Origin of the sequence: Massilia scottii (genome assembly GCF_030846495.1) — a bacterium.
Classification (GTDB): Bacteria; Pseudomonadota; Gammaproteobacteria; order Burkholderiales; family Burkholderiaceae_D; genus Telluria_A; species Telluria_A violaceinigra.
In genome coordinates this window covers 57,672-171,438 of record NZ_JAVCWM010000002.1, presented here as the reverse complement: position 1 = coordinate 171,438, position 113,767 = coordinate 57,672, and the positions used below count along the sequence as shown (strand labels likewise).

Here is a 113,767-nt window from a genome sequence, read left to right as displayed (position 1 = left end):
CACGCGCGCACCGTGGATCCTGGCCGACAAGCGCCGCAGCTTCTTCGTCGAACCGGTGTCGGCGCCGCCGGACGGGCGCCTGCTCACCGGCTCCGCCCTGCTCGACTGGAGCACGACCGTGGTGCGCAGCGTCGGCAGCGCACTGCAGCCGCTGGTGCAGCTGATCATCGACTTCATTCTCTTGCTCGATCCGAACCGGCGCCTGCGCATGTCGCCCTTCTACCATCCGATGGTGTGCGCCTTGCGCGAAAGGCTGCTCGAAGGCGGCGTGGCGCGGCTGATGGCGCGCCCGACCCAGTTTTTGCGCGGCGACCTCGATTTCGCGGCCAGCTACAACCCGAACGACGCCGTCGTGCTGCGCGACGACCAGCACGGCAACGCGGTCTACCACCCGCGCGAAGAGGTCGACTTCAGCGCGCGCGGCGCCTATTCGCTGTACAACTGGGAACTGTTTTATCACGCGCCCTTCATGGTCGGCACGGAACTGATGCGGGCCGGCCGGCACGAAGACGCGATGCGCTGGCTGCGCCATATCTTCGATCCGGCCGGCGCCGACGGCAAGGACCCGGTCAGCGGGGTGCCGCTGGCGGCCGGCGACAAGCGGCGCTTCTGGATCACCAAGCCCTTTTTCGAGCGTGAAGCGCCCGGCTACGCGGCCGGCCGCATCGACAGCATCCTGCGCCTGCTGGCGGCGCAGCCGGGCGACCCGGGCGTGGACATGGCCGCGCGCGACGAACTGATACGCCAGGTCGCCACCTGGCGCGACCATCCCTTCGACCCGCACCTCATCGCATCGAGCCGCAACATCGCCTACCAGAAGGCCGCCTTCCTGCGCTTCGTCGAAAACCTGGTGGCCTGGGGCGACAAGCTGTTTGCCGCCTCCGACGTCGAAAGCGTGATGGCCGGCGGCGCCCTGTACCTGTATGCCAAGTCCTTCATCGGCGAGCTGCCCGAGGAAGTGGCGCCGCGCGTGAAACCCGTGGCGCGCACCTATGCCGAGATCGAGCTCGATATCGATGCCTTCGGCAATGCCATGGTGGCGGTGGAAGACCTGCTGCCGGCCCTGCCGCCGATGGGGCCGCCCGAAAGCGGGGCCGCGCCGCCATCCGTGCTGCACTTCTGCATTCCGCGCAACGACAAGCTGCTCTCGATGTGGCGCCTGGTCGACGACCGCGTGCACAAGTACCAGGCTTGCCTCGACCTGCTCGGCCAGCCACGCAAGACCTCGCTGTTCGCGCCGCCGATCGATCCGGCCGCCGCGATCGCGGCGATGATGGCGGGCGTGTCCGCCGGGGACCTGCTGGCCGACAGCGCCGCGCCGCTGCCGCCCTACCGCTTCGCCACCTATCTGCAAAAAGCCAACGAACTGGCCGCCGACCTCAAGGCGGCCGCCGGCTCGCTGCTGTCGGCGCTGGAAAAAAAGGATGGCGAAGCGCTGGCCCTGCTGCGCCAGAGCCATGAACTCAAGCTGCTCGACGCCACCCGCGCCATCAAGCTGGCCGCCATTGCGGAAGCCGAAAGCGCGGTCGCCAACCTGGAAGTGGCGCTGGCCATGGCGCGCCTGCGCAACCAGTTCTACGTCACCCGCACCTTCATGAACGCCGGCGAATCGACCGCGCAGACGATGAGCGCGGCGTCGCTGGTGATCTCGGTCGGTGCCGTGGTGGCCGACACCCTGGGCGGCGTGATGGCGGCGATTCCGAATTTTTCGGCCGGCGCGTCCGGGTTCGGCGGCTCGCCCCACGTGGCGGTGCAGACCGGCGGCATGGCCTTTTCGCGCGCGCTGGAGATGGCGGCCAAGGCGCTCACCCAGACCGCCGGCATCATCGACAAGGGCGCCGGCATGGTGTCCACCGTGGCTGGCTACCAGCGCCGCTTCGAGGACTGGCAGATGCAGGCCAGCGTGACGGCGCGCGAAATCGAACAGGTCGGCATCCAGATCGCCGGCGCCGGCATCCGCGTGGCCAACGCCAGGCGCGAGCTGGCCAACCATGAGCAGCAGGTGGACAACGCAAAAGCGGTCGACCAGTTCATGCGCAGCAAATACACCGGCCAGGAACTGTACAGCTGGCAGGCGGCGGAAATCGGCAAGACCTTCTTCGAGACTTACAAGCTGGCCTACGCCCACGCCAAGCTGGCCGAACGCTGCTACCGTTTCGACCACGGCCTGGCCACCTCGTCGATCATCGGCTTCGGCGCCTGGGACAGCGCGCGCAAGGGCTTGCAATCGGGCGAGCGCCTGCAGCTCGACCTGCGCCGCCTCGATAGCGCCTACCTGGCGGCCAACCGGCGTTCCTTCGAGCTGACCAAGAACGTGTCGGTGGCGCTGGCGGCGCCGCTGGAACTGATCGGCCTGCGGCGCAACGGCCGCTGCGAGATCGAGCTGCCCGAAGAACTGTTCGACCTCGATTACCCGGGCCACTATTTCCGGCGCATCAAATCGGTCGCCATCTCGATTCCCTGCGTCACGGGGGCCAACACGACCCTGGCCTGCACCCTGCGCCTGCTGCGCAACAGCGTGCGCACCAGCGTGGAATTGCCGGGAGGGGCCGCAGGGTATGCGCGCCGCATGCAGGACGGCATGGCGCTCGACGACGGGCGCTTTCGCGACGAGCAGGTACCGGTCAGCGCGATTGCGACCAGCACCGGCCAGAACGACGCGGGCCTGTTCGAGCCGGCTTTGCGCGACGAACGTATCCTGCCGTTCGAGGGCGCAGGCGCGGTCAGCCGCTGGTCGATCGAACTGATGGACGATGAAACCCTGCGCGGCTTCGACTACGACAGCATCGCCGATGTCATTTTGCACATCCGCTATACGGCGCGCGAGGAAGCGGGCGCGTTCAGGGCGGCTGCGATGGCCAATCTGCGCGCCCAGCTGGTGGCGGCGCAAAGCCGGCTCGAACTGCGGCGCGTCTTCCGTGTGTCGGCCGATTTCGCCTCCGCGTGGACTGCGCTGCGCAATCCGGCGCCGGGTTCCGCGCCGGAACTGCGCGTGGAGCTGCGGCGCGAGCGCATCATCGGCGGCGACGAGCGGCTGATACGCCTGCGCAATGTGCAGCTGCTGGCGGAGTACCCGCGCCGGCCTGCCGGCAGCGAACCGGATGTGGAATGGGAAGTGGGCGCGCCACCGCTGGCCGCGGCGGCAATCAGTGCGCTGGCGGTGGACCCGGACGACACCCGCTATGCCACCAGCACGGTCAGCGCGTTCGCGCCGGCGGTCCTGGGCGCGGGCGGGGTCCAGTGGCGCTTCCGTTTCCGCGACAATGGCGCCGATTTCGAGACGTTCGACCCGGCCACGTTCACAGAGCTGTATCTGGTGGTGGGATACACTGTGCAGGCACAGCCCTGAGGCGGCACACGGACCGCCGCCCCGGATTACTTGTCGTCGCTGGCGATGAAACGGTAAACCAGCGCACCGAGCAAGGCACCAACGATCGGCGCCACCCAGAACAGCCACAGCTGGCCGACTGCCCAATCGCCCACATACAGGGCCACGCCGGTGCTGCGCGCCGGGTTGACCGAGGTGTTGGTGACCGGGATGCTGATCAGGTGGATCAGGGTCAGCGCCAGCCCGATCGGCAGCGGCGCGAAACCGGCCGGCACGCGCTTGTCGGTCGCGCCCAGGATCACGATCAGGAAGAACATCGTCATGACCACTTCCGTCACCAGCGCCGCCAGCAGCGAATAGCCGCCCGGCGAATGCGCGCCGTAGCCGTTGGAGGCAAAACCCTTGCTCACATCAAAGCCGGCGGCGCCGCTGGCGATGACATACAGCACGCCGCCGGCGGCAATCGCCCCGACAACCTGGGCGCCGATATAGGGCAGCAGTTTCGACGCCGGAAAGCGCCCGCCGGCCCACAAGCCGATCGACACCGCCGGGTTCAGGTGGCATCCCGAGATGTGGCCGATGGCGTACGCCATGGTGAGCACGGTCAGGCCGAAGGCCAGCGAGACGCCGTGCAAGCCGATGCCGACGCCCGGAAACGCCGCCGCCAGCACTGCACTGCCGCAACCGCCGAGCACGAGCCAAAATGTTCCGAGAAACTCGGCGCTGTACTGTTTCATGAAATTATCCTTATGGGTGAGGTGGTAGGGACGAACGGGTTCGCCGCGCGACAGAGGGATCTGTAGCCGTTGAGCAAGCATATTGCCATTGATAAACAACTATCGCAACAATAAAATTGCGGATTTGATCATGTTGCAGTGACAGACGTGCGCGCCCGCGCCGCTGCCTCAGGCTGGGCTCAAGCGTGGATAGGTGAATGCGATGAAGTGGATGCCATTGAGCGCCAGGTGCGCCAGGATGGCCGTTTCGATGCGCTTCGAGCGCAGGTAGGCATAACCGTAGCCCAGGCCGGCCAGGCTTGCCAGTCCGGCGAACGGCCACCCTCCACCCGCGTGCGCCAGGCCGAACAGGAGCGCCGCGACGCACATCGCAATGCCTGGCCCCGCCTTCCAGCGCTGCATGGCGCGCGCCAGTTGCTCCTGGATGAAGCCGCGAAAAAACGCCTCCTCGGTCACGCAGGTAAACAGGAGGTTCAGCGCGATAAACACCGGCGTGTACGCGAACAGCTTGAGATCGACATCGACATCTCCCACCAGCACCCCGAGCGGCAGCACGAGCAGCGGCGTGCCGAGAATGATCCAGTAATGGCGCCCGACCTCGCGCCACTGCTCGCGCGTGCGTGCCGGCACGCAAAACAGAGCGAACAGGATCAGTCCGGCGGCGGCCTTATCGAAATTGAGGCGGTGCGTGACCGGCTCTGCCGCCGCGCTGATCACCATGTCGGTCACCAGCGGCGGATTGACGAAACCCGGAAAGCGATGCAGCGACATCGCCAGCATCATGCATCCCATCGCCACCATCAAGAACACGTGCAGCGGTCCGCTCTGGCTGCGCTTGGCCGCGTATGCCAGCGCGCCGAGCACGGCGATGGCCGCAAGGGCTTGCAGCGACAGCAGCCCGGTCGCCACGCCGCTGGCGCAAGCCAGCACCAGCAAGCACAGCCACGGCGGAACGTCCACACCGGAACGCAGCTTCAGCGGCGCAAGCCATAATGCGCAGACGGCAAGCGCCAGCAAACCGTAGGTCGTCACGAGCGCGACTGAAAGATGAAGCATGGCGAATTCCCGATCAGGCCGGCTGCGGCAAGGATTTAAAAGTTGCAAAATTGTAATTGATAAACACCCTGGAATCAAGCTGCCCAGGACCGCCTGCGGCGAACCCGCGTTGCACGACTGCGCCATTCATGGCACGATGCTCCCCCTCGTACATTTTCAATGGAGCATCAATGCGCCGCGTTTCCGCACTTGCCATCGGCCTCGTCCTCGCCAGCCAGCCGGCCCTCGCCCAGAAACACGGCGCAACGAGTACGCCGACGGTGGCCGAAGCGCCGCTGCGCGCCCACCTGTCCTTCCTCGCCGATGACATGCTCGAAGGCCGCGGCACCGGCCAGCGCGGCGGCGAACTGGCCGTGCGCTATCTCGAAACCCAGGCTGCCGCCATCGGCCTCTTGCCCGGCGTCGGGAAAGTGTACCGCCAGTCCGTGAACATGGTCGGCACCAAGACCCTGTCCACCAGCGCGGTGAGCTTTGATGTCGGCGGCAAGACGATGTCGCCGCAGCTCGGCAAGGAGATCGTCTTCAACAACGCCAGCGGCAAGTCCAGGGTGCGCTTCGACGCGCCGGTGCTGTTCGTCGGCTACGGCATCAGCGCCGACGATGAAAACTGGGACGACTACAAGGGCGTCGACGTCAAGGGCAAGCTCTTGATCATGATGGTCAACGACCCCAAGCCCACGGCGGCGGAACCGGACCGCTTCGGCGGCAAGTCGCTCACCTACCCCGGGCGCTGGATGTACAAATACGAAGAAGCGCTGCGCCGCGGCGCGGCTGGCGTACTGCTGATTCACACGACCGAGTCGGCCTCCTACCCGTGGAGCGTGCCGGCCAATGGCATGAGCAAGGAGCAGTTCCACCTGGCCGGCGAAGGCAACGCGCTGCAAGGCTGGCTGCAGGAAGAGACGGCGCGCGCCCTGTTCGCCGCCGCCGGCCAGGACCTCGACGCCTTGCGCGCCAAGGCGGAAGTGCGCGGCTTCAAGGCGGTCGATCTGAAAGCGCATGCCAGGGTCGCCGTCGACAGCGCCATCCGCCCGGTCGAACAGTTCAACGTGGTCGGCATCGTGCCGGGCACCGACGCCAGGCTCAAGGAACAGGCCGTGATCTATTCGGCCCACTGGGACCACCTCGGCATCGACAGCGCCGAGGGCAAGCCGGATCACATCTGGAATGGCGCGGTCGACAACGCCTCCGGCTCGGCCGCACTGCTGGCGATGGCGCAGGTGGCGGTACGCCAGCCAGCCCGCCGCACCCAGATTTTCCTGTGGCCATGCGCCGAGGAACAGGGCCTGATCGGCAGCCTTGGCTACGTGCGCGACCCGGTCTGGCCGCTGGCAAAAACGGCGGCGGACCTGAACCTGGACAGCATGAACTTCGTCGGCCTCACGCGCGACATCGGCGTGGCCGGTGCGGAGCGCAGCAGCCTGCACGCCAGCGCCGCCAAGGTGGCCAAGGCCATGGGCCTGCGCCTGGCGCCGCCGATTCCCGACCTGGGAGGAGCCTACTTCCGCGCCGACCATTTCAATTTTGCCAAAGCGGGCGTGCCGGCGTTTAATGTGGGGTCGGCGGTGTTCTCGGGCGACGGCAGCTTTGAGTTCGACCACGAACACGGCGCCTCAAACGCGAAGATGGTCGGTTTCAAGGATCACTACCATCAGGTCAGCGACGAGTACAACCCGGCCTGGGATTTGCGCGGCATGGTGCAGCAGGCGCAGTTCACGCTCAATCTCGGGTATGAGGTAGCCAATGCGGCCACCATGCCGACCTGGAACAAGGGTGACCCGCTGGGGAAGGTCAAGCGCTGAGCAGGACGCCCGTGCTACGCGGGCGTTCCGGTTTCCCTGTTTGTGCCACAATCGCCTCCTCACCAGCGCAAGGAGGCAGCACATGAACGAACGCATCACCATCGACACGCCCGACGGCACCTTCGGTGCCTATGTCGCCCGTCCGGCCGCCACGCCCGCCCCGTCCATCGTGGTCCTGCAAGAGATCTTCGGCATCAACGCCGACCTGCGCGAGACGTGCGACCGCTTAGCCGCGCAAGGCTACATCGCGGTCTGCCCCGACCTGTTCTGGCGCCTCGAACCGAATGTGGAGCTGACCGACAAGACCGACGCCGAATGGAAAAAGGCCATGGGGCTGTATAAGGCGTTCAACGTGGACAAGGGCGTGGACGATATCGCCGCCACCCTGGCAGCGGCGCGCGCCCTGCCCGGCGCGACCGGCAAGGCGGGCGTGATGGGCTTTTGCATGGGCGGCCTGCTGACCTTCCTGACCGCCACCCGCGCCAAACCCGACGCCGCGGTCGCCTACTACGGCGGCGGCACCGAGAAGCACGCCGACGCCTTCAACAATCTCGCCTGCCCGCTGATGATGCACCTGGGCGAAGCCGACGAATACATTTCAGCAAGCGCCCGCGCCACCATCGCCAGAGCGGCCGAGGGCAACCCGCTGGTGCAGATCTTTACCTATCCCGGCCAGAACCACGCCTTCGCGCGCTGGAACGGCGTGCACTTCGACGCGCAGGCGGCCACGCAGGCCAACGACAGGACGCGGGCCTTTTTCGCGCAGCACCTCAAGTAGGATTACTCGAACAGCTTGAGTTTGAGCTGCACCGAAATCCCGCCATGCAGCCGGTCTTTATAGGTCGGCACCACCGCCACGTTCACGCCCACGCGCTTGTACTCGAACGTGGCGGTCGGAATCGCAGCCAGGAACCAGCCGCCGTCGCGCATCTTGGGGTAGCCATCGAAGCCGCCCAGCACCGCCCCAAGGCGCACGCCCGCGTACGACAGGGGCTGGTAATACATGCCCACATACTTCGAGTGCTGGCGGTCGCTGTTGAAGAAACGTCCCGCCGTCAGCGCCGAATGCTCCGACAGGCGGTACTCGACGCCGACCCCGGGATTGCGCCCGTTGAGATCCTTGTCGCTCTGGAAGTGGTAGGTCGCAAAGCCGCTGGTGAGCCATACCTGGCTGCGCTTCTCGCTGCCGTCGAAGGCGGTGGCGGTGGCGTCAGGGGTGGCCGCATTCTGGGCCAGCGCCGGAGCGCACACGAACAGCGCCAGGCACAGGGCCGGCAAAGTCTTCAATATCATGGTGGTCAATCGTCTTCGTCAGGGTCCAGGTCGGGGAACATGACCTGCGTGTAGCCAAATTTGGTGAAGTCCTCGATCCGCATCGGATACAGGATGCCGAGCAGGTGGTCGACTTCGTGCTGCACCACGCGCGCATGAAAGCCGTCTACCTCGCGCTCGATGCGCTTGCCATGCTGGTCCACGCCTTCGTAGCGCAGCTGCGTGAAGCGCGGCACGCTGCCGCGCAGTCCCGGTACCGACAGGCAGCCTTCGAACGCTTCTTCCTTCTCGTTCGACAGCGGCGTGAGCACGGGATTGATCAGCACCGTCTGCGGCACCGCCGGCGCGTCCGGATAGCGCTGGTTGTCCTTGAAGCCGAAAATCACCAGCTGCAAATTGACGCCGATCTGCGGCGCGGCCAGCCCGGCACCATTCGCATGGTGCATGGTGTCGAACATGTCGGCGATCAGCGCCTCCATGGCCGGCGTGCCGAACTCGCGTACCGGCTCGGCCACCCGCAGCAGGCGCGCATCGCCCATCTTGAGGATCTCGCGGACGGTCATGAGAAATTCTGCTCGCGGTGCAGCTGTTCGAGGAAGGTGCGGAAGCCTTCGCCGGTTTCAGGGTGCTTCAGGCCCATCGCCGTCATCGCCGTCAGGTAGCCTAGCTTGGAGCCGCAATCGTAGCGCTGGCCCGTATAGCGGTAGGCCAGCACGCGTTCGGCCGCCATCAGCGCGGCAATGCCGTCGGTGAGCTGGATTTCGCCGCCGGCGCCGGTGCCGATGTGCTCCAGGTAGCGGAAAATCTTGGGCGACAAAATATAGCGCCCCACCACCGCCAGGGTCGACGGCGCCACCTCGGGCATCGGCTTTTCGACGATTTCGGACACCAGTTCCAGGTTTTCGCGGTACGAGGTCGCTTTCACGATGCCGTACTGGCGCGTGTTCGCGCGCGGTACCTCTTGCACCGCCAGCACGCTGCATTGCTCGTAGGCGTAGACGTCGGTCATCTGCGCCAGCACCGGACGCTCGCCCGGATCGGTGTCCATGAAGTCGTCGGCCAGCAGCACCGCGAACGGCTCGTCGCCCACCACCGGACGCGCGCACAGCACCGCGTGCCCGAGTCCCAGCGGCGCCGACTGGCGGATGTAGATGCAGTTGATGTTCTTCGGGATGACGTTGCGCACCAGTTCGAGCAGCGCCTCCTTGCCGGCCGCTTCGAGTTCCGATTCGAGTTCGTAGGCCTTGTCGAAATGGTCTTCGATGGCGCGCTTGTTGCGGCCCGTGATGAAGATCATTTCGGTGATGCCGGCGGCGACCGCCTCTTCGACCGCATACTGGATCAGCGGCTTGTCGACGATCGGCAGCATTTCCTTCGGCTGTGCCTTGGTGGCCGGCAGAAAACGGCTACCGAGACCGGCTACGGGAAAGACTGCTTTTCTAACTGGATTCATCTTGATTCGGTTCCGTGGAAGATGCTGTCGCCAGCAGTGAAAGAAGGGCCGCTTCGTCGAGGAGCGTGATGCCGAGCTCCTGCGCCTTGGCCAGTTTGCTGCCGGCATCCGCACCGGCAACGACATAGGAGGTCTTTTTCGATACCGATCCGGAGACTTTGCCGCCGGCCGCTTCGACCAGCGCGCCGGCTTCGTCGCGCGACAGGGTCGGCAGGGTGCCGGTGATGACGAAGGTCTTGCCGGCCATGGCGCCCGTGTTTTTCATCACGTGCTCGCCTTCCTTCCAGCGCAGCACGCCGGAGAGAAGGCGCACCAGCGCCAGGTTGTCGGCATCGGTCAAGAATTCGCTGATCGAGCGCGCCACGATCGGGCCGATGTCGGGCACTTCCAGCAGTTGCAGCCCGCCTTCGAAGCTGGCCGCGTGCAGCAGCGCTTCGAGGTTGCCGAAGTGCTGGGCCAGCGCCTTGGCGGTCGACTCGCCCACGTTGCGGATGCCGAGCCCGTAAATGAAGCGCGCCATGGTCGTGTCGCGCGATTTTTCGAGCGCGTCGACCACGTTCTGGGCCGACTTGGCGGCCATGCGGTCCAGGCCCGCCAGCTTGTCCTTGTCGAGCGTGTACAGGTCGGCCGCGTTGTGGATCAGGCCCTTGTCGACCAGCTGTTCGATCAGCTGGTCGCCCAGGCCTTCGACGTCGAGCGCGCGGCGCGATACGAAGTGCATCAGGCCACCCTTCTTCTGGGCGCTGCAATGCGTCCAGCCGCCGGAGCAGCGCGCCACGGCTTCGTCATCCATGCGCACGATCGGCGAGCCGCACACCGGGCAGTTGGCCGGCATGACGAATTCGCGCACATCAAGCGGACGCCGGTCGGCCACGAACGACACCACTTCGGGAATCACGTCGCCGGCGCGGCGCACGATGACCGTGTCGCCGATGCGGATATCCTTGCGCCGCACTTCGCCTTCGTTGTGCAAGGTGGCGTTGGTGACGTTCACGCCGCCCACGTTGACCTGCGCCAGGCGCGCCACCGGGGTGATCGCGCCGGTGCGGCCGACCTGCACTTCGATGTCGAGCACTTGCGTGAGCGCTTCTTCGGCCGGAAATTTGTGGGCGATGGCAAAGCGCGGCGCGCGCGACACAAAACCAAGCTTTTGCTGTTGTTCGAGGCGGTTGACTTTATACACCACGCCGTCGATCTCGTAGGCCAGGCTTGGGCGGCGCTTGCCGATGTCGCGGTAGTAGTCGATCAGGCCTTGCGCGCCGGTGACGACGGCGCGCTCGCTCGACACCGGCAGGCCGAGCGTCTGGTACCAGTCCAGCAGGGCCGAATGCGATGGCGGCATGTCGGCCCCTTCCAGCGCACCGACTCCGTAGGAAAAGAAGCGCAGGCTGCGCTGGGCCGTGACGCGCGAGTCGAGCTGGCGCAGGCTGCCGGCGGCGGCGTTGCGCGGGTTGGCGAATTCCTTCTGGCCGGCGTCGCGCTGGCGCGCATTGAGCTTGGCGAAGTCGGCCTTGTACATCAGCACTTCGCCGCGCACTTCGAGCACCGCCGGCACCGTGTCGCCATGCAGGCGCAGCGGAATGGCGCGCACCGTGCGGATGTTCGCCGTGACGTCTTCGCCGGTGGCGCCGTCGCCGCGCGTGGCGGCCTGCACGAATACGCCGTTTTCGTAGCGCAGGCTGATCGCCAGGCCGTCGAATTTGAGTTCGGCCGCATACTCGACCTGCTCCGCGTCGAGGCCTTCGCGCGCGCGGCGGTCGAAATTCTCGATATCCTCGTCCTCGAAGCCGTTGTTCAGCGAGAGCATGGGAATGCTGTGGGTGACCTGCTTGAATTCGGGCAGGGGCGTCGCGCCCACGCGGTAGGTGGGCGAGTCGACCGATACCGCTTCCGGGTGCGCCGCTTCGAGCGCCTGCAGTTCGCGGAACAGGCGGTCGTACTCGGCGTCCGGAATGGTCGGCGCATCCTGCACGTGGTACGAAAAAATGTGGCGATTCAGTTCGGCCGTGAGCTGCGTCATGCGGTCGAGGTAATCGCTGTCCTGCGTTGCTGTTGTTGTTGTCGTCACGATGATCTTTGTTATTAGCTGAACAAGCGCATGGCGCGCGTCGAACCGGCCGGAATGTCGGCCGCTTCCATCTCCTGGTAGAAATCGAGCACCTGGCTGTTGATTTCGGCAAGCGCCTGGTCGGTCAGCGGCTGGTCGCTGTCGTCGACGATGACGGCGTCCAGGCGCCCCACCAGCGCCTTGGCGCAACCCAGCATGGCGCCGAAGCCGTTGCGCGCCGGCGCCACGCATGGCACGTCCAGCAGCAAGGTCAGGCGCGAGGTGGTGTCGGCGCCGAGGGTGACGTTGGTGGTCAGCGTGAACAGCTGGCCGCCGTCGCCGTCCGGCATGATGTAGCGCCCGTCGGGACGCACATCGAAGCCCTGCTTCTCCAGCGCGCCGATCAGGGTCGCGATCGACCACGGGGCGCCGTACGACATCAGGTTCACGCCCAGCTGGGCGTCGTGCCCGGCCACGAAGCGGTGCAAGGTGCGCGACTCGCCCATGACTTCGATCATGTCCGGAATTTCCGGCTCGGCGCCGATGTCGTCGGCCACCGCGCGCAGGCGCGTGACCAGTTCGGAGTATTCGAGTTCGTTCAGGGCCGTGGTACGGCTGGCCATCTGCACGCCGGCCTGCAGCTTGGTGTAGACGCCGCCGTGGACGATCGGTTCCCAGTCGCCGTTCACGTGCAGGCCGATGAAGTGCACCGGCTTGTTGCCGACGTGGCGCAGGGTGTGCAGGATCGGCAGGATTTTGTCGCCCCGCACCGGCGCTTCGAGCGCCAGCGGAATCAGGACATCGATCAGCGGGTCGACCAGGCTGGTGGCCAGCTCGGTGGCCGGGCTCAGTGCTTCCACCGGCGCCGCCACGGGCGCCACTGGCGCCACCGGCGCGACTGGCTGCGCCGCTTCGTCGTCGAAACGCGCAGCCGGTGCTGCTGCGACCGGTGCTGCGACCGGCGCGGGGGCCGCCGCAGGCGTGTCGTCGGCCACCGGGGCCGGCTTGACGTCGAACGTCGGTTCGCTGCGCACGATGTCGCCGGGACGCAGCAGCACGTCGTCATGCTCGGACGAGAAGGCGCGTTCGACACTCTTCTTGGCCTTGTGCTCCTGCCATTTGTTGTACGCGAAGACGCCGGCGACGAATACGCCGCTGGCACCGATCAGGCTCATTTGTAAATCTGTCATGCTGCTTGTGCCTCGGTAGCAAAATTTGCGGCGGACTCCATGTCCACCGCCACAATGCGCGATACGCCCTGCTCCTGCATCGTCACACCGATCAGTTGATTGGCCATTTCCATCGCAATTTTATTGTGCGAGATGAAAAGGAATTGAGTATGGTCGGACATCCGTTTTACCATGCGGCAGAATCGCTCGGTGTTCGCGTCGTCCAGCGGCGCGTCGACCTCGTCGAGCAGGCAGAATGGGGCCGGATTGAGGCGGAACATCGAAAACACCAGCGCGGTCGCGGTCAGCGCTTTTTCGCCGCCCGACAGCAAGTGAATGGTGGCGTTCTTTTTGCCCGGCGGCTGCGCCATGACCTGCACGCCGGAGTCGAGAATTTCGTCGCCCGTCATCACCAGCTTGGCGTTGCCGCCGCCGAAGAGGATCGGGAACAGTTCCGAAAAATGGTGATTGACCTTGTCGAAGGTATCCTGCAGCAGCTCGCGCGTTTCCTTGTCGATGCGGGCGATCGCGTCTTCCAGGGTCATGATCGCCTCGTTCAGGTCATTGTTCTGCGCGTCGAGGAAGTTCTTGCGCTCGGACGCCTGCGCCAGCTCGTCGAGCGCGGCCAGGTTGACCGCGCCCAGCAGCGCGATGGCATTCGTCAAACGCGTCACCTCGCCCTGCAGGTAGGACGGCTTCATGTCGGGATGGAGCTTTTCGGAGAGCGCCGCTTCGTCGGCATCGACCGTCTTTAACGCTTCGGCGAACTGCTCCTGGTTCAGGCGCGCGGCCTGCTCCTTGAGCTGCATTTCCATGATCTTGTCGCGCTGCGGCTGCAGGCTGCGTTCGGACTGGGTGCGCGTGTCTTCGGCGGCGCGCAGCTGCTGCGTGATCTGGTCGAGCTCATGGCGCGCATCGGACAGCGCGCGCTCCTGGCTGGTGCGCCGGTCCAGCAAGTCTTGCAGGCCGTCGCTGGCGGCGCCGCTTTCCAGCGCTTCGAGTTCCATCTGGCCGACCGCGATGCTCTCGCTTACCTGGGCCGCCTGCTGCGTGGCGGTGGCGATATTGCGGCGCAGTTCCTCGATCTTGCTGCGCTGGGTTTTTTCGGCGAACTGCGCTTCCTGGGCCGCGCGCTCCAACTCGCGCAGCTTTTCGCGCGCGTCCGTCAGCGCCTGTTCGCGGCTCAGGAAATCGGTCTGGCCATCTTCGTGCGCGCCCTGCAGCTCGGCCAGTTCCATGTCGAGCTGCTCGAATTTTTCCTCGGACTCCATGCGGACCTGCTGCTGCTCGGCTTCCTGCGCCGCGATCTCGGCCAGGTCGGCCTGGATCTGGGTGCTGCGCTGATTGAAGCGCGCCTCGACCTCGGACTGCTTGACGACTTCGATCTGCAGCGCGTGCACGCCTTGCGTGAGCGTGGCCACGCGCTGGCGCGCATCCTGCAGGCGCCGCGTGAGGTCCGACATGGCGGCGTCGGCGCGCACCGCGCGGGCGCGTGCTTCGTCGGCCAGCATGGTTTGCGCGCGCAGCTGCTTGCCGATGTTGTCGATCTCCTGCTGGCGCCCCAGCATGCCATCCTGCTCGCTATCGGCCGCGTAGAAACGCACGCTGGACTGGGTCACCACGTGGCCCTGGCGCGTGATGAAGGAGCCGCCCTGCGGCAGGCGCGCGCGCTCGGCAAAGGCGCTGGCCGTGTCGTCGGCGGCGAAGACATTGTGCAGCCAGTCGCCCAACAAGCCGCGCAGGCCCGGTTCATTGAGCTTGAGCAGGCTGGCGAACGTTGTGAGGCCCGGCGTTTCGCTTGGGGCCGCGGCGCCGGCGAGCGATGGCGCGTACAGGGCCAGCCTGGCGGGCGGCGCATCGCTGAAAAAGGCCTTGGCCCATTCGATGTTCGACATTTCAAGCGCGCCGGTGCGCTCGCGCAGCACCGATTCGAGCGCCGTTTCCCAGCCCTGTTCGATGCCCAGCTTTTGCCACAGGCGCGGCAGCGCATCGAGTTCGTGCTTTTGCAGCCAGGGCTGGACCTTGCCCTGCGTTTGCACGCGTTCCTGCAACTGCTTCAGGGCCGACAGGCGCGCTTCCAGCTGCGCGTTGGCCGCGGCCTCAAGATTGACCTGGGCCTGCGCGGCGGTGCGTTCATCCTCGGTGCGCTGCTGCTGTTCGGTCGCTTCTTCGAGCAGCATGGTCTGCTCTTCCAGCGCCTGCTGCTTTTCTTCGAGCTGCATGCGCAGGTTGGCCAGATGGCTGCTGTCGGGCAGATTGAGGCCGTTCTTTTCCTGCTGCAGGCGCTCGCGCCGCGTTTGCAGGCCGTTGAGGATGTTCGAGGCGTTGCGCTGGTGCGCCGATTCGAGTTCGATCTGCTGCTGCGCCTGCATGATGCGGGCGCGCGATTCGGTGGTCTTGTGCTGGGCCGCGCGCCAGGCGGCATCGAGGTCCGGCAGGCGCTCGCCCTGGGCTTCGGCGTTCATCTGCGACTGTTCGACCCTCCCGCCCAGTTCTTCGAGCAGGTACTCGGCTTCCTCGATCTGCTGCTGGTAATCCTGGCCCTGCGTCTGCCACTGGTTGCGCTGGGCGTTCAGCGCCAGCAGCTGGTTCTGCAGGCGGCTGCGCGATTCGATGACGAACTTGATCTGCGCTTCCAGGCTGCCGATTTCCGAGTTGGTCTGGTACAGGTGGCCCTGCGCCGTGTGCAGGCGGTCGCCCACCGAAAAATGCGCCTGGCGCATGTGTTCGAGATCGAGTTCGACGTGGCGCAGCTTGGCCGTCTGCTCCTCCAGATCGGTCTGGGCCTGCTCCATCTCGCGGAAGTAGCGATTCTGCTCGGTCTGCGCTTCGTTCTTGCGCAGCAGCCAGAGGAGCTTTTGTTTTTCTTCCTGGTCCGCCTGCAGCGAATGGAATTTGTTGGCGACGACCGCCTGCGCTTCGAGCTTTTCGAGGTTGGCGTTCAGTTCGCGCAGGATGTCTTCCACCCGCAGCAGGTTTTCGCGCGTGTCGTTGAGGCGGTTTTCGGTTTCGCGCCGGCGTTCCTTGTACTTGGACACGCCGGCCGCTTCTTCGAGGAACACGCGCAGTTCTTCCGGGCGCGACTCGATGATGCGCGAGATCATGCCCTGGCCGATGATGGCGTAGGCGCGCGGACCGAGGCCCGTGCCGAGGAAAATATCCTGGATGTCGCGCCGGCGCACCGGCTGGCTGTTGATGTAGTAGGTCGAGGTGCCGTCGCGCGTGAGGGTGCGCTTGACGGCGATTTCGGCGTACTGGCCCCACTGGCCGGAAGCCTTGCCGTCGTTATTGTCGAACACCAGTTCGACCGAGGCGCGCCCGGCCGGCTTGCGGTGGGTCGAGCCGTTGAAAATGACGTCCTGCATGGACTCGCCGCGCAGCTCGGACGCCTTCGATTCGCCCAGCACCCAGCGCACCGCGTCGATGATGTTCGACTTGCCGCAACCATTGGGACCGACCACGCCAACCAGCTGCCCCGGCACCTGGAAATTGGTGGGATCGACGAATGACTTAAATCCCGACAATTTAATGGAAGACAGGCGCACGTTGTATAGCTAGCTCGGGAATCCTAAAGGTGTCCATCATACCATTTGTTGTCATGTTTTCGGCGAAGTGGCGTCGCCCCGTCCGCGAAGCGGCCCCAGATGGCCGGGCGACGATTTTCAGGCCGGCGACGGCGCTAAAAACAGACGTAGTTGAAGTAGCGCTCGGCCTTGGGGCACGGCGGGGAGTAAGGATTGCGCGTCGGGCCCCAGGTGGCCGTCGTGTAGACCCGGTCGGCCCCGGACAGGCCGAGCGCCAGGCCGGTCATCCACTGCTGGGAATTGTGCGGTTCGCCCTTGTACGGAATGCACAGCACAGCCAGGGTCAGCGCGATCAGGGTCAGGCTGGGCTGGAACTGGCGGTTCGAGCGCACCAGCGAGATGAATGCGGCCGCGCAGGCCAGTCCGAGCAGGCAGCCCAGGATCGCCTCCGAACTGCTGTGGGTTTCGACCATCACGCGCGAAAGCGCGACACCGACCGCCAGCGCCACGCCCAGGCTGACCGCGACATAACGCCACATCTTGGTGCGTCCGCACAGCGCCAGGTAGGCCGCCACCGGAAACACGGCCGCGGCGCGCGCGGCGTGACCGCTGAAGCCCGCGAAATGCAGCGCTTCGATGCCGACGCCCCAGCCGAGGAAGGCGATCTTGCTGGCGATGACGATGAACAGGGTGGCGCCGAACAGCAGGCACCAGTACAGGGCGCGCAGGCGGCAGTGGGCGGCGGCGAGCCAGACGGCAATGGCGATACCCAGGGGGGCGGTGACGGCGATGCCGCCAAGCGCGGTGAGGTGATACCAATTCATAGACAAAAGCCGGAAGTGAAAAAAGCCGGGCATGGGCGGCAATGCAGAACTGTCCAATGCCGCTCAGGCCCGGCCCGAATGATACGCGAATGTTAACAATGCGCGAATACTAACGGAACACGCCCTCCTCAGGCAGCGACCGACTGCGCCGATTTTTCCGCGTCGCCGAGCGCTTCGTCCATTGCCTGCGACAGCGCGCGGCCGACCACGCCCTCGACCTTCATGACGCGCACGCGCTGGGCGCGGTAGGCGTCGATGAGCTTGTCGGACGAGAGGGAAAACGCTTCCTGGCGCGCCCCGGTCGAGAAAATGTACAGGGTACGCAGCGGGCTGATCCAGGCCAGCTTGACCTTGCGGATGCTGCCGTCAGGATCGGTGAATTCGATCCACATATTGCGTTCGAGGGCGTCGACGCCCAGTTCGGCGTCGTCCAGTTCGGCGTGGGCCGCTTCTTCGGCCGCGGCCAGGGCTTCGTTTTCCTTTTCCAGCCGGCGCATGGCGTCTTGCTGGGCAACTTCGACGGCGATTTCTAGCTGGCGTTCCGGCGTGATGTCGAGCGGAGCGCGCACGATTGAAGCGTGGCACTCCGCCAGGTCGGCGAAGAACTGGATGCGGTCGGCATCTTGCCACTTGATGACGTCGAGCCATTTGTTCAGGGTGGCCAGCAGGCTCGGCAGCTTGCCGATCAGGTCGCGCCGCTGTTCGTGCGTGATCTTCGGCTTGACGCTCCAGATCAGCTCATCCATCGTCTTGGTGGCATTGCCGACCGCGCCGGGCTTGTCGTCCTCGACGCTGTAGGCGACCGTCATGACGGAGGTCCACTTGTTTTCGAGGAAGGTCTCCAGCATGGCCACGACCTGCCCGCTGCCGACCCGCGCGGCGACCGCGCTCCTGGCCGAACGGGTGGCGGCGGTGACTTTTTCCTGGCGCAAGGCCGCGGCGATCGGCGCCGCGATGGCGGTCGCGGCCGCCGTTTCCTCGGCCTTGATGGTTTCTTCGAGCTCGGCCACCACTTCCGAGAACACGTCGGCCGGCGCGCCGCCGTCGTCCTGGTCGCGCCCGACCCGCTCCACGCCGCGCTGCATGACCTGGAACAGCGGATCGTCCGGGCCGGAGCGCTGCTCCAGGCCCATGGTCGACATCAGGTCGATCATGCGGCGCGCCGGGTGCGTTTCCTCAAAGAAGAAATTCTTGTCGGCCAGCGCCGCCTTGAGCACCGGAATTTGCAGCGACTGGATCAGGTCGCGCGAATCTTTCGGAATGTTCGGATCGAGGAAGACCGTCTCGAAAATCTTCGACAGCAGGTCGATGGTGCTTTCATCGCCGCGCGACAGTGATCCTTTTGGAATGCTTTCCTTCAAGCGCGGCAAATAAAACACATTGCCCGCCTGCGCCTCGGCCGGGGTCGGCGCCACGTTGCTGAATTGTTCCGGCATGCGGCCCTGCAAGCCCTTGAGCACTTCGAGCAGGGAAGCGGGAACCATCACCTGGCCGCCATCCATGGCCTGGCCGAAGCCGCCCGCGGCAATGCCGCCGCCGCCCGCAAACTGGGCCGGCGCGAAGCCGCCCGCGGCGTGGCTGCCCTGCCCCGGCCCGCCGCCCTGGTGCGCCGGGCCGCCATGCCACGGCGCGGCCGGCACGCTGGCCTCGCCCGCGTCGCCGCCTGGCGCGCCCTGGAAGGCGGCGGCGCCGCTCGGACGCCAGCCGCCGGCCGATGGCGCCATGGCCGGCAGGTCGGGAATCATCGGGATGTCGAAGGCGGACGCGGCCGCCGGCGCATCATCGTCGTCGCGCAGGAACTGGCGCAACTGCTTGGCCAGTTCGGCCTGGCCGCTGGCGCGCGCTTTCTTGGCCGCGGCCGCGCTTTCGGTTTTCTTGATCTTGAAGGCGTCCACCGAGCCGGGCTGGATACCCTTGTTCATCAACAGGTCGCACAGCGCGTCGTACATCGGCGCAAAGTCGAACAGCAGCGACGGGCGCAGCATCGGCAGGATCAGCCCGTGGGCTTCCTCGTCCGGCTCGAACTCGCGCCAGGCTTGCTGCAGGGCCGACAGGAACATTTCGGGACGGAAGGGATTCTGGCTGATGCGCAGCACGTCGCGTTCGAGCAGGAAGCCGAGGCGCACATTGAGGGTGGCGATCTGGGTCGCGTACTGCATTTCGAAGGGACGGCTGATGGCGTCGAAAGCGACGCGGCTGTCCATTTCCTCGTAGGGAACCAGTTCCAGCGTGGCGGGCAAGGCCATCGCGGATTTTTTAAGCGGCGGCAACAGTACGTCGACCTCGGCACGCATGGCGCGCCCGATGCCGGCGGCAGCGACATGAAAGAAGGCGTAGGTGTTGTTTTTTAGCAGATTCCCCGACTTGACCCGCTGAAACACGGCGCGTGCATCGAGCGCCGGGTCGGTCACATCAAGCAACGCCGCAACGAGACGCGTCGCCACGGCCATCAAGTGGTCGTTGGCATGCTTGGTCACGGTCACGACCAGCGCCTCCAACAGCTCGTGGCGCGACGGACCAGTCTTCCTTGCTGCGGCGGATGGTGAAGGTGGAGCCATTGTCTGCTCGTTGGGGGGTTAGAGATCTTTTGCCATAACAAACATTCTCTCACATTATTGCCGACTGGCAACGGGAAAATTTGAAACAAAGCGTTATTTTTTGTTCAAGCGCCTTATTTTCATGACCATTCTTGCTTTTCCCTAAAGCAAAAGCCAATTTTCGTCATTTGGACTGTTGATGAAAAACAAACCCTAAATAAAAAGTTTCTCTAACATAATTACAATTCCACACGGCAATTTATTTCTTGAGGACTAGCCATGATAACGATCCGCCGCCGCGATCTCAAGCTCACCCTGTCCCTGGGCTTTGCCGTCCTGGTCGGGCTGGGCGTCTGGCTGTCCATTGTACTGCTGAGTCAGCTTGAACAGATGAAAGCGGTAACGGCACCTGCGGTCCAAAGTTTAGGCGATCGTTGGGGCCCCTTGACCGGCATCATGCTCGACGACGCCGCGGCGCGCGCCGAGGCCGATTACGCCGCGGCCCGCCTGTGGGTCTGGTTTTGCATAAGCGCCAACGCGGCCGGGGCCGTGCTGCTGGGGCTGTGGATCAAGGCAGCGATGGTTGCGCCTCCCGCACAGGTGCGGCGCAAGGCTGGCGCGGCGACGTTGACGGTGGCGGGCAACGGGCTGATCGTGCGCGCCATCGAGCGCAGCGCGCAGTCCGGCGCCGGGCTCGCCATGCGCGGCGAGCCCGACGCGGCGCGCGCCTTGCCGGCGCCACGGACCGCAGGTGCTGGCGATGCGGCGGCACGGCTGGCCCGGCTGAGCCGAATTATCGACGCCGTCGCCTTCCAGACCACCATCCTCGCCGTCAACGCCGCGGTCGAGGCGGCCCGCGCGGGACAGGCGCCGCCACGCCGCTGAGCGTGCGTCACCAAGCGTATGCCAGCAAGTGATTTCTTCGCTGCATTAATTGCAATCCTATAGGAACTACTCCTACACGAGTGCAAGGTGAATTCCGATACCTCTTCAACGGTGCGGCTCGCATGATGATGTCACCGGAAACGCTGAAGAGAGCGCCTCTTCAGCATCACCGGAGAGCACGACATTTTCAAACTTTCAAAAGGAATGAACATGAACTCGAATCAGAAAAGCGGTCAGGGCAACAAGCAAAGCGATAGTTCCAGCTCGAACAAGCAATCGGGCTCGCAAGGTTCCGGCAGCGGTTCGCGCTCCGGCGGCGGCACCCAGGGCGGCACCCATGAGCAGCACGTGGAAGCCGGCCGTCAAAGCCATAAGAATGACGACAAGGACAGTGGCTCGAAACAGTCCGGTTCGGGTTCGGGCAACAAGCAGTCGGGATCGAATTCCGGCAGCAGCAGCGGCAGCGGCAACAAAAGCGGCGGCGACAAACGCTGATCGCTAGCATGACGCGGGCGTCGCCGGGTTTCCGGGCGGCGCCATGCACTATTTAAACAGGAAGCAATAGAAAGAGTCTGCACCGGCCCGGCCGTTGACAGGCTCTTTTTTTGACCGCGCGCCGTTACCCGCCGTCGCTGCCGGCACGGCCGGTCAGGACGCCAGGTTCGCTGGTTCAGATATTGCGAATGCGAACGCCCTTCGGCGGCGCAAAGTCGGCCACGTCATTGATCACGCGGGCGATCTTGGCATCGCGCGCGGTCAGGTGCAGGTCGGAATACTGGTGAATCGCCCACTGCTCCGGCAGCAGCTCGATGTGCTTGCGCAAAATCGATTCAGTGCGCGCATCGTCGGCGCGCAAGCCTTCGACGATGATATTGAGCGCATCCGGACGCGCGCCGGGCGATGCCGTCGCATGCGATTTGTGCACCATGAAGCGCGCCGTCTCGCTGGCGTAGCGCCGCGTGCCGGACAGAAACAGGATGACGGCGATCGACGCCACCGCCCCCGCGTTGTACATGACGAACTTGACCGGCGAATTCGACAGGAAGTTGTACAGGCACAGCCCGTCGCTGACGTAGCCGCCGTTCGACTGGATCAGCACGTGCGCCGTTTCGACGCCGTTCTCGCTCATGCCGGACACCGCCTCGAACACGCGGTGCACCATATCGCTGTTCACATCGCCCGACAAGGTGAACCAGGCATCGGTCTGTTGGATCGTTTTTTCTTCGCTCATGGCTGTGTGCTCGCAAAGTAGATGAATTATTTTAACAAATCGGGACAAGCATGGTTTTCAATGGGGAGCTCATTCGTGCGCGCCCCTACCGGACGTCCCCCGCAAGGTTGACAGTTACGCCCTGCTGGCATATCCTCCACAGTCTTGATCGGGAGAGGGCAGCGCACGCTGCCGCCGAAGGGGCATCACCCAAAAACTCTCAGGCAAAAGGACCGGTCAGGGGTCGGCGGCGCACAGCGCCCCCGGCTGAACTCTGGAGAGCGGCCGCGGCACCATGCCGGCGGCCCACCGAAGGGGCAGGCGGACTTCAATCCGCTATCTCTCAGGTACCAAGGACAGAGGGGCGCGAAGCATTCAGGGACGGCAAGAGCCGCTCCACGTCTGCTCGTCGTACCCCCATTCACTCTGCCTTGAGGATTCCATGACGCTTAAAGCGACCCCGCTCAATTCCGCACACCGCGCCGCCGGCGCCAAGATGGTCGATTTCGGCGGCTGGGACATGCCCGTCAACTACGGCTCGCAAATCGAAGAACACCAGGCCGTGCGCGGCGACGTCGGCATGTTCGATGTGTCGCACATGTGCGTGGTCGATATCGAAGGCGACAACGCCCGCCCTTTCCTGCGCTCCCTGCTGGCCAATAACGTCGACAAGCTGCAGGTGGCCGGCAAGGCCCTGTATTCGTGCATGCTCAATCCGCAGGGCTTCGTCATCGACGACCTGATCGTCTACTTCTTCAGCGAGACCTGGTTCCGCCTGGTCGTCAACGCCGGCACCGCCGAAAAAGACGTGGCCTGGATCGGCGCCCAGAACGAGGCCACCAAAAGCGGCGTGACCATCACCCAGCGCCGCGACGGCAACGCGCCGATGGCGCTGATCGCCGTCCAGGGCCCGAACGCGCGCGCCAGGGTGTGGCAGGTGCTGCCGACCACCCAGGCGGTTTCCGAGCCACTCAAGCCGTTCAACGCCGTCATCGTCAAGGACACCGCGTTTGGCGAAGTGATGGTGGCGCGCACCGGCTACACCGGCGAAGACGGGTTTGAACTGGCCTTCCCTGCTTCCCAGGCCGATGCGCTGTGGAATGCGCTGGTGGCCGCCGGCGTCAAGCCGGCCGGCCTGGGCGCGCGCGACACGCTGCGCCTGGAAGCGGGCATGAACCTGTACGGCCAGGACATGGACGACACGGTCAACCCGCTCGACGCCGGCCTGGCCTGGACCATCGACCTGGTCTCCGAGCGCGACTTCATCGGCAAGACCGCGCTCAAGGCGATGGGTCAGAACTTCCAATTCGTGGGCCTGATCCTGCGCGAAAAAGGCGGCATCCTGCGCGCCCACCAGAAAGTGGTGGCCGCTGACGGCACCACCGGCGAAATCACCAGCGGCACCTTCAGCCCGACCATGCAGGAAGCGATTGCACTCGCGCGCGTGCCGATGGGCGTGGCCGTGGGCGACACCGTGCACGTCGAAATCCGCGACAAAAAGCTCGCCGCCAGCGTCGTCAAGCTGCCGTTCGTGCGAAACGGTAAAATCCTCGCTGCCTGATCGGGGCAACACACTTATTAGCAGTATTTACATTAACATCGACCGCGACCTCTTGGAGCAAACATTATGAACATCCCAGCCGACCTGAAATACACCGAGTCCCACGAATGGGTGCGCGCCGAAGCTGACGGCACCCTCACCGTCGGCATCACCGAATATGCGCAGGACGCGCTGGGCGACATCGTCTTCGTCGAACTGCCGAAAGTGGGCAAGGTCTTCACCGCCGGCGACGACGCCGCCGTGGTCGAATCGGTGAAAGCCGCCAGCGACATCTACGCACCGGTGTCGGGCGAGTGCATCGCCGTCAACGACGCCGTCGCCGATGCGCCGGACTCGATCAATACCGACGCCTTCGCGGCCTGGCTGTTCAAGCTCAAACCAAGCGACGCCGGCGCCATCGACGGCCTGCTCGACGCCGCCGCCTACGGCAAAGCCACCGCGGAATAAAAACTCCTGGCCGCCGCCCGCCGGCGGCCTTTTCCTTTCAGTTCGCCGCCGCGCTGTGTATCCGACAGCGCCGGCGGCAGTCTCTTTTCGGCCCCGACTACCATGACCCGCACCAGCCTGACCCAACTCGAAGCACGCGATTCGTTCATTCCGCGCCATATCGGCCCGTCCACCGCCGAACAGGCAGCCATGCTGGCCACGCTCGGCTATCCATCGCGCGCGGCGCTGATCGACGCCATCGTGCCCGCCAACATCCGCAAGAAGAGCAAGCTGGAACTGGGCCAGTTCTTCGACCCGATGCCGGAACAGGCTGCGCTGGGCAAACTCAAGGCGCTGGCCGCCAAGAACAAGGTCATGAAGTCGATGATCGGCCAGGGCTACTTCAACAGCCATACGCCGGGCGTCATCCTGCGCAATATCTTTGAAAACCCGGCCTGGTACACCGCCTACACCCCTTACCAGCCCGAGATTTCGCAAGGCCGCCTGGAAGCGATCCTGAACTTCCAGCAAATGATCACCGACCTGACCGGCATGGGCATCGCCAACTCGTCGATGCTCGACGAAGGCACCGCCGCCGCCGAAGCCATGACGCTGATCCAGCGCGTCGGCAAGTCGGCCTCGAACGTGTTCTACGTGGCCGACGACGTGCTGCCGCAAACGCTGGAAGTGGTGCAAACGCGCGCCCAGCCGATCGGCGTGGAAGTGCGCACCATCGCGGCGGCCGACATCGGCGGCCTGTCCGAGCCATGCTTCGGTGTGCTGATCCAGTACCCGGGCGTGAACGGCGACGTGCGCGACTACCGCGCCGCCGTCGAAAAACTGCACGCGGCCGGCGCCATGGTGATCGCCGCGGCCGACCTGCTGGCATTGACCCTGCTGGCGCCGCCGGGCGACTGGGGCTGCGACGTCGTCGTCGGCAACAGCCAGCGCTTCGGCGTGCCGCTCGGTTTCGGCGGCCCGCACGCCGGCTACCTGGCCACGCGCGACGAATTCAAGCGCAGCATGGCCGGCCGCCTGGTGGGCGTGACCATCGACGCCCAGGGCAACAAGGCGTACCGCCTGGCGCTGCAAACGCGCGAGCAGCACATCCGCCGCGAAAAAGCCACGTCCAACATCTGCACCGCGCAGGTGCTGCTGGCGGTGATGGCGTCGATGTACGCGGTCTACCACGGCCCTGAAGGCTTGCAGCGCATCGCCCGCCGCGTGCACCGCTTCACCGCCATCGTGGCCGCCAAGCTCGGCCAGCTCGGCTACGAGGTCGTCAACAAGACCTACTTCGACACGCTTACCATCAAGAGCGCGCGCGCGGCCGAACTGCACGCGATCGCCACCGAACATGGCGTGAACCTGCGCAAGGTCGACGCCAGCCACGTCGGCATCTCGCTCGACGAAACCACCACCCGCGAAGACGTCGCGCTGCTGTGGACGATTTTCGCCCAGGGCGTCTCAAGCTCCCCTGCTTCACCGGACTTCGACGCCATCGAAGCGAGCGCGCAGGACGCCTATCCGGAAGCGCTGGCCCGTACCAGCACCTACCTGACCCACCCGACCTTCAACCGCTATCACGCGGAACACGAAATGCTGCGCTACCTGCGCGGCCTGGCCGACAAGGACCTGGCGCTGGACCGCACCATGATCCCGCTTGGCTCCTGCACCATGAAGCTCAACGCGACCAGCGAAATGATCCCGGTCACCTGGCCCGAATTCTCCAGCATCCACCCGTTCGCGCCGGACGCGCAAACGGTCGGCTACCGCGAAATGATCGGCCAGCTGGAAGAGATGCTGTGCGCGCTGACCGGCTACGCCGCCGTGTCGCTGCAGCCGAACGCCGGCTCGCAGGGCGAATACGCGGGCCTGCTGGTGATCAAGGCTTACCATGAATCGCGCGGCGAAGGCCACCGCAACATTTGCCTGATTCCGTCGTCGGCGCACGGCACCAACCCGGCATCGGCCAACATGGTCGGCATGAAGGTGGTCGTCACCGCCTGCGACGACAGCGGCAACGTCGACCTGGCGGACCTGCGCGCCAAGGCCGAACAGCACAGCGCCAACCTGGCCTGCGTGATGGTCACCTACCCGTCGACCCACGGCGTGTTCGAGGAAGGCATTCAGGAGCTGTGCGAGATCATCCACTCGCACGGCGGCCAGGTCTATATCGACGGCGCCAACATGAACGCGCTGGTCGGCGTGGCCGCGCCGGGCAGCTTCGGCGGCGATGTGAGCCACCTGAACCTGCACAAGACCTTCTGCATCCCGCACGGCGGCGGCGGCCCTGGCGTCGGTCCCATCGGCGTGGGCGCGCACCTGGCCAAGTTCCTGCCGAACCAGCGTTCGAGCGGCTACACGCGCGACGAAGCCGGCATCGGCGCGGTCAGCGCGGCGCCGTACGGCTCGGCCAGCATCTTGCCGATTTCGTGGATGTACATCGCGATGATGGGCGGCGAAGGCCTGACCGCCGCCACCGAAACGGCGATCCTGGCGGCCAACTACATCGCACGCCGCCTGGCGCCGCACTATCCGGTGCTGTACACGGGCCACGACGGCCTGGTGGCGCACGAGTGCATCCTGGACCTGCGTCCGATCACCGACGCCACCGGCATCAGCAACGAAGACGTGGCCAAGCGCCTGATGGACTTCGGTTTCCATGCGCCGACGATGAGCTTCCCGGTGCCGGGCACGCTGATGATCGAGCCGACCGAAAGCGAATCGAAGGCCGAGATGGACCGCTTCATCGACGCCATGATTGCGATCCACGCCGAAATCGTCAAGGTCGAGCGCGGCGAGTACGACCGCATGGACAACCCGCTCAAGGGTGCGCCGCACACGGCCGAAGTGGTGACCGCCGACGTCTGGGAGCACAAGTACAGCCGCGAGGCAGCCGCCTTCCCGGTGGCATCGCTGCGCAAGCAGAAGTACTGGCCGCCGGTCGGCCGCGCCGACAATGTGTACGGCGACCGCAACCTGTTCTGCGGCTGCGCGCCGATCAGCGACTACGAGTAAGCAGGTAGCTTAGTCAGGGCCGCCCGGGTCAGGGCCGCCCGGGTCAGGGCCGCCGCGAGGCCAGCCGCAGATGCGGTATGGTTTTCTTCGGCGGCCCTGCCGGGTCAAGCACGCTGTCGTCGATGCGAAATCCGCTGACCGCTTTCGACAGGCTCGAAGCCTGGCACTGCAGCCTTTGCGCCGCCGATGCCGCTTCTTCCACCAGCACGGAATTCTGCCGTGTCATCTGGTCCATCTGCACGATCGCGTCGCTCACCGCGCCGATGCCGCCGGCCTGCCCTGCGCTGGCTTGCCCGATCTGGCCGACCATGTCCCCCACCTGCTGCACCGATTGCGCGATGCCGGCCATGCGCAGGCCCGCTTCCGACGCGCCCGCGCTGCCGCCGTCGATGTCGGCAAGCGACTGCGCAATGAGCTCCTTGATCTCGCGCGCGGCGCTGGCCGAGCGCTGCGCCAGCATGCGCACTTCGCCCGCCACCGCGGCAAAGCCGTGGCCCTGCTCCCCGACCCGCGCCGCTTCGACCGCCGCGTTGAGCGCCAGCGCATTGGTCTGGCACGCCAGGTTGTCGATCACGCCGATAATTTGCGCAACGCGCTGCGAACTGCCGCGCACCGCGGCCATGGTCAGTACCAGCCGGTCGAGCACACCGCCGCCGCACATGGCTTGCGCCGAGGCTTGGTCGGCCAGCAGGTTGGCGCTGCGCGCGCTGTGGGCCGCACCGCCCGCCGTGGCGCCGAGTCCCTCGACCGTGCTGGCGGCCTGTTTCAGGACGCTGGCCTGGGCCGCATTGCGGCTGGCCAGGCCGGCGCTGCCGAGGGCGATGTCGCGCGACGCGCTGTCGATCGAGCGCGCCGATGCCAGGATGTTTTTCAGGGTCGCGTTCAGGGTGCCGATGCTGGCGTCTAGCGTGCGCGCGGTGTCGGCGATTTCGTCGCGCCCGTAACTGCGCTTTCTCACCGTCAGGTTGCCGCTGGCCAGTTCGCCGGCGGTCTCGCTCAGACCGCGCACTTCGCGCAGCAGCGCGCGCCGCACCAGCATGGTGATGCCGAGCGTGCCGGCGACCGACAGGGCCACCAGCAGCGGCATCAGCACCGACAGGGCGGCAAAGTCGGCGGCGGCGCGGGTCGAGGCGCGTTCGCTCAGATCCTGCTCGAAGCGCGCCAGTTCCGACAGGCGCATGGCCACCACGCCGAAGGCCAGTTCGGCCTTGGACATGGCGTTCGCGCTCATCGAATGGTCGACCTGGGACAGCTCGATCACGTCAAGAATGGCGCGCATGTAGACGGCATGCGCGGCCCCGGCCTGGGTAATGAAGCGCTGTTCGGGACTGGCGCTGCCGGTGCGCCCGGCCAGGGCCGCGAACTTGCGCTCGATGGCTGCGTGGCGCTGATAGATGTCCTGGCCCAGGTGCTCGATGCGCGGCGCCGAGAAGCTGGCGCTGATCCAGGTCAGCAACTGGTACATGCGCGCATGCGCGTGCTGCGCATCGGCCACCAGTTCGTTGGCGTCGCGGATGCGGGCGGCACGCTCGTTGACGATGGTGTCGACCGCCTGGTTCTGGCGCACCATCGCATACCATGCGCTGCTTGACGAAAGTATCAGCAGCAGCAGCACCAGCCCGGGTGCGAGCAGCAGCTTGGGACCGATGCGGAGGCGCTCCAGCATGTCAGTGCTTGTAGACGCCGGCTTCCAGGGCCACGTCGCCAATACGCAACACATACGTGGTTTTGGCCTCGACCTTGCCGTTGACCGGGTTCTTGAACTTGTAGTCGACCCAGCCGCGGCCAGGTCCGTTGGCGATGGCGATCATTTCGTGACGGAACAGCTTGCCGTCGGCATCGGGCACGTCGCGCAAATCCTTGCCGATCAGCGCCGTGGTCGGGTGCGCGACCGTGATGCCGGTCAGGTCGCGCATGGCCACGTACAGGGTGCCACGGTTGTACTCCGGGTCGCGGGTATTGATCAAACGGATCATTTCCTCCTTGCCGCGCAGCTTCATGAAGCGCGCGCCCTTCTCCACCAGCGCCACCGCGTCTTTTTCGTCCGGCTCGGCAACGGCCGGGGCGCTCCAGCCGGCGCCGCTCCACAAACAGGCCAGCAGCATGCCAGCCTTGATGAGTATCTTCACAATGATGTCCTTCAACGTCGGTGAACGCGCATTCAGGCGCCGGGACAGGTATGATTTGCTGCCAGCCGGCCTGCGCAAGATGAGTTGGCGCAATGTTTCCTGAGCGCATAGGTTAATTTACGCGTTCGCGCGGGGCGCCGGTTTGCGCGGGATCAATCGTGCGGATCGCGCCTATCAGTCAAGGAAGAGAGATGAATCGTTCAGTGGTCGCCCTGCTATTGTCGGGCCTGGTGTTTCCCGGCGCCGGGCAGTATTACCTGGGCCGGCGCGCGCGCGCCTGCCTGTTCATCGTGCCCACGCTCGTCGCGGCCATCTATTTTTTCAAGCAGGTCGTCGACACCGCCTCGCGCATGGTCGATGACGTGCTGAGCGGCGCCCTGCCGGCCGACCCGGTGCTGATCGCCGAGCGCCTGCACCAGCAGGGCGATACGGCCACGCCGCTGATGAATATCGCCGCCGCGGTGATGCTGGCGTGCTGGGTGGCCAGCCTGGTCGACGCCTGGCTGCTGGCGCGCGCGCTGGAACGGGGCGCACTGCCACGCAAAGCGGAAGGCGCGCCATGAGCCGGCCCGGCTCGATTGGCGCCGGCTTGCTTGCGCTGGCGCTGGCCGGCTGCGCCGCGCCCCAGGCCAGCGGTATCGTGCGCACGCCGGTGCTCAGGGCCGCGGCCTCGTTTCCCAACACCGAGGCGGTGGTGATGCGGGTCGAACTGGCCGCCGGCGCGCGCGCCGGGCGCCACAGCCACCCGGGCGACGAAATCGGCTACGTGCTCGAAGGCGAGGGCCAGCTGCTCATCGATGGCGCCGCGCCACGCACCGTGCGCGCCGGCGACGCCTTCGTGATCCCGGCCGGCATCGTGCATGATGCGCATAACCCGGGCGCCGCCACCATGCGCCTGGTCGGCGTGTACATGGTCGAACAGGGCAAACCGCTGGCCACCCCGGCCAAATAAGGAGCGCCGCGGCCGGATTTGTGGCGCTGGGCCGACAGGCGCAGGGTCATTTCTGTACAAGCTGGCCACAAGCTGCCAAAATGTTGTTGTGCGTCAATTTTCGAGACGTACCCACTATGATGCCAGCGCCCACCCGCCCGACCCTGTTCCGCCTGCGGCGCCATGCCCCGGCATTGGCACGGGCACTGGCGCTGTCCATGCTCGCTTGCGCCGGCGCGCGCGCCGGCGCCCCCCCCGACCTGACCACCCTGCCCCTCGAACAGCTGATGTCGATGGAGGTCTACAGCGCCTCCAAGTTCATGCAGAAGTCGAGCCGCGCGCCCTCGTCGGTGACGGTCATCACAAAGGCCGACATCCGCCATTTCGGCTGGCGCACCCTGGCCGACGTGACGCGCAGCGTGCGCGGGATGGTGGTCAGCTATGACCGCAACTACAGCTACCTCGGGCAGCGCGGCATCCTGCGCCCGGGCGACTTCAATACCCGCTTCCTGCTGCAGGTCGACGGCAACCGCATGAACGACGCGGTGTACGACCAGGCCCCGGTGGGCGCGGAATTCCCGCTCGACCTGGACCTGATCGAGCGCATCGAGTTCGTGCCCGGCCCCGGTTCGTCGATCTACGGCTCGAACGCCTTCATCGGCGTGATCAATGTGATCACCAAAAACCCGGGCGCGGTGGCGGGCGCGCGCGGCTCGCTCGAAATTGGCCAGGACGGCGCGCGCCAGGCCGCGGCCAGCGTCGGCTGGCGCTCGCCCCAGGGCAGCGAGTATCTGATCGCCGCCAGCGGCCGGCGCAGCGATGGCCGCGACCTGTACTTCCCCGAATTCGACACGCCTGCCCAGAACCACGGCGTGGCGAGCGGCCTCGATGACGAACGCGGGCAACGCTTTTTCGCGCGCGCCACGCACGGCGCGGCCACCTTGAGCCTGATCCACGCAAACCGGATCAAGGGCATCCCGACCGCGTCCTACAGCCAGAGCTTCAACGACCCGCGCACCGCCACCACCGACCGCCAGACCTATGTCAATGCGGCCTGGCGCAGCGAGGCGGGCGCCGTCGAACAGCTCAAGGCGCGCCTGTTCTGGGGCCAGTACGATTCGTTCGGCGATTACGTGGCCGCCGACGAAGCGCGCACGCTCAGCCACGACGGCAGCAGCGCGCGCTGGTGGGGTATCGACGCGAGCGTGGTAAGCACGCGCCTGGCGCGGCACACCGTGCTGGCCGGGATCGACCTGCAGCGCGACTACCGCCTGCACCAGTACAGTTTCGACATCGCCCCGTTCCACAGCTACCTGGACGATCGGCGCAGCGCCCGGCGCGCCGGCCTGTATCTGCAGGACCAGGTGGCGCTGGGCGAGACCGTGCTCCTGAACCTGGGCCTGCGCTACGACCGCAACAGCGGCAGCGACGGGGTCTGGAGTCCGCGCGCCGCGCTGATCTGGAATCCGCTCGCGGCCACCACGGTCAAGGCGATCTACGGCAGCGCCTTCCGCTCGCCCAACAGCTTCGAAAAATTCTATGCCTTCCCCGGCGAAGGCGGCCAGACCGGCAATCCGGGCCTGCGCGAGGAACGGGTGCGCTCGGCCGAACTGGCGCTGGTGCAGGAGTTCGGCGAAAACGCGCGCGTGAGCGTGTCGGCATTTCGCACCGCGCTGTCGAACCTGATCGCGCCGGTCGAACTCCAGGAGCTGGCCAGCGTGCGTTTCGACAATATCGGCCGCCTGGGCGCGCGCGGCGTGGAAATCGAATACGAACGCGGCACCCTGGGCGGCCTGTCGCTGCGCACCAGCTACAGCGCGATCCGGGTCAGCGACGCGCTCGGGCAGCCGGTCAACGCGCCGGCCAGCCTGGCCAAGCTCAATCTGTCCGCGCCGCTCGGCGCCGGCGGCTGGCGCGGCGCGCTCGAAGGCCAGTATGTGGGCGCGCGCCACGGCGTCTCGGGCACGGCCAGGCGCTATGTCGTGGTCAACGCCAACCTGGTGCGCGCGCGCCTGCTGCCCAATCTCGAACTCTCGCTCGGCGTGACCAATCTGTTCGACCGCGCCTATGCCGATCCCGCCTCCATCGAACACCGCCAGCGCGTGATCGCGCAAGACGGGCGGCGCCTGCGCGCAAGGCTGGCGTATGTATTCTGAACGCCGTCCCCCACGCGCGCGGCGCCTGTGCTGGCTGCTGCTGGCCGGCCTGGCCGCTGCGGCGGCGGCGCGCGCCGATCCGGTGCCGGAAGCGGCGATGAAGGCCGCCTTCATCTTCAATTTCACCGTGTTCGCCGAGTGGCCGCCGGAAGCGCTGGCGGGCGGCGCTCCGATCAGCGTGTGCGCCAACGCCGGCGGCGCGCTGTTCGCGTCGCTGAGCAAGCTGCACGACAAGGTCGTCAACGGCCACCGCATCGCGGTGCGCCATGCCGGCGCGCCGCTGCGCAGCTGCCATGTGCTGGTGCTCGAACGGATCGACCGCGAACACTGGCGCGAGCTGCGGCGCGAGCTGGCCGGCGCGCCGGTGCTGACGGTGTCGGACGACCGCGTGGTCGGCCCGGACGGCGTGGTCATCGCCATGGCGGTGATCGATGAACGCCTTGTGTTCGATGTCGACATGGCGCTGGCGCGCGCGGCCCGGCTGAACCTGAGCTCCAAGCTGCTGCGCCTGGCCAGGAGCGTGCAATGAGCGCGCGCCCGGTTTTCATCGGCGCTCCGCGCCTGCTTGGCAGGAAGCTGGCACTGACCACCATCCTGACGGCCGCCGCGGCGCTGTTCGTGGCCAGCCTGGCGCTGATCGTGTTCCAGTTCCTGTCGATGCGCGGCGTGCTGGCCGACGACCTGCGGGTGCAGGCCCAGATCGTCGGCAACAACAGCAGCGCGGCGCTGCTGTTCAACGATGCCAAGGCCGGCGAGGAAACGCTGGCGGGCCTTGCGGTCTCGCCCAGCGTGGGCAGCGCCAGCATTTTCGACGCGCGCGGCGTGCTGCTGGCGCACTACCAGCGCGGTACCGGCGCCCAGCCGGGCGCGCCCGATGCCGCCCTGCTCTCCGCCGGCTACCGCTACGGCATCGACGTGGTGGAAGTGGCGCACGTGGTACGCGTGAACCAGCAGCGGGTCGGCGTGGTGCTGATCCGCGCCACCCTCGACCAGCTGTTCGCGCGCCTGCTCACGTACGCCGGCCTGACCCTGGCGGTGGCCCTGGGCTCGCTCGCGCTGGCCTATGCGATGGTGTCGTCGATGCGGCGCGCGGTGCGCCGCGCCGAGGAACACCTGCACCGCCTGGCGCATGTCGATTCGGTCACCAACCTGCCCAACCGCCACGAGTACAACGAGCGCCTGGCGTTCGCGCTCGAGCGCGCCGACCGGACCGAAGGCGCGGGCGACGGGGTCGGCCTGCTCCTGCTCGACCTGGATAACTTCAAGGTGGTCAACGACACGCTCGGCCACGACAGCGGCGACCATCTGCTCAAGCTGGTGGCCGCGCGCCTGGTGCAGACCTTGCGCGAGAACGACATCATCTGCCGCATCGGCGGTGACGAATTCGTGATCATCGTCGAGCCGCGCGAGCGCGACCCCGGCCAGCCCGACGAAGTCGACGAAGTGGCGCGCAAGATCCTCGCCGCCCTGGCCGCGCCGTTCGAGGTGGAAGGACACCAGCTGTACGTGAGCGCCAGTATCGGCGTGAGCATGTATCCGCGCGACGCCGGCGACGCGCGCACGCTGATGCGCAGCGCCGACACGGCCATGTACCACGCCAAGGCCAGGGGCAAGAACGGCTTCGAAGCGTTCCAGCCGGCCATGGAGCAGCGCGCCCAGAAGCGCCTCAAGCTCGAAGCGAACCTGCGCCGCGCGCTCGACAAGGGCGAACTGGAACTGCACTACCAGCCGCAGATCGACGTGCGCAGCGGGCGCGTGGTGGGCGTGGAGGCGCTGGCGCGCTGGCATTGCCGCGAACTGGGGCACGTCAGCCCGGCCGAATTCATTCCGGTGGCCGAGGAGACCGGGATTATCGTGGCGCTCGGCGGCTGGGTGCTGCGAACGGCGTGCCGCCAGGCGGCGGCGTGGCGCGACCAGGGGCTGCTCGACACGCTGGTGCACGTGGCGGTGAACCTGTCGGCGCGCCAGACCCGCGACGGCGCCCTGATGAATGAAATCCGCGCCATCCTCGACGAAACCGGCCTGCCGGCCAGCCTGCTGGAACTGGAAATCACCGAGGGGGTCCTGATGGAGAACGTGAACGCCAACCTGGACCTGCTGCATGGCTTGCAGGCGGCCGGCATCCATCTGTCGATCGACGATTTCGGCACCGGTTATTCGTCGATGTCGTACCTGAAGCGCTTCCCGATCGACCAATTGAAAATCGACCGCAGCTTTGTGCACGACGTGCCGGGCGACGGCGAGGCGATCGCCACGGCCATCATCGCGATGGCGCACAGCCTGCAGCTAAGCGTGGTGGCCGAAGGCGTGGAAACGCTGGCGCAGCTCGACTTCCTGCGCCAGGCGGGCTGCGACATCATGCAGGGATATTATTTTGCGAGACCCATGCCGGCCGCGCAGGTCACCGCGCTGCTGCGCGAGAAGCGCAGCAGCTGGGGCGAGCGGGCGTAGATGCGGCCTACGCCAGCTTGACGGCGTGCTCGCGGGTGGCGTGGAAGGTCAGCTTGGGCCAGCGCTCTTCGGTCAGGCGCAGGTTGACGTTCGAGGTAGCCAGGTAAGCCATGTTGCCGGCCGCATCGTAGGCCACGTTGTGGCCCAGCGCCGACTCGAAGTCGGCCAGGATGCGCTTGTCTTCGCCGCTGACCCAGCGCGCGCTGCTGATGCTGGTGCCCTCGAACACGGCATCGACCCCATACTCGTTGAGCAGGCGGCTGGCCACGACCTCGAACTGCAGCACCCCGACCGCGCCCAGTACCAGCTCGCCGCCCTGGACCGGCTTGAAGACCTGTACCGCGCCCTCTTCGCCCAGCTGCTGCAAGCCCTTGTGGAGCTGCTTGATCTTGAGCGGATTGCGGATGCGCACCGAGCGGAAGAAGTCCGGCGCGAAGTACGGGATGCCGGTAAATTGCAGCATCTCGCCTTCCGAGAAGCTGTCGCCGATCTGCATGTTGCCGTGATTGGGCAAGCCGATGATGTCGCCGGCGTAGGCTTCCTCGACCTGTTCGCGCGAGGACGCCATGAAGGTGACCACCGACGAGACCTTGATCTCGCGTCCCAGGCGCAGGTGCTTGACCTTCATGCCGCGCTCGAAGCGCCCCGAACACACGCGCAAGAACGCGATGCGGTCGCGGTGGGCCGGGTCCATATTGGCCTGGATCTTGAAGACGAAACCGGAGAATGGCTGCTCGGCGGGTGCAACCACGCGCACCGTGGCGTCGCGCTCGCGCGGGGCCGGCGCCCAGTCGACCAGCGCCGAGAGGATTTCGCGCACGCCGAAGTTGTTGATCGCCGAACCGAAGAACACGGGGGTCTGCACGCCGGCCAGGAACTGCGCCAGGTCGAACGGATGCGAGGCGCCGTGCACCAGTTCCACTTCCATCTTGAGCTGCTCGATTTCGAGCGGGAACATGGCGGCCAGCTTGGGATTGTCGATGCCCTTGACGATCTCGAAGGCGCCGTCGGCCTTTTCCTCGCCGGCCTTGAACAGCATGATTTCGTCGCGCAGCAGGTGGTACACGCCGCGGAAGTTCTTGCCCATGCCGATCGGCCAGGTCACCGGGGCGCACTGGATCTTCAGGACCGATTCGAGTTCGTCGAGCAGGTCGAGCGGATCGCGCGTTTCGCGGTCCATCTTGTTCATGAAGGTGACGATCGGCGTATTGCGCATGCGGCACACGGCCAGCAGCTTGATGGTCTGCGTTTCCACGCCCTTGGCCGCGTCGATCACCATCAGGGCCGAGTCGACGGCGGTGAGCACGCGGTAGGTGTCTTCGGAAAAGTCCTGGTGGCCGGGGGTGTCGAGCAGGTTGATGACGTGGTCGCGGTGCTCGAACTGCATCACCGAGCTGGCCACGGAAATGCCGCGCTGCTTTTCGATTTCCATCCAGTCGGAAGTGGCATGGCGGCCGCTCTTGCGGGCCTTGACCGTGCCGGCCATCTGGATCGCGCCCGAAAACAGCAACAGCTTTTCGGTCAGCGTGGTCTTGCCTGCGTCGGGGTGGGAAATGATGCCGAAGGTACGGCGGCGTGCAACTTCGCGGGCAATCGCCGCGGGGGCGACCGTCGCGCTGGACGCGGGAAGGTCTGAATCGGGAAGGGAAGTATCGGTATCGTTGGCCATATTCTCAGCCATAACATGGCCTCGCACAAAACCGTCGATTTTACCGATACTTGCCCTGCTCGTGTGAACTGATTCGGGCGCGGCGGGGAGCCGCGCCCGGGTAATGCTACCTGCTTACCAGCAGTCGGTCGGCTTGGCCGCGGTCTGCACCCCGGTGTTACTCAGGGACAACACGCCGCATTCATCGTCGGCCTGGGCCGCGACCGGCGTCGCCTTCAGCAGAAAGGTCGATCCATCGCTGGAGATGGTCCTGGTAATGTTATACCGGACCGCTCCCGTGCCCACATGCTTGGGCGAAGTCTCCGAAGAAAGCGAACCGCCCGTGTAGGAGAACTTGTCGGTGGCGTATTTCTCGAGAAACTGCGCATTCTCCAGCAACACGCCCTTCGCGACCGAACGCTGGCCCTTCTGGACGCTCTTCTTGTACATCGGAAGAGCGACCGCGGACAGAACCCCGATAATGGCAACGGTAACCAGCAATTCCACCAGGGTGAAGCCGCTGGCTGGCCGATTCAAATTAACACGATTCATCGCAGCTCCCGCCAGTTAATACGACCGAGGATTGCCGACTCTTTACACGTGCCGTCGGTGAAGGTTCCCTTGCAATCTTTCTCGCACTCAGGCCCGGTACAAACCGGAGGGCAAGTAGGCCCGATGCAAGGAGGCGTAGGAGGAGGCACGCTCGAACCAGGGCCATTGACGGCGCCACCGGTAACGATACCAGTCGTCGTGCTGCCCGACGAGGCCGGCCAGCTGATCTTGACCGTGGTCTCGATCACATACCCGCCACTTGCCAGGTCGGTGTATTTGATGGTCGTCGTGGTCGTGCTGCCATCCGGATTGGTGACCGTCACTGGCGGCGGATTGGTCGCCGGTTTGGTCGGCAGCGCCGGGTCGCCAGCACCAGGGATGAATTTACCCTGCGGATCGAGCGCACCGACTGCAGGCGTACCTTGCTTGGCAGTCGAGGCCTTGTTATCCGGCGCAGCGGCCATCGTCCAGCCAGCGTCGCCCATGCACAAGTTGGTCGGATGGTGCCAGTAAATCAGATACTCGGCAATCAGCTTGTCCTTCAGTTTCGACGTCACCAGGCGGTAGCCCAGGTCCGGCCGGTTCGCCACATTGAGCTGGATGTCGCCCTGGACGATATCGTCGCGGACCACCTGAATCGTCAGCGAGCCGTTGCGCCACTCGCCTTTTGGTCCGAGTTCGGAATAGCCATCGACAACGCCAGCGCACTGCGGTTTGATCGGATGCACACCGTTACGCACCTGACCATTGTTAGCCCAGTCGCGGGCAACGAATGCATCAAGCGGCATGTACACCTTCAAGTCCTTGATGTTATTCATTTTATACGCAGGCAAAGTGGAAACCTGCAAGCCGCTCTGTGTCTGGTAACCCACGACACTGCCGTCGAACGTGCCACCCGTGCCGGTACCGTCCGAGCCGTCGATCGCCAGCTTGATGGCGGGCGAATACGCCTGGTTGGCCACCAGTACCTTGAAGCGCGTGTTCGGAATGATGTCCGTGGTGGTCTGGGTCGTGGTCCAGTTACTGACAACGTTGCGCTCGTAATATTCCCACGTGTTCTTGCTGCTGTTAATCAGTTTCACGCCACTGAGCTCGTACGAGGAACGCGTCGTCTTGTAGGTCACCTGGGCTTGATAGGTGACACTACCGTCGGGTGCAACCGTCGTCTTCGGATAACCGGCAACCGGCATGCGCGGCCCCTCGCTAAAATTACTATACGGGGATGGCTGTCCCTTGGAGTTCTTGTAGACCCAGGCACTGGTCGAGGTCACCACGGCGCTGGCCGGACCGGTGTTGGTGCTGATGAACGTCGGCAGGTTGGGAACGTAGGCTTCCGAGGTGGTCGATACGGTCGGCGCAAGGCGCTGCTCATCCTGGCTCGGATGGAGCATGTTCAAGCCCAGCACGTCATAAATATCGTCATATTCGTGGACGTGAATATAATTTTGGTTAGCAACATCACCTGTAGAAGCTTCGCGTCCGAACGCATACGTACCGCTGTTAGATGCCGGGCCGCCGAAATAGCCCATCTGCGTTGCGCCACCGCACTTGTTGTAGCAGAAGATATCGGTGTCGAAGTGACCGCCGGCAACGCCGCGCTCACCGCCGACCGTGGCCGTGCTCACGGTCGTGACATCCGGTTTCACCGCATCGTTCTGGTCGAAATTGGACTGGAACACATCCACGCCGCCGGCCGACAAGCCAACGAGCTGGGAACGCACGCCGCCACCCATATTGCGGCCTACCGGTACGTACGTTTTTCCGGCGGTATCCTTGACCATGTCGTCGGTGTTGAATTTCGCATCCATGTTCAGATCGAAAATGACTTCGCCCGTGCTGGCGCCATTGAGCCAGTTCAATTGCATCCACCAGTTTTCGCCAGGCGGCTTGGCGGTCGTGTTGACCGTCGGATTGGTGGTGAAGAACTGGAACACCTCACCGGTGATGAAAATACCATCGCCGACCACACGTTCACCCTCTGCCAGAGCGACCTTCCAGCCGCGATGTGTCACCCAGTTCATTGGTTCGTTGCTCGCACTGCGAACCTTGATCAAACCGGCTGGCGAGGTGAAGTCATGCGGGGTGAGCGTTTGCGTGACCAGGCCCTGGGTGCTGGGAGAGATATCGCGGATGCCGTACGCATAGTGCGTAGTTTTGTCCTTCATGTCGTCCGGAACGAGCAAACGACCGGTTACGAAAGCAACCAGCACGCCGCCGTTCGGGTGGCTCGCCAGACCAGGGGCCGAGGTAATGGCGCGCTGCTCGTTGGTGTCTTCACGCTTGAACACCTGGACTGGCGAAGAGCCCAGATCGTTCAGATTGAATTTCCACATATTGCCGTCGATGTCGCCGGCGTAAGCGGTATCTTTCACGCCATCTTCATCCGCATCCCACAGCGAGGGCGAGGACAGGCCGTTCGGCGTGGCTGCGGAGCCGCCCGGGGTGGCGAATTCCTTGATCAGCGCCCCGGTCTGTGCGTTGATGACATACAGGGAGGCGCCGCCGCTACCACTATTTTTGTAGCCATTACCCATCACCAGGACATCGTAAAACGAGTCCGCCTCCGTCGGCACTGCCTTCTTCTTCAACAGCTTGGTCAATACCGGGGCGCCGTAGGTATAGCCCAGATTGGCATAACCGGTCGAGTTTTCGGTGATTTCCCACAGGACTTTGGCAGCGGCCGTGGCCTCGGTGCCGGTGGCGCCGTTGCTCACGTCCAGGCCGAATACGGCTTTGCCGCCGCCGCCCAGGGTGCCGACGAGAATGGTCTTGGTGCCGAACTTGCGGATATCCAGCCGTCCGTCCACCGTGTATTTCGGCACGCCGCCAGTCTCTTTGACCGCAGTCCCGAGCTTCGGTAGCACGGCCCGGGGAACGTAGGCAAACCGTTCGTTGCCGGTGACGGCATCGATGGCATGCATCATGCCGTCGTTGGCGCCGACATACACGGTTTCATTGCCGCTCGCGTCTTTCGAGTAGACCGGCGTCGAGTGAATGATGGTGCCGAGCGAACTGACACGCTTGCGGTAGGTGGTGCCCTCGCCGGCTTTCACGCCACGCAGATAGTCCACGATCGGCGAGGCGACACTGCTCGCGTTGGCCGCGGTCGTCGAATCGATCAGCAGGCGCTGGGCGGGCGACAATTTGGCCCAGGTAAATGGAATACCTGCGGGAATGGCTGCGTCGCTCAAGGTGACGATGTTGCGCGTCCCGGCTGTTACCTGGGCGGCGATCTTGGCGTCGGCACCGCCGACCCAGTTATCCACGGTACCGATCGCGCCGTTGCGGCTGATCGGAAACGAATGCAAATCGCCGCCCAAGGTGGCCGCGTTGTAATCGATGGCGAACATGCGTGCCGTGCCGTCGGCGACATTGGTACTGGATGCGACAGGTTGCCCGATGTAGCCGACAGGCTGCTGATCCGGGTCGAACGATGCCGCGGTCATGGCGGTGACCAGGGCTGCCGTGGCGAGGCCGATCAGGCCCGCCCCGGCAGCAATTTTTGTTTTCAGTTGCATGAGTCTTCTCCCGCAGGGTGATGGTTGCAGTACTAGTCGCAAATTTCGGTGAACGCCCGGAAGCGCACGGTGCTCTGTACAAAGGCAGTAGCGCCGGCGTTACCGACGCCGCGCGCGGTGATTCGGGCAACGCCCGGCTCGCATGGCGCGGAACTTCCTGGCTTGTACGGTGCTTTGATAATTTCGATAACGTAACGAGGCTGGGTGGCGGCGCTGGCAATTTCGAGCGCGGACGCGGAAAACTGGCGCGTCAGCGCGGCGTTGGCCCAGTCCAGGGTTTGCCAGGTCGCCGAGGCAACCGGCTTGTAGCACAAGCCGTTGGTGCACTGGGGCGAAAACGCCGAACTCTCGTAAGGATCGAACGGAGCCTTGTTGAATGAAGAGGCCTCGGCATCACGCAGGATCGCTTCGGCCGCTTCACGCGCCGTTTGCTGATCGCGCGCATTGCGGGCCATGCGTTCTTCGAGCGTGCCGCTACGCACCAGGGCCAGGACGAACATCGTCAGCACCAGCAAGAAGACCAGGCCGGTTACCAGCACGGCGCCCGATTGCGTGGCCCGTGGACGGAAAAAAGTAGAGTGAGCCATCATGGATTGAACCTCGCCCGGTTGCGTATGTTGAAAGTGGAAGTGACGACCCGGCGCAGGTGGGTATCGCTGGTGCTGACCTCCGCATCGTTGAACAAGACTTTTTGGGTACCGACGGCCACGCCTTTGGACGGTCCGCGCAGCAACAGGCTGACGCGGACAGCAGTCACGTTGGGCAACTCCGTCGCACTCGGATTGGCAACATAGTCGGTGACCGTTTCGTTGCCGGTGCCAATGCCGTAGCTGACCTTCATCCGTTCGACATTGTCGGCAACGACCACGCCGGCGCCGGGGGAGGCCAGATTATCGTTGGCGTAACACATCAGCTTGCCGTTGACGACCTTGAACTGATACACGATCAGGTTGGTGTTGGCCGTCTTCGCGCCGGTCGTCACATTCGGGGCATTGTTCGCGACCACCAGATTCCCTTCGCAGTTGCGCTCGCTACCGGCCAATTTATTCGGCAATGCCGGCGGCACGACGACATCGACGATCCAGTTCGGATCGTGGCGCACGATCAGGGTATCGGAGTCGGTACCGACTTGCGCCGTGATCGGATCGCCGTCCATCGCCAGCGCATCCATGTTGAGGCGGTAGCCAGCCTGGCGCACCGCCATGCCGACCACGTCAAGCGCATTGCGGGTGCTTTCCTGAAGGCGGACAATGTCGGTCTGGGCGGTGTTCATCTGCTTCGAGCCAATGAACATATAACCCACCCCGCCCAGCAAGACCAAGCCGACGGTCATGGCCACCAGCACCTCGATCAGGCTCAGGCCCTGTTGTTTGCGCGCGCCGGGATAGCGCGATGCTGTCGGACGAACTGTCATAACCGGGTCTCCAGAACAAAGCGTTGCTTGGCCAGGCCGAAGGTCGAGTTGTCGCCCGTGGAGCGGGAATCGTCCCACTGGATGGTGACGACGACGTTGCCGGACGGGAGGAAGGCGATACCGCCGGTGCCTTTCTTGACCGCACTGGCAAGGGCCAGACGCCATTGCCTGATGTCACGGTCGCCCACGGTCGCTACCGCCGCCGGCGTCGCTGCCTCAACGTCGATGACGTAGGGCGCGCCCGCCTGGGCGACGGTGCGGTTGGCGCGCATGCGGTCGATGATGTCATTGGCGAAAATGGTCGCCTGACCGCGCGAGTAAGCGCTGTGGCTGTTTTTAAAATTCGTGATGATGAGCCCGGCAATGCCGAGCAAGCCGAAACTGATCACGAGCATGGTGATCAGTACTTCGAGCATCGAAAATCCTTGTTGACGTCGCATTGTTTCCTCTCCTCTTTTAGCTTGGATCTACGCAATTTGATGAAGGGGCGACAATGGTCGCCCCGACATAGCCGGTGCCCGCGGTCAGTGCGATTTTCCTGCGCTTGGTCGTTGCCGTCTTTCCGCAAAGGTAGAATTCACCGACATGCGACACCGCTTCCTGGAACCTGGGCTGGCCGGTGCTGGTATATGACACGTAATGGATGACGTTGCCGGTCGCCTTGGCCTGGCCACGCCCAGAAAATACGGACTGCGCCACGAGCACGGTTTCGCCGGTATCGACCGTGCCGATGGCACCGCCGATATTGTCATCGACAAACACGATCCAGCCGATGCGCCAGTCGCCCGGTGACGCGGTTTGACAGGTGGTGCCATTGTCGCTGCGGCACATGGTCACACGCTTGCCGCGCTTGGTCGCTTCGGAGCGGGTGAAATTGAGGGCGTTGAGCACCAGGTCGGATTGGGTCGACACTGCCCCATCCTCGGCGAACTGGGTCAGCATCGGAAAGCCGATCGCGCTGGCCACGCCCACGATGGATAGCGTGATCAAGAGCTCGGTCAGCGAAAATCCGCGCTTCCTGGTTGGTTTAGCAGATAACATCATCCTGCGCCTTTGAAATAAATAGCCGGGACGGAGTGTCCCTGTTGTTGCTAATTATAAAGAACGAAGCTTGCATTACACTGAGGAAAGGCTGACAAAATGCTGACAAGGCGAAGTAAACCGCCTTTTGGCGAGGTAAATACGACAATAGTGCTCAGCAGGCGGGGAACCTGACTGAAAATTGCACGCCGGCGCCGCCGGGGCCGCTGCCGATCTCGACCGTGGCGCCGTGCGCCTGGGCGATATCGCGCACGATCGCCAGGCCCAGGCCGCTGCCGGGAATCTTGTCGTCCAGCCGCACGAAGCGCTGGAACACCATGGACCGCTGATGGGGCGGGATGCCGGGGCCGGAGTCTTCCACGATCAAGACCCCGCACTTGCCTTCCCGATAACAGCGCACCGTCACCGTCCCCGCATCCGGGGTGTAGCGCACGGCATTGTCGATCAGGTTATCGATCAGGTCGCGCAGCAGGAAGCTGTCGCCGCTGACCCGGGTCGGCTGCAGCTCGAAGCCGATATCGATGCGCTTCTTGCCCGCTTCATCGACGAAATACTGGATCACCTGCTCGATCAGGACCGCCAGGTCGAGCCGTTCGAGGCGGGTCTTTTCGAAGCGGGCCGGCTCGGCGCGCGCCAGGGCCAGCAACTGGTTGGTCTGGCGGATCATGCGCTCGTTCGAGAGCAGCATCAGGCGCACCGACTGCGCGGTGTCGGGGTCGGACCGGTGGCGCGCGCCCAGCCATTCGAGCTGCAGCTTGAGCCCGGCCAGCGGGGTGCGCAGCTGGTGCGCGACGTCGGCCAGGAAATCGTGCTGGGCGCGCGCCCCGGTTTGCACCTTGTCGAGCAGCTCGTTGAAGGCATTGACGACCGGACTGAGTTCGTCGGGAATGGCGGCGCCGTCGATGGGCGCGAGCTCGTTGCCCTCGCGCGCCAGCAGATTGGCGCGCATGCGCGCCAGCGGTTGCAGGCCGTTGGTGACCGAAAACCAGATCAGCCCCACCAGCGCCACGGTAAACAGCGACTCGACCAGCATCAGCGCGCGCACCGTGGCCGAACGGATCTGCTTGCGCTTGCGCAAGGTCTTGGCCACGCCGATGCGGATTTGCTCGCCGCCGGCCAGCACCATGCGGCTGGCCACCCGCACCGGCTCGCCGCGGATGGTGTCGTCGTAAGCCTGGCTGCTGGGCGCGGCCAGCGCCGGAAAGTCGCTGTCGCCGGCCAATGCATTGCCGTCGGCGCCGCGCACGATGAAGTACAGGACATCGGCATCGTCGGCCCGCAGCACCTGCTCGGCCTGGCGCGGCAGGTCGATCTCGGCGCGGCCATTGCCGGGACGCAGGCGCGCCGCCAGCGCACCGGCCGCGTCGGCCAGGCTCTGGTCGAACGCCAGCTGGGCCGGAATCCAGGCCAGCATGTAGGTCAGCGCCGCGCCCGCCAGGTTGATCAGCAAAATCGGCACGATCAGCCATTTGAGCAGGCGCAGCCGGATACTGATCATGGATGCTGTTCGAGCATGTAGCCGAAGCCGCGGATGGTGCGGATGCTGATGCCGGCGTCGGCGATCTTCAGGCGCAGGCGCGAAATGTAGACTTCGACCGCGTTCAGGGTCAGGTCCTCGCCCCACGGCAGGATGGCGTCGATGATCTGCTGTTTGGACACCACGCGCGCGCCGTGCTGCAGCAGGTATTCGAGCACGGCCCATTCGCGCACCGACAGGTCGATCACGCGCTCGTCGATGCGGGCGCGCTTGGTGTAGGTGTCGAGCGTCAGGCGCCCCAGGGACAGGCTGACCGGCTTGGGCGTATTGCGCCGCGCCAGGGCCTTGATGCGCGCCACCAGTTCCGGCGTGGCGAAGGGCTTGACCAGGTAATCGTCGGCGCCCAGTTCCAGTCCGCGCACCCGGTCCTCGATGGCGTCGCGCGCGGTCAGCAGCAGGACCGGCACGTTGCTGCCGCGCGCGCGCAGGCGCCGCACCACCTCGAAGCCATCGATGCCGGGCAGGCCGATATCGAGCACCACCACCGCCACCTCGGCGCGCTGCAGCACCTGGTCGGCCTGGGTGCCGCTGCCGACCACGTCGACCACCATCCCGTGGCCCTGCAGCAGGCGGGTCAGGCCATCGGCCAGCACGGCATCGTCTTCGACCAGTAATACGTGCATGCGCGCGGCTCTCATTAAGTTGCGATATTCACATTATGAGGCATGGCAGGGGCAAATCCCAAGCCTTGCCGCAGGCCAAAATCGTGGTTTTGTGCAGGTTCTGTGCGTTCACCCACCTTAAAGTGTGAGTAAAAAAACAATTTAATGCGATTTCCCCCAGTAGGACTGGGCCCACAAGGATTTATGCATTGAACCTACATGGGGGCGACTGCCAGTCTTATGTTCGCCAACAGACGGAAGCTTTACTGTTCGTACATCGCGATTCGCTGCAAGTCCAGGTGAAGCGCCCTTGAAGATCGTCTCAGATAGTGAGGAATAAAATGAACAACACTCAACTTCGTGGTACCGCCCAGAACACATCGCCGGTCGCCCAGATTCCTGCCAACGCGCAAGAGTTAAAAGTTGCCTCCCGCCCTGTTGTCAGCTTTAGTGGTACCCAGCAGAACGAATTGCTGGCCGCCCTTCCCCGTCACGATCTCGAGACCCTGTTCGAACACCTGGAACTCGTGGCCCTGCCTTTTGGCAAAGAACTGTTTGAATACGGCAGCAAGCTCGAAAACGTCTACTTCCCCACCACGGCCATCGTGTCGCTGCTGTACGTGATGGAAGACGGCGCCACCACCGAGATCGCCGTGGTCGGGCATGAGGGCGTGGTCGGCATGTCGCTGTTCATGGGCGAACGCGCCATGTGCAGCGCCGTGGTCCAGAGCGCCGGCTACGGCTACCGCCTCAAGACCCAGTACCTGCGCGACGCCTTCAACCAGGGCGGCGCCCTGCCCCAGCTCCTGATGCGCTACACCAATGCGCTGTTCGCCCAGATGGCCCAGAACGCTGTCGGCGGGCGTCACAGCTCGATCGAACAGAAGCTGTGCCGCTGGCTGCTCGACCGCCTCGACCGCTCGGCATCGAACGAATTGAAAGTGACCCAGGAACTCATTTCCATCATGCTGGGCGTGCGCCGCGAAAGCATTACGGCCGCTGCCGGCAAGCTGCAGGATGATGGCCTGATTCAATACCGCCGCGGCAATATCACGGTGATCGACCGCCAGGGCCTGGAGGAGTACGCCGGCGAATGCTATAAGGTCGCGAAGACGGAATACGATCGCCTTCTGATGGATGTAGCCCGCTAAAGGGCAGTGGCGCCGGTTGTTCCGGCGCCGCGTCGCCGCTGTCCCCGCTGTCGGCGGCGCGCGACAAGGGAATGAACGCTTCGACGCAGGTTCCCACCTCATTGACTCCCCGCTTCACCCGCAAACTCCCCCCCAGCAGCAAGGCGCGTTCGCGCATCCCCAGCAAGCCGTGCGACTTGGGCTTGGCCACGGCGTCGCTGTCGATGCCGACGCCATCGTCGCTCACTTCCAGCGACAAGCCCCCCGCTTCACGGCCCAGGTGCACGATCACGTGGCGCGCGCGGGCATACTTGGCGATGTTGTTGAGCGACTCCTGCACGATGCGGAACACGGCAATCGCATGCATCGGGCCGGCAACGTCGACGTCGCCATCGATCAGGGCTTCGCAATCGAGTCCGGCGACCCGGCCGAATTCCTCGCAATAGCTTTGCACGGCGGCGGACAAGCCCAGGTGGTCGAGCAGGCTGGGGCGCAGGTCTTCGACGATGCGGCGCTTCAGTTCCACCGTATCGACCAGGGTCGCGCGCGCGCGGTCGAGCATCATGGCCAGTTCGGGCCGCTCGGCGCGCAGGGCGTCGGCCACCGCGTTCATGCCGATATTGATGGACGTGAGGTTGGCGCCGAGTTCATCGTGCAGTTCGCGCGCCAGGCGCGCCTTTTCCTCTTCGCTCACGCTGATCAGGTGGCGCGAGAGCACCGACAGCTGCTCGGTGCGCAGCGCCACCATCGATTCGAGGTTATCGTTGGCGTTCTCAAGTGCGCGCTGGGTCATGTCGCGGGCGAAATAGCTGCGCCGGATCAGGCGGTAGAACAAGGCCAGCACCAGGATCGCCATGGCGTTGATGGTGATGCCCAAAAACACGGCGTGCCGGTACTCGCGGTAAAAGGTGGCGCTGCGCGCGGACAGCAATTCGTTCTGTTCCTGCACCAGGATCACCACCTGCAGACGGATTTCATCCATCTCGGCCTTGCTGTCGGACGAACCGGCAATCTTGAGGATGTCGTCCAGCCCGCCCTGGCGGTAGACGTCGAGCACCTGGTTCATGGTGTCGAGCCTGCGGTAGACCAGGGTATGCAACTGGGCCAGGTTGCGGCGCTGGGACGGACTGTCGGCCAGCAAGCGTTCCAGTTCGGCGAACTGGGCATCGATCTCGGACGAGGCCGTGCGCAGCGGCCCCAGGTAGACTTCGGAACCGGACAGGAAATAGCCGCGCAGGCTGCTTTCGGCATCCATGATCAGCACGTTCACATACTGGACCTTGTCGATCACCTTGGCGGTCTGGCCCTGGATCTCGTTGGCGCCCTTGAGCGAACCGAGATTGTGGAACAGGCTGACGCCGTTGATGATCAGGATCAGCACGCACGTCAGGCACACCACCGTCTTATAGAAGGGCAACCCGGTTGTGACGGGTGGTTCGGTGGAAAAATACATCCTGGAAATCCTTTTGCGCACTGCAGAGCCGGCTTGGGGCAATTATAGTCCGGGAATTGCCGGGGCGCAGCCGAGCTGGACCGTAGGAGGGGGTGACGGACAGGTACGCGCGCACTGCGCGGCGGAGATGGCGGCGCCCCGCCGGGTGGCAGGGCAGCATGGCGGGACTCAAAGCCGCGGCCGGACGGCGGGGCCGAACGGCGGGGCCGAACGGCGCCGCGGCAAGCCCGCCGGAGGATCAGTCGAGCAGGTTGTTTTTCATGGCGTAATAGGTCAGGTCGCTATTCGACTGCAAGCCCATTTTTTCCATGATCCGCGTGCGGTAGGTCGACACGGTCTTGATGCTGAGCGAGAGGGCAACACCGATGTCGGATACGGTCGCGCCCTTGGCCAGGCGCAGGAATACCTGGAACTCGCGGTCCGACAGCTCGGTGTGCAGCGCCGTGTTGGGATCGCGGTCGAAGCTCTGGGCCAGCAATTCGCCGACGGTCGAGCTGACGTAGCGGCGGCCCTGGAATACGGTACGCACCGCCGTCTTGAGCTCGTCGGCCTCGCATTCCTTGTTCAGGTAGCCATTGGCGCCCATCTTGAACAGGTTCAGCGCATATTGCTGGGCCGGATAGCCGGACAGAATCAGCACCGGCAGGTTCGGCTGCCCCTGGCGGATGGTGCGCAGGATGTCGATGCCGCTCTGGTCGGGCATGGCGATATCGAGCAGCAGCACGTCGCAAATTTCGCGGCGCGCAATGTCCAGCGCTTCGCGCCCGGTGGCCCCTTCGGCCACGACATCGAAGTCGGGCGACGAAGAAAAAATCTGTTTAAAACCCGCACGTACTATCTGGTGATCGTCACATATGGCAACGCGTATCATTGTCTTCCCTTAAATTATCCTTGCATAGGAAAGAGCCGAGGCAAACCACGCGCCCGGCACTGCGCATGCGTTAGTATTCTAGCACTCTGGCTGTTCAGTACAAACACGTATGACAGCGCACTGGCGCTGCATGCTCACACCGGCCTTCAAAAACAGCAAAGGGGCACAAGGCCCCCGCGATTGGCGACGGGACACGGCCGCCGTTCTAGCCCGGGCCTTTGAGCAGGGCAAGAATGGCGACCAGTTCGCTGCGGATCACGGCCCGGTCGAGCTCGGGCGGCGCCGCCACGGCGTCAAGCGCCGCCGCGTCGGCGTCGTCATCACACGGTGGCGCAAGCAGTCCGCCAATGCGGCTATCGAGTTTATTGCGCGCACCACTGATCGTAAAGCCTTGTTCGTACAACAGTTCACGGATACGACGGATCAACAACACCTCGTGGTGCTGGTAATAACGGCGGTTTCCACGTCGTTTGACCGGTTTAAGCTGGGTAAATTCCTGCTCCCAGTAACGAAGTACGTGCGGTTTGACCCCGCACAACTCGCTCACTTCCCCGATCGTGAAATAGCGCTTGGCCGGGATGGCCGGCAGCACGATCAGATCAGCCTTGCTCGCACGATCGTTCATCGGTTCACTTTAGGCGGCGCGCGCCATCGGGCTGGTTTCTTCGACCATGCCCTTGAGCTTCTGGCTGGCGTGGAAGGTCACGACGCGGCGCGCCGTGATCGGGATTTCTTCACCGGTCTTGGGATTGCGGCCGGGCCGCTGCGGCTTGTCGCGCAGCTGGAAGTTGCCGAAGCCCGACAACTTCACCGCTTCGCCGCGCTCGAGGGCATTCCTGATCTCGTCGAAGAAGGTCTCGACCATGTCCTTGGCTTCGCGCTTGTTCAGGCCGACCTGCTCGAACAGCAGTTCGGCCAGCTCGGCCTTGGTCAGGGTCGGGAGATTCTTCTCCGCGTCCTGGCGAACCCTGGCGACCTGCATCGCACGGTGCAGGTCGGCTGCCAGCGCCGACTGGAGTACGGCGGAATCAACGTCGTTGTTATTAATTTTACAGCCCTGCCTCGTATCGTTACTGCTCGTGGGATCGGTTATGAACGCAGTTTCGCGTCATGTTTCTGCTGGGCCGACGCGGCCAGCGCCTTCATGACGCCTTCGACCACATCGTCCTGCAGGGTGGTTTGAGTATCTTGCAAGCCAAAGCGGAAAGCAAGGCTTTTTTCGTCGGCCTCGATCCCTTTTCCGCGATATTCATCAAACAAAACAATGGCTTGCACAATCTTTCCTGCTGGATTTACCTGCAGTTCAGCGGCAAAGGCATCGAGCAGGTCCTGCGCCGCAACCGTGTTTTTGACCACGAAAGCCAGGTCGCGCGTGGCGCCCGGGAATTTCGAGATCTCTTCATATTTTGGCACGGATCGTTGCTGCAGCGCAATGGCATCCACCTCGAACAAGACTGGCGCCTGCGGCAAATCGTACTTTTGCAGCCAGCGCGGGTGCAGTTCGCCGATAAAGCCGATGTCCTTGCCGTCGAGCTCGATGACAGCCGAACGTCCCGGATGCAGGGCCGGATGGGCCGTCTTCACGAACCGCAGGGTGCGCGGTGCGAACAGGGCTTCCACATCGGCTTTGACATCGAAATAATCGACTGGTGCCGACTTGAGCGACCATTGTTCGTCCAGCGCCGGACCGTAGGCGATGCCGGCCACGCGCTTGGGCTGGTCGAAACCGGCCACCGACAGCGCACCGTCGGCCGCCTGCGCGTTGCGGCGGAAGATCGCGCCCACTTCGAACACGCGCACCCTGCCCGCCTTGCGGTTCAGGTTGTAGCGCACGTTGGCCACCAGCGAGCCGATCAGCGAGGAACGCATCACGTTCATCTGGCTGGCGATCGGATTGACCAGCTTGATCTGGTCGGCATTGTCGGAGAAGTCGGTTTCCCATGCGGAATCGACGAAACTCATGTTCACCACTTCCTGGTAACCGAGGTCGGCCAGCTGGTGGCGCACGGCGAACAGGGACCGGGTGTTTTCCGGCGCGATGATCATCTGGCTGGCGGCCACCGGCGGCAGCGCCGGGATATTCTCGAAGCCGTACACGCGCGCCACTTCCTCGATCAGGTCTTCCTCGATCTCGATGTCGAAACGGTAGGTCGGCGCGGTGACGGAGAACAGGCCGGGCTCCTGCGTGAACGGCAGGCCCAGGCGCGTGAAAATGTCGGCCACCATGGCGTCGGTGATCGGCACGCCGATGACCTTTTGCGCGCGCGCGGTGCGCAGGGTGACCGCTTTCGGCAGCGGCACGTTGACGATCTGGTCGTCGATCGGGCTGACGACGGTTTCCGGGGTGCCGCAGATTTCGACGATCAGCGCGGTGATGCGCTCGATGTGCTCGACGGTCGTGGCGAAATCGACACCGCGCTCGAAGCGGTGCGCCGCATCGGTCGAAAAATTGAACCGGCGCGCGCGGCCCTGGATGGCGTTCGGCCACCAGAACGCCGCTTCCAGGTAGATATTGGCGGTCTCTAACGTGACCGAGGTGGCGTCGCCGCCCATGATGCCGGCCAGCGATTCGAGTTCCTTGTCGTCGGCGATCACGCCGACCCAGTCGTCCACGTCCACGGTGGTGCCGTTGAGGAGCTTGAGGGACTCGCCCTTCTTACCCCAGCGCACATCCAGCGCACCATGGATCTTGTCCATGTCGAACACGTGCGAGGGACGGCCCAGTTCCAGCATGACGTAGTTGGAAATATCGATCAGGGCCGACAGCGGACGCTGGCCGCTGCGCTCGAGGCGCTGGCGGATCCAGTCCGGGGTCGCCGCCCTGGCGTTCAGGCCGCGGATGACGCGTCCCGAAAAGCGGCCGCACAGGTCCGGCGCGCTGATTTTCACCGGCAGGATTTCGCTGCCGTTGACCGGCACCGAGCGGGTTTGCGGCATGGTCAGCGGGGTGCCGGTCAGGGCCGACACTTCGCGCGCCACGCCCAGCACCGACAGGCAGTCCGCCTTGTTCGGGGTGAGCTTGATGGTGAACTTGAGGTCGTTCAGGGCGAGGTAGTCGCGGATGTTCTGGCCGACCGGCGCATCTTCCGGCAGCTCCATCAGGCCGCTGCTTTCCTCGGACAGTTTCAATTCCTTGGCCGAGCACATCATGCCCTGCGATTCCACGCCGCGCAGCTCGCCGACCTTGATCGCGAACGGCTTGCCGTCCGCGCCCGGCGGCAGGATCGCGCCGGCCATGGCGCAGATGGCCTTCATGCCGGCGCGCACGTTGGGCGCGCCGCACACGATGTTGAGCAAGGTGCCGGTACCGACGTTGACCTTGCACACGTTCAGGCGGTCCGCGTTCGGGTGCTTGGCCACTTCCAGCACTTCGGCCACGACCACGTTCGAGAATGGCGGCGCGACCGCTTCGACTTCTTCCACTTCCAGGCCGGACATGGTCAGCAGGTGAGCCAGTTCATCCGAAGTCATCTTCGGATCGACCATGGTACGGAGCCAATTTTCGGAAAATTGCATAATCAGTGAACCTTGAATTAGTTAAATTGCTTCAGGAAGCGCAGGTCGCCTTCGTAGAACAGGCGCAGGTCGTTGATCCCGTAACGCAGCATCGTGAGGCGCTCGAGGCCGGAGCCGAACGCGAAGCCGATGAATTTTTCAGGGTCGAGGCCGAAGTTGCGCACCACGGTCGGGTGCACCTGGCCGGCGCCCGATACTTCCAGCCAGCGGCCCTTGAGCGGACCGCTGCCGAACGCAATGTCGATCTCGGCCGACGGTTCGGTAAACGGGAAGTACGAGGGACGGAAGCGCACCTGCAGGTCGTCGGTCTCGAAGAAAGCCTTGACGAAGTTCAGGTATACGCCCTTCAGGTCGGCGAAGGAAATGTCTTCGGCGATCCACAGGCCTTCGACCTGGTGGAACATCGGCGAGTGGGTCGCATCGCTGTCGACGCGGTAGGTGCGGCCGGGCGCGATCACCTTGATCGGCGGCGTATGGGTGCGCGCGTAACGCACCTGCATCGGGCTGGTGTGGGTGCGCAGCAGCAAGGGTTTACCGGTGCTGTCGTTGCCTTCGATGTAGAAGGTGTCCTGCATCGAACGGGCCGGGTGGTTTTCCGGGCTGTTGAGCGCCGTGAAGTTGGTCCAGTCGGTCTCGATTTCGGGGCCGTCGGCCACATCGAAACCGATCGAGCGGAAGATTTCCTCGACCCGTTCCCAGGTGCGCATCACCGGGTGGATGCCGCCGCCCGAGCGCCCGCGCCCCGGCAGGGTGATGTCGATCGCTTCGGCGTTCAGGCGCTCTTCGAGCTGGGCATTGGCCAGCGCATCGCGGCGCGCGGTCAGGGCCGCTTCGATCTGGACCTTGGCGGCGTTGATCAGCGCGCCCTGGGCCTTTTTCTGTTCCGGGTCGAGCTTGCCCAGGCCCTTCATTTGCTCGGTAATCTGGCCAGTCTTGCCAAGGTACTTGGCTTTGGCGTTTTCCAGTGCGGCAGCATCTTCGGCGGCGATAAAGTCAGCCTGTGCCGAGACGACGAGTTCTTCCAGGGAGTTCATGCGATGTTTTTTTCCTGTTGAGCGGGACTGGCGCACGCGCCACAATCAAAAACGGGGCACAGGTTTGAACCTCTGCCCCGCTCTTTTCGCGCCGCCCGGAGGCGACGCTTGCATCGATCATTGCTTACGCAGCGATCTTGGCTTTCACTGCTGCGACAATCGCGGCGAACGCCGGCTTGTCCATCACAGCCATATCGGCCAGGACTTTACGGTCCAGTTCGATAGATGCTTTTTTCAGGCCGTTCATGAATACGCTGTACGTCACGCCATGCTCACGGGAAGCGGCGTTGATACGGGCGATCCACAGGCGGCGGAATACGCGTTTCTTGTTGCGGCGATCGCGGTAAGCGTATTGGCCAGCGCGCATGACTGCTTGCTTGGCAACACGGTATACACGGCTGCGGCGACCACGGTAGCCTTTAGCTTGTACAAGAATTTTCTTATGACGGGCACGAGCTGTAACCCCACGTTTTACTCTAGGCATAGTAACTCCTTAAATTGAGTGGTGAGATTAAGCCGACGGCATCATACGCATGACGGACTTGACATCCGCTGCATCGACGTTCGTGATTCCGCGCAGTTGGCGCTTGCTCTTGGTGGTTTTCTTGGTCAGGATGTGACGTTTGAAAGCGTGACCCGATTTAACGGTTCCACCTGGACGCACGCGAAAACGCTTCTTCGCGGAGCTTTTGGTCTTCATTTTAGGCATAGCAGTTCTGTCCTTCCGGACAGCTCCATTATAGGATTGCAGGTGGCAACGCTGTGCTGCACTTAGATGCCTGCTTTCACATTGTCTTCCGCCAGTGAAGGAGGAAGCCGGAGATCATAACACAGAAGTTGCATTACAATGCAACTCGCCCGCACAGAAAGTTGCATTGCAATGCAACTCGCACACACTCAAAGCCCCCCCCTGTTGCGAGCTACGCAAGAAAAAACAAAGCGCCCCTGGCACTTGCGTGGCGGGGCGCTTCTTTGCACAAGCTGCCTGGGCAGCCCGTTCTTTGCTTATTTCTTCTTCTTCGGCGAGAGGATCATGATCATCTGACGACCTTCCATCTTCGGGAACTGCTCGACCTGGCCATACGGCTCAAGATCGGCCTTCAAACGTTCCAGCATGCGGAAGCCGATGTCCTGGTGCGCCATCTCACGGCCGCGGAAACGCAGCGTGATCTTGGTTTTGTCACCCTCATCGAGGAACTTCATCAGGTTTTTCAGCTTGATATTGTAATCGCCATCATCAGTACCCGGACGGAATTTGACTTCCTTCACGAGAATGATCTTTTGCTTCAATTTGGCTTCGTGCGCCTTCTTCTGCTCCGAATATTTGAACTTGCCGTAGTCCATCAGACGGCATACCGGTGGTTGCGCGGTCGGCGCAATTTCCACCAGATCTACGTTCGCTTCTTCGGCCAGACGAAAAGCCTCAGCCAGGCTCACAATGCCAAGCGGCTCGTTTTCCACCCCGGATAAACGCATTTCGGGGGCGGTGATTTCGCCATTGATGCGATGCGACTTGTCAGTAGCTATGTTGTTTCCTTTTAAAATCTGATGAATTAGCCGCGTCGAGAATGAACTCTCAAGCTTTGGAATCGACCTCGTGTTTGAGGCGTTCCACCAGGGCATCGATGGACATTACGCCCAAATCGACATTGCCACGAGCTCGCACGGCCACAGTGTTGGCATCCCGCTCCTTGTCGCCAATCACGAGGATGTACGGCAGTTTTTGGACGGAATGTTCACGTATTTTAAACGTAATTTTCTCGTTGCGCAAATCAGCGTGAACGCGGTACCCCAGTTTGCGCAACTTCGTGGCGATTTCCTGGGTGTAGTCGGCCTGCGCGTCCGAAATATTGAGCACCGCCACCTGCACCGGCGCCAGCCACAGCGGCATCGCGCCGGCGTAGTTTTCGATCAGGATGCCGATGAAACGCTCCAGCGAACCGACGATCGCGCGGTGCAGCATGACCGGCACCTTCTTGGTGTTGTCGGCAGCCGTGTACTCGGCTCCCAGGCGGCCAGGCATCGACGGATCGATCTGCACCGTGCCGACCTGCCATGCGCGGCCCAGGCTGTCTTTCAGGTGGTATTCGATCTTCGGACCGTAGAACGCGCCCTCGCCCGGCAGTTCGGTCCAGGCCACGCCACAGGCACGCAGCGCGCTGCGCAGCGCTTCTTCGGCGATGTCCCAGCTTTCCTCGCTGCCGATGCGACTGTCCGGACGCAGGGCCAGCTTGACGTCGATATTTTCAAAGCCGAACGCGGTGTAGACTTCCATCGCCTGCGCGTGGAAGGCCGCCACCTCACCCGGAATCTGCTCATCGGTACAGAAAATATGGCCGTCATCCTGGGTAAAGCCGCGCACGCGCATCATGCCGTGCAGCGCGCCGGACGGCTCGTTGCGGTGGCACTGGCCGAACTCGCCGTAGCGCAGCGGCAGGTCGCGGTAGCTCTTCATGCCGGAATTGAAAATCTGGATGTGGCCAGGGCAATTCATCGGTTTCAGCGCGTACGAGCGGTTTTCCGACTCGGTGACGAACATATTGTCGCGATAGTTATCCCAGTGACCGGTCTTTTCCCACAGGCCGCGGTCCAGGATTTGCGGCGCTTTCACTTCCTGGTAGCCATTGACCTGGTACACATTGCGCATGTATTGCTCAACCTGTTGCCAGATCGACCAACCCTTCGGATGCCAGAAGATCAAGCCCGGCGCCTCATCCTGGAAGTGGAAGAAGTCGAGCGCCTTGCCCAGCTTGCGGTGGTCGCGCTTTTCCGCCTCTTCCAGATTGTGCAGGTAGAGTTCCTGGTCTTCCTTCTTGAGCCAGGCGGTGCCGTAGATACGCTGCAGCATCTCGTTCTTGGAGTCGCCGCGCCAGTAGGCCCCGGCCACCTTCATCAGCTTGAATACTTTCAGCTTGCCGGTGTTCGGCACGTGCGGGCCGCGGCACAGGTCGGTAAAACCGCCCTCGGCGTACAGCGACACGTCTTCACCGGCCGGAATCGAGGAAATGATTTCCGCCTTGTAGTCTTCGCCGATGGACTTGAAGTACGCCACCGCCTCGTCGCGCGGCAGCACGGTGCGCGTGACTTTCTCGTCTTTTTTGACCAGTTCGGTCATTTTCTTTTCGATCGCCGCCAGATCTTCCGGCGTGAACGGGCGCTTGTACGCGAAATCGTAGAAGAAGCCATTCTCGATCACCGGACCGATGGTGACCTGCGCTTCCGGATACAGTTCCTTGACAGCGTAGGCCAGCAAGTGGGCGGTGGAGTGACGGATCACGTCCAGGCCTTCCGGATCTTTATCGGTGATGATGGCCAGATCGGCATGTTGCTCGATCAGGAAGGAGGTATCGACGACTTTGCCGTCGACTTTGCCGGCCAGCGCCGCTTTGGCCAGGCCTGTACCGATGCTGGCTGCGACCTGGGCTACGGTGACTGGGCCATCAAACTGGCGCTCGGAACCATCGGGAAGGCGGACTGAAACCATGCTGTTCTCCTGAACAAAACTGATATTTAAGTACAAACAAAAGTGCAAACAAAAATGCGGACGAAAAAAAACGCGGACTAGCCGCGTTTTTCATTTTGAGCAAGCAAAAGGAAGCACCTCGACTAGCGTCGCTGGAACAACTCCGTCGTAGTTCGCGGTGTCATAACCATGGTGCCTTTCTCTCTCTTACTCAGTACTGCATGTTCTGGTGGGCGGTGAGGAATTCGAATCCCCGACCCCTTGGATGTCGACCAAGTATTCTAACCAGCTGAACTAACCGCCCTGATATAGCATGAGCGTTGCTGGAACAACTCTGCCTTGCTGCATTTACTACTTTTTACTGCAAAAACTGGTGGGCGGTGAGGAATTCGAATCCCCGACCCCTTGGATGTCGACCAAGTATTCTAACCAGCTGAACTAACCGCCCGAAGACCAGCATTATAGAGAGGCATCCCCGGGATGACAAGCGCTTTTTAAACACCATGTCGAGGCGCCAGGAAGTACCCCGGCTGGCGGCAGGGAAATCGGACGCCTTTTTCCATTACACTCCTGCCCATGCACGCCAAACCGACACCCTCCTCCGCCCACCTGCACGCCCACCACAAGGGCGACGCCAAACATACCCACGTCGCCGTCGGCCGCAGCCAGGGCGCGCTGGCCTTCGCCCTGAGCCTGACCCTGGTATTTGCCGTGGTCGAAGTGCTGACCGGCTTCATCTCCAATTCGCTGGCCCTCATTTCGGACGCCGGCCACATGGTCACCGACGCCGCCGCGCTGGGCCTGGCGCTGCTGGCGCAACTGATCGCCAAGCGCCCGCCCTCGGCGCGCCACTCGTTCGGCTTCGGCCGCGCCGAGGCGCTGGCCGCCTTTGTCAACGCACTGGCCATGCTGGCCGTGGTCGGCTGGATCGTCTTTGAAGCGGTGCACCGCTTCAGCGCGCCGCCGCAGGTCCAGGGCGGCACCGTGTTCGTGGTTGCCGCAATCGGCCTGGCGATCAATCTGCTGGTGGCCTGGCTGCTCTCGCGCGACCAGGAAAGCATCAACACCCGCGCCGCGCTGGTGCACGTGATGGGCGACATCCTCGGCTCGATCGCGGCGATCGCCGCCGGCGCCGTGATCTACTTCACCGGCTGGATGCCGATCGACCCGCTGCTGTCGCTCTTCGTCTCCGTGCTGATCCTGCGCTCGACCGTCGCCATCCTGCGCGACTCCTACCACGCGCTGATGGAAGGCGTGCCGCACCAGATCGATTACCTGCAGGTCGGCGCCGACCTGGCCGCCATACCAGGCGTGCTGTCGGTGCACGATCTGCATGTGTGGGATATGTCGCCGGGACAACCGGCCCTGATCGGCCATCTGCGCATCGGCAACCTGCGCGACTGGCCGCAGGTGCTGGCGACGGTCAAGGACATGCTCCTGACAAAGCACGGCATCGACCATGTGACCCTGCAGCCCGAGTCGCACGACTAGCGCGGCGCCAAGCGATGCTGTAAGCCCTGTCTTACCCGGCAGCGGCGGGCGCACCGATGCCCCGCCCAACGCGCATTACCGATAATGCGGCATGATTCCGTACACCCCCTCCCCCACCATCCACGACACCCTGATCATCGGCGGCGGCCCCGGCGGCCTGACGGCGGCGATCTACCTGCGCCGCTTCCGGCGCAATATCATCCTGGTCGACAAAGGTAACAGCCGGCTCGGCTGGATTCCGGTCACGCATAACTATCCGGGCTTCCCGGACGGCATCCACGGCCAGGAATTGCTCGACAAATTGCGCCATCAGCTGCGACGCTACGACGGCGAGGTGATCCAGGGCGAAGTGACCCGGCTGGTGCGCGAAGACGGCTGCTTCGTGGCCGCGCACGAGGGCGGCGAAATTCGCGCCCGCACCGTGCTGCTGGCTACCGGCATCGCCGACACCGGCATGCCCATCGAAAATCTTCTTGAGGCCGTGGCGTGCGGCGCGGTCCGGCTGTGCCCGGTATGCGATGGCTACGACGTCCTCGACCAGAAAATTGCCGTCGTCACCTCCGCCACCAACCCGGTCGGCCACGCACTGTTCATGCGCACCTTTTCCACCGACGTGACGCTGTTCGAGCGCACCAGGGAGGCCCTGGTCGACCCGGCCGAGCGCCGGCGCCTGCTCGATGCCGGCATCCGCTACATTACCTCGCCACTGCTGGGCGTGACCATGAGCGAGCGCATGACACCGGTCATGCACACGGAAGATGGCGAGTCCTACGAGAGCGACGTGCTCTACCCCATGCTGGGGGAAACGGCGCGCTCCGACCTGGCGGTATCGCTCGGCGCGCAAACCTCGGCCTGCATGGAACTGAAGGTCGACGAGCACCAGTCGACGAGCGTGGAAGGCCTGTACGCCATCGGCGACGTGGCCCAGGGATTGAACCAGATTAGTGTAGCCGCAGGGCAAGCTGCGGTGGCGGCAACCCGCATCCACAACGCCTTGCCTTATCACTTTCGCAACCGGTCCGCATAGGGGAAGCGCTGCACAGCAGTAAAAACAAATTGCGCTAACGGCAAGGTAGTGACAATATAGGCCACGCCACTGGCCGAGCAGGACAAAATAAAGCCGCCAGTCAACTTGCGAAAGCTTACGATCATGGCAACAATCGCCCACGGCAGCAAACACGCATCCCACGCGCAGCGTGGCGATGCCTACTTCAGCTGGCCCATCTGGCTCCTGAGCGCATCCTTGCTCACGTTCGTGCTGGTGGTCCCCTTTTCAGGCGTCGCGGGGATGCTGATCCTCCCCGTCGCGCTGCTTGGCGGCCTGTGTTCGGTGTTCGGACTGGTGCGCGCCCTGCACCACCACCACTGGCGCCGCGCAGCCTCGATGGCAACCTATATCGTCGTGCTGGGGGCGCTGTTTTCAGTGCCGGAACTGTTGCAGGCCACCGTAGGCCGCGCTTCCAACGTGGTGCACGTGATGTCGGAAGGCCAGAGCTTCGATAAAAAAATGCAGACGCACCCGCCCGGCAATCGCCCCGTGCTGGCCTACGACTGGAGCACCGTCGGGACCGATACGACCTACGTTATCTACGATGCCAGCGGCCGCATTGCCGAGCCCAAGGGTCACGTGGCGTGGTCGAGCAGCGAGCTGTTCCCCTTCTCCGAATGCGCCGGGCGCGTGGTGCCGATCATGGGGCATTTCTACCGCTGCGATTATTGAGGACCGCGCCAGCCGGACGGTCAGCGATACCCCATGCTGCGGGCGGCAGGTGAAGCGCCGATTCTCGCTGTCCTGCCTGCCGTCCCCATGCAGGCCACCCTGACAGCCACCCCATTCGCGCTATCCTGAGAGGCGCCCCCATTCTCACTATTCTGCAAGTCGTCGGCCTGCTTTCGCGCGCGAGATGGTCTTGCGGCCAACTGTTATTCCAACTGCAAAACGTGCGTTCTTGACACGACCGCTTTAACTGGCGGGAACCGTCCCCTCCTGTGCTTCGCCACTGGCGGCAATGCCGTCAAGTGGCGGCGCGCGCCTCAATGCACTGTCACCCGCCGTCGCGCCCCATCGCCCGTGCATCGACTTGCGCATCGCCGCTGGCTCGGTTGCGAAACCTTTCCATTTTTGGTAAAATGAGAATCATTCGCATCTGTCTTTACGACAGCGCACCACATCGTTGACAAGCCAGGTTGCAGTCTCCAAGCCAGTGACGATTTTTCTCACGCCAGGAGTTTTTGCATGCCCCGCCGTATCAACACGTCCGTCCCGTCGCCTTCCCATCCACGCCTGCGTCCGCTGGTGCTCGCTCTGTCGCTCGCGCTCGGCCATGCCGGTGCCGCCAGCGCCGCCGACGAGGCGTCCGAAGCGGCCGTCCTGCCGGTCATCACGATCACCGGCGCGAACGACCAGAACGGCTATCAGGCGCGCGACAGCGACAGTGCCAGCAAACTCAGCCTGACCCTGCGCGAAACGCCGCAGTCGGTGTCGGTCGTCACGCGCGCGCGCATGGATGATTTCCGTCTCGACAACGTCAACGATGTGCTCGCCAACACCACCGGCGTCACCGTCGAAAAAGTCGAAACCGACCGCACCTATTATGTCGCGCGCGGCTTCGACATCATCAATTTCCAGGTCGACGGTGTCGGCATGCCGCTGGTGTTCGGCAACATGATGGGCAACCTCGACACCGCGCTGTTCGACAGGGTCGATATCGTGCGCGGTGCCAACGGCCTGGCCGCGTCCACCGGCAACCCGTCCGCCACGGTCAACTTCATCCGCAAGCGTCCAGGTCCTGCCCTGGCCGCCAGCGCCGGCCTCACCCTCAGCTCGTGGAATACGCGCCGTCTCGACGCCGACGTGTCGAGCCCGCTCAACGCGAGCGGCAGCGTCAAGGGCCGCGTGGTGGCGGCCAGCCAGCAGGGCGATTCCTACCTGGACCGCTACGCGACCAAGAAAAACGTTGTCTACGGCATTGCCGAAGCCAAACTGGGCAGCGACACCCTGCTCAGCATCGGCCACGCCTGGCAAGACAACAAGTCCAGCGGCGGCATGTGGGGCGCCCTGCCCCTGTACTACACCGACGGCAGCCCGACCAACTACCCGGCCGGCACCAACACCTCGGCCGACTGGTCGCACTGGGATAACAAGACCAATGGCAGCTTTGCCGAACTGAATCACCAACTGGGCCAGGGCTGGGCACTCAAGTCGACCCTGAGCCACAACAAGGAAGCGTCGCGCTCGAAATTGTTCTACGTGTACGGCACGCCGGACAAAGCGACAGGCGAAGGCTTGTTTTCCTACCCGTCCGCCTACCGCTCCGACCATAGCCAGACCTTGTTCGACATCGGCGCCAGCGGCCAGTTCAACCTGGCCGGCCGCCAGCACGACCTGGCCTTCGGCGCCGGCTGGTCGCGCTCGCGCCTGGACGATCTGTCCGGCTACGGCCGCGGCATCGGCACCCCGCTCACCGCGGCGACCGACTTTACCGGCGGCTATCCGCAGCCGGAATTCGACGAGCGCTTCGATGGCAGCAGCTACGAAGAGGTGCGCAAGACCGTCTACGCGGCGGCGCGCTTTGCCCTGGCCGACAAGGTCAAGCTGCTGACCGGCTTTAACTCGACCAAGGCCGATTCCACCGGCCTGTCCTACGGCAGCAGCAAGCAAAAATCGGCCAGCAAGACCTCGCCCTACGTGGGCCTGGTCTACGACGTGGCGCCGCAGGTCAGCCTGTACACCAGCTACACCGAAATTTTCAGCCCGCAAAGCGAACAGGACATCAACGGCGTGGCGCTCGATCCGATCATGGGCAGCAGCGCCGAGGCCGGCTTCAAGGGCGATCTGTTGGGTGGCAAGGCCAGCTTCTCCGGCGCCATCTTCCGCGCGCGCCAGAACAATACCGCCGAGCAGGTCGACAACAACGGCGGCAAGGCATACTACCGCGGCATCAATGCCGAATCGACCGGCGCCGAACTGGAAGTGACGGGCGAGCTGGCCAAAGGCTGGCTGGCCAGCGCCGGCTTCACCCGCCTGAAGGTGGAAGACAGCCAGGGCAAGGCCGCCAAGACCTACGTGCCGCGCCGCCTGCTGCGCATGTCCACCACCTACCGCCTGCCTGGCGTGCCGCAGCTCAAGGTCGGCGCCAACCTGAACTGGCAGAGCGATATCGAGCGCGAGCAGAAACCGGGCATCGTCACGCGCCAGGACAGCTACGCGGTGCTGGGTTTGATGGCGCGCTACGAGATCAACCGCAACATGACGCTGGCCGTGAACCTGAACAACGTCAAGGATAAAAAGTACCTGACCTCGCTGTACTGGAGCCAGGCCTATTACGCGGCGCCGCGCAGCGCCAGCGCCACCCTCACCTGGACATACTGATATGCGCCCTGCACTGGTCTTGCTCCACCGCTGGTTCGGCCTGGGCGTGGCGATCTTCCTGTTCATCTCCGGTGCAACGGGCGCCCTGATCTCCTTCGACCACGAGCTGGACGCGGCCCTCAACCCGGACCTGTTTCACGCCCACAGCGGCGAGACGGCCCAGCGCCAGATTCCCGGCACCGAACTGGCGCGCGCCATCGAAGCGGCCGATCCGCGCCTGCGCATCGCTTACGTGCTGACCGAGGTCGAGCCGGGTCACACCTCGATGATGTCGGTCGAGGGCAAGATCGACCCGGCCACCGGCAAGCCGTACGAGCTGGGCTTTAACCAGATCGGCGTCGATCCGGTGACCGGCAAGGTGCAGGCCAAACGCCAGTGGGGCGACATTTCGCTCTCGCGCGAAAACCTGCTGCCGTTCCTGTACAAGCTGCACTACTCGATGCATATTCCGGAAGTCAAAGGGATCGAACTGGGCATCTGGTTCATGGGCATCATCGCCATCGTGTGGGTGCTCGATTGCTTCATCGCCCTGTACCTGTCGTTTCCCAACTGGCGCAGCTGGCGCAAGTCGTTCGCCTTCCGCTGGAAAGCCGGCGGGCCCAAGCTCAACTTCGACCTGCACCGCTCCGGCGGCGTGTGGGTCTGGCTGTTGCTGCTGGTGCTGGCGATCACCTCGGTCTCGATGAACCTGAACGACCGCGTGGTGCGGCCGCTGTTGTCCACCGTCTCCACCCTCAGCCCGGACGCCTTCGCCAGCCGCACCATGAATCCGCCGGAGAAACCGATTCCCGCGCTCATCAGCCGCGACGAAGTGATGACGCTGGCCCGTGCCGAAGGGACCAAACGCGGCTGGACGGCGCCGGCCGGCGGGGTGTTCTACGCATCCGCGTTCGGGCTGTACGGCGTCGGCTTCTTTGAGCCGGGCAACGACCACGGCGACGTCGGCCTGGGCAACTCCTGGCTGTATTTCGACGGCAACGATGGCAAACTGGTCGCCGACCGCGTGCCAGGCACCGGCAGCGCAGGCGATATTTTCCTGCAACTCCAGTTCCCCCTGCACTCCGGCCGGATTGCCGGCCTGGCCGGCCGCATCGTCCTGTCGTTCCTCGGTGTGGTGGTGGCTATGCTGAGCGTCACCGGTGTCATCATCTGGGTGCGCAAACGGCGTGCACGGCTGGTTGCCGAACGTGCCGTTCCTGGACCGGTGCGGCAGCCGGTGCGCCAGGGCAGCACGCCTGTGCTGGAGTAAATAGCGCCGGGCGGCACTCCGCCGGATAGTCGGCGGGGCGCCACCGGGACACCGGAGGCACGAATCGCTCCATACCCCAGCTTATGCCCCAGTTGCTGCGCCACATATACATAGCGTAAGCCCGGTTCAACGCCCGTGGTGGTGGCGCCCCGACCTCCTCCTTACGACATTTCCATCACTGCGCTCTTGCGCGCTGCCGGCGCGTCTTGTATGGCATTATTCCTGACGGCACTCCTGCATTGTCAATTCATAGGAATCATATGACGGCGGCATCCACGAAAAAGACGGCGAACGCGGATTCTGCGGCGAAACGGAGCGACTTCCCCGTCATCGTGATCGGCACCTCCGCCGGCGGTCAAAGTGCGCTTGGCGCCCTCGTTGCGCAACTGCCGGCCGATTTCCCCGCCGCGATTCTGGTCGTCCATCACATGGCGGCGACAGGCTCAAACGACGCCATGTTGCGCGTGCTCGCCGACAAAGGGAATTTGCCCTGCAAACAAGCGGTGCAGCATGGCGTTATCAAGCGCGGTTGTATTTATCTGGCGCAGCCGGATCATCATCTGATGATCTCTGAAGCCAAGACCCTGGTGACCAAGGGCGCGCGCGAAAATCGGGCGCGGCCCGCGATCGATCCCCTGTTCCGTTCCGCCGCCATTGAATTCGGGAATCGGGTCATTGGAGTCGTCCTCACCGGCTATCTTGACGATGGCACATCGGGCATGGAGGTGATCCGGCGCTGCGGCGGCATCTGCGTCGTCCAGGATCCGGCCGACGCCGCGTATCCGGATATGCCGCAAAACGTGCTCAATCATGTCAAGGTCGATCACTGCGTGCCGCTGGCGGAGATGGGTAGCCTGCTCACACGGCTCGCACTGCACGACCGGGGAGCAAGTATCCGTGTCCCTGACGACGTCGCCGTCGAGGCGAAGATCGCCCAGCGCGTGTTGAGCGACCTGGAATCGGTCGAGTTCCTTGGTACGCAGGTGCCGTTCAACTGTCCCGGCTGCGGCGGCGTGTTGTGGCAAATGAAGGTTGGAAACCGTCTGCGCTTCCGTTGCCATACCGGTCACGCGTATACGGCGGCAGCGCTGCTGGCGGAACAGACGGCGAAGATGGAGGAAACCCTTTGGGTCGCCCTGCGTATGTTCGAAGAGAACAAGAATCTGCTCGTCCGAATGGGCGCGGACGGCACTGCCAGCCCATCCTATGTCGAGCGGGTGGAGCAATCGAACATCCATATCCGGCGGATCAAGGCGATGTTGCACTCCAACATGGCCAGCGCCGATCCTCTTCCATAGACGACCAATCGTTGCGTAACACCCCGCGCGGCGGCCATCCCACCCGCACGGTCATTGCCGGTGCCAATGGAAAACGTGACGATCGCTTCATCAGGCCCCAGCGCTCCAAGGTCGCGTTTACCCCTGCACCGGTGCCAGCCGCACTGGAATGCGCGCCAGCACGCCAACGCCGAAGTCATCATAGAACGGCAGATCCTGCCGGTGCGCGTAACCAATATAACAATCGCATTTCCTCAGGCGGCTGCACGGTTTTTCAACGAGCATCTCGTCCAGCGCATCCTCGTACAGATTGCCCAGCCGCTCGGTCACAAAATGGCATCGCTGCACTTCCCCGTCACCGTCAACCGACAGCGCTTCCGACCCGGCGCGGCAAGCCTTCCCGCGCGACATTTCGGGATTGCGGCTGTAGCTGAACCACGGGTCCATGGCGTCGAGCCACGCAAGGTCTTCCGGCCGATAGTAACCCGGCCCGCGCCGGTCGTAGGCGTTGAGCCAGAGATAATGCTGCTGCGGCAGCGCGGCGCGCAAGGCGCGGATATCGTCAAAATGCTCGCGCATCGCTACGATGCCCACCGAAAAATGGACGCCCATCCGCTCCAGGCGCTCGCAACGGTCAATAAAGCGATCCATCCGCACCTGGCTCGGATGGTAAGTGCACCACAGCCCCACCTTGCGCTTGTCGGCCTGCTCCAGCCATGCCAGCGGTCCGGACAGATTGGTCTGGATCGCCACCTGGCGCACATGCGCCATGCGGGACAGGTCCGTTATCGCATCGCGGTAGTGGCGCCGGATCATACCCTCGCCCCACGGCGTGAACAGCACGCTGATGGGCCGTTCCTGCGCACCAACCCAGGCGACGAAGCGCGCCACCTCGGCTGCATCGCGCGCCAGCTTGGCACGGCTGTCGCGCCGCTTGGCGAAGGGACAGTACGCACAATCGTAATTGCATCCCGACAGGGTGCCACGGTATAGCAGCGACAGCACCGCCTGCTCCACCGGTTGCCCCGACAGCTGCGCCGGTTGCCCGGACTGCTGCACCGGCTGAACCGTCCGCTGAACCGGCCGCGCCAAGTCGAGCGCAGCAGCCGGCAGCATGGTCAGCATGTCGTGCCGCCGTCGGCCATCAGCAGGCGCACCTCTTCCGACGCCAGCCACGGGCCGATGGTATCGGCATAGCCATAGCCACGGTCGTTCAGGCGCAGGATGGCACTGCCCTCTTCCAGCAAGCCGAGTTCGCCCAGCTCGTGGAGCTGCGGCAAGTCCTGCATGCAATCGCCGCCGAAACGCTGCGTATAGGCCGCCGGGTCGAGCCCCGGATCGGTCAGCAGCGACTGGATCACGTAGCGGCGCCGCTGCTCGTCCGGCCCCAGCGCAAAGCCATGGTGCGCATGGGTAAAACTGTCGGCGTTCAGCGCCAGGTAACTGTCGATGATGCCGATCGTGTCCGCCCGCCCAACCGCATAATCGGTCGAATAATGCAGGTCGCGCGTGTACGAGCGCGCACCGGTACCGAGGCCCACCATGCCATCGTTCTGGCAGCAGTAGGACGGCCCCGTATCGTCAGGCGCATGGGGCGCGCGGAACATGCGCATCGACACCTGCACGTAGCCGCGCGCGCGTAAATGATCGCGCGCCGCCTCGTACAGCTGCATGCGGCTGTCGCCTTCCTGATTGAGCACAATCGGATCGAATGACGCGGCCCCCTTTCTGTTGGCAATCTTGCCCAGCCCCGTATGCTGGCGCACGTACAAGGGATACAAATACAGCTCCTCCGGCCTGAAGGCCAGGGCACTGTCGATGGACGCCAGCAAGCTCTCCACCGTCTGCCCGCCGATGCCGTAAATCAGGTCGAGGTTGAGCGTAGGGAAACCCGCATCGCGGATATACCCGATCGCCCGCGTCACCACCTCGTTTTGCTGCGGCCGCGCCAGCGAACGCATCTCGCCCGCCGCAAAGCTCTGGATGCCGAGGCTGACACGGTCGATGCCCATGCTGCGGCACACCGCCATGCGTTCCGGCGTCACGGTTTCGGGCGAGGCTTCAATGCCGGCCGGCGTGGTCTGCAAATCGATGCCCAGAATATCGCGCGCGCCATCGAGCAGCGTCTGCAACTGCGCTGCCGACAAAAACGTGGGCGTGCCGCCACCGAGCGCAAAACGCGCAAAACGGCGCTCGCCCAACACCTTGTCGAGCACGCGCATCTGTTGGACCACCTGCGCCACATAACGTTCCACCATATCCGGTTGCGGGCGCGCCATCGCAAACAGATTACAGAAACCGCAGCGCATTTCGCAGAACGGGATGTGAATGTAGGCGAACAGGGCCGAGCGGTCCTGCCCGGCCCACAGCTCCTCCAGCGATGCCGGCGCCGCCAGTGTCCGGTAGGCCGCCTTGTGCGGATAGGAATAGGAATACGCCTGATACGGCGTGTGACGCATGCGCTGGGCGAGCGTGCCGGGAGTGGCGGGATGGTTCATGGCGTCGTTCCGTTAAAGTCGATAAAGAAATGGGCGTATGGAATGTTCCATACGGTTTCGTGGGCAATGCGATGGCCGCGAAAGCCATCTTCGCCGTAAGCGCTGCCGTGGTCGGAGCAGACGATGGCAAACGTCGGCGCGCGCGCCGCACAGGCGGCGAACAGGGGCGCCAGCGCCCCGTCCACATAGCGCAGCGCCGCGGCGTGGCTCTCGATCGTATCGCTGGTGCTGCCGGGCAGATAGCCACGGTTGGGCGAATGGATGGCCGCGACATTGATGAACAAGAATACCCGCTGCTGGCCCAGCGCGTTCAAGCGCGCAATCGCCAGCGCCACCTGGCGCTCGGTCGAGTTGCGGCCGTCCACGCCGAGCGAGCGCTTCCAGTGGCTCTCCTGGAACATGCCCGGCAACACGCAACCGAGCGCCGTTTCCTTATTGAAAAAGCCTACGCCGCCGATGCAAATGGTGCGGTAGCCAGCGCCAGCCAGGCCGGCAGGTACGCTCTCCTGCGCAAACTCGTGGGTGTGGGCCGAGGTCGTCTCGCTGCCGCGAAAGGCGGTCGCGAACAGGCGCGGATGGCGTCCCGGGCGGTCGGGCGTGGGCAAGAATCCGGCAAAAAACGCGTGATGGGCCGCGTAGGTAAAGCTGGCCGGGCTGTGCCGGCACTCCCAGCCGCCGGGCGGCAAGCGCGGCCCGAGCACCGGCAGCTCGCCCGCCTCGTACAGGCGCTGGGCCACGTCGTAGCGCAGGGTGTCGAGCGTGATGAATACAATGTCGTGAGTGCCGACCACCTGATTCATGTCGGGAATCGAGCGTGGATCAGGCTTCATGGGATGAGAAGGATTGCAACTGGGCGGCATAGGTATCGTGTCCCTGCCACAGCAGCTTGGGCAGCAGGTCGCCGAAGGCGTTCGCTTCGAGCACATGAGCATGCCCCTTGCGCACGACGATATCGAGGCCGATGACGTGACTTTGCGAAAACGTGGCAGCCGCCGCGCGCGCAGTCTGTTCCAGCGCGGCATGATCCTTTTCGCCCAGCAAGCTCGCCACATCGGCGCGCTGGTTGTCGAGGTGCAGATTGGTCATCATGCGCGTGCCGACCCGCGCCACCCGGTGCGCCGGCTGGCCGCCCAGGGTCACCACGCGCACGTCGTAATGGCCATCGCCGTGGCGCGGCTTGGGAATCCACGCTTCGGCATAGGTTTCCTGGCCCGCCAGCAAGTCGACAAGTTGTACAATATCGGGCTGCGCATTGTAGCTGCGCAAGCGCTTGACGTTATAGAGACGCGGCCCGCCCTCCCCTTGTACGAGGTCGGCGGAACTGGTGGCCTGCTCGGCCCCGCGGCTGTTGCGGCGGTAAGCCACCACGCCGGACGCGCTCGATCCGTAGCGCGTTTTCAGGAAAACCTGATTGAGATGATGCTCATCGAGAACGGCGCGCAGGTGCGCGTAACCTTCGATGGGACCGAGCAAACGGGGAATGGGAATACCGCGCGCGGCAAAGTGCTGCTGGCAAGCCAGCTTGTCCGTCATCAGCAGCAGTTCATGCGGCGCGTTCATTACTTTGACATGGGGCAGCGCCGACAGTTCCGCCGCCACGCGCTGCAGGGCCTGCGTGAAACCGGAAAACCATTCGCCGGAGACGGAAATTTCCCCGAGATCGGGCAGGCGCGACATGCCGATGCCGAGCACCTTGCAGCCCTGGCGGATCAGCATGCCGTGCAGGCGCGCATCGTCACCCGGCGAGTCAATCTTGAACACGCAAGGCCGCTGGGCCAGGCTGGCTGTCAGCAGCGCCGGCTGGTCCAGCCATTCGGCCCAGTCGACGACCACTGCCGCAGGCAGGCCGAGCGCCTGGCGAGCTGCCTGCATCAGCTTTTCCCGCTTGCCGCCACGCACGCCCAACAAGACCAAAGGCTCGCCGTTCGGCTTGCCGTTCGGCTTGCCGTCCGGCATGCGCTCGCCGCCGGCGCCGTCTAGCATGCCCGGCAACCGGCTTTACTCACTCGCGGCACCTTACTCGGAGACGGCGACGTAGCGTCCGTCTTCCTCGTCCTCGATCTCTTGCGGATCGGACAGGTCAACCGTGATCGGCAGGGTCTTGAGCTTTTCCTGCCATTCTTCGGAGATATAGTGGTGCTCCAGGTCCAGGGTTTGCAGCTTGGCCACGTGAGGGCTGTTGAACAAGGCTTCGGCACCGACGTCGCCGATCGTGCCGAGCGACAGGTCGAGCGTTTTCAGGCACGCGACGAATTCTTCTCCGGCCAGCCACACCGCAAGTTCGTCGGCGAGGAAGGAATCGCGCAAACCCAGGTATTCCAGGGTCGGGGTGCGCAGCTTGGCCACCAGGCGCTGGTACAGCGCCACGTCGCCCGAGAAACCATAGTCTTCGGTACCCAGCCACAGTTCCAGATGGGTCAGCGCCGGCATGGTCGATGCAATCAGGGCTTCGACCAGTTCGGCCGGCAGGCCGCCGCTTTCGATGGCGAACGTGCGCAGGTTTGCATGGGTAAACGGCTGCAGCTCCAGCTGGTTGGCGCCGCGCACGCGCAATTCTTCCAGCAGAGGAAACGCGTTGAGCAGCGGCGTCACATCGCTCTGGATGATCCAGGAAATTTCGCACTCTTCGTACGTCATGTCGCCAATGAACAGGGCGCGCAGCGCAGGCAATTCGGCGGCGTGGGCCACCAGGGTGTTGACGATGGACTCCGAACTCTCATCGCAGTCATCGCTCCACTTGCCGATGATCAGCGCGTCGAGCTTGGATTTGTCGACGCGGCCGAGGAACTCTTCGATCAGTTCCGTCATCGTACCCTCTTCGTCGTAGTCGAGTGCCAAACGGTAAACGGTATCGTCGGACAACTCGACCGGCTCTTCGGAATCGTACTCGGTGACCGTCTTGTTGAAAAAGGTGACAGTGCTTTCTGAAATCGACATGTTTTGCGTCCGAAAAAAGGAGAAGCCGATGGCGCCAATCGCCCTGGCAATCTTGAAATTTTACCATGCCGACGGAAATATACCCCTCTTGCCTACATGCAGCATCGGACCCAACAACAAAAAAAACGCAGCCGCTTGCGCGCGCTGCGTTTCCTGTGTCGAGCAGACCGGTTTATGCCGCCTGCTGCGTACCGACGAGAATAAGCTCGGCGAAGGCATCGAGGTGGTTCGCTGTCCACACCGAGGTCATCGCATACGGGTCGCTGTCGCCAGCGCCGGCGATCAGGCTATTCATACTGATAGTAGACACCAATTTGCCGTACTGGTCGATCAACTGCACTTCCTTCATGTTGACGCTCGCATAGTCGGCGATCGTGACTTTCGCGAACGAGACCTTGTCGTTGACGTAATTGATGACCAGGTCCTTGCCGCTGAAATTGGCCTTCACGCCGGCCGCATCCATCGTCACGCCGGAGAAAATGCTGTTGGCCGCGAACTTGATGATATCGTTGCCGCCCGCGGTTTCATAGATCGTGTCCTTGCCGTCGCCCATCGAGATGACGTAGGTATCGGTGCCGCTGCCGCCGCGCAAGTCATCGTTGCCCATGCCGCTGTACAAGGTGTCGTTACCGGCGCCGCCGTGCAGATCGTTGTCGCCAGCATACTTGTAGCCGATCAGATAGGAGAGGAAGCCGCCGACCAGGCCTTCGGCGCCGTTGAAATTGCCGAAGTTCATGTCGAGGCCCAGCTTGTCGGTCAGCCACTCCAGCCCGTCGAAGGTCGCCTCGCTACCCGCGGCAACCTTGCTGCCGAGGAAGCTCGCGCTATCGGCCAGCGCGCCCGCCACGTCGGCGTCGGCCGCGTAGCTGAAACCCTTGCCGATGCCGGCCACCGCGCTGTTTACGCCCGTCGACACGCCATTGACCGCACTTTTCAGGCCGCCGGCGACGCTGAAGTCGCTCAGTTCCAGCCCGCTCACGTTCGACACCGCGTCGAGCGCCTTGCTGCTCACACCGTCGAGGCTCGCGCCCAGGCTGCCGGCGCTGCTCGTTGCCGCCGCCAGCTTGGCCTTGATGTCCGCGCCCATCTTGTCCCAGCCGGTCGACAAGTCCTTGAGCATGGTATCGCCCACATACTTGCTGACGTCGGCAAAGCCGCCGCTCATCGCTGTCCAGGCGCCGTTCAGCTTGCTGGCATCCTTGCCCAGCAACTGGGTAATGACACCCCAGCCCATGCCCATCATCACATCGTCGCCATTGCCGCCGCTGATGTAGGTGCCGCCGTTGGTGGCGAACACCGTATCGTTGCCCTCGCCGCCCAGCAACACGTTGCCGATCAAATTCACCTTGCTCAGATTGCCGCTGGTCAAAGCCTTGATTTGGGACGAGGCGAAGTTGTAGTTCATGGCGGCGCCGACCCAGTCGCCGATCGACTCATAGTCGTTCTCGACCAGGCTTTCGACGGCATTGAACACCGTCATTTCCGACAGGCCGATGATGACGTCGTTGCCCGCACCGCCGACGACGATATTGTTTTGCGCCGCCGAGACAATCAGGTCGTCGCCGTCGCCGCCCATGCCGATCGTGCTGGTGCCGGCCAGGATCAGGCTATCGTTGCCGCTGCCGGTGTGCACGAAATTGAAGCCCGTGTCCACATTGAGCTTGGTCGAGGACACCACTTCGTTGGCGCCATTCGTGGTTTCGCTCTTGTAGTCGAGCTTGCTGCCGGCATTGACCACGATCACGGTATCGTTGCCGCTGTCGGTGACGAGCACATTGTGGGTGCCGTACACCAGGGCGGTATCGTCGCCGCCGCCGGTCCAGGCCACGTTCGACTGGGTGTCGAACTTGGTGGTACTGGTGGTCGTGGTATCGGCGCCCTCTTCGCCGGTTTCGGTGGTCTTTTCCTGCGAACCGTACGATGCCATGACCAGCACATCCTTGCCGCTGCCGCTGATGGCGATATTGTTCTTGCCCACCACGGTCATGACATTGTTGCCGTCGCCGCCCAGCACCACGTTCAGGTTCGACTTGGTGGTGCCGACCGAGCCGACCGCAATCGCGGTGAGCACGTCGTTGCCGCTGCCGCCGCTGATCAGGTTACCCTTGCCGATGGCGGTGACGACGTTGTTGCCCTCGCCCGCCACCACCGCGTTGTACGAGCCGAGCGCGGTCACCACATCGTTGCCGGCGCCGGTCACGATGCCGGTCTTGCTGCCAATCGCGTTGATGACGTCGTTACCGGCGCCGGTCGCCAGCAGATTATTGCTGCCCAGTGCAGTGATGACGGTCGCGCCGCTGCCGCCGACCACCACATTGTTCTTGCCCATCACGATCACCACTTCGGTGCCGCCCTGGTTGCTGGCGACGCCGCCGAGCCCGGCCTTGCCGACCAGGTCGATGGCCGCGACGCCGGAGGCAATCGCATCGATCAAGCCGACCGCGGTGGCGGCCACTTCGGCGTAATTGCCGGTCACGATCAGGTTATTGTTGCCGGCCGCGGTGACGATATCGACGCCGCCGTCCGCCCACACGATATTGTTCGAACCCGCCGTGGTCACCACGTCGTTGCCCGCGCCCGCCCACACCACATTGGTCGAGCCCAGGGTGGTGATGACATCGTTGCCGGTGCCGGTGTAGACCACGTTGGCCGAGCCGATCGCGGTGACGATATCGTTGCCGTCGCCCTTGGCCAGGTTGTTGCCGAGGAATTTGGAGATCGCGCTGGTGGCGCTGCCGGCAGTGGCCTTGTCCAGCTTTTTGGCCAGATCCGTGATGCCTTCGCCCACGCCGGTCAGTACCACATTCGCGTTGCCCAGTGTGGTGACCACGTTGTTGCCGGCCGTATTGATCACCAGGTTGTTCGCGCCGATGGCCGTGGTGACGTTGTTGCCGCCGTTGGCCAGCACCACGTTATTGCCGCCGATGGCGGCGACCACATCGTTCTGGGCACCGGTATAGATGACGTTGGTGCCGCCGACGGCGATCACCACATCCTTGCCGCTGCCGCTCTGGATGGCACCGGTCAGCTTGCCGGTGGCGCTGTTGATCGCCGTGGCGATGGTCTTGTCCGGCACCGAGCCGGCCAGCACCTTGCCCAGGCCGCCGCTGGCGGCATCGAGCATGCCGCCCACTTCGGTCAGGATGACGTTGGCGCCGCCGACCGCCGCAATCGTGTTGCCGCCCACGGTGCTGGCAACCAGGTTGCCCATGCCAGCGGCCAGCACGGTGTTATTGCCGCCGTTCGTCAGCACCACGTTGGTATTGCCGACCGCCGCCGTCAGGTTCGACCCGCCATTGCTCACCAGCGCATTGGTATTGCCGAGCGCGCCAATCTTGTTGCTGCCGCCGCCGCTGTAGACCACGTTCAGCAAGCCACCCGCGAGGATGCTGTTGCTGCCGCCGGCACTGCCGATCACGTTGCCGCCGCCGCCGGCGATGATGTTGTCGTTGCCGTCGCCGGCGACCACCACGTTGACCCCGCCCAGTACCACCAGCTTGTCGTTGCCGTTGCCGATGTTCAGGGTATTGGTGCCGCCGTAAGCGTTGATCTTGTCGTGGCCGTTGCCGGTCGTCACGATGTTGGCGCCGCCGCCCACGGTGACGTTGTTGTCGCCGTGGCCAATTGAAACGGTATTGACGCCGCCCATGGCGACCACGGTATCGTTCCCGTCGCCCGCCTTGATCACGTTCGACAAGCCTGCCGCGTTGGCGTTGTTGTTGCCGCTGCCCAGTTCCAGCACGTTCGAGCCGCCCTTGGCGGTGACGCTGTCGTCGTTGTTGCCGGTGCGAACAACGTTCGACGCGCCATCGACCTTGACCGTGTCGTTGCCGTCGCCGGTATCGATGATATTGCTGGCGCTGTTGGCAATGACTTCATCGTTGCCCTGGCCGGTGCTGATCTCGTTCGACACGGCGCCCACGGTCACCTTGTCGGCGCCATTGCCGGTCCTGATCTTGTTGGCGATACCGTCCGCCTTGATGACGTTGGCGCCGTCGCCGGCGTTGACCACATTCTTGCCGCCGCCGACCGTGATGCGGTCGTTGCCGTTGCCGGCGTTGACCACATTGCTGCCGCCGCTCAGGTTGACCGTATTGTTGCCGTTGCCAACGTTCACGTTGTTGCTGGCGCCGGTCATGTCGACCTTGTCGTCGCCGTCATTGGTGTTGATGTTGTTCCTGGCGCCGTTGCCGGTGACGGTATCGTTGCCGCCGCCGGTGGTGACCGAGCCCGACAAGGCGTTGTAGCTGATGGTGTTGTTGCCGTGCCAATCGGTCACCTTGACCACGCCGCCAGCCGCCACATTGATGCGGTCGTTGCCGCCACCGCCATCGATCTCGGCGCTCGCGCCGGCGCCGATCGAAATGGTATCGTCGCCTTCGCCACCGATCAGGACGTTGTCCGCGCCAGCGCTGACGGACAGATTGTCGTTGCCGTTACCGCCGTCGAGCTTGTTGTAGCCGCCGACCTGCACGCTGAGCGTATCGTCGCCGTCTTCGCCCTTGAGCACGTTGTAGGCCCCGGCCGTGACGCGCAGGGTATCGTTGCCGCCGCCGCCGTACAAAAAGTTGCCGCCGGCCGAGCTGGACGTGAAATTGTCGTTACCGTTGCCGAAATTCTTCTTTGTATAGCCCAGTTCCGCAATGTCCTCGGCGATATCGCGCGCCACGTCGCCCATGCCTTCGAAGCTGTTGCCGATGTCGTCGATGCCGCCGCCGATATCCTTGACCGTGTCGTTGACGACGTCGTTAAACGACTTGCCGACCTTCTTGACCGTTTTCTTGACCCATTTTCCGATACCCATTTTCTCTCCCTAGTACATAGAATGGCAACGGATGGACCTTGGTGTCGTGTCGCATCGCCGTTTGCCGAGCTTGTATATTGACGAGCAAATGTGGCGCAATTATGGCGCCCCGTAGGGCAGAGGGGCAATAAAATATGGCGTCAGGGCAATATTAATCAGGCCGGCTGGCATTCAAAGCGGTAGCCGACCCCGTACACGGAGTGAATCAATTCCTGGTCGGCAACCTGCTGGGATAGCTTTTTGCGCAAATTCTTGATCTGGCTGTCGATGGCGCGGTCGAAGCGTTCGCTGCCGGCTTCAAAAGCGAGCTCCAGCAGTTGCGCGCGCGAAAAGATGCGGCCCGGCTGGCGCGCCATCACGCTCAGCAGGCGGAATTGCTGCGCCGTCAGTTCCAGCCGCGCCCCATTCCAGGTGGCGCACTGGCGCTCCTCGTCGATCGACAGCGCGCTGGTGGGCGTGCGCGGCCCGGCCGCAGCCTTGCCGCGCCGCCGCAGGCACACTTGCGCGCGCGCCACCAGTTCGCGCGGGCTGAACGGCTTGCACAGATAATCGTCGGCACCCATGTCGAAGCCGAGCAGGCGGTCGATTTCCTCCACCCGCGCGGTCACCATGATCACCGGCACGTCGGTAAAGACGCGCAGCTGGCTGCACACCGCGGTGCCGTCCAGGCCGGGCAGCATCAGGTCGAGCAAGACCAGGTCCGGCGCGTTGGCGCGCACCCAGTCGACCACCTCGTCGCCGCGCAGCAAATGATGGGTGCGCATGCCGGCCTGCTCCAGGTAAGCAAGCTGGATCTCGGCAATCCGCGGTTCATCCTCGACCAGCAAAACGAGGGGTAATGTCATGGGCAATCTCCGTGGTGGGCGAGCGGCGCGCGGGCCGGCAGCAGGATATCGATGCGCAAGCCGCCCAAGGGCGAATGGCTGGCCTGCATGCGGCCGCCGTGCCCGCCGATGATGGCGTCGCAGATCGCCAGGCCCAGCCCGGAACCGCCGCTGGCCCGGCTGCGCGACTCGTCGACGCGGTAGAAACGCTCGAACAGGCGCGGCAGCGCGGCATCCGGCACGCCAGGGGCGGAATCCTCGACGCTGACGACAATGTGCGGGCCGTCCAGCGCCAGCCCAATCTGCAACTGTCCACCGGCATCGGTGTAGCGCAGCGAATTGCCGAGCAGATTGGACAGCACCTGGCCGAGGCGCTGGCGGTCGCCCTGGGCCACGCAGCCGGACGGCAGAGTGTCGACCAGGCTGTAGCGCAGCGGATGGCTGGCAAGGCGTAGCGCGAAGGCGGCCGCTACCTCAGCGCACAGCTCGGCCAGATCGACCGCCTGGCACTGCAGCGCCTGGGCACCCGCGTCGGCACGCGCCAGCACGTGCAGGTCGGACACCAGCCTTTCCATTTCCTTGACAGTGTCCGACAGCACCGCCAGATTGGCCGGCGTGGCCGCGATGATGCCGTCCTGCATGGCGTCGAGATGGGTGGCCAGGATGGTAATCGGCGTGCGCAACTCGTGCGAGGTATCGGCCACCCACTGCACCCGGGCCGCCTCGCCCGACTCCAGTTTGCGCAGCAGCATCTTGTTGCGCAATCCGCGCGCGCGCAGCAGCCATGTGGCCGCGCCGACGACCAGCAATACGGCCAGCATCAGCAGGCGCAGCGCCAGCGAATACGGGCGCGGCTGGTCCCAGCCGCCGCGCAGGCGCGCGCCGATCTCCCAGAAACCGTCGGGCGTGGCGATCAGCGTTGTTTCCGGCGATCCAGCGAAGGTGGCCGCCATGCCGTGGAACGCGGCTCCTGGCGCGCCAGTCGGACTGATATGGCGCAGCGCGACGTCGATGTCCGCCCCGGCCAGCAGTGGCCGGGCGGGCAGGATGAAGCCCTCGTAATCGATGACGGCGCTGACAAAGCCCCAAAATTGCAGGCGGCTCTCCGGGTCCAGGTAGACCGGGCGGCGCGCCAGCATGCCGATCGCGCCATCGCTGAGCTGCATCGGCCCGGCCAGCCGAACGGTGCCTTCGCGCGCGCCTTGCTCCACCCTGGCCATGGCGCTCTCGCCTGGCATCGCGTGCAACTCGCGGGCTTGCTCGGGAGGAAACACGTGGCTCACCACCGCATGCGGCGACAGCGCCAGGGTGCGCACCGCGGGCGCCTCCTTGAGCAGGCTTTGGCCAAGGCGCTGGAATTGCAGCGCCGTCAGGTCCGGTTTCAGCTGGATCACGGCCGCGCTCGCCGCCAGCGGTGCCAGGTGCAGGTGCAGCCGCTGTTCCAGCATCGAGCGCAGCGCCGCGACCTGTTCGGCCACCCGGGCGCGCTCGCGCGCGTGGAAGGATTGCGTAGCGAGCCAGTCCAGCCGCAGGCAGGTGGCGCCGACCACCAGGCAGACCACGGCCGTGCGCGCCAGGGGTGTGCTGTGCCAGCGTGGGGTCATGGGAAAGTGAACAACAGCGTACCTCGGGAATGCGCGCGTCGGTGCGCCAGGGAAAGCAATTCTATCCGAAACTATCAATTCCTAAAAGCAATCTCTAGGCGGTAAGTTGTTAATGCGTCACGCTGATGTGCCCTTGTATAATTGCAATTTATACAACAACATCGACCCCGCCTGGTCCTCCGGAGCCCGCCATTCTGACCGGCGGCGACGACATTGTCGGCTTCGTCGCGATGACGGTCACGCCCCCGATCGGGGATGCGCAGCCGGAAGGCTACTGGCCGCCGGAGGAATAAGGCGCGCGGCCCAAGGCCATCGCGCGCTACTAATGTGCGGCAGCCGATGCGCATCTGCGTTCAAAATAGCATTACTGATACTTCACGCGGAGACCCCATGCGCATCGCCACCTTCAATGTCAACGGCATCGGCAGCCGGCTTCCCGCCCTGCTGCAATGGCTGGAAGAAACCCGGCCGGACGTCGCCTGCCTGCAGGAACTCAAGGCGCCCCAGGAAAAATTCCCGCAAGCGGCGATGAACGAAGCCGGCTACCAGGCGCTCTGGATCGGCCAGAAGAGCTGGAATGGCGTGGCGATCCTGGCGCGCGGCACCACGCCGGTCGAAGTGCGGCGCGGCTTGCCGGGCGACGATGCGGATGAGCAAAGCCGCTACCTGGAAGCGGCCATCGACGGCGTGCTGGTCGCCTGCCTGTACCTTCCCAACGGCAATCCATCTCCCGGACCCAAGTTCGACTACAAGCTGGCCTGGTTCGAGCGCCTGATTACCCACGCCGAAGGCTTGCTGGCCAGCGGCGCCCCGGTGGTGCTGGCGGGCGACTTCAACGCCATCCCGACCGAACTCGATGTCTACAAGCCCGAGCGCTGGGTGACCGACGCCCTGTTCCGGCCCGAAACGCGCGAAGCCTTCCACCGCCTGATGGCGCAGGGCTGGACCGATGCGCTGCGCACCATGCATCCGGACGAACGCATTTTCACCTTCTGGGATTACTTCCGCGATGCGTACGGGCGCGATGCCGGCCTGCGCATCGATCACCTGCTGCTCAGTCCCATGCTGGCCGGCGCGCTGACGGCGGCCAATGTCGACCGCGACGTGCGCGGACGCGAAAAGCCGAGCGACCATGCGCCGACCTGGATTGAACTGGATAGGAAGAAAATAGCGAGATAGCGCCGCTCTCGTGCAAACGCGCTTCACGCGTGAAATAAAGATGACTGGCGATGGCAATACGCCGCGGCGAAACGCTATGATATCGCCCGTCAATACCAACCGCTCCGCCGCTTCCCATGCCAACCATCCTGTCCCACCCCGCCGTTCCTCTCGCCATCGGTCTGGCATTGGGTTCCCGGATCATCCCCGGCCGCTTGCTGGCAGCCGGCGTGGTGGCGTCGATCCTGCCGGACTTCGATGTCATCGGCTTGCGTCTGGGAATTCCGTATGCGAACGAGCTGGGCCACCGGGGCGCGTCCCATTCGCTGGCGTTCGCCATCGTGCTGGGACTGCTGGCGGCAGCGTTCGCGAGCCGCCTGCGCGCATCGCGCCTGGCCGCCTTCCTGTTCATTGCGGTGTGCACCGTATCGCACGGCCTGCTCGACATGTTCACCACCGGCGGGCTGGGCGTGGCGCTGGCCTGGCCGGTGTCCGACGCGCGCCTGTTCTTCCCGGTCCGCGTGATCCGGGTCAGCCCGCTGTCCCTGAAAACGTTCCTGGGCGCGCGGGGCGTGGTCGTGATGCTCTCCGAACTGCTCTGGATATGGCTGCCGGCCGCGCTGGCCGGCCTCGCGCTGTATGTCGCCCGCGGCAAGCAAGGAAAACAGGGAAAACAAGGCAAGAAGGGCAAGGCGCGCGCTTAAATTCGCCCGGCCAGTTCGCAGGCCTGGGCCAGCCACTTGCTGCGCCGTTCCGGCGTCGAATCGAGTACCGGCCCGCACAGCAGCGTTTTCACCGGCGTCACGCCGCAAAACTCCAGCGTGGTCTTTTTCATCTGATGAATGGCAGGCGCGCGATAAGCCAGCCGGAAATACCACGGCGGCGTATCCATCGTCACCAGCAAATGCGCGCTGCGCCCCGTCAGCAGCTTGTCCGGAAAGGCCTTGCCCTTGCGGTATTTGAATGCGAAACCGGGCAACATGATCCGGTCCAGAAAACCTTTGAGCAGCGCGGGAATGCTGCCCCACCAGACCGGATACGCAAAGACCAGGTGATCGGCCCACGTAATGAGCTCCTGCGCGGTTTTCAGGTCCGGTTCCAGTTCCTGGACCACCTTGTAACCGTGATGCAGGATCGGATCGAATGCCAGCCGGTCCAGTTCCAGCAGCCGCACCTCATGGCCCGCAGCCGTCGCCGCCGCCGCATAGGCCGCCGCCAGGGCGCTGCCGAAGGTCTCCTGCGACGCATGCGCCGCAATGACCAACACACGTCGTGATCCTGTTTTATTACCCATTGTCATCCCCTGAAAAAAGTTTCAGGAAGTATGCAGCTTGTCCCTTGGGGCAGAGTCAAGCGGCTTGTCGATGCAATCGGCCAGCATGGGCGGCACCGGCGCTGTCAGGCAAACGCCAATCTCGGCACAGACTTCGCCGAGTTTGCTGTCGAGCTGCTGCAGGCGCGCCACTTCGACGCGCAATGCCACGCGGCGCGCCTCCAGCAGCGCCACCAACTGGCCCCAGTCGGGAACGCCCTTGCCGGACAGCAGCAGCGGGCCCATGTCGGCCAGCCGGAATCCCAGCGCCTGCACCTGGCGGATCAATTGAACCTGATACACATTCTGTTCCGAGTAAATGCGGTACGTTCCCTTGCGGCCGACCTGGCCCAGTAATCCCAGTGATTCATACAGCCGGATCGCTTTTGGAGAGGCATTGGCGCGGCGGCCTAATTCGCTGATATACATACTCGTCCGTGAATTGTTAAATTGGTGAAAGACGAAAACCCGGGCAGCAGTTTATCCGCTGCGGCCGTCCCTTGGTGCAGCCGATTTAATATCGACATGCACCGAAACAACCAGTAGTTTTTTTCCGACAAAATTAAATCTCTGATAATTTCGACACTATGCGCCGTGTATAATCGCGGCCTTCGGTGCTGTTTATTCAATATTAACTTTTATAGTTGTACGGATATACATATGTGGCACCTTACACTTTACTGAAAAGGAATGACAGCGATGCGGATGCGTATACTTGGACTGATTTCGGCGACGGCCCTGACTGCCTGCGGCGGCGGCGGCGGCGATACGACACCGGCCCCGACGCCAGCCATCCCGGTTGCACCCGCCGTGCCTGTCACGCCGCCGGTCGCGCCGGTGATTCCGGTCACGCCGGCCGAGCCAACCCCGCCAGTTCCAGTCGTGCCGCCAACCCCGGCCGACCCGACACCAGCCACGCCGGTAACGCCGCCGGTTCCGGTGACGCCGCCAGTCACGCCGCCGGTGCCAGTCACGCCGCCGGTACCAGTCACCCCACCGGTGCCTGTCACGCCACCGGTCACCGAACCGACCGTGCCTGCCACGCCGGCCACCGGGCCGTACACCCTCCCCGCGCGCACGGTCGGCGACTTCGCAACCTATTCGGACGTGACGATGGGCTGGAGAGTGTCGATTACCCAGCGCATCACCAAGGTCGATGCCAATGGCGGCTGGGAAAACGCCGATTCGGTGAGCCAGGAAAAAGGCGCGCAAACGATTGAAGTCTTCGACAAGGACGGCGGCATGCTGTCCACCAACTCGTCCGGCTACGGCTGCACCGTCACCTATGCGCCGGCCGCCCTGCAAGCGCCGCCTAGCGCAACCGTCGGCGCCAGCTTCGAGTACGCCAGCACGATGTCGATTCCTTGTTCCAAGGAAGAATCCTCGCGCGCGCTCACCAGCAAGGGCAAGGTCGTTGCCATCGAAAGCAAGACCGTTCCTGCGGGCACGTTCACCGCCCTCAAAATCGTTTCCAGCGAAACCAACTTCGACCTGCGCACCACCGGCGCCTCGGCCAACTACTGGGTCGAAAAAACCTGCTGGCGCGATACCGTCACCGGCCTGATCATTGCCTGCAACACGTCGACCGACTCCAAAGGTACCGGCGGCATGAGCTATTCCAGCGCCACCGAACTGGCCAGCTTCTCGCAAGCGGCGACCAAGCGCGAATTCCTCGATCCGATCCGCTTCGCCGGCCCGTGGACGGGCAGCTTCGGCGCCTACTACGGCACCTGCGACGTCAACATCACGTTCACGGGCCTGATTACCGGCGCATGCAAGGCGGCCACCCGCACTACCTCGGTGACGGGTAGCGTCGACAAGGCGGGCGTGGTAAAACTGGCCATGAGCGTGGCCGGCGGCGCCACCGAAACCAACGTCGGCCAGGCAGCGCTGTTCGACATGAGCGGTTCATTGGCCGGCGCCGCCGCGCCAGGCAACTGGGCGCTCAAGCACAAGTAAGCACGAAAGGCCGCGTCGCGCCATCATGGGGCGACGCGGCTGCCGCACCGGGCGGGCGCCGCCCACTCCTGATCAATAAGCGAGCACAACCACACCACCATGCCCACTGACCCCGTTGTCACCGCCCCGGAAACTCCGAAACACATCGGCCTGGCGCGCGCCGCCATCGGTCTGGTGCAGGGATTGCTGCTCTACCTGCTGTTCTCCGACAAAGTCTTCACCAACCCTCTGATTCATACCGCGGCGCTGCTGGCCTGCGCGCTGGCGCCCGTTGTCGCCATTTCCGGCCTCGGCAACCTGCGCCCCGCCATGCTCGGCCTGTGGAGCGCCGTCGTCGCAACCGCGCTGACCATGATCGGCATGCATGCCGCCTGGCGCGAAACGCGGCTGCTCGAGGACCCGGCGATCATCCCGACATGGCCCACGATGCTGCCGCTGGTGTGCGCTTTCAGCCTGATCATCCTGTTCATCGCACACTCGCTGGTGCTTGCCGCGGCCCAGGACCGGCGCCGCCTGGCAAGCTATGCCACCCATTTCGATATCGCCTGGAAACTCTTCATCCAGCTGGCGTTTTCGGTGTTCTTTACCGGCGCGCTGTATCTCGCCATGTGGCTGGGAGCGTCCCTGTTCGATCTGGTCAAGATCCGCTTCCTGACCGAGCTGATGAAGTCGTCCGCGTTCCTGAGCCCGCTACTGGCCTGCGCCTTTGCCTGCGCCCTGCACCTGACCGACGTGCGCCCGGCCATCGTGCACGGCATCCGCGGCCTGCTGCTGGTGCTGATGTCGTGGCTGCTGCCGGTCGCCACCCTGCTGATCGGCGGTTTCGTGCTGTGCCTGCCGTTCACCGGTCTCGATGCGCTGTGGGCCACCCGCCACGCCACCGTGGCCCTGCTGGCGGCGGTCGCCCTGCTGGTGGTGCTGATCAACGCCGCCTGGCAGAATGGCGACATTGGCGACTCCGTGGCGCGTGTGGTGCGCTTCTCCGCGCGCATCGCCTGCGTGCTGCTGCTGCCGCTGACCGCCATCGCCATCCATGCGCTGGGCCTGCGCGTGGCCGACCACGGCTGGACCTCGGACCGCATTTTCGCGGCCGCCGCGCTGCTGGTGGCCAGCTTTTACGCACTCGGCTACTTGTACGCGGCCATCGACCGGGGTGGCTGGCTGCGCCGCGTGGCGCCGGTCAACCTGGCGGCGGCGTATGCCGCCATCACCGTCCTGCTGGCGCTGCTCTCCCCGCTGGCCGACCCCGACCGGATCGCCGTCAACAGCCAGATCGCCCGTCTTGAAAGCGGCGCCGTCAGCGCCGCGCAGTTCGATTACAAATTCCTCAAGACGCAGTCCAGGCGCTACGGCACCGCCGCCCTGCTCAAGCTCAAGGAAGGCAAAACCGGCCCGCAGGCCACGCTCGCCGCCGGGCACGCCACGCGTACTCTGGCCGAGTCCGATGATTACGCTGGATTTGAACAGCACACCGTCAAGCCCGGGCAATTGGCAATGTGGCCCGCATCGGCCAGCCTGCCGGCCAGCTTTCCGCTATCGGACTGGGAGCGCAACACCGGCGTGCCGCCCTGCCTGACCGAGGGGCAAGGACGCTGCGATGTGTTCCTGATCGATTTCGATGCGGACGGCAAGGATGAAATCCTCATGACCGCCATCGGCGCCTTTTCCGTACCCGTGGTGTTTTCCGAAACGCCCGCGGGCAAATGGAGACTCAGCGCCAGGTTGCACGGCATGGCGCAGTGCCAGCTCTTCGTCGATATCCTCAAGCGCGGCGACTACAAGCTGGTAGCGCCGCGCACCCGCCAGATCGAGATCGCGGGCGTGCCGCTTCGCGTGGAACCGGTCGGCGCGCGCGCGCTGTCGTCGTGCGTCGACCTGGAAGTGGCGATCAGGCCATTAAGGACGCATTAGCGGGCGCGCCGTTTAACAACACGGCGAGCACGCTCCATTTGGCCATGGTGCGCAGGGAATGATTCATAAAGCCTTCAGGGTTGAGAAAATCAGGGGGCCGGAACCGTTGCGGCGCCCGCCAGGTCGATGCGGCGCTGCAGGCGCGCCGCCTCCACCGTGTCGCCGGCGGCCTGCGCGCGCTTGAGCGACACGCCCAGCCACATCAGCAGCGGCCGGCGCCAGCCCTGCTCCGAGGCGGTGCCGGTGGCCACGGTGATGTCGGCCGGCGCAATGCGCGCCTGGCGCATCAGGACCCCTGCGGCGACAAGGCGCGACAGCGGGTCGCTGATTGCCGCCAGCACGCTCTTGCCGTCGGCCGCGCGCGCCGCCGCCACCACCGCGCGGTGCTGCTCGGGCAGCAGCGCCGCATCGAGTCCGTCCCAGCGGCCGGCCAGATAGGCCGCATACGCGCGTTCGGCCGGCGTGGCGTCCTGCGCCAGCGCCTCGAAGGCGGGACAGGCATCGTATTCCAGGCTTGCCACGCGCGTGGCGCAGCGCACCAGTTCCGCATGCGCCACCAGGTCGGGACGGCCGGTGCTGGCCATCTCGCCGCGCGCACGCGCAAATTCCGCATCGGCGATATGGCTGTCGCCGCGCAGGTAGGCATCGCTGAACGCGGCCAGCGCGCTGCCGGCGTTACCCTTCCAGGCGGGCGGCGGCGGGTTGCTGGTGCAGCCGGCGAAGGCCGCGCACAGCAGCGCAGCGAGGCAAATGGTTTTCATGGCAGTTTCAGCTCCGTCTCGCGTGCAAAGGGCCACTTGCGGTTGATTTCATCGATCAGGCGCGTCACCTTGCGCAGGCTGGCGTCCACTTCGGCGCGCAGCGCGCCCAAATCCCTGGTCGCCACCTTGGCGTTGGCGCCCACGGCCTGCGCTTCGACCAGCACCGCATCGACCTTTTTGAGGCTGTTGCTGGCATCCTTGAGCACTACCTGCAACTGCACGATGGCCAGCTGCGCCTCGTCCATCACGCCCTGCTTGCCGAACACGCGCTTGTCGGCCTTGAGCAGCAGAGCATCGACGTGGGCCAAAGTTTGCAGCAGCTTCCTGGCCTCGGTGTCGCTGCCCAGCGCCGTGCCGAGCAAACCATATTTGCCCGACAGGCGCCCGGTCGCGGCCTGGATATTCGTCAGGCTGGTATTGATGGCCGAATCGCTGCGCGTCATGTTGTCCAGGTTTTCCAGCAAGGCACGCGCGCTCGCGACCAGGCGCGGAATCTCGGCGGCGGTGTCGCCGCGCAGCACCGTGCGCACCGAGTCCGGCGGCAGCACCGGGTCGGTCAGGATGCCGGTAAACGCCTTGATGCGCGTGTCGCCCACCAGCCCGCGCTCGATGGTGAATACGCTCGACGTCTTGAGCCACCTGGCGTCCTTGCGCGGCACGTCGATCAGGATGCGCACCTTGCCGTCCGGCGCCAGCTCCACGCGCTGCACGCGCCCCACCGGAAAGCCGGAGAAGGTCATGTCCATGCCGGGAATAACGCCATCCGAATCCTCGGACAGCAGCACCAGGCGCTGCGTGCTCTCGAACACGCCGCGCGCGTACATCACGTACAGCAAAAAAGTGACGATCAGGGCGCTCATCAGCACCAGCAGCACGACCGCCTTGACTTCAACGTTGGCGACCGCTTCGGCCGGCGCATCGTCCGCCGGATTGGTGTTGGGTTGGCTCATGTTCGATTCCATTTAAATGTACTTGACGGCCAGCGAGCCGGCTTCGATCAGCAGCAGCACGAACAGCAGGCGCACCGCGCCCGGCTGCACCGTCGACGACGAGGTGCGCCCGTAGCGGTGCGATTCCAGGATGGCCGCCGTCGGAATCACCGCCACCGACAACCCGAAGAACACGGTTTTGAGCACGAAGCCGATGGTCACCGCCGGATTGAAAATGCGGCCCACGGTGCGCGTGTAGTCGCCCATGCCCCATGGCGACAGGCCGTACACGCTCATATACGCCAGTACCAGCACGATCACGCTGCTGACCATGGCCAGGCTCAGTACCGCAAAGGCGTTGGCGATCACCTGCGGCACCAGGTCCCGGCGCAGGCGGTTCTGGGCCTGGCGCGAGCGGTCCGGCGTGGCGGCGGCGGCCAGCGCCAGCGCGTCGCCCGCGTTGAACGCCAGTCCCGCGCGCAGCGCCACGAACATGGCGGCGGTAAGGGGAATCAGTTCGAGCACCAGCACCCGCACCACCATTTCGAGCGCGTAGCGCGACAAGCCATAGCTTTGCGACGTGACCACCACGACCCGGATCAGCACCAGGCTGACCAGCGCGGCAAGCACCGTGAACCACGGCAGCACCTGCCAGGTGCTGGTGTAGATATAGCGCGAGGTGGTCAGGCGGTTATCGCGGTTGTAGGTCGAGGGCGAAAACGCCATCACCAGCGCGATCGCCCCCAGGTACACCATGTACCACCAGCTGAACACGAAACGGAATGCGTGCCGGCCCCAGTCGCGCGGCTTGGAGTAGAGGAAGGACTTGGGCAGCATCGCCACTTACTGCCGCCGCGCTTCTTGCACGCCGCCCACCTCCATGATCGCCCCCAGCGCCTTTTGCAGCTGCGCGGTCGAGCCGATTTCGGCGGTGAACGTCATGCGCGCCTGGCCCTTGGCACTCTGGGTATTGACGCCGATGACGTTGATTTTCTCGCGCGAGAACACCTCGGAGATATCGCGCAACAAGCCCTGGCGGTCGCCGGCGAGGATGAACAGGTCGACCGGATAGACCGTGTCCTGCCCGGCCCGGCCCCAGTCGGTATGGATCACGCGCTCGGGCGCCTTGGTGCGCATTTCAGCGAAGTTCTTGCAGGTGGCGCGGTGAATCGACACGCCCTTACCGCGCGTGACAAAACCGACGATGCCGTCCGGCGGCGCCGGTTTGCAGCACTTGGCCAGCGCCGTCATCAAGCCTTCGGTGCCGACCACCAGCACGCCCGACTTGGCGCCCTGCTCCACGCTCGACGCTCGGCTCTTGTTAAGCACCACCGCGTCTTCCGGCACCACCACTTCGCCGGTATCGTGCAGCGCCTGTTCCACATGGCGCAGGCTGAATTCTTCCTTGCCGACCGAGATGAACAGGTCGTCGACCTTGGCAAAGCCCAGCTTATGCGCCAGCTGTTCCAGGTTGACGGCGGTCTTGCCTTCGCGCTGGAGCGATTTTTCGACCATGGCGCGCCCGTGCGCCAGCGTCTCCTCTAAATCGATGGCGTGGAACCAGGCGCGCACCTTGGCGCGCGTGCGCGTGCTGACCGTGTAGTCGGCATTGAGCCAGTCGCGCGACGGGCCGGCGGTGCCGGGCGCGCCCTTGGCGGTGATGATCTCGCAGGTCTGGCCGTTCTTGAGTGCCGTATTGAGCGGCACCATGATGCCGTCCACGCGCGCGCCGCGGCAGCGGTGCCCGACTTCGCTGTGCAGGTGATACGCAAAGTCGATCGGCGTGGCGCCGACCGGCAGTTCCAGCACGCGCGCCTGCGGCGTGAGCACGAAAATGCGGTCGTCCAGCGTGGTCGACTTGAGTTTTTCCACCCACTCGCGCTGGATTTCTTCCTGCCCGACAACGGCGTCGGCCACGTCGGTCTTCCAGGCCAGCAGCTGGCGCAGCCAGGCGATCTTTTCGTCGTAGGCCTGGCCCCTGAAGTTGGACCCGCCCTCTTCCTTGTAGCGCCAGTGCGCGGCAATGCCGTACTCGGCGAAGTTGTGCATTTCCTGGGTACGGATCTGCACTTCGAGCGGGCGGCCATCGTCGGCCGTCACCACCGTGTGCAGCGACTGGTAGCCGTTCGCCTTGGGACGCGAGATGTAGTCGTCGAACTCCTTCGGAATCGGGGTCCAGATATTGTGCACCACGCCCAGCACCGTGTAGCAGGTCTTGTCGTCGGCGACGATCACGCGGAAGGCGCGCACGTCATAGAGTTCGGTGAAATCGAGCTCCTTGCCGCGCATCTTGCTCCAGATGCTGTAGATATGCTTGGGCCGGCCGAACACTTCGGCCGTGATGCCGGCCGCCGCCAATTCGTTTTGCAGGCGCAGGATGGCCGACTGCACGAAGCCTTCGCGCATCATGCGTTTTTCTTCGAGCATCTTGGCGATGCGCTTGTAGGTATCGGGCTCGATGAAGCGGAACGACAGGTCTTCCAGCTCCCACTTGAGCTGCCAGATGCCGAGCCGGTTGGCCAGCGGCGCATACAGGTCGAGCGTTTCGCGCCCGTAGGCGCAAGTGAGGTCGTCGAAGCGCTTGATGTCGGCAAAATAGCGCAGCGTCGTCACGCACGAAGCCAGGCGCACCAGCACCACGCGCATGTCGGTGGCCATGGCCAGCAGCATCTTGCGCAGCGTTTCGACCTGGGCCACGGCTTGCTGGGCCGCGTTCTTGCCGCGCCCCACCGTCTGGTGGCCGACCGTCATGTCGCGCAGCCGGATCAGCTGGCGCACCCCGGTCACGAGGTCGGTGGCCTCGCGCCCGACCCGCGCTTCCAGGCCCGCCACGGCCTGCGGATCGAGCACCGTCAGCTCGAACATCAACCCGGCGATGCGGGTTTCGGCATCGCTTCTTAAATACGCCAGGGTGCTGGCCACGCCGACGGCGAAATCGAACGCGTTCTGGCCCGAGCTGCACGCCATGTCCTTGTAGGCGTCGCTCGCATAGGCGAGTGCCGACTCCACGCGCGCGCAGTCGTCAGGACTGAGCCCCTGTACCAGTTCGGCCGTTGTGCTGCCGAGTGCTGCGATCGAGACCATGCGGCTTAGCGCAGGGCTGCGGTAACGACGATTTCAACCAGGCATGCGGGATTGGCCAGCTTCGATTCGACGGTAGCGCGCGGCGGCGTGTGGCCGGCGGCGACCCATTCGTCCCACACCGTGTTCATGCCCTCGAAATCGGCCATGTCGGCGATGAAGATCTGGGCCATCAGGATGCAGCTCTTGTCGCTGCCCGATTCGGCCAGCAGGCGGTCGACATGGCCCAGCACCTCGCGGGTCTGGCCGGCGATATCGGCGAGCGTGTCGTCGGCAATCTGGCCGGCCAGGTAGACCGTGCCGTTGTGGATGGCCACTTCGGACAGGCGTTTTCCTACGTGCAGTCGTGTAATTTCCATAATGTCTTTCAAGTACCAATCAAAAATTGTCGTGCAATGGCGATCTGGTCGCCGTGGATGAAGGTCGGGGCATGGCCCACGTTGGCAATCTCGACCAGGCTGGCACACGGGCCGCGCCCGGCCATGATGGCGGCCGTCTCGCGCGAGAGCAGGTCCGAGTGTTCGCCGCGCACCAGCAGGGTCGGGCAGCGGATCGCATCGTAGGCGGCCCACAGCATGGCTTCGTCGGCCTGCGCGCTTTCCGGCGTGGCCGAGCGAAACGGCAGCGCCAGGCCCATGTCGTAATGCCGCACCCACTGGCCGTCGGGCTCCTGGCGCAGCACGTCGCTGGCCAGCTTGTGCCATTCGTCTTCGGAGTGCTCGCCGAACGACTGCGACACGTCGCGCACGAACCGCGCGGCCGCGTCGAACGTCGGGAAACGCAGGTCCTGGCCGATGTAGTCGCCGATCCGCAGCAGCGCCGCCGGGTCGAGCGTCGGGCCGATATCGTTGAGGACGAGTTTGCGCAGCGGGGTGTCCGGCAGCGAGGCGAGCGCAATGCCGATCAGGCCACCCATCGAGGTGCCGAACCAGTCCACGCCGTCGCTGCCATTGCCACCACCGCTGGCGGTGACGCGCGCGATCAGGGTCACCATGTCGCTCACGTACTGCGGCACGCGGTAGAACTGCGGGTTGCGCAGGCGTCCGGAGCGCCCGCGCCCCACCACGTCGGGGGCCACCACGCGGTAGTGGCCGGCCAGCGCGCGCGCCAGATTGTCGAAATCGTCACCCACGCGCGTGACGCCATGGGCGCAAATGAGCACGCGCGGATTGGCCTCGTCGCCCCACTCCTTGTAGGACATCTGGTGCAAGCCGGCGGGCGAGATGCACTGGACGGATTTGATTCTTGCTTCGATCATGCCGGCTCCTCGTTGGGCGTCATCCGTCGCCACTTTTAAATATGTGCTTCAATCTTCACTGCGTTTAGAATTCTACATCATCAACCCCAAACTCTTTCTCTAGAGGACACAATGAAATCAAGTATATTGAGCGGTAAAACCGCTCTGGTCACCGGCTCGACCTCGGGTATCGGCCTGGGAATGGCGCGTTCGCTGGCCCAGGAAGGGGCCAACATCGTGTTCAACGGCTTCGGCGACGCCCAGCACATCGAAAAACTGCACACCGACCTGGCGCGCGAATTCGGCGTACAGACGGCTTACCATAACGCCGACATGTCGAAACCGGCCGACATCGAAGCGATGATGCAGTTCGCGGCCGACAAATTCGGCGGCGTCGATGTGCTGGTCAATAACGCCGGCATCCAGCATGTGGCCAATATCGAGGATTTTCCGGCCGAGAAATGGGATGCCATCATCGCCATCAACCTCACCTCCGCCTTCCACACCTCGCGCCTGGCGCTCCCAGGCATGAAGCAAAGGAACTGGGGCCGCATCATCAACCTGGCGTCGGTGCACGGGCTGGTGGGGTCGGCGCAGAAATCGGCCTACGTGGCCGCCAAGCACGGGCTGGTCGGCTTTACCAAGGTCACCGCGCTGGAAACGGCCGGCACCGGCGTTACCTGCAACGCCATCTGCCCGGGCTGGGTTCTCACCCCTTTGGTGCAAAAACAGGTGGACGACCGCGCGGCGAAAGATGGCATCAGCATGGAACAGGCCAAGAAGGCCCTGCTGAGCGAAAAGCAGCCGTCCGGCGAATTCGTCACGCCGGAAGAACTGGGCGCACTGGCTGTGTTCCTGTGCAGCCCCGCCGGCAACCAGGTGCGCGGCGTGGCCTGGAACATGGATGGCGGCTGGGCCGCGCAGTAAGGCGCGCAGGCCGACGCCGGCATCGGCGCGGCTGCTTACCTGACCTCGATGGTGCGTGCGCGCGCGCCGGTGTTTTTGGCGGCCGGGCCGCAGGCGTCCGACGCGTAGTGCAGGGCGACCGCGTAGGTTTCGTCGGAAAAGCGGCTGATCAGCAAGCTTTGGGAGGTATCGACCGAGGCGCCCTTGGCGCGGTCGGTGAAGCACACTTCCAGGTCTTCGATGCCATCGTTGTTGATATCGGCGCGGCGCACCACGCGCAGCTGGTAGAACCAGCGTTCGCCATCGAAGGCGACCACGTCGTCGCCGCTGCGGGTGGGCACCATGCCGAAATCGGTGAAGGTGCGCAGTTCCGGCGTGCGCCGCGAGCCCAGCGAACTGCGTACCGAGGCCAGGTCGAAGTTATCGGCGAGGAATCGGCCCAGCTCAAGCTGGGGAAAGAACGATGCCACCGGCTTGGGCGATGGTTTGGGCGCTGCGTGCAGCAGGGCTGGTGCGATCGCGAAAGCCAGCAGTAAATGACGGATTGTTCTCATGGCGGGTTCCCGAGGTGACCGACGCAAGGTCGAAAGCATGACTATACCGCTTGCGGCGTGGTCACATGAACAATTAAGACGCCGGCATCCGTCCCATCTCGGCGATATTGCCCATCGTGCGCTCAAGGTCGCTGGTCATCGCGTCCCAACGCTCCCGATCGGCGCTGCCGGGTACCGTCAAGCGCTTGGCGGTCAGGACCAGCTTGCGCGGGCGCGCCGCGGCAAAAGCGAGCATGCGGTCCATGATGCCGAACTGCTCGCGCTGGAATGCACCGACCAATCCCAGCATCGATATCCTCAGGCCCATCGCGTGCTGCAAGTTGGCGATGACTTTATCGTGAGACGGCATGCCGTTTGTCTTTAGCTGCGCGCGCGCCTGCGCTACCAGCGCCTGCGCGGCGACCACGTACGCGTCTGCACCGGACGACATCCGCACCAGATTGCGGCGGCTGCGCGACGGGCCATCGGCGCTGACCAGGTTGGCGGGACTGAGCAGCTCCTCGCTGCCTCGACACCGGGCTTGGCCGCTCCCTCGCGCGCGGCGAACAGGCGCGCTTCGGGCGTCGCGTTGAACGCGTCCACCGCTGCATTCTTCACGCCGGCAAGGGCTTGCTGCGCCACCGGATTGGCGTAGGCTTTGGCCAGCGCGCGCGCTTCCTCGATGCTGATGTGCGGGCGCATCGGGAACAGGATCGCGCACAAGGCCTCGGGGGTGGCGCGCTGTACGAAATAGTGGGCATTGGCGCGCTCGGCGGAAGTCGCTCCCGCAGCACTGTCGATGATGGCCGGCAGCCGCTGTTCGTAGTGCAGCGCCGTCAGCAAATCCCAGAGCGCGGCGCTGTGCGGTTCGGGGACAGCGCGGGCGCGCTCGGCGGCGTCCATTGCGGCATCGGCGGCAGCAGCCGCAGCGGCGGCAACGGCGGAATTAGGGTCGGGCGGCGCGGCGTGACCGGCGCCAGGCAGCATGATCAGCGCGCAGGCGGCGCCGCGCAAAAGCAGATTTTTCATTGGTGGGGAGGTCGGATGGACGATGCACGCGTTGCGTCCGTCCTGAGGACGATAACGTTTCTGTACTGCAATTATACGCGTCGCGCCGCTTAACGCAGGAACTTCCCGGCCTTCGCCTCCAGAATGCTGACCAGTTCCGGCTGCATGTAGGCGTAATTGTCGGGAATATCGAGGCAGATGACCTTTTTTCCGTTCAGATGGGCGCGGAAGCGCTCGCCGAGGCGCCGCCGGTGCGCCTTTTCCATGACGAACACGACGGTGGCCCAGGCAATCTGCTCGGGCGACAGCGGCACCGAGGCGTCGCCGCCCAGCCCGGCCGAGTCGGTCTCGACCCCGGGCCAGCTAGCGAAGACCTGCTCCGCCGTCGGGCTGCGCAGCCGGTTTTGGCTGCAGATGAATAGGGCTCTTTGCATGGTTTTCCTTGTACGTGGAGCGCGACATCGGCTTGCTTGTGCCCGACACCTTGGCCAGCACGGCCGCACGCACGACATCGTACGACGGCTGGCCGATATAAAAGCCGGGCGTCTCGTGATAGCCCGCGCCATACTGGTCGAGATGATGCTAACAGAGATACAAGCGTTCAATCAAACATAATCCTGCCGCGCCACGCCGATCGCAACGGTGCGCGAAAGTCGCGCACTGCGGATATCCACAATAGATGAGGTTCCCGATTTGGATAAAGATACATTCATTCCAATATCGAACGGAGACACCGTCATGAAAAAGCCCTTCTACAAGATCCTGTATGTGCAGGTTCTGTTCGCCATCGTGTGCGGCGTGCTGCTCGGCGTGTTCTACCCAAAACTCGGGGTCGACATGAAACCGCTGGGCGACGGCTTCATCAAATTGATCAAGATGATCATCGCCCCCGTCATTTTCTGTACCGTGGTCGCCGGTATCGCCGGCATGCAGGACATGAAAAAAATCGGCCGCGTCGGCGGCAAGGCGCTGCTGTACTTTGAAGTGGTGTCGACCTTCGCGCTGGCCATCGGCCTGGTGGTCGCCAACGTGGTGCGTCCGGGCGACGGCTTCAATGCCGATCCCGCCACGCTCGACACCAAGGCGATTGCCGAATACACCTCCAAGGCCAAATCCCAGAGCACCATCGACTTCGTGATGAACATCATTCCGAACACCGTCGTCGATGCCTTCGCCAAGGGCGACATCCTGCAAGTGCTGCTGTTCGCGATCCTGTTCGGTTTCGCGCTGTCGATGCTGGGCGAGCGTGGCCGTCCGATCACCAAGCTGATCGACGACATGTCGCATGTGATCTTCGGCGTGGTCGGCATCGTGATGAAAGTCGCCCCGATCGGCGCCTTTGGCGCGATGGCCTTCACCATCGGCAAATTCGGCCTGGCCTCGCTGCTGCCGCTGGCCAAGCTGATGGGCTCCTTCTACCTGACCTGCGCCGTGTTCGTGTTCGTCGTGCTTGGCCTGATCGCCCGCATGACCGGTTTTTCGATCTTCCGCTTCATCTCGTACATCAAGGAAGAGCTGCTGATCGTGCTCGGTACCAGCTCCTCGGAAAGCGCCCTGCCCGCCCTGATGCGCAAGCTTGAAAAACTCGGCTGCTCGAAATCGGTCGTCGGCCTGGTGGTGCCGACCGGTTACTCGTTCAACCTGGACGGCACCAACATCTACATGACGATGGCGGCCCTGTTCGTGGCGCAGGCCACCAATACCGACCTGACCTTCAGCCAGCAGTTGACAATCCTGGGCGTGGCGATGCTGACCTCCAAGGGCGCCTCGGGCATCACCGGCGCCGGCTTCATTACCCTGGCGGCCACCCTGGCCGTGGTGCCGTCGGTACCGGTGGCCGGCATGGCCCTCATCCTGGGCATCGACCGTTTCATGAGCGAGTGCCGCGCACTGACCAATTTCGTCGGCAACGGCGTAGCGACGGTGGTGGTATCGCACTGGGAAAAGGAACTCGATCACGACCGCCTCAAGAGCGAACTGGCGCATCCGACCCACATCGACGACGACCGCGAAATGTACCCGGTCCGCAAAGCCGCCTGACCGCCACCGACTTCACCCCCCTTCCCGCGGCGGCTCACGGCCCCTGCGGGAATTTTGCTTATTTGAGGCGGTAGATCACATCGACCGGCTGCGCAAACCTGAGCGCCATCACGGTCAGCACATCGGCCCTGTCCATGCCGGTCTGCGGCGACGAGCGGTAATTCGTCTCGTTCGGCGCCAGCCCCATCGCCCGCGTCAGGTTCTTCAGGTCGCCCGTACTGACCGCACTCGCGGGCCCCAGCTTGCGTCCCAGTCCCAGCGCTATCCCCTCCGCCTTGCGGCGCGCGATCTTGATCGCATCGGTAGCCAGTTCCATCTCGATTTTTTCGCGCTCGGTGCTATCGAACACCGTCATGAAGCCGTCCAGGTTCGGCATGTTCAGCAGCGGCGCCGCGGCGCCGCGCCACTTGGCCAGGTCGCGCACGTTGATGCGCACCCCGGCGCGGATATCGTACTGCACCGGTCCTGGCGCCGCATTCGGGTCCGGCTTGCGGAAGTCCTTGCGTACGTCGCGCACCTCCACATCCTCCAGCGGCACGCCCGCCTCCACCATCGCCGCCCGGATCTCGGTGGCGCGCGTCTGCACCACACCCACCGCCACGGCCGGATCGGCGTCGAAAGCGCTGATCTCGAAATCGATCTGCCCCAGGTCGGGCATCGCAGTCGTGGTACCGACGCCGCTGACATGGATGAATGGATAGTCGGGCAAGCCGGCAGCCTGCGCGGCCATGGGCAGCAAGGTCAGTGCGCCAGCGGCGGCGATCGTTTTGAACATGGTTTCTCCGGACGTTAATCTGATATTGAAAAACGCTAGAATAGATATTGTAGACAGTATTGTCTACAATAATTACACAGATAAAACAATGCGAAGAAAGTTATAGACAACTCTGTCTAGACAGATTAATCTATAAATCAGGCACCCGCCCAAACCACGGCGCACGACGCCAACCAAGGAGATTGCATGACCCCAAGCCCAACTTCGATCCCGGTCATTCCGGCCCGCCTGACACGCAGCCTGGCCCTGTTTGCCTTCGCAGCCGGCTGCATGGCCGGCGCTGCGCACGCCGCACCGGCCAAGGGCGGGAAAGCCCACGCCGTCGCCGACCTGACATCCTGCGCCAAACCGGTCTACCCGGCCGAGGCGCGCGCCGCCAGACATGCCGGCACGGTGAAACTGGCTTACCTGATCGGCGCCAGCGGCGATGTTGTCGACAGCAAGGTGAAAAAATCGAGCGGCCACGCCGCGCTCGACGACGCCGCCCGGAATGCGATCAAACTGTGCAAGTTCACCGCTGCCAGCGCCAAGGGCAAGCCGGTTGAAAGCTGGGCCGACATCGACTACGTGTGGACGCTGTAATCACAGCGGCCAGGCTCCCCGCCCGGCGGGGAGCATTCACCAGCGGGATAACGCCTTAACGCAGCGCGATCAGGACGCGCGCCTCGCACCTGCGTAGCGCCGCCGGCGCCCATTCATCAGCACCCGCCAAGATAGACAATGATGTCTATTTTGATCCCGCATGCACAATTGATCGCCCCCTAGTCCAGGAAGCTCGGGGATATTTTGTTAGACATGAAAGTCTAGATGCGCTAACCTAGCGACTACCCTTACCTGAATGGCGCACCATGTCCAAACTCCCTGCCCCGCCCAAGCCGACAGCGGCCGAACTCGATCTGCTGCAAACCCTGTGGCCGCTCGGCGCGGCGACCGCCAAGCAAGTGCACCAGGCGATCCTCAAGGAGCGCCCCGACGTGACCTATGCGACAGTGCTGCGCCTGATGCAGATCATGCACACCAAGGGCTTGCTGATCCGCGACGAAAGCGAACGCTCGCACGTCTATGCGCCCGCGCAAGCCCAGGATTCGCTGCAAACGAACCTGCTCAAGGACCTGATCCAGAAAGCCTTCTCCGGCTCGGCCAAGGCACTGGTCATGGCGGCCCTGCGCAGCGGCATCAGCAAAAAAGAGCGCGAAGAGATCGAAAACATGCTCAAGGAAGAAGACAAATGACGGCGTCCCTCATCGACAGCATCGGCTGGACCCTGCTCCACTTTACCTGGCAAGGCTTGCTGATCGGCTGCACCAGCGGCGTCGTACTGGCCCTGATGCGCAACACCCGGCCCGAATACCGCTACCACGCGGCCTGCGCGGCGCTGCTGGCCTGCGTGCTGTGGCCCGCCGCCGAACTGACGCTGCGCCTGCAGGACGCAAGCGCCAGCGCGGCGCACCTGCGCTTTGCCGACCGGATGATGGCCGGCGCGGGCGCCGGTGAGGCCAGCCTCGCCGGCTGGCTGCAGGAGCAGTTGCTGTGGATCGTCGGCTTCTGGTCGGTGTGCGCCGCGCTGCTGGCGCTGCGCATGGCGGCCGGACTGGCCTGGGTACGCAACACCACCCAGGCACCGCTGGCCGGCGCCGAATGGCAGGCGCGCACCGGGCGCATGGCAACCGCCTTCGGCATCACGCGTGCGGTGCGCCTGCGCGTGGCCGAGAACCTGGACAGCCCGCTGACGATCGGCTGGCTGCGTCCCGTGGTGCTGGTGCCGGCCTCGCTGATGACCGGCATGCCGCCCGACCTGCTCGAAGCGCTGCTGGCGCACGAGATGGCGCACGTGCGGCGCTTCGACTACCTGGTCAACCTGGGCCAGAATGTGGTCGAGATCCTGCTGTTCTATCACCCCGCAGTGTGGTGGATTTCGGGCCGCATCCGCACCGAACGCGAACAGATCGCCGACGACCTGGCGGCACGCCACCTAGGCGAACCGCGCCGGCTGGCGCGCGCCTTGTCGGAACTGGAGCGCTTGCAGTTTTCCTCGCACCACCTGGCAATCGCGGCCAACGGCGCCGACCTGGTCACGCGCGTGCGGCGCCTGGTCAAACCCGACCGCCAGGCGCTCAACTGGAAGGCATCCTTGCCCGCATTGGGACTGGCTGCCGCCTGCTTAAGCCTTTACGCGCACGCCGCCAACGACCGGGCGGCCGTGACGCCCGCGCTGGCCAAGGTTGCGCCATTCGTCGACTTTGCCAGCTGTGCCAAGCCAATCTGGCCGGCAGCGTCGTTCAAGGCCGAACACACCGGCACGGTCACACTGGCCTTCAAGATTGGCGACACCGGACGTGTCACCGCCTCGCGCATCGCCGCCTCGAGCGGACATGTGCTGCTCGACGACGCGGCGCGCACGGGGATCATGAAGTGCCGGTTCAAGCCTGGCACGGAGAACGGCAAGCCGGTGGCGGCCTGGATGAACATGAAGTATGTGTGGATGCTCAAGGACGGCAACGACTAAACCGCCGTGATCGCGCGCGCGATCGCGTCCAGTGCCACCGTGTGCTGCACGCCGCCGCGCTTGACCGCTTCCTTGGGCATGCCGTACACCACGCAGCTCGCCTCGTCCTGCGCGATCGTGCGCGCGCCGGCGGTGCGCATTTCCAGCAGGCCGGCGGCGCCATCGTCGCCCATGCCGGTCATGATGATCCCGGTCGCATTCGGCCCCGCGCACTTGGCCACCGAGCGAAACAGCACATCGACCGACGGCCGGTGACGGTTCACCAGCGGCCCGTCCACCACATCGACCACGTACTGCGCCCCGCTGCGCCGCATCAGCATATGCTTGCCGCCCGGTGCGATCAGGGCCTGCCCCGGCAGCACGCGCATATTGTGGGCGGCCTCCACCACCGCGATGCGGCACACGCTGTTCAAGCGCTCCGCAAAGGCCGCCGTGAATTTTTCCGGCATGTGCTGCACCACCACGATGCCCGGCGCGGTGCGCGGCAGCGCCGCCAGCACCACTTCCAGCGCCTGGGTGCCGCCGGTCGAGGTGCCGATGGCCACCACCCGCTCGGTGGTCTGGATCAGGGTGCCCGCCGCCAGCGGCGCGATCACCGCGTCGGCATTCAGTTTGGCCACCGGCTGCAGCGGCGGCGGCCGGCGGCCGGCCAGCACCGCCACGTTGGCGCGCGCCGCGCTGAGCACCGCGCTGGTCAGGTCGTCCGAGGCGGCGCTCAGGAACGACTTCAGGCCCAGCTTGGGCTTCTGGATGATTGCCACCGCGCCGGCCGCGAGCGCATCGATCGTCACGCGCGCCCCCGCCTCGGTCAGGGTCGAGCAGATGATCACCGGCGTGGGGCGTTCGGTCATGATCTTGCGCAGGAAGGTCAGGCCATCCATCTTCGGCATTTCCAGGTCCAGCACGATCACGTCCGGCCACTGGCGGCGCATGTATTCGATGGCCAGCAGCGGGTCGGCCGCCGCGCCCATGACCTCGATGCGCGGATCGGCCCCCAGCACGCCGGCCACCACCTGGCGCACCACCGCCGAATCGTCGACGATCAGTACCTTGATGCGGTTCATTTATCCACTTTCTCGAATTGGCGCGACCAGACATCGCCGCTGGCGATATCGAACACGATCTGGCGGTGCCCAACGCCATATAGACAGGCCGACAGCACCGGAATTGCATACCCGGCCAGCAGCGCGCGCGCTTCCTCCCCGTTTTGCATGCCGATGGCGGGACGCTGCAGGCGGCGGCCGGGGAACATGTTCCCGCCCCCGAATACCTTGGCCTGGCACTCGGCCGCCGCCACGCCCTGCTCGCGCAAGCCGGCCAGCATCAGGTCGAGCGCGTCGTTGCCGTAGCGGGCGTCGGGCCGGTCGCCCTTGCTGCGGCCCGGCAGCAGGAAATGCGACATCGCCCCGATGCGCGAGGCCGGGTGCCACAGGGTGATCGAGACGCACGACCCGAGCAGGGTACGCAGGCGAAACTGCGCATCGCCGACGAAAAATTCACCCGGCTGCAGGAAGATATCGATCACGCCGGGGTCAAGCATGCATTCACACCCTCACGTAGATCGACGGCGCCAGCGACCGGACCATCGCCCCGGTGTCGCTGAGCGACTCGGCGTGGCCGATCACCAGGCAGCCGTGCGGCTTGAGCAAGGCGGCGATGCGCTCGACCACCTGGCGCTTGGTGTCGCCATTAAAGTAGATCATCACATTGCGCAAAAAGACCATGTCGAACTGGCCCAGTTGCGGCAGCGCGGTGTTCAGGTTGATCTGGCCGAACTGCACGCGCCGGCGCAGCGCCGCTTCGACCAGCATCGTACCTTCCTGCGCATCCTGGCCTTTGAGGCAGTATTTGCGCAGCAAAGCCTGCGGAATATGGCGCGCCCGCTCCATCGGATAGTGTCCGATGCGGGCCTTGTGCAGCACCTTGGTGCAGATGTCCGAGCCCATGATTTCCCACGGCCGCTCGCCCAGGCAATCGGCCAGCACCATGGCGATGCTGTAGCATTCCTCGCCGCTGGAACAGGCCGCACTCCATACGCGGAACGACTCGCCGCGCGGACGCTGGGCCAGCGCGCGCTCGCGCAGCAGGTCGAAGTGCTTCGCCTCGCGAAAGAAGTACGTTTCGTTGGTGGTCAGCAGATCGATCGCTTCCTGCACTTCGTCCTTGCAGGCGCCGCTGTCGAGCAGGCGGAAATACTCGCCGTAGCTGGCCACGCCGCAGTGCGCCAGGCGCTTGGCCAGGCGCCCGCTGACCAGCGCCTTTTTCGCGTCCGACAGGGTGATCCCGGCGGCGTCGTAGATAAAGCGCTGGAACTGGACGAATTCGGCCTGGCTGATGCCGGGCCGCGCTGCGTGCGGGGAATGAGTAGCCGCCATCTTATTGGTCGGCCGCGGTCAGTGCCGGTTCGCCAGTCACCAGGCCGGCGAAGACCTGGCCGATTTCGAGCAGGATCACGAAACGGCCGTTGATCTTGCCCATGCCGGCGATGTAGTCGTTGCGGATCTGGGCGCCAAAGGCCGGCGGCGGCTCGATGTCGCTGGCGGCGACCTCCAGTACCGCGTTGACGGCGTCGACCACCACGCCGATCACCTGGCGCTCGCCGCCATCCTCGATTTCGACGATGATGATGCAGGTGCGCTTGGTGACCGGCGTGGAGGGCCGGCCGAAGCGCACCGACAGGTCCATCACCGTCACGACCGAGCCGCGCAGGTTGATCACCCCGCGGATGCAGTCCGACATCATCGGCACATCGGTCAGGCTGGTGTACTCGATAATCTCTTTCACCCCCAGGATGCCGATGGCGAAGGTCTCGCCGCCGAGCGTGAAGGTCAGATACTGGGTCGGCGCCGGCGCCGCTGGCGGTGCCGCGGCCGCGCGGGCGCGGCTCTGGATCAGATGGTTCATGTTTTCCCCGCTCAGAACTTGGTGAAATCTGCTTCGTCGGGCGCACCGGCGGCCGCCGGCGCCAGGGTCAGGCCGGACGCGAAGCGGGTCGGCGCCGGCTTGGCTGCTGCGGCGCGCCGTGCTGGCGCGGCCGGCTTGGCCGGCTTGCTGCGCGCGGGGCCGGCCGCATCGCGCGACAGGCGGAAAAAGCTCATGGTCTGCTGCAGCTGCTCGGCCTGGCCGCTCAGTTCTTCGGCGGTGGCGGCCAGTTCTTCCGAACTCGATGCATTCTGCTGGGTCGCCATGCTCAGTTGACCGATGGCCGAATTGATCTGGCTCACGCCGGTCGACTGCTCTTCGGAAGCGGCCGTGATTTCCTGCACCAGGTCGGACGTCTTCTTGATGTTCGGGACCATTTCGTCGAGGAGTTTACCGGCGCGCTGCGCCAGTTCCACGCTGCTGCTGGCCACGCTGCTGATTTCCTGCGCCGCCACCTGGCTGCGCTCGGCCAGCTTGCGCACTTCGGCCGCCACCACCGCGAAGCCCTTGCCGTGTTCACCGGCGCGCGCCGCCTCGATCGCCGCGTTCAGCGCCAGCAGGTTGGTCTGGTAAGCGATATCGTCGATGATGCCGATCTTCTGGGCGATCTGGTTCATCGCGCCGGCGGTCGCCTTGACCGCTTCGCCGCCTTCGACCGCGCCTTCGGCGGAGCGCGACGCCATGCCGTCGGTGACCTTGGCGTTTTCGGTGTTCTGGCTGATCGACGCCGTCATCTGCTCGATCGAGGCGCTGGTTTCTTCCACCCCGGCGGCCTGCTCGCTGGCCGATTGCGACAGCGCCTGCGCCGTGGCGCTCACTTCCTCGGAGGCGCTGGCCACCGCTTCGGCCGAACTGTTCGCTTCCGTGACGATGCGCACCAGGCTCTCGTTCATGTTCTTCATGGCGCGCAGCAGCTTGCCGGTTTCGTCGGTGGTGGTGACTTCGATCTGGCTGGTCAGGTCGCCGCTGGCCACCGTTTCGGCCAGCGCCACCGCCACGTTGATCGGCCGGGTGATCGAACGTGTAATCAGGAAGGAGAACAGCAGGCCGGCCAAGGTGGCGGCAATCCCAAGTCCCATCAGTTCGGTGCGCGCGCTTTCATAGCTCTTGCGCGCGTCCATCATGGCTTCGTCGCTGCGCTTCTGTTCCAGGTCGATCAGAGCGCTCACTTCGGCAATCCATTTCGCTTGCAGCGGACGCACCTCCCTCATCAGCGTCTTGATGACTTCCTCCGGCTTGTTTGCCAGCCCCAGAGTGGCGGCCTTGGACATTACCGGCAGGATGGCCGCTTCAGCCTCCTTGATGCGCCCCATGAACGCCTTTTCTTCAGCCGTGGTTTCCTTGATGTCGGCGAACATCTTGTTCAGCTTCGTTTCGGCCTCATGGTATTTATCCTGCTGACGCTTGATGCGCTCGACCTCCGGCTCCATCTCCGCCGCGTCGCTGAGCAAAGCGATATTGCGCAGCGCGATCATGCGGTCGGTGATCGTCACCCGCATCGCCGTGGCCAATGCCATCTCGACGTTGTTGACCTCGACGATGTTTTCCAGGCTGTGCTGCACGCCCCCCAAGCGGGTTATCGCCATGAACACGCTGGCGATCAAGAGGGCCAGCACCAGGCCGAATCCGGCCGCCAGGCGTACGCCGATGTTCAAATTTCCGAATTTCATAATCTCACTCCTTTATAGGTGAATCTGGGTACAACACGCTGCATTCTGTTTGCTGTTTTTGCTGTTTTTGCTGTTCGCGGACCTCGTGCTTCAACTCATGGCAACCTCGGTGCTGGGCACGGCGCCCGCCATGGCCGCCGCCGGCGCCGCGCGCAGCAGGGCCGGCACGTCGAGAATGAGCGCCACTTCCCCGCTGCCCAGAATGCTCGATCCGCTGATGCAGTCGAGCTTCTGGAACAGTTTGCCGAGCGGCTTGATCACCGTCTGCGATTCGCCCAGCAGCGTGTCGACCACCAGGCCGACGCGCTGGCCGGCATACTTGACCACCACCACGCTCTGGCGCGGACCGGGAACGCCGGCCACCGCGAACAGCTGGCGCAGGCGCAGCAGCGGCAAGATCTGGCCGCGCAGGTCGGCGAAATCGTGCCCCGGCTCGGCGCGCAGTTCGACGCATTCGTCGACCATGTCGAGCGGGATGACGAACACCGAGCGCCCCACCCCGACCTGGAAGCCATTGATGATGGCCAGCGTCAGCGGCAGCCGCACGGTGACCGTGGTGCCCACGCCTTCGATGCTGTCGATGCCGACCGTGCCGCGCAGGGCCGTGATGTTGCGCTTGACGACATCCATGCCGACCCCGCGCCCGGACAGGTTGGTGACCTTTTCGGCGGTGGAAAAACCCGGCTCGAATACCAGCGCGAATACTTCAGGGTCGGACAGGACCCTGCCCGGCTCGACCAGCCCGCGTTCGAGCGCCTTGGCCAGGATGCGTTCGCGGTTCAGCCCTCCGCCGTCGTCGGCCACCTCGATCACGATTGTGCCCGAGTCGTGGTAGGCATGCAGGGCGATGGCGCCGGCGGCCGCCTTGCCGCGCGCGGCGCGTACTTCGGCCGCTTCGATGCCGTGGTCCATCGCGTTCCTCACCAGATGGGTGAGCGGGTCGCCGATTTTCTCGACCACGGTTTTATCGAGTTCGGTGTCTTCGCCGCTCACGTGCAGGGCGATGTCCTTGCCCAGTTCGCGCGCCACGTCGTGCACAACGCGCTGGAAGCGGTTGAAGGTGGCGCCGATTTTCACCATGCGCAGTTGCAGGGCGCTGTTGCGTACCTCCTCCACCAGCGCCGACAGGGTCGAGCTGCATTCCTGGAACTGCACGTTGCGCGCGCGCCGCGCGATCAGGTTGGCGCTGGCGGTGGTGATAATCAGTTCGCCCACCAGGTTGATCAGGCGATCGAGCTTGTCGGCGTCGACCCGGATGCTGCTGCCGTCCAGGCCCCGGGCGTCGCGCGCCTTGCCCTGGCGCGCCAGGGCCGCTTCGACCACCGGCGCGCTGGCCGCACCCTGGGCGATCAGGATCTCGCCGATCGGGCGGTTGCCGTCGCCGCTGGCTTGCTGGTGCAAGGCGCTGGCCAGTTCGGCGCGCGTCACGCTGCCGGTGCGCACCAGGGTGTCGCCCAGGCGCTCGGGCGTATCCGGGCTGGACTCGATCTGGCGGATCGCGTCCGACATGGTGCTCTCGGGCGGCGTGATGGCGATGTGGCAGTCTTCGCGCACGAAATCGAACACGCCTTCGATGTCGGCCTTGCTGGCGCTGCTGCGCAGCGCGATCTCGAAGCCGAGGTAGCAGCATTCGGGGTCCATCTCGGCCAAGGGCGGCAAGGTATCGGCCAGGGTCGCGATGCGTTCGATGGTGCCCAGCGTGCCCAGGTAGCGCAAAAAGGACATCGGGTCCATGCCGTTGCACAGCACCGATGGACCGAAGCGCAGCGAGATGCTCCAGGTATCGCTGGCCGGCGCCGGTGGGGCGGACGGTTCCAGGTAAACCTGCAGGCGCGCCAGCAGCGGCTCGCCGGCCTCGGTCAGCGCCAGGTCTTCGGCCAGGCCGTCGCTCTGCACGGTGGCCAGCAGATGGCCGAGATGGTCGCGGCAGGCCAGCAGCAGCGCCACCAGTTCCGGGTCGAGCGGGCAGTCGCCGGTGCGCACCACATCGAGCACGCTTTCGGCCACGTGAGTAAAGGCGACGACGTGATCGAGTCCGAACAGCCCGGCCGATCCCTTGATGGTGTGGGCGGCGCGGAAGATCGCGTTGACCGCCTCGCTGTCGGCTTCACCATCGCCGATGTTCAGGAGCGCCGCTTCCATGTCCTGCAGCAGTTCGCCGCTTTCGGCGATGAAGGTGACCAGCGCGTCGTCCAGTGTCATAGGGCCTCGCGTCAGTTGGCGGTGAAGGTGGAAGGGACGCCCTGCGGGTCGAGCCCGAGCAGCGCGAAGGCTTCCTGCACGGCGGCGCTGTGGCCGGCCAGGAGCAGGGCCGCACCCTGGGTCCCCGCGTGGCGCGCTGCCGCCAGCAGCAGCTGCACGCCGGCGCTGTCGAGTTCACAGACGTCGGCCAGGTCGAGCGTCAGGTCGGTGCGCGCCTGCAGCGCGTCGAGCAGGGTCTGTTTCACCTGGGCCGCGCTGTAGATGGTCAGCTCCGGCTCCAGCCGCAGCACCCGCGCTTGAACCGCGCCGCTCATGGCAGGATCAGCTTTTGCACGGCGTTGAGCAGCACGTCCGGCTTGAACGGCTTGACCACCCAGGCCTTGGCGCCGGCAGCCTGGCCTTCGCGCTTCTTTTCCTCGGCCGATTCGGTGGTGAGCATGATGATCGGCGTAAAGCGGTAATTGGGCAGCAGCTTGACCTGCTTGACGAAGCTGATGCCGTCCATGTTGGGCATGTTGACGTCGCTGATGATCAGGTGCACCTTGCGCCCGTCGAGCCGGGTCAGCGCATCCTTGCCGTCGCAGCCTTCGACCACTTCGTAGCCGGCGCCGCGCAGGGTGATGCCGATCACCTGCCGCACCGAACTCGAATCGTCGACGATCATGATTGTCTTTGCCATGGTTCCCTCTTGTCTTATCGTTTGTGAAATCAGAAAAACGTCACTTCATCCTCGGCGTTCGCCCCGGCGTTCGCCTCGGCGGCCGCCGGCGCGCTGTGCGCGTGGTGTTCCTCGGCCATCGTGTAGCGCGTGCCCAGGTCGGCCAGCCAGTCCTGCGCCGGCGGCAGCGGCGCGCCCTCGCCCACCGCCTGCTGCATGCGCAGCATGTCGGCGCTGACCACGTCGAGAATCTGGCGGATGCGGTCCTGGAACTGCAGCGCCACCAGCAGCTCGGCGACGTCGCCGCGCAGGGCGCCGCCGTGGGTTTTCATCGATTCGGTCGACGAGGCCAGTTCGCGCACGTGCGAGAGCACGTCTTCCATCACGTGGCCCGACGAAACCATCGCTTCGCGGTCGCTTTCGTCGGCGCGTCCCGCCACTTCCAGCGTGGTGCGCATGGTGTTGGAGGCCAGGTTCATGCGCTCGGTGATGCGCTTGCCGATGTCGGACGAGGACGACGACAGGCGCCGCACCTCGGCCGCGATCACGGCGAAGCCGCGTCCCGCGGTGCCGGCGCGCGCCGCTTCGATCGAGGCGTTGATCGCCAGCAGATTGGTCTGCGCCGCGATCAGGCTCACTTCGGTCGACAGCTCCTTCAGTTCGGCGATGGTGTCCGACAGCGAGCGCACGTGGCCGAGCAGGCCGGCCTTGCTGTCGATGACGCTCTGGAGCACGGCGATCACCGGCCCCAGTTCGCGCTGGCACAAGGTCAGCAGGCTGATGGCCGAATCGGCGCCATCGTCCGGTCCATGCGCGCCCTGGAAGCCGGCCGCGTCGAAGCGCGCCAGGATCGAGGAAAACGAGGTAATCAGCTGGCCGATGGCTTGCTCGGACTGGCTGCGCACCGAGGCCACGTGGTGCTCCCACACCGGCAGCACGTCGCCGAGCAGCGCGGCCATCTGCGCGCCGTCCTGGCCGGGCGCGGCGGCGACATCCACCACAACGGCGTCCGGCGCCGGCTCGCGCACGGCGCCCCAGGCGCAGGCAGCGGCCACGCCGGCCAGCGCGGCGGCTTTCAGCCAGACGCTCTCGCCGGCCAGCGGCAAGGCGGCGCAGGTGCACGCCAGCAGCGCGGGCAGGTAGCGCCAGGCCAGCAGGCGGCGCGCCGGCGACACGGAAAAATCGAGGGTCGAGGTATGCATCGTCGCTCCTACAGGCGCGTGACCTTGGCCAGCAGGTCCGACAGCGCAGCCTTGGACACCGGCTTGGTCATCACGCCGAGCACGTGGAGGTGGTGGAAACGCGCCATCAGCGCGGCCGAATTGAGGGTGCGCGCATCCATCCCCGACAGCAGCACCACCGCGCCCTTGTAGCCGCTGGCGGCCATCGCTTCCATCACCTGGAAGCCATCCTTGCCGGGCATGTGGATATCGCAGATGACCACGTCGGGCATGCCGCGCGCGCCGCCGATGGCGGCCACGCCGCGCTCGCCATCGGTGGCCTGCGACACGCGCCCGACGCCCAGTTTATCGAGCATGCTGCCCAGCAGTTCGAGCATGAAAGGGTCGTCGTCGACCAGCAGCACGTGCAGCGATGCCAGCGGAGGGGACAGCTTGGTCGGGGTGGAAGTGGCAGTCATGGTTTGTGCTCGTTTTTGGTTGAAGGTGATTGCGTCAGTGCGGCGCGGTACTTGGTTCGCCCAGCGCCAGGTGGCTGTCGGCCAGCTGGCGCCGCAGCGCGTCCAGCATGGCCGGCAGCTGCCCGACCAGCGCCGTGGCGTCGTCCATGCCCGATAGCTGTTCGAGCGCCTGGCAGGCGTCCGCCAGGCGCATGGCGCCGACCGCGCGCGCCGACGACTTGAGGCGGTGCCCGAGCGTCTTGAGGTCGGCCTGGGCGCCGGCCTGCAGCGCCGCCTGCAGCTCGGCCACGGTGCTGGCGGCGTTGTCGAGGAAGATGCGCAGCAGGCGGCTCATGGTGTCCGGGTCGTTGTCGACCAGGGCGGCGAGCACGCTGAGCGACATCGTTTCGCCCGATTCGGCCGGCGTGGCCGCACCCTCGCCTTCGCCTTCGCCTTCGCCTTCGCCCTCGCCCTCGCCCTCGCAGCCATCGGCTCCGGCCCGCGTCGCCGGCCGGGCGTCGCGGCCATCGATCCAGTGCGCCACGGTGCGGTAAAACAGGCCCGCTTCGATCGGCTTGACCAGGAAGTCGTCCATGCCGGCCGCCAGGCAGTCCTCGCGGTTGCTGTTGAAGGCATTCGCGGTCATGGCGATGATCGGCAGGTTGTTCAGGCGCGCGTCGGCGCGGATATGGCGTGCCGCGCTCTGGCCGTCCATCACCGGCATCTGCACGTCCATCAGCACGCAGTCGAAGTCGCCGCCGGCCAGCGCCACCAGTGCTTCGGCGCCGTTGCCGGCCAGCGCCATGGTGGCGCCGGCGCGTTCGACCAGGATACGGGTCAGTTCCTGGTTGAGGGGATTGTCCTCGGCCAGCAGCAGGCGCTTGCCTGCCAGGCGCGCCATGGTGCGCTCGACCGGTTCGTAGCGGCCCGCCTGCTCGCGGCTGCGCGGCAGTTCCGGCATCGGCGTCGGCGCCGGGGCGGCCAGGCGTACCTCGAACCAGAACAGGCTGCCCACGCCGCGCGCGCTGGTCACGCCCACCGTCCCATCCATCATGTCGGCCAGCTGGCGGCAGATGGCCAGGCCCAGGCCCGTGCCGCCGTACTTGCGGGTGGTCGAGCTGTCGGCCTGGTGGAAAGGCTGGAACAGATTCTGCTGCTCTTCGTGCGAGAGGCCGATGCCGCTGTCGCGCACCTCGATCCGCACGCGCATGCGTTCGCGCTCGGTGCCCATCAGGCAGGCGTCGATACTGATGTCGCCGCGGTCGCTGAACTTGATCGCGTTGCCGATGTAGTTGCCGAGGATTTGCGCGATGCGCAGGGCGTCGCCGAGCGCTTTCTCGGGCACGTTGTCTTCGATCCGCACCTTGAGCGCGAGGCCCTTCTCGCGCGCCATGACGGCAAAGCCGGCTGCCGTTTCGGCGATCACGCTTTTCAGGTTCAGCGGCAGCTGCTCGATCTGCAGCTTGCCCGCTTCCATCTTGCAGAAGTCGAGAATTTCGCTGACGATGGAGAGCACCTGCTGGCCCGACTGGCCGATCTTGTCGATGTAATTGCGCTGGCGCGCGTCGGGCGCGCCTTCCAGCGCCAGCGCCGCCATGCCCAGTATGCAGTTGAGCGGCGTGCGGATTTCATGGCTCATATTGGCCAGGAAGTCGTTCTTGGCCTGGACCGCCGCCTCGGCGTGGGCCAGCGCATCGGCCAGCAGGCTGGTACGCTCCTCGACCTGCTGTTCGAGCGTGACGGCGGCCTGCTCGGCCAGGCGCTTGGCCTGCAGCAGCTCGCGCTCGTAGCGGCGCCGCTCGCTGGCGTTGAAGACCGACATCTGGATCAGCAGCGGGCGCTCGTCGGCGTCGCGTTTGAGCACGGAGTTGACCAGTACCGGAATCAGGGCGCCATCCTTGCCGCGCAGGTTGATCGCAATTTCGTTGACGAAACCCTGCATCATCAGCAGCGGCGCGTGGTGGGTGTCGAAGAAGATGCGCGCGCCGGCGCCGATCAGGTCCTGGAAGCGGGTGCGTCCGACGATGTCGTCGCGCTGGTAGCCGGTCCAGTCGAGCAGGGTCTGGTTGATCTTGCCGATCCAGCCATCCACCGACAGGCACACGAAGCCGACCGGGCCGTGCTCGTACTGCTCGGCGGCACCGAGGTCCATCAGGGCCAGCAGCGAAGGCGCAATCGGGGCGGCAGTCTGGTTCATCGACATGTCCTCAGCGCGGATCATCACGGATCGCCGCCACGGTTTCCCGTGCTGCACTCGGATTCGGGCATTGAGCGCGCGCGGCCGGCGCCGCGATCGCATCGTCGTGGGCCAACAGCATGGCTTGCTGCCCCAGCCAATCGACACGAACCTTGTTTTTTCTCAAAGCAGACATCCCGCCCCCGAACGATACTGCGTAGATCTACGCCTCGGGATCAAGTATTGCTGGCGGGTAAAAAACTGGCTAGCGTGGATTTGTGTGATCGGCTGTCGGGGCTTTGTCCGGAGCCGCTGTAGTGGATCCCCTACACGGTGTCGGGGCGATGTCAGCCCAGCAAGCCGTGGTCCAGGCCGTAACGGGTCAGTTCGGCATTGCTCTTCATGCCCATCTTGTCGAGCACGCGCGAGCGGTAGGTGGTGACCGTGCTCGGGCTCAGGTGCAGGGCCGCGGCGATGCCGACCAGGCTTTCGCCGGAGGCGATCATGCGGAAGATTTCCAGTTCGCGGTCGGTGAGCGCTTCGTGCAGCACCCCGCCCGGCCCGCCGCCGAGCATGCCGGCCAGCTTTTGCAGCAGCGCCGGGCTCACGTACTTGCCGCCGCCCGCCGCCTTGCGTACCGCTTCGATCAGGGTGGCGCTGCTGCAGGTCTTGGTCAGGTAGCCGGCCGCGCCCAGCTTGAGGGCGCGCAGCGCGTAGACATCTTCTGCGTACATGCTGACGATCAGCACCGCCAGGCCAGGCTGCTGCTCGCGCAACTGCTTGAGCAATTCCAGGCCGTTCTTGTCGGGCAGGCTGATGTCGAGCAGGGCCACATCGAAAGTTTGCGTGCGCGCCAGCGTCAGGGCCGCCGCCGCGGTATCGGCCTCGCCGACGACCTCCAGGTCATCGGCGCCGGCGAGCATGAGGCGAATGCCATGGCGCGCCACGGTGTGGTCGTCGACCAGAACGACGCGCACGGGCCTGGTCATTGGCTGCACAGGGCAAACAGCCGCACGCGGCACTGCCCGGCCGGGCTGCAGACGCACGGCTGCGCCCGCAAGACAGGACGAGGCAGGTAGCAATGCCGCATGATGGAAAGGTAAGTAATGTGATCTCCAGCGCAAAGCGTCATGTTAACCAGTATTCACATTCCCGGCCCGACGCAAACTTAAGGAAAAGGAAACAAAACCTTTAAGGCAATTCTACGATCAATCCGTCCATACACACGAAAAAAAAGCACCGGTGTTCAAGCCGGTGCTGTTTCGTTTGGCGAGACTTGCGCCGCGCGGGCGCGGTATGCTAGAGCCCGCTGACGTCCAGTTCGGCGCCGGTGGCGGCCACTACTTGTTCCTTGTTCACGCCCGGTGCCAGTTCAACCAGCTTCAGGCCGGCCGGGGTGACTTCGATTACGCCGAGGTCGGTGATGATCAGGTCGACCACGCCCACGCCCGTCAGCGGCAGATCGCACTTGGGCAAGATCTTGTGCGAGGTCGAGCCATCCTTGGCCGTGGCGACGTGTTCCATCACCACCACCACGCGCTTGACGCCGGCCACCAGGTCCATCGCGCCGCCCATGCCCTTGACCATTTTGCCCGGAATCATCCAGTTGGCCAGGTCGCCCTGGGCCGAAACTTGCATCGCGCCAAGAATCGCCAGGTTGATCTTGCCGCCACGGATCATGCCGAAGGAATCGGCCGAGCTGAAGTAGGCTGCGCCGGGCAGCGCCGTCACGGTCTGCTTGCCGGCGTTGATCAGGTCGGCATCGACTTCATTGTCCGTCGGAAACGGACCGATGCCGAGCAAGCCGTTTTCCGACTGCAGGAACACTTCCATGTCGGCCGGAACGTAGTTCGCCACCAGGGTCGGCAAACCGATGCCCAGGTTCACGTAAAAACCATCCTGCAATTCTTTTGCCGCGCGCGCGGCCATTTCATCACGAGTCCATGCCATCTTCTTCTCCTGTGGTCTTAGTTGGTGCGCACGGTGCGCTGTTCGATGCGCTTTTCCGGCGTGGCGTTGACGACGATGCGGTGCACGAAAATGCTCGGCGTGTGCACCTGGTCGGGATCGATCTCGCCCACTTCCACCAGTTTCTCGACTTCGACGATGGTGATCTTGCCGGCCATCGCCACGTTCGGGTTGAAGTTGCGCGCGGTCTTGCGGTACACCAGGTTGCCGGCGCGGTCGGCCATGTAGGCTTTGACCAGCGACACGTCCGCTACCAGACTGCGCTCCATTACGTATTGTTCTCCGTCAAACTCGCGCACTTCCTTACCCTCGGCCACGATGGTGCCCACGCCGGTCTTGGTAAAGAAGGCGGGAATGCCCGAGCCGCCGGCGCGCAGCTTCTCGGCCAGCGTGCCCTGCGGCGTGAATTCGAGTTCGAGTTCGCCGGCCAGGTACTGGCGCGCGAACTCCTTGTTTTCGCCCACGTAGGACGAAATCATCTTCTTGATCTGGCGCGTGGTGAGCAGCTGGCCGAGGCCGAAGTCGTCCACGCCGGCATTGTTGGAGATCACCGTCAGGTTGGTGACAGCCGACTTGCGCAAGGCCAGGATCAGCGCTTCCGGTATGCCGCACAGGCCGAAACCGCCGACTGCGATGGTCTGGCCATCGCTCACGATGCCGGCCAGCGCCGATGCCGCGTCAGGATAAACTTTGTTCATTCCCTGTCCCTTTTTATAGTTAAGCTAAATTCGTCCATACTGCACTGCACAGTGGATTCTCAGCATAAAATACGCGGGCTAAAAGCACAATACCGTAGAACTACCGGTTGTTTCCCAACGTTTCCGAATCACTGCACACCATCCAATGACCGCATCATACGCCATCGATTACGAAACGATTTTTCGCCACGCGCCGGTCGGCATGTGCATTTCGGTCGACCGCGTGATCCAGGCCTGCAACGATGCGCTCAGTTCGATGTTCGGCTACGGCCACGGCGAACTCGATGGCAAGTCCTTCCAGGTGCTGTATCCGACCATGGATGAATTCCTGCGTACGGGCGACCGCATCATTCCGGTGATGAACGCGCGCGGCGTCTATTCCGACGAGCGCATCATGCGCCGCGCCGGGGGCGAGCTGTTCTGGTGCCACGTGAGCGGGCGCGCCCTCGATGCGCGCGAGCCGCTCGGCGCGGGCGTGTGGACGTTCGAGGATGTCAGCGAAAAGCGGCCCGTCACGGCCGAACTGACCCCGCGCGAGCGCGAGATCGCGGCCCTGCTGGTCGAAGGCAAGACCAGCAAGGTGATCGCCCGCGAAACCGACCTCAGTCCGCGCACGGTGGAAATGCATAGAGCCAAGCTGATGCGCAAGTTTTCGGCGTCGACCTCGTCCGAGCTGGTGCACAAGCTGGTCGGCGTCAGCCGCTAGTCTTTTCGATCTTCATGGATTGCCCGCAGGACGCCTCGCGGGCAGCGTGGCACGAACACCACCTGGAAAGCGGCCAACGCAATTAATGTGTCTACCCGGCAATGCAATGGTATAGTTCAGACTCTCTAAAATTTCCGCGAAGAAATCATATGATCTCCAGACTGGCCTGCATCTCCGTCGCCCTGCTCGCTCTTTCCGGCTGCGCGATTCACCAAAACGTCAAGCCGGTCGAGCGTTTCGACAGCAAAGTGGTGTGCATTGTCGACAATCCCTCCGTCAGGGCGACCTTCTTCGACGCCTACGAGCGCGCGTTGACCAACAAGGGATATGAAGTGAAGAAGCTGGCCTCGGGTGCCTCGCTGGTGGAGTGCCCGCTCACCTCGACCTATACCGCGACCTGGCGCTGGGACCTGGCCATGTACATGGCGTATGCCGACATCGTGGTTTACAAGAACGCCAAACCGGCCGGCAAGGCGACCTACGATGCCTCCAGGGGTGGTGGCAACATGGGCAAATTCATCGGCGCAGAGAAGAAAATCACGGAGCTGGTCGACCAGCTGTTCCCGCGCCTGGCCGGATCGTGATGGACAGCGCGGCCCTTGATCGGGACCGCGCTCGGGATGTGCAAGCGCGATAGCGGGCACACTCCCGCGTGGCCGTCCGGGGACCGGCCCAGGGTTAGCGCCGGGTCCGCACCGGGCGGTGATGAGCGCATCCCGTGAAGAGCCTGGGGAAAATCAGAGAAGCCGCTCTAAAAGGCGGCTTTTTGCATTGCTGATAGTTGAAAAAACAGAATTCCGCATATTGATGCTGACATCAACTATCAGACAAGCGAAACCGTCAGAGTTTTACCGAGTGCCTTGGCGGCCTGCTCAACAAATTCGATCTTGGATGAGTGTTTAAGATCAAAAAGACGGTCGACTTGCGGCATATGCACGTTCAGCAGGCGTGCCAAATCGGCTTTGCGTATTTTCTTTTCAATCATCTCGTTCCAGAGCAAGACCTTTGCAGATTCAAGCGCAGGCAATGCCACCACACGTTGGCCAGGTTCAGGTTTGGATGGCGCGGGCACAGCACGGCGCTCATCGAAATAAATCTCGAGCGCTGTTTCAAGCGCATCGATGGCGTTGCCTAGCGCCTCCTCTTCGTTGTCGCCAACGGAATTAGCCTCAGGAAAATCGGGGAACCCGACCAGAAATGACCCGTTGTCGTCTGGGGTAAGGGTGATTGGATAATTCAGCATGATCTGCCTCTTTCTCGGTTTCGTCGTCTTCGTCGTTTTCAGGTTGTCGGGATTCCGGGATTTCCGTATTCAGGCCCATGTCGGACTCTCTCACTTCAATCCGAGGTCTTTCTGAATTTTCTCCACTAGGCCCGTCCCTATCTCTTTTGCTCCATGGTCCGGGAAGACAGTCGATTTTCCATTAAGAGATACCTTACTATGGCTTCCCTTGCCTGGGGTGATCTGGGCACCCTGTTTAAGCAGCCACCGCCGGAACTCGCTGTACTTCACTTCCATCTCCCCGTGTTAGTGATAGGATCATACAACAAATATGTTGTGATTCTCCATGAAAGCAACATATATGTTGTTTTTATCGCTCGTACTCGCGTAGCTGCAGCGGCGCCTGAGCGGCGCCAAGGTTCACTGCCACATATCATGGAACGTGAACAAGCCGAGC

General features: G+C 64.3%; 101 protein-coding genes, 2 tRNA genes and 2 riboswitches (1 of these 105 running past the window's edge). Of the genes, 31 read left to right on the top strand and 72 right to left on the bottom strand.

Features of this window, described 5'->3' with window-relative positions:
* Positions 1–3,349 carry the 3' end of a Tc toxin subunit A-related protein gene (locus RBA41_RS03105; protein WP_306620930.1) on the top strand. It extends 6,470 nt beyond the left edge of the window, so 3,349 of the gene's 9,819 nt are visible here — the last part of the coding sequence; the start codon falls outside the window, past its left edge; it ends in the stop codon at positions 3,347–3,349.
* A gap of 26 nt (positions 3,350–3,375) precedes the next feature.
* Here RBA41_RS03105 and aqpZ read toward each other — a convergent pair whose 3' ends face one another.
* Positions 3,376–4,065: an aquaporin Z gene (gene aqpZ / locus RBA41_RS03100; protein WP_306620929.1), complete on the bottom strand. Its 690-nt coding sequence runs from the start codon at positions 4,063–4,065 to the stop codon at positions 3,376–3,378.
* A gap of 168 nt (positions 4,066–4,233) precedes the next feature.
* Positions 4,234–5,121, bottom strand: a complete 888-nt coding sequence (locus RBA41_RS03095) for a CPBP family intramembrane glutamic endopeptidase (protein ID WP_306620927.1) — start codon at positions 5,119–5,121, stop codon at positions 4,234–4,236.
* A gap of 170 nt (positions 5,122–5,291) precedes the next feature.
* On the opposite strand from RBA41_RS03095, the gene RBA41_RS03090 reads away from it, so the two are divergent.
* Together RBA41_RS03090 and RBA41_RS03085 are read left to right on the top strand one after the other, a co-directional pair.
* Positions 5,292–6,923 (top strand): M28 family peptidase, encoded by a 1,632-nt coding sequence (locus RBA41_RS03090; protein ID WP_306620925.1) that lies wholly within the window; start codon positions 5,292–5,294, stop codon positions 6,921–6,923.
* An 82-nt stretch (positions 6,924–7,005) separates the two neighbouring features.
* The gene (locus tag RBA41_RS03085; RefSeq protein ID WP_306620923.1) at positions 7,006–7,701 is read left to right on the top strand and encodes a dienelactone hydrolase family protein; all 696 of its coding nucleotides are present in this window, start codon (positions 7,006–7,008) and stop codon (positions 7,699–7,701) included.
* Positions 7,702–7,703: 2 nt separating this feature from the next.
* On the opposite strand, the gene RBA41_RS03080 is transcribed toward RBA41_RS03085, so the two are convergent.
* The 8 genes from RBA41_RS03080 to RBA41_RS03045 all read right to left on the bottom strand — a co-directional run bounded on the left by RBA41_RS03080 (position 7,704) and on the right by RBA41_RS03045 (position 19,770).
* Positions 7,704–8,216: a hypothetical protein gene (locus RBA41_RS03080; RefSeq protein ID WP_306620921.1), complete on the bottom strand. Its 513-nt coding sequence runs from the start codon at positions 8,214–8,216 to the stop codon at positions 7,704–7,706.
* A gap of 5 nt (positions 8,217–8,221) precedes the next feature.
* Positions 8,222–8,758 carry a peptide deformylase gene (gene def / locus RBA41_RS03075; RefSeq protein ID WP_306620919.1) on the bottom strand — a complete coding sequence of 179 codons (537 nt, stop codon included), beginning with the start codon at positions 8,756–8,758 and terminating at the stop codon, positions 8,222–8,224.
* Positions 8,755–9,648: a UTP--glucose-1-phosphate uridylyltransferase GalU gene (gene galU / locus RBA41_RS03070; protein WP_306620917.1), complete on the bottom strand. Its 894-nt coding sequence runs from the start codon at positions 9,646–9,648 to the stop codon at positions 8,755–8,757. Before galU ends, def begins: the two co-directional genes overlap by 4 nt.
* Positions 9,635–11,668: an NAD-dependent DNA ligase LigA gene (gene ligA / locus RBA41_RS03065; RefSeq protein ID WP_306621347.1), complete on the bottom strand. Its 2,034-nt coding sequence runs from the start codon at positions 11,666–11,668 to the stop codon at positions 9,635–9,637. The genes galU and ligA overlap by 14 nt, the downstream gene beginning before the upstream one ends.
* Before the next feature lie 62 nt (positions 11,669–11,730).
* Positions 11,731–12,885, bottom strand: coding sequence for a cell division protein ZipA C-terminal FtsZ-binding domain-containing protein (locus tag RBA41_RS03060; RefSeq protein WP_306620915.1), 1,155 nt, complete (start codon positions 12,883–12,885; stop codon positions 11,731–11,733).
* Complete coding sequence (gene smc / locus RBA41_RS03055; protein ID WP_306620913.1) at positions 12,882–16,409, bottom strand: chromosome segregation protein SMC; 3,528 nt, start codon at positions 16,407–16,409, stop codon at positions 12,882–12,884. The genes RBA41_RS03060 and smc overlap by 4 nt, the downstream gene beginning before the upstream one ends.
* 134 nt (positions 16,410–16,543) lie before the next feature.
* The gene (locus tag RBA41_RS03050) at positions 16,544–17,212 is read right to left on the bottom strand and encodes a phosphatase PAP2 family protein (protein WP_306620911.1); all 669 of its coding nucleotides are present in this window, start codon (positions 17,210–17,212) and stop codon (positions 16,544–16,546) included.
* Positions 17,213–17,340: 128 nt separating this feature from the next.
* Positions 17,341–19,770 carry a DUF1631 family protein gene (locus RBA41_RS03045; protein ID WP_306620909.1) on the bottom strand — a complete coding sequence of 810 codons (2,430 nt, stop codon included), beginning with the start codon at positions 19,768–19,770 and terminating at the stop codon, positions 17,341–17,343.
* 258 nt (positions 19,771–20,028) lie between these two features.
* On the opposite strand from RBA41_RS03045, the gene RBA41_RS03040 reads away from it, so the two are divergent.
* On the top strand, positions 20,029–20,634 hold the full coding sequence (locus RBA41_RS03040) for a methyl-accepting chemotaxis protein (RefSeq protein ID WP_306620907.1): 606 nt from the start codon (positions 20,029–20,031) through the stop codon (positions 20,632–20,634).
* Between the two features lie 210 nt (positions 20,635–20,844).
* Positions 20,845–21,129, top strand: a complete 285-nt coding sequence (locus tag RBA41_RS03035; protein WP_306620905.1) for a hypothetical protein — start codon at positions 20,845–20,847, stop codon at positions 21,127–21,129.
* Positions 21,130–21,304: 175 nt separating this feature from the next.
* On the opposite strand, the gene RBA41_RS03030 is transcribed toward RBA41_RS03035, so the two are convergent.
* A complete protein-coding gene (locus RBA41_RS03030; RefSeq protein ID WP_306620903.1) occupies positions 21,305–21,865 on the bottom strand; it encodes an ATP-dependent Clp protease proteolytic subunit in 561 nt (186 codons plus the stop codon).
* 139 nt (positions 21,866–22,004) lie between these two features.
* Positions 22,005–22,090: riboswitch (glycine riboswitch) on the top strand.
* A gap of 18 nt (positions 22,091–22,108) precedes the next feature.
* Positions 22,109–22,214, top strand: a riboswitch (glycine riboswitch).
* Positions 22,215–22,286: 72 nt separating this feature from the next.
* Between RBA41_RS03030 and gcvT the strand changes: the two genes are divergently transcribed.
* The 3 genes from gcvT (at position 22,287) to gcvP (ending at position 26,852) form a co-directional block, all read left to right on the top strand.
* Positions 22,287–23,405: a glycine cleavage system aminomethyltransferase GcvT gene (gcvT, locus tag RBA41_RS03025; protein WP_306620901.1), complete on the top strand. Its 1,119-nt coding sequence runs from the start codon at positions 22,287–22,289 to the stop codon at positions 23,403–23,405.
* Between the two features lie 66 nt (positions 23,406–23,471).
* The gene (gene gcvH / locus RBA41_RS03020) at positions 23,472–23,852 is read left to right on the top strand and encodes a glycine cleavage system protein GcvH (protein ID WP_306620899.1); all 381 of its coding nucleotides are present in this window, start codon (positions 23,472–23,474) and stop codon (positions 23,850–23,852) included.
* Positions 23,853–23,954: 102 nt separating this feature from the next.
* Complete coding sequence (gene gcvP / locus RBA41_RS03015) at positions 23,955–26,852, top strand: aminomethyl-transferring glycine dehydrogenase (RefSeq protein WP_306620898.1); 2,898 nt, start codon at positions 23,955–23,957, stop codon at positions 26,850–26,852.
* Positions 26,853–26,895: 43 nt separating this feature from the next.
* Here the strand turns inward: gcvP and RBA41_RS03010 are convergent, their stop codons facing one another.
* Together RBA41_RS03010 and RBA41_RS03005 are read right to left on the bottom strand one after the other, a co-directional pair.
* On the bottom strand, positions 26,896–28,518 hold the full coding sequence (locus tag RBA41_RS03010; protein ID WP_306620896.1) for a methyl-accepting chemotaxis protein: 1,623 nt from the start codon (positions 28,516–28,518) through the stop codon (positions 26,896–26,898).
* A 1-nt stretch (position 28,519) separates the two neighbouring features.
* Positions 28,520–28,981, bottom strand: coding sequence for a cache domain-containing protein (locus tag RBA41_RS03005; protein ID WP_306620894.1), 462 nt, complete (start codon positions 28,979–28,981; stop codon positions 28,520–28,522).
* 191 nt (positions 28,982–29,172) lie between these two features.
* On the opposite strand from RBA41_RS03005, the gene RBA41_RS03000 reads away from it, so the two are divergent.
* The 5 genes from RBA41_RS03000 (at position 29,173) to RBA41_RS02980 (ending at position 34,519) form a co-directional block, all read left to right on the top strand.
* Positions 29,173–29,544 carry a hypothetical protein gene (locus RBA41_RS03000; protein WP_306620892.1) on the top strand — a complete coding sequence of 124 codons (372 nt, stop codon included), beginning with the start codon at positions 29,173–29,175 and terminating at the stop codon, positions 29,542–29,544.
* Positions 29,541–29,933 carry a cupin domain-containing protein gene (locus RBA41_RS02995; RefSeq protein WP_306620890.1) on the top strand — a complete coding sequence of 131 codons (393 nt, stop codon included), beginning with the start codon at positions 29,541–29,543 and terminating at the stop codon, positions 29,931–29,933. Before RBA41_RS03000 ends, RBA41_RS02995 begins: the two co-directional genes overlap by 4 nt.
* A 116-nt stretch (positions 29,934–30,049) precedes the next feature.
* The gene (locus RBA41_RS02990; RefSeq protein WP_306620888.1) at positions 30,050–32,068 is read left to right on the top strand and encodes a TonB-dependent receptor plug domain-containing protein; all 2,019 of its coding nucleotides are present in this window, start codon (positions 30,050–30,052) and stop codon (positions 32,066–32,068) included.
* The gene (locus RBA41_RS02985; RefSeq protein ID WP_306620887.1) at positions 32,058–32,597 is read left to right on the top strand and encodes a YfiR family protein; all 540 of its coding nucleotides are present in this window, start codon (positions 32,058–32,060) and stop codon (positions 32,595–32,597) included. The genes RBA41_RS02990 and RBA41_RS02985 overlap by 11 nt, the downstream gene beginning before the upstream one ends.
* Positions 32,594–34,519: a putative bifunctional diguanylate cyclase/phosphodiesterase gene (locus RBA41_RS02980; RefSeq protein WP_306620885.1), complete on the top strand. Its 1,926-nt coding sequence runs from the start codon at positions 32,594–32,596 to the stop codon at positions 34,517–34,519. Before RBA41_RS02985 ends, RBA41_RS02980 begins: the two co-directional genes overlap by 4 nt.
* Before the next feature lie 7 nt (positions 34,520–34,526).
* Here the strand turns inward: RBA41_RS02980 and RBA41_RS02975 are convergent, their stop codons facing one another.
* From RBA41_RS02975 to RBA41_RS02935, 9 genes are all read right to left on the bottom strand, one after another.
* Complete coding sequence (locus tag RBA41_RS02975; protein WP_306621345.1) at positions 34,527–36,188, bottom strand: peptide chain release factor 3; 1,662 nt, start codon at positions 36,186–36,188, stop codon at positions 34,527–34,529.
* A 114-nt stretch (positions 36,189–36,302) separates the two neighbouring features.
* Positions 36,303–36,719, bottom strand: a complete 417-nt coding sequence (locus tag RBA41_RS02970; protein WP_306620883.1) for a type IV pilin protein — start codon at positions 36,717–36,719, stop codon at positions 36,303–36,305.
* Complete coding sequence (locus RBA41_RS02965) at positions 36,716–40,237, bottom strand: pilus assembly protein (RefSeq protein WP_306620881.1); 3,522 nt, start codon at positions 40,235–40,237, stop codon at positions 36,716–36,718. The genes RBA41_RS02970 and RBA41_RS02965 overlap by 4 nt, the downstream gene beginning before the upstream one ends.
* 32 nt (positions 40,238–40,269) lie before the next feature.
* Positions 40,270–40,827 carry a pilus assembly PilX family protein gene (locus RBA41_RS02960; protein WP_306620880.1) on the bottom strand — a complete coding sequence of 186 codons (558 nt, stop codon included), beginning with the start codon at positions 40,825–40,827 and terminating at the stop codon, positions 40,270–40,272.
* Entirely contained in the window at positions 40,824–41,651 is an 828-nt protein-coding gene (locus RBA41_RS02955; RefSeq protein ID WP_306620878.1) for a PilW family protein, read from the bottom strand. The genes RBA41_RS02960 and RBA41_RS02955 overlap by 4 nt, the downstream gene beginning before the upstream one ends.
* Entirely contained in the window at positions 41,648–42,091 is a 444-nt protein-coding gene (gene pilV / locus RBA41_RS02950) for a type IV pilus modification protein PilV (protein ID WP_306620876.1), read from the bottom strand. Before pilV ends, RBA41_RS02955 begins: the two co-directional genes overlap by 4 nt.
* A gap of 16 nt (positions 42,092–42,107) precedes the next feature.
* Complete coding sequence (locus RBA41_RS02945) at positions 42,108–42,692, bottom strand: GspH/FimT family pseudopilin (RefSeq protein ID WP_306620874.1); 585 nt, start codon at positions 42,690–42,692, stop codon at positions 42,108–42,110.
* 154 nt (positions 42,693–42,846) lie between these two features.
* A complete protein-coding gene (locus RBA41_RS02940) occupies positions 42,847–44,190 on the bottom strand; it encodes a sensor histidine kinase (protein WP_306620872.1) in 1,344 nt (447 codons plus the stop codon).
* Positions 44,187–44,852, bottom strand: a complete 666-nt coding sequence (locus tag RBA41_RS02935; RefSeq protein ID WP_054262952.1) for a response regulator transcription factor — start codon at positions 44,850–44,852, stop codon at positions 44,187–44,189. Before RBA41_RS02935 ends, RBA41_RS02940 begins: the two co-directional genes overlap by 4 nt.
* A 320-nt stretch (positions 44,853–45,172) precedes the next feature.
* Here RBA41_RS02935 and RBA41_RS02930 point away from each other — a divergent pair, with 320 nt between their 5' ends.
* Entirely contained in the window at positions 45,173–45,982 is an 810-nt protein-coding gene (locus RBA41_RS02930) for a Crp/Fnr family transcriptional regulator (protein ID WP_306620869.1), read from the top strand.
* On the opposite strand, the gene RBA41_RS02925 is transcribed toward RBA41_RS02930, so the two are convergent.
* The 12 genes from RBA41_RS02925 to RBA41_RS02870 form a co-directional block, all read right to left on the bottom strand.
* Positions 45,882–47,414: a CHASE3 domain-containing protein gene (locus RBA41_RS02925; protein WP_306620867.1), complete on the bottom strand. Its 1,533-nt coding sequence runs from the start codon at positions 47,412–47,414 to the stop codon at positions 45,882–45,884. The two genes, RBA41_RS02930 and RBA41_RS02925, sit on opposite strands and share 101 nt — an antisense overlap.
* 238 nt (positions 47,415–47,652) lie before the next feature.
* The gene (locus RBA41_RS02920) at positions 47,653–48,285 is read right to left on the bottom strand and encodes a response regulator transcription factor (RefSeq protein WP_054262954.1); all 633 of its coding nucleotides are present in this window, start codon (positions 48,283–48,285) and stop codon (positions 47,653–47,655) included.
* A gap of 205 nt (positions 48,286–48,490) precedes the next feature.
* Positions 48,491–48,910, bottom strand: a complete 420-nt coding sequence (locus RBA41_RS02915) for a MerR family transcriptional regulator (RefSeq protein ID WP_099878070.1) — start codon at positions 48,908–48,910, stop codon at positions 48,491–48,493.
* A gap of 9 nt (positions 48,911–48,919) precedes the next feature.
* Positions 48,920–49,267 (bottom strand): integration host factor subunit alpha, encoded by a 348-nt coding sequence (locus RBA41_RS02910; protein ID WP_054262956.1) that lies wholly within the window; start codon positions 49,265–49,267, stop codon positions 48,920–48,922.
* A gap of 107 nt (positions 49,268–49,374) precedes the next feature.
* Complete coding sequence (gene pheT / locus RBA41_RS02905; protein ID WP_306620863.1) at positions 49,375–51,801, bottom strand: phenylalanine--tRNA ligase subunit beta; 2,427 nt, start codon at positions 51,799–51,801, stop codon at positions 49,375–49,377.
* A 17-nt stretch (positions 51,802–51,818) separates the two neighbouring features.
* Positions 51,819–52,835 (bottom strand): phenylalanine--tRNA ligase subunit alpha, encoded by a 1,017-nt coding sequence (gene pheS / locus RBA41_RS02900; protein ID WP_306620861.1) that lies wholly within the window; start codon positions 52,833–52,835, stop codon positions 51,819–51,821.
* A gap of 124 nt (positions 52,836–52,959) precedes the next feature.
* On the bottom strand, positions 52,960–53,319 hold the full coding sequence (gene rplT, locus RBA41_RS02895) for a 50S ribosomal protein L20 (protein WP_054262959.1): 360 nt from the start codon (positions 53,317–53,319) through the stop codon (positions 52,960–52,962).
* Positions 53,320–53,346: 27 nt separating this feature from the next.
* On the bottom strand, positions 53,347–53,544 hold the full coding sequence (rpmI, locus tag RBA41_RS02890) for a 50S ribosomal protein L35 (RefSeq protein WP_054262960.1): 198 nt from the start codon (positions 53,542–53,544) through the stop codon (positions 53,347–53,349).
* A 296-nt stretch (positions 53,545–53,840) separates the two neighbouring features.
* Positions 53,841–54,458, bottom strand: coding sequence for a translation initiation factor IF-3 (gene infC, locus RBA41_RS02885; protein WP_306620855.1), 618 nt, complete (start codon positions 54,456–54,458; stop codon positions 53,841–53,843).
* The gene (gene thrS, locus RBA41_RS02880; RefSeq protein ID WP_306620853.1) at positions 54,412–56,319 is read right to left on the bottom strand and encodes a threonine--tRNA ligase; all 1,908 of its coding nucleotides are present in this window, start codon (positions 56,317–56,319) and stop codon (positions 54,412–54,414) included. Before thrS ends, infC begins: the two co-directional genes overlap by 47 nt.
* A gap of 206 nt (positions 56,320–56,525) precedes the next feature.
* Positions 56,526–56,602, bottom strand: a tRNA-Val gene (locus tag RBA41_RS02875).
* A gap of 67 nt (positions 56,603–56,669) precedes the next feature.
* Positions 56,670–56,746, bottom strand: a tRNA-Val gene (locus RBA41_RS02870).
* Between the two features lie 128 nt (positions 56,747–56,874).
* On the opposite strand from RBA41_RS02870, the gene RBA41_RS02865 reads away from it, so the two are divergent.
* From RBA41_RS02865 to RBA41_RS02840, 6 genes are all read left to right on the top strand, one after another.
* Entirely contained in the window at positions 56,875–57,789 is a 915-nt protein-coding gene (locus RBA41_RS02865; protein ID WP_306620851.1) for a cation diffusion facilitator family transporter, read from the top strand.
* A 91-nt stretch (positions 57,790–57,880) separates the two neighbouring features.
* Entirely contained in the window at positions 57,881–58,816 is a 936-nt protein-coding gene (locus RBA41_RS02860) for an NAD(P)/FAD-dependent oxidoreductase (protein ID WP_306620849.1), read from the top strand.
* Between the two features lie 123 nt (positions 58,817–58,939).
* Positions 58,940–59,509 (top strand): hypothetical protein, encoded by a 570-nt coding sequence (locus tag RBA41_RS02855; RefSeq protein ID WP_099878053.1) that lies wholly within the window; start codon positions 58,940–58,942, stop codon positions 59,507–59,509.
* A gap of 516 nt (positions 59,510–60,025) precedes the next feature.
* Positions 60,026–62,161, top strand: coding sequence for a TonB-dependent siderophore receptor (locus tag RBA41_RS02850; RefSeq protein WP_306620846.1), 2,136 nt, complete (start codon positions 60,026–60,028; stop codon positions 62,159–62,161).
* Between the two features lies 1 nt (position 62,162).
* On the top strand, positions 62,163–63,410 hold the full coding sequence (locus tag RBA41_RS02845) for a PepSY-associated TM helix domain-containing protein (RefSeq protein WP_306620844.1): 1,248 nt from the start codon (positions 62,163–62,165) through the stop codon (positions 63,408–63,410).
* Positions 63,411–63,670: 260 nt separating this feature from the next.
* Entirely contained in the window at positions 63,671–64,708 is a 1,038-nt protein-coding gene (locus tag RBA41_RS02840; protein WP_306620842.1) for a chemotaxis protein CheB, read from the top strand.
* Positions 64,709–64,825: 117 nt separating this feature from the next.
* Here RBA41_RS02840 and RBA41_RS02835 read toward each other — a convergent pair whose 3' ends face one another.
* The 8 genes from RBA41_RS02835 to RBA41_RS02800 form a co-directional block, all read right to left on the bottom strand.
* On the bottom strand, positions 64,826–65,812 hold the full coding sequence (locus tag RBA41_RS02835; protein ID WP_306620840.1) for an STM4011 family radical SAM protein: 987 nt from the start codon (positions 65,810–65,812) through the stop codon (positions 64,826–64,828).
* Positions 65,806–67,185, bottom strand: a complete 1,380-nt coding sequence (locus RBA41_RS02830; RefSeq protein ID WP_306620838.1) for an STM4012 family radical SAM protein — start codon at positions 67,183–67,185, stop codon at positions 65,806–65,808. The genes RBA41_RS02835 and RBA41_RS02830 overlap by 7 nt, the downstream gene beginning before the upstream one ends.
* Positions 67,182–67,985 (bottom strand): STM4013/SEN3800 family hydrolase, encoded by an 804-nt coding sequence (locus RBA41_RS02825; protein WP_306620836.1) that lies wholly within the window; start codon positions 67,983–67,985, stop codon positions 67,182–67,184. The genes RBA41_RS02830 and RBA41_RS02825 overlap by 4 nt, the downstream gene beginning before the upstream one ends.
* 19 nt (positions 67,986–68,004) lie before the next feature.
* Positions 68,005–69,168, bottom strand: coding sequence for an STM4014 family protein (locus RBA41_RS02820; protein WP_306620834.1), 1,164 nt, complete (start codon positions 69,166–69,168; stop codon positions 68,005–68,007).
* Positions 69,169–69,201: 33 nt separating this feature from the next.
* Complete coding sequence (locus tag RBA41_RS02815) at positions 69,202–70,122, bottom strand: STM4015 family protein (RefSeq protein ID WP_306620832.1); 921 nt, start codon at positions 70,120–70,122, stop codon at positions 69,202–69,204.
* A 172-nt stretch (positions 70,123–70,294) separates the two neighbouring features.
* A complete protein-coding gene (locus tag RBA41_RS02810; protein WP_306620830.1) occupies positions 70,295–74,926 on the bottom strand; it encodes a beta strand repeat-containing protein in 4,632 nt (1,543 codons plus the stop codon).
* 155 nt (positions 74,927–75,081) lie between these two features.
* Positions 75,082–75,771 carry a response regulator gene (locus tag RBA41_RS02805; RefSeq protein WP_306620828.1) on the bottom strand — a complete coding sequence of 230 codons (690 nt, stop codon included), beginning with the start codon at positions 75,769–75,771 and terminating at the stop codon, positions 75,082–75,084.
* Complete coding sequence (locus RBA41_RS02800) at positions 75,768–77,354, bottom strand: ATP-binding protein (protein ID WP_306620826.1); 1,587 nt, start codon at positions 77,352–77,354, stop codon at positions 75,768–75,770. Before RBA41_RS02800 ends, RBA41_RS02805 begins: the two co-directional genes overlap by 4 nt.
* A 390-nt stretch (positions 77,355–77,744) precedes the next feature.
* Here RBA41_RS02800 and xth point away from each other — a divergent pair, with 390 nt between their 5' ends.
* Both xth and RBA41_RS02790 read left to right on the top strand, forming a co-directional pair.
* Positions 77,745–78,533, top strand: coding sequence for an exodeoxyribonuclease III (xth, locus tag RBA41_RS02795; RefSeq protein ID WP_306620825.1), 789 nt, complete (start codon positions 77,745–77,747; stop codon positions 78,531–78,533).
* Positions 78,534–78,649: 116 nt separating this feature from the next.
* On the top strand, positions 78,650–79,216 hold the full coding sequence (locus tag RBA41_RS02790) for a metal-dependent hydrolase (protein ID WP_306620823.1): 567 nt from the start codon (positions 78,650–78,652) through the stop codon (positions 79,214–79,216).
* On the opposite strand, the gene RBA41_RS02785 is transcribed toward RBA41_RS02790, so the two are convergent.
* Both RBA41_RS02785 and RBA41_RS02780 read right to left on the bottom strand, forming a co-directional pair.
* Positions 79,213–79,779, bottom strand: coding sequence for an NAD(P)H-dependent oxidoreductase (locus RBA41_RS02785; RefSeq protein WP_306620821.1), 567 nt, complete (start codon positions 79,777–79,779; stop codon positions 79,213–79,215). The two genes, RBA41_RS02790 and RBA41_RS02785, sit on opposite strands and share 4 nt — an antisense overlap.
* Before the next feature lie 48 nt (positions 79,780–79,827).
* The gene (locus tag RBA41_RS02780) at positions 79,828–80,253 is read right to left on the bottom strand and encodes a MerR family transcriptional regulator (RefSeq protein ID WP_306620819.1); all 426 of its coding nucleotides are present in this window, start codon (positions 80,251–80,253) and stop codon (positions 79,828–79,830) included.
* A 276-nt stretch (positions 80,254–80,529) separates the two neighbouring features.
* On the opposite strand from RBA41_RS02780, the gene RBA41_RS02775 reads away from it, so the two are divergent.
* The gene (locus tag RBA41_RS02775; RefSeq protein ID WP_306620817.1) at positions 80,530–81,783 is read left to right on the top strand and encodes a hypothetical protein; all 1,254 of its coding nucleotides are present in this window, start codon (positions 80,530–80,532) and stop codon (positions 81,781–81,783) included.
* A gap of 99 nt (positions 81,784–81,882) precedes the next feature.
* Entirely contained in the window at positions 81,883–83,694 is a 1,812-nt protein-coding gene (locus tag RBA41_RS02770; protein WP_306620815.1) for a DUF4153 domain-containing protein, read from the top strand.
* 89 nt (positions 83,695–83,783) lie between these two features.
* Here the strand turns inward: RBA41_RS02770 and RBA41_RS02765 are convergent, their stop codons facing one another.
* From RBA41_RS02765 to RBA41_RS02740, 6 genes are read right to left on the bottom strand one after another with little or no spacing between them, the layout of a single operon-like run.
* Positions 83,784–84,455 carry a hypothetical protein gene (locus RBA41_RS02765; RefSeq protein WP_306620813.1) on the bottom strand — a complete coding sequence of 224 codons (672 nt, stop codon included), beginning with the start codon at positions 84,453–84,455 and terminating at the stop codon, positions 83,784–83,786.
* On the bottom strand, positions 84,452–85,405 hold the full coding sequence (locus RBA41_RS02760; protein WP_306620811.1) for an MlaD family protein: 954 nt from the start codon (positions 85,403–85,405) through the stop codon (positions 84,452–84,454). Before RBA41_RS02760 ends, RBA41_RS02765 begins: the two co-directional genes overlap by 4 nt.
* Before the next feature lie 12 nt (positions 85,406–85,417).
* Positions 85,418–86,221 (bottom strand): MlaE family ABC transporter permease, encoded by an 804-nt coding sequence (locus RBA41_RS02755; RefSeq protein WP_306621343.1) that lies wholly within the window; start codon positions 86,219–86,221, stop codon positions 85,418–85,420.
* Positions 86,222–86,227: 6 nt separating this feature from the next.
* Positions 86,228–88,468, bottom strand: a complete 2,241-nt coding sequence (locus RBA41_RS02750; RefSeq protein ID WP_306620809.1) for a RelA/SpoT family protein — start codon at positions 88,466–88,468, stop codon at positions 86,228–86,230.
* A 5-nt stretch (positions 88,469–88,473) separates the two neighbouring features.
* On the bottom strand, positions 88,474–88,824 hold the full coding sequence (locus RBA41_RS02745) for a RidA family protein (RefSeq protein ID WP_306620807.1): 351 nt from the start codon (positions 88,822–88,824) through the stop codon (positions 88,474–88,476).
* Positions 88,825–88,832: 8 nt separating this feature from the next.
* A complete protein-coding gene (locus tag RBA41_RS02740; protein WP_306620805.1) occupies positions 88,833–89,723 on the bottom strand; it encodes an alpha/beta fold hydrolase in 891 nt (296 codons plus the stop codon).
* 111 nt (positions 89,724–89,834) lie between these two features.
* On the opposite strand from RBA41_RS02740, the gene RBA41_RS02735 reads away from it, so the two are divergent.
* Complete coding sequence (locus RBA41_RS02735) at positions 89,835–90,629, top strand: 3-hydroxybutyrate dehydrogenase (RefSeq protein WP_306620803.1); 795 nt, start codon at positions 89,835–89,837, stop codon at positions 90,627–90,629.
* Between the two features lie 35 nt (positions 90,630–90,664).
* Here RBA41_RS02735 and RBA41_RS02730 read toward each other — a convergent pair whose 3' ends face one another.
* The 4 genes from RBA41_RS02730 to RBA41_RS02715 all read right to left on the bottom strand — a co-directional run bounded on the left by RBA41_RS02730 (position 90,665) and on the right by RBA41_RS02715 (position 92,583).
* On the bottom strand, positions 90,665–91,162 hold the full coding sequence (locus tag RBA41_RS02730; RefSeq protein ID WP_306620801.1) for a hypothetical protein: 498 nt from the start codon (positions 91,160–91,162) through the stop codon (positions 90,665–90,667).
* A 73-nt stretch (positions 91,163–91,235) separates the two neighbouring features.
* Positions 91,236–91,511: a hypothetical protein gene (locus tag RBA41_RS02725; RefSeq protein ID WP_306620799.1), complete on the bottom strand. Its 276-nt coding sequence runs from the start codon at positions 91,509–91,511 to the stop codon at positions 91,236–91,238.
* Positions 91,512–91,543: 32 nt separating this feature from the next.
* Positions 91,544–92,170, bottom strand: coding sequence for a hypothetical protein (locus tag RBA41_RS02720; RefSeq protein ID WP_306620798.1), 627 nt, complete (start codon positions 92,168–92,170; stop codon positions 91,544–91,546).
* Positions 92,171–92,259: 89 nt separating this feature from the next.
* Positions 92,260–92,583 carry a low molecular weight protein tyrosine phosphatase family protein gene (locus tag RBA41_RS02715; RefSeq protein ID WP_306620795.1) on the bottom strand — a complete coding sequence of 108 codons (324 nt, stop codon included), beginning with the start codon at positions 92,581–92,583 and terminating at the stop codon, positions 92,260–92,262.
* Between the two features lie 304 nt (positions 92,584–92,887).
* On the opposite strand from RBA41_RS02715, the gene RBA41_RS02710 reads away from it, so the two are divergent.
* Positions 92,888–94,189: a dicarboxylate/amino acid:cation symporter gene (locus RBA41_RS02710; RefSeq protein WP_306620793.1), complete on the top strand. Its 1,302-nt coding sequence runs from the start codon at positions 92,888–92,890 to the stop codon at positions 94,187–94,189.
* Positions 94,190–94,247: 58 nt separating this feature from the next.
* On the opposite strand, the gene RBA41_RS02705 is transcribed toward RBA41_RS02710, so the two are convergent.
* Positions 94,248–94,964, bottom strand: coding sequence for an SIMPL domain-containing protein (locus RBA41_RS02705; protein WP_306620791.1), 717 nt, complete (start codon positions 94,962–94,964; stop codon positions 94,248–94,250).
* Positions 94,965–95,150: 186 nt separating this feature from the next.
* Between RBA41_RS02705 and RBA41_RS02700 the strand changes: the two genes are divergently transcribed.
* The 3 genes from RBA41_RS02700 (at position 95,151) to RBA41_RS02690 (ending at position 97,470) form a co-directional block, all read left to right on the top strand.
* On the top strand, positions 95,151–95,546 hold the full coding sequence (locus RBA41_RS02700) for an energy transducer TonB (RefSeq protein ID WP_306620789.1): 396 nt from the start codon (positions 95,151–95,153) through the stop codon (positions 95,544–95,546).
* A 266-nt stretch (positions 95,547–95,812) separates the two neighbouring features.
* A complete protein-coding gene (locus RBA41_RS02695) occupies positions 95,813–96,196 on the top strand; it encodes a BlaI/MecI/CopY family transcriptional regulator (protein WP_306620787.1) in 384 nt (127 codons plus the stop codon).
* Entirely contained in the window at positions 96,193–97,470 is a 1,278-nt protein-coding gene (locus RBA41_RS02690; RefSeq protein WP_306620785.1) for a M56 family metallopeptidase, read from the top strand. Before RBA41_RS02695 ends, RBA41_RS02690 begins: the two co-directional genes overlap by 4 nt.
* Here RBA41_RS02690 and RBA41_RS02685 read toward each other — a convergent pair.
* From RBA41_RS02685 to RBA41_RS02615, 15 genes are all read right to left on the bottom strand, one after another.
* Positions 97,467–98,534: a protein-glutamate methylesterase/protein-glutamine glutaminase gene (locus tag RBA41_RS02685; RefSeq protein ID WP_306620782.1), complete on the bottom strand. Its 1,068-nt coding sequence runs from the start codon at positions 98,532–98,534 to the stop codon at positions 97,467–97,469. The genes RBA41_RS02690 and RBA41_RS02685 overlap by 4 nt on opposite strands.
* Positions 98,531–99,010 (bottom strand): chemotaxis protein CheD, encoded by a 480-nt coding sequence (locus tag RBA41_RS02680; RefSeq protein ID WP_306620780.1) that lies wholly within the window; start codon positions 99,008–99,010, stop codon positions 98,531–98,533. Before RBA41_RS02680 ends, RBA41_RS02685 begins: the two co-directional genes overlap by 4 nt.
* Positions 99,011–99,014: 4 nt before the next feature.
* Positions 99,015–99,845, bottom strand: a complete 831-nt coding sequence (locus RBA41_RS02675; protein ID WP_306620778.1) for a CheR family methyltransferase — start codon at positions 99,843–99,845, stop codon at positions 99,015–99,017.
* Between the two features lies 1 nt (position 99,846).
* Positions 99,847–100,374 carry a chemotaxis protein CheW gene (locus RBA41_RS02670; RefSeq protein WP_306620777.1) on the bottom strand — a complete coding sequence of 176 codons (528 nt, stop codon included), beginning with the start codon at positions 100,372–100,374 and terminating at the stop codon, positions 99,847–99,849.
* Between the two features lie 11 nt (positions 100,375–100,385).
* Positions 100,386–102,062 (bottom strand): methyl-accepting chemotaxis protein, encoded by a 1,677-nt coding sequence (locus RBA41_RS02665; protein WP_306620775.1) that lies wholly within the window; start codon positions 102,060–102,062, stop codon positions 100,386–100,388.
* Between the two features lie 90 nt (positions 102,063–102,152).
* Positions 102,153–104,264 (bottom strand): chemotaxis protein CheA, encoded by a 2,112-nt coding sequence (locus RBA41_RS02660; RefSeq protein ID WP_306620773.1) that lies wholly within the window; start codon positions 104,262–104,264, stop codon positions 102,153–102,155.
* Positions 104,265–104,275: 11 nt separating this feature from the next.
* Positions 104,276–104,578 (bottom strand): STAS domain-containing protein, encoded by a 303-nt coding sequence (locus tag RBA41_RS02655; RefSeq protein ID WP_306620771.1) that lies wholly within the window; start codon positions 104,576–104,578, stop codon positions 104,276–104,278.
* Positions 104,575–104,943, bottom strand: coding sequence for a response regulator (locus tag RBA41_RS02650; RefSeq protein ID WP_306620769.1), 369 nt, complete (start codon positions 104,941–104,943; stop codon positions 104,575–104,577). The genes RBA41_RS02655 and RBA41_RS02650 overlap by 4 nt, the downstream gene beginning before the upstream one ends.
* A 29-nt stretch (positions 104,944–104,972) precedes the next feature.
* Positions 104,973–106,124: a methyl-accepting chemotaxis protein gene (locus tag RBA41_RS02645; protein ID WP_306620767.1), complete on the bottom strand. Its 1,152-nt coding sequence runs from the start codon at positions 106,122–106,124 to the stop codon at positions 104,973–104,975.
* 8 nt (positions 106,125–106,132) lie between these two features.
* The gene (locus tag RBA41_RS02640) at positions 106,133–106,561 is read right to left on the bottom strand and encodes a response regulator (protein WP_306620765.1); all 429 of its coding nucleotides are present in this window, start codon (positions 106,559–106,561) and stop codon (positions 106,133–106,135) included.
* 34 nt (positions 106,562–106,595) lie between these two features.
* Positions 106,596–108,737 (bottom strand): ATP-binding protein, encoded by a 2,142-nt coding sequence (locus RBA41_RS02635; protein WP_306620763.1) that lies wholly within the window; start codon positions 108,735–108,737, stop codon positions 106,596–106,598.
* 10 nt (positions 108,738–108,747) lie between these two features.
* Positions 108,748–108,912, bottom strand: coding sequence for a hypothetical protein (locus RBA41_RS02630; protein WP_306620761.1), 165 nt, complete (start codon positions 108,910–108,912; stop codon positions 108,748–108,750).
* Positions 108,913–109,063: 151 nt separating this feature from the next.
* Positions 109,064–109,693 (bottom strand): response regulator, encoded by a 630-nt coding sequence (locus RBA41_RS02625; protein WP_306620759.1) that lies wholly within the window; start codon positions 109,691–109,693, stop codon positions 109,064–109,066.
* Between the two features lie 322 nt (positions 109,694–110,015).
* The gene (locus RBA41_RS02620) at positions 110,016–110,666 is read right to left on the bottom strand and encodes a 3-oxoacid CoA-transferase subunit B (protein ID WP_306620757.1); all 651 of its coding nucleotides are present in this window, start codon (positions 110,664–110,666) and stop codon (positions 110,016–110,018) included.
* 17 nt (positions 110,667–110,683) lie between these two features.
* Entirely contained in the window at positions 110,684–111,382 is a 699-nt protein-coding gene (locus tag RBA41_RS02615; protein WP_306620755.1) for a CoA transferase subunit A, read from the bottom strand.
* A gap of 145 nt (positions 111,383–111,527) precedes the next feature.
* Here RBA41_RS02615 and RBA41_RS02610 point away from each other — a divergent pair, with 145 nt between their 5' ends.
* Together RBA41_RS02610 and RBA41_RS02605 are read left to right on the top strand one after the other, a co-directional pair.
* Positions 111,528–112,088 carry a PAS and helix-turn-helix domain-containing protein gene (locus tag RBA41_RS02610; protein ID WP_099877955.1) on the top strand — a complete coding sequence of 187 codons (561 nt, stop codon included), beginning with the start codon at positions 111,528–111,530 and terminating at the stop codon, positions 112,086–112,088.
* 149 nt (positions 112,089–112,237) lie between these two features.
* Positions 112,238–112,672, top strand: a complete 435-nt coding sequence (locus tag RBA41_RS02605) for an Sbal_3080 family lipoprotein (RefSeq protein WP_306620752.1) — start codon at positions 112,238–112,240, stop codon at positions 112,670–112,672.
* 239 nt (positions 112,673–112,911) lie between these two features.
* On the opposite strand, the gene RBA41_RS02600 is transcribed toward RBA41_RS02605, so the two are convergent.
* Together RBA41_RS02600 and RBA41_RS02595 are read right to left on the bottom strand one after the other, a co-directional pair.
* Positions 112,912–113,331: a type II toxin-antitoxin system HicB family antitoxin gene (locus tag RBA41_RS02600; protein ID WP_306620750.1), complete on the bottom strand. Its 420-nt coding sequence runs from the start codon at positions 113,329–113,331 to the stop codon at positions 112,912–112,914.
* 90 nt (positions 113,332–113,421) lie between these two features.
* Positions 113,422–113,607 carry a type II toxin-antitoxin system HicA family toxin gene (locus RBA41_RS02595; protein WP_306620748.1) on the bottom strand — a complete coding sequence of 62 codons (186 nt, stop codon included), beginning with the start codon at positions 113,605–113,607 and terminating at the stop codon, positions 113,422–113,424.
* Positions 113,608–113,767 lie beyond the last annotated feature (160 nt).

What these genes read in the sequence shown, in the direction of transcription:
- RBA41_RS02800 (WP_306620826.1), bottom strand. Translation starts at nt 77,354, where the DNA reads ATGACCCCACGCTGGCACAGCACACCCCTGGCGCGCACGGCCGTGGTC.
- aqpZ (WP_306620929.1), bottom strand. Translation starts at nt 4,065, where the DNA reads ATGAAACAGTACAGCGCCGAGTTTCTCGGAACATTTTGGCTCGTGCTC.
- RBA41_RS02615 (WP_306620755.1), bottom strand. Translation starts at nt 111,382, where the DNA reads ATGAACAAAGTTTATCCTGACGCGGCATCGGCGCTGGCCGGCATCGTG.
- RBA41_RS02750 (WP_306620809.1), bottom strand. Translation starts at nt 88,468, where the DNA reads ATGGTCTCGATCGCAGCACTCGGCAGCACAACGGCCGAACTGGTACAG.
- RBA41_RS02695 (WP_306620787.1), top strand. Translation starts at nt 95,813, where the DNA reads ATGTCCAAACTCCCTGCCCCGCCCAAGCCGACAGCGGCCGAACTCGAT.
- RBA41_RS02920 (WP_054262954.1), bottom strand. Translation starts at nt 48,285, where the DNA reads ATGATACGCGTTGCCATATGTGACGATCACCAGATAGTACGTGCGGGT.
- RBA41_RS02735 (WP_306620803.1), top strand. Translation starts at nt 89,835, where the DNA reads ATGAAATCAAGTATATTGAGCGGTAAAACCGCTCTGGTCACCGGCTCG.
- RBA41_RS02865 (WP_306620851.1), top strand. Translation starts at nt 56,875, where the DNA reads ATGCACGCCAAACCGACACCCTCCTCCGCCCACCTGCACGCCCACCAC.
- RBA41_RS02840 (WP_306620842.1), top strand. Translation starts at nt 63,671, where the DNA reads ATGACGGCGGCATCCACGAAAAAGACGGCGAACGCGGATTCTGCGGCG.
- rpmI (WP_054262960.1), bottom strand. Translation starts at nt 53,544, where the DNA reads ATGCCTAAAATGAAGACCAAAAGCTCCGCGAAGAAGCGTTTTCGCGTG.
- RBA41_RS02910 (WP_054262956.1), bottom strand. Translation starts at nt 49,267, where the DNA reads ATGCAGGTCGCCAGGGTTCGCCAGGACGCGGAGAAGAATCTCCCGACC.
- RBA41_RS02940 (WP_306620872.1), bottom strand. Translation starts at nt 44,190, where the DNA reads ATGATCAGTATCCGGCTGCGCCTGCTCAAATGGCTGATCGTGCCGATT.
- RBA41_RS02655 (WP_306620771.1), bottom strand. Translation starts at nt 104,578, where the DNA reads ATGAGCGGCGCGGTTCAAGCGCGGGTGCTGCGGCTGGAGCCGGAGCTG.
- RBA41_RS02960 (WP_306620880.1), bottom strand. Translation starts at nt 40,827, where the DNA reads ATGATGGCTCACTCTACTTTTTTCCGTCCACGGGCCACGCAATCGGGC.
- RBA41_RS02925 (WP_306620867.1), bottom strand. Translation starts at nt 47,414, where the DNA reads ATGTATTTTTCCACCGAACCACCCGTCACAACCGGGTTGCCCTTCTAT.
- RBA41_RS02760 (WP_306620811.1), bottom strand. Translation starts at nt 85,405, where the DNA reads ATGAGCCAACCCAACACCAATCCGGCGGACGATGCGCCGGCCGAAGCG.
- RBA41_RS02740 (WP_306620805.1), bottom strand. Translation starts at nt 89,723, where the DNA reads ATGATCGAAGCAAGAATCAAATCCGTCCAGTGCATCTCGCCCGCCGGC.
- RBA41_RS02715 (WP_306620795.1), bottom strand. Translation starts at nt 92,583, where the DNA reads ATGCAAAGAGCCCTATTCATCTGCAGCCAAAACCGGCTGCGCAGCCCG.
- RBA41_RS02595 (WP_306620748.1), bottom strand. Translation starts at nt 113,607, where the DNA reads ATGGAAGTGAAGTACAGCGAGTTCCGGCGGTGGCTGCTTAAACAGGGT.
- RBA41_RS02730 (WP_306620801.1), bottom strand. Translation starts at nt 91,162, where the DNA reads ATGAGAACAATCCGTCATTTACTGCTGGCTTTCGCGATCGCACCAGCC.
- RBA41_RS02845 (WP_306620844.1), top strand. Translation starts at nt 62,163, where the DNA reads ATGCGCCCTGCACTGGTCTTGCTCCACCGCTGGTTCGGCCTGGGCGTG.
- RBA41_RS03080 (WP_306620921.1), bottom strand. Translation starts at nt 8,216, where the DNA reads ATGATATTGAAGACTTTGCCGGCCCTGTGCCTGGCGCTGTTCGTGTGC.
- RBA41_RS03010 (WP_306620896.1), bottom strand. Translation starts at nt 28,518, where the DNA reads ATGCTGGAGCGCCTCCGCATCGGTCCCAAGCTGCTGCTCGCACCCGGG.
- xth (WP_306620825.1), top strand. Translation starts at nt 77,745, where the DNA reads ATGCGCATCGCCACCTTCAATGTCAACGGCATCGGCAGCCGGCTTCCC.
- RBA41_RS02605 (WP_306620752.1), top strand. Translation starts at nt 112,238, where the DNA reads ATGATCTCCAGACTGGCCTGCATCTCCGTCGCCCTGCTCGCTCTTTCC.
- RBA41_RS02975 (WP_306621345.1), bottom strand. Translation starts at nt 36,188, where the DNA reads ATGGCCAACGATACCGATACTTCCCTTCCCGATTCAGACCTTCCCGCG.
- RBA41_RS02690 (WP_306620785.1), top strand. Translation starts at nt 96,193, where the DNA reads ATGACGGCGTCCCTCATCGACAGCATCGGCTGGACCCTGCTCCACTTT.
- RBA41_RS02830 (WP_306620838.1), bottom strand. Translation starts at nt 67,185, where the DNA reads ATGAACCATCCCGCCACTCCCGGCACGCTCGCCCAGCGCATGCGTCAC.
- RBA41_RS02915 (WP_099878070.1), bottom strand. Translation starts at nt 48,910, where the DNA reads ATGAACGATCGTGCGAGCAAGGCTGATCTGATCGTGCTGCCGGCCATC.
- RBA41_RS02935 (WP_054262952.1), bottom strand. Translation starts at nt 44,852, where the DNA reads ATGCACGTATTACTGGTCGAAGACGATGCCGTGCTGGCCGATGGCCTG.
- RBA41_RS02820 (WP_306620834.1), bottom strand. Translation starts at nt 69,168, where the DNA reads ATGCTAGACGGCGCCGGCGGCGAGCGCATGCCGGACGGCAAGCCGAAC.
- RBA41_RS02640 (WP_306620765.1), bottom strand. Translation starts at nt 106,561, where the DNA reads ATGACTGCCACTTCCACCCCGACCAAGCTGTCCCCTCCGCTGGCATCG.
- RBA41_RS02955 (WP_306620878.1), bottom strand. Translation starts at nt 41,651, where the DNA reads ATGACAGTTCGTCCGACAGCATCGCGCTATCCCGGCGCGCGCAAACAA.
- gcvT (WP_306620901.1), top strand. Translation starts at nt 22,287, where the DNA reads ATGACGCTTAAAGCGACCCCGCTCAATTCCGCACACCGCGCCGCCGGC.
- RBA41_RS02665 (WP_306620775.1), bottom strand. Translation starts at nt 102,062, where the DNA reads ATGAAATTCGGAAATTTGAACATCGGCGTACGCCTGGCGGCCGGATTC.
- RBA41_RS02610 (WP_099877955.1), top strand. Translation starts at nt 111,528, where the DNA reads ATGACCGCATCATACGCCATCGATTACGAAACGATTTTTCGCCACGCG.
- RBA41_RS02725 (WP_306620799.1), bottom strand. Translation starts at nt 91,511, where the DNA reads ATGCCGTCTCACGATAAAGTCATCGCCAACTTGCAGCACGCGATGGGC.
- RBA41_RS02685 (WP_306620782.1), bottom strand. Translation starts at nt 98,534, where the DNA reads ATGAACCGCATCAAGGTACTGATCGTCGACGATTCGGCGGTGGTGCGC.
- RBA41_RS03000 (WP_306620892.1), top strand. Translation starts at nt 29,173, where the DNA reads ATGAATCGTTCAGTGGTCGCCCTGCTATTGTCGGGCCTGGTGTTTCCC.
- pilV (WP_306620876.1), bottom strand. Translation starts at nt 42,091, where the DNA reads ATGCGACGTCAACAAGGATTTTCGATGCTCGAAGTACTGATCACCATG.
- RBA41_RS02980 (WP_306620885.1), top strand. Translation starts at nt 32,594, where the DNA reads ATGAGCGCGCGCCCGGTTTTCATCGGCGCTCCGCGCCTGCTTGGCAGG.
- RBA41_RS03090 (WP_306620925.1), top strand. Translation starts at nt 5,292, where the DNA reads ATGCGCCGCGTTTCCGCACTTGCCATCGGCCTCGTCCTCGCCAGCCAG.
- RBA41_RS02815 (WP_306620832.1), bottom strand. Translation starts at nt 70,122, where the DNA reads ATGTCGATTTCAGAAAGCACTGTCACCTTTTTCAACAAGACGGTCACC.
- RBA41_RS03035 (WP_306620905.1), top strand. Translation starts at nt 20,845, where the DNA reads ATGAACTCGAATCAGAAAAGCGGTCAGGGCAACAAGCAAAGCGATAGT.
- RBA41_RS02970 (WP_306620883.1), bottom strand. Translation starts at nt 36,719, where the DNA reads ATGAATCGTGTTAATTTGAATCGGCCAGCCAGCGGCTTCACCCTGGTG.
- galU (WP_306620917.1), bottom strand. Translation starts at nt 9,648, where the DNA reads ATGAATCCAGTTAGAAAAGCAGTCTTTCCCGTAGCCGGTCTCGGTAGC.
- RBA41_RS02720 (WP_306620798.1), bottom strand. Translation starts at nt 92,170, where the DNA reads ATGAAAAATCTGCTTTTGCGCGGCGCCGCCTGCGCGCTGATCATGCTG.
- RBA41_RS03040 (WP_306620907.1), top strand. Translation starts at nt 20,029, where the DNA reads ATGATAACGATCCGCCGCCGCGATCTCAAGCTCACCCTGTCCCTGGGC.
- rplT (WP_054262959.1), bottom strand. Translation starts at nt 53,319, where the DNA reads ATGCCTAGAGTAAAACGTGGGGTTACAGCTCGTGCCCGTCATAAGAAA.
- RBA41_RS02745 (WP_306620807.1), bottom strand. Translation starts at nt 88,824, where the DNA reads ATGGAAATTACACGACTGCACGTAGGAAAACGCCTGTCCGAAGTGGCC.
- RBA41_RS02705 (WP_306620791.1), bottom strand. Translation starts at nt 94,964, where the DNA reads ATGTTCAAAACGATCGCCGCCGCTGGCGCACTGACCTTGCTGCCCATG.
- RBA41_RS02700 (WP_306620789.1), top strand. Translation starts at nt 95,151, where the DNA reads ATGACCCCAAGCCCAACTTCGATCCCGGTCATTCCGGCCCGCCTGACA.
- RBA41_RS02660 (WP_306620773.1), bottom strand. Translation starts at nt 104,264, where the DNA reads ATGACACTGGACGACGCGCTGGTCACCTTCATCGCCGAAAGCGGCGAA.
- RBA41_RS02630 (WP_306620761.1), bottom strand. Translation starts at nt 108,912, where the DNA reads ATGTCTGCTTTGAGAAAAAACAAGGTTCGTGTCGATTGGCTGGGGCAG.
- RBA41_RS02635 (WP_306620763.1), bottom strand. Translation starts at nt 108,737, where the DNA reads ATGAACCAGACTGCCGCCCCGATTGCGCCTTCGCTGCTGGCCCTGATG.
- RBA41_RS03045 (WP_306620909.1), bottom strand. Translation starts at nt 19,770, where the DNA reads ATGGCTCCACCTTCACCATCCGCCGCAGCAAGGAAGACTGGTCCGTCG.
- ligA (WP_306621347.1), bottom strand. Translation starts at nt 11,668, where the DNA reads ATGACGCAGCTCACGGCCGAACTGAATCGCCACATTTTTTCGTACCAC.
- RBA41_RS02645 (WP_306620767.1), bottom strand. Translation starts at nt 106,124, where the DNA reads ATGCATACCTCGACCCTCGATTTTTCCGTGTCGCCGGCGCGCCGCCTG.
- pheS (WP_306620861.1), bottom strand. Translation starts at nt 52,835, where the DNA reads ATGAACTCCCTGGAAGAACTCGTCGTCTCGGCACAGGCTGACTTTATC.
- RBA41_RS02755 (WP_306621343.1), bottom strand. Translation starts at nt 86,221, where the DNA reads ATGCTGCCCAAGTCCTTCCTCTACTCCAAGCCGCGCGACTGGGGCCGG.
- RBA41_RS02620 (WP_306620757.1), bottom strand. Translation starts at nt 110,666, where the DNA reads ATGGCATGGACTCGTGATGAAATGGCCGCGCGCGCGGCAAAAGAATTG.
- RBA41_RS03030 (WP_306620903.1), bottom strand. Translation starts at nt 21,865, where the DNA reads ATGAGCGAAGAAAAAACGATCCAACAGACCGATGCCTGGTTCACCTTG.
- infC (WP_306620855.1), bottom strand. Translation starts at nt 54,458, where the DNA reads ATGCCCTGGTGGAACGCCTCAAACACGAGGTCGATTCCAAAGCTTGAG.
- RBA41_RS02990 (WP_306620888.1), top strand. Translation starts at nt 30,050, where the DNA reads ATGATGCCAGCGCCCACCCGCCCGACCCTGTTCCGCCTGCGGCGCCAT.
- def (WP_306620919.1), bottom strand. Translation starts at nt 8,758, where the DNA reads ATGACCGTCCGCGAGATCCTCAAGATGGGCGATGCGCGCCTGCTGCGG.
- RBA41_RS02985 (WP_306620887.1), top strand. Translation starts at nt 32,058, where the DNA reads ATGTATTCTGAACGCCGTCCCCCACGCGCGCGGCGCCTGTGCTGGCTG.
- RBA41_RS03050 (WP_306620911.1), bottom strand. Translation starts at nt 17,212, where the DNA reads ATGAATTGGTATCACCTCACCGCGCTTGGCGGCATCGCCGTCACCGCC.
- gcvH (WP_306620899.1), top strand. Translation starts at nt 23,472, where the DNA reads ATGAACATCCCAGCCGACCTGAAATACACCGAGTCCCACGAATGGGTG.
- RBA41_RS02780 (WP_306620819.1), bottom strand. Translation starts at nt 80,253, where the DNA reads ATGTATATCAGCGAATTAGGCCGCCGCGCCAATGCCTCTCCAAAAGCG.
- RBA41_RS02805 (WP_306620828.1), bottom strand. Translation starts at nt 75,771, where the DNA reads ATGACATTACCCCTCGTTTTGCTGGTCGAGGATGAACCGCGGATTGCC.
- RBA41_RS02850 (WP_306620846.1), top strand. Translation starts at nt 60,026, where the DNA reads ATGCCCCGCCGTATCAACACGTCCGTCCCGTCGCCTTCCCATCCACGC.
- RBA41_RS02770 (WP_306620815.1), top strand. Translation starts at nt 81,883, where the DNA reads ATGCCCACTGACCCCGTTGTCACCGCCCCGGAAACTCCGAAACACATC.
- thrS (WP_306620853.1), bottom strand. Translation starts at nt 56,319, where the DNA reads ATGGTTTCAGTCCGCCTTCCCGATGGTTCCGAGCGCCAGTTTGATGGC.
- RBA41_RS03085 (WP_306620923.1), top strand. Translation starts at nt 7,006, where the DNA reads ATGAACGAACGCATCACCATCGACACGCCCGACGGCACCTTCGGTGCC.
- RBA41_RS02710 (WP_306620793.1), top strand. Translation starts at nt 92,888, where the DNA reads ATGAAAAAGCCCTTCTACAAGATCCTGTATGTGCAGGTTCTGTTCGCC.
- RBA41_RS02670 (WP_306620777.1), bottom strand. Translation starts at nt 100,374, where the DNA reads ATGAACCATCTGATCCAGAGCCGCGCCCGCGCGGCCGCGGCACCGCCA.
- RBA41_RS03095 (WP_306620927.1), bottom strand. Translation starts at nt 5,121, where the DNA reads ATGCTTCATCTTTCAGTCGCGCTCGTGACGACCTACGGTTTGCTGGCG.
- RBA41_RS02930 (WP_306620869.1), top strand. Translation starts at nt 45,173, where the DNA reads ATGAACAACACTCAACTTCGTGGTACCGCCCAGAACACATCGCCGGTC.
- RBA41_RS02600 (WP_306620750.1), bottom strand. Translation starts at nt 113,331, where the DNA reads ATGCTGAATTATCCAATCACCCTTACCCCAGACGACAACGGGTCATTT.
- RBA41_RS02835 (WP_306620840.1), bottom strand. Translation starts at nt 65,812, where the DNA reads ATGCTGACCATGCTGCCGGCTGCTGCGCTCGACTTGGCGCGGCCGGTT.
- gcvP (WP_306620898.1), top strand. Translation starts at nt 23,955, where the DNA reads ATGACCCGCACCAGCCTGACCCAACTCGAAGCACGCGATTCGTTCATT.
- RBA41_RS02965 (WP_306620881.1), bottom strand. Translation starts at nt 40,237, where the DNA reads ATGCAACTGAAAACAAAAATTGCTGCCGGGGCGGGCCTGATCGGCCTC.
- RBA41_RS02675 (WP_306620778.1), bottom strand. Translation starts at nt 99,845, where the DNA reads ATGGCGGCTACTCATTCCCCGCACGCAGCGCGGCCCGGCATCAGCCAG.
- RBA41_RS02790 (WP_306620823.1), top strand. Translation starts at nt 78,650, where the DNA reads ATGCCAACCATCCTGTCCCACCCCGCCGTTCCTCTCGCCATCGGTCTG.
- RBA41_RS02775 (WP_306620817.1), top strand. Translation starts at nt 80,530, where the DNA reads ATGCGTATACTTGGACTGATTTCGGCGACGGCCCTGACTGCCTGCGGC.
- RBA41_RS02680 (WP_306620780.1), bottom strand. Translation starts at nt 99,010, where the DNA reads ATGCTTGACCCCGGCGTGATCGATATCTTCCTGCAGCCGGGTGAATTT.
- RBA41_RS02855 (WP_099878053.1), top strand. Translation starts at nt 58,940, where the DNA reads ATGGCAACAATCGCCCACGGCAGCAAACACGCATCCCACGCGCAGCGT.
- RBA41_RS02860 (WP_306620849.1), top strand. Translation starts at nt 57,881, where the DNA reads ATGATTCCGTACACCCCCTCCCCCACCATCCACGACACCCTGATCATC.
- RBA41_RS02810 (WP_306620830.1), bottom strand. Translation starts at nt 74,926, where the DNA reads ATGGGTATCGGAAAATGGGTCAAGAAAACGGTCAAGAAGGTCGGCAAG.
- RBA41_RS02825 (WP_306620836.1), bottom strand. Translation starts at nt 67,985, where the DNA reads ATGAATCAGGTGGTCGGCACTCACGACATTGTATTCATCACGCTCGAC.
- RBA41_RS02945 (WP_306620874.1), bottom strand. Translation starts at nt 42,692, where the DNA reads ATGTTATCTGCTAAACCAACCAGGAAGCGCGGATTTTCGCTGACCGAG.
- RBA41_RS03060 (WP_306620915.1), bottom strand. Translation starts at nt 12,885, where the DNA reads ATGACAGATTTACAAATGAGCCTGATCGGTGCCAGCGGCGTATTCGTC.
- RBA41_RS02650 (WP_306620769.1), bottom strand. Translation starts at nt 104,943, where the DNA reads ATGGCAAAGACAATCATGATCGTCGACGATTCGAGTTCGGTGCGGCAG.
- RBA41_RS02765 (WP_306620813.1), bottom strand. Translation starts at nt 84,455, where the DNA reads ATGAAAACCATTTGCCTCGCTGCGCTGCTGTGCGCGGCCTTCGCCGGC.
- RBA41_RS02995 (WP_306620890.1), top strand. Translation starts at nt 29,541, where the DNA reads ATGAGCCGGCCCGGCTCGATTGGCGCCGGCTTGCTTGCGCTGGCGCTG.
- pheT (WP_306620863.1), bottom strand. Translation starts at nt 51,801, where the DNA reads ATGCAATTTTCCGAAAATTGGCTCCGTACCATGGTCGATCCGAAGATG.